General features: G+C 63.3%; 100 protein-coding genes, 1 tRNA gene and 3 pseudogenes (1 of these 104 only partly in view). 62 read left to right on the top strand and 42 right to left on the bottom strand.

The annotated features are described in order from the left end of the window. The 5 genes from NKI95_RS17705 to NKI95_RS17685 form a co-directional block, all read left to right on the top strand. Positions 1–823, top strand: the 3' portion of a protein-coding gene (locus tag NKI95_RS17705; protein WP_352718446.1) for an ABC transporter substrate-binding protein. It extends 191 nt beyond the left edge of the window; 823 of the gene's 1,014 nt are visible here — the last part of the coding sequence; the start codon falls outside the window, past its left edge; the stop codon is at positions 821–823. Between the two features lie 47 nt (positions 824–870). Beyond that, positions 871–2,391, top strand: a complete 1,521-nt coding sequence (locus tag NKI95_RS17700; RefSeq protein WP_352718444.1) for a sugar ABC transporter ATP-binding protein — start codon at positions 871–873, stop codon at positions 2,389–2,391. 1 nt (position 2,392) lies between these two features. Continuing rightward, on the top strand, positions 2,393–3,367 hold the full coding sequence (locus tag NKI95_RS17695; protein WP_352718442.1) for an ABC transporter permease: 975 nt from the start codon (positions 2,393–2,395) through the stop codon (positions 3,365–3,367). Between the two features lie 2 nt (positions 3,368–3,369). Then, complete coding sequence (locus NKI95_RS17690; protein WP_352718440.1) at positions 3,370–4,317, top strand: ABC transporter permease; 948 nt, start codon at positions 3,370–3,372, stop codon at positions 4,315–4,317. A 308-nt stretch (positions 4,318–4,625) separates the two neighbouring features. After that, positions 4,626–6,695, top strand: coding sequence for a 3-hydroxyacyl-CoA dehydrogenase NAD-binding domain-containing protein (locus tag NKI95_RS17685; protein WP_352718437.1), 2,070 nt, complete (start codon positions 4,626–4,628; stop codon positions 6,693–6,695). A 32-nt stretch (positions 6,696–6,727) separates the two neighbouring features. Here the strand turns inward: NKI95_RS17685 and NKI95_RS17680 are convergent, their stop codons facing one another. Continuing rightward, positions 6,728–7,540: a LuxR C-terminal-related transcriptional regulator gene (locus NKI95_RS17680; RefSeq protein WP_352718435.1), complete on the bottom strand. Its 813-nt coding sequence runs from the start codon at positions 7,538–7,540 to the stop codon at positions 6,728–6,730. Between the two features lie 114 nt (positions 7,541–7,654). Between NKI95_RS17680 and NKI95_RS17675 the strand changes: the two are divergent. The 10 genes and pseudogenes from NKI95_RS17675 to NKI95_RS17630 all read left to right on the top strand — a co-directional run bounded on the left by NKI95_RS17675 (position 7,655) and on the right by NKI95_RS17630 (position 18,665). Then, a pseudogene (locus NKI95_RS17675) lies at positions 7,655–8,786 on the top strand (ABC transporter ATP-binding protein). Then, on the top strand, positions 8,767–9,930 hold the full coding sequence (locus NKI95_RS17670) for an ABC transporter substrate-binding protein (protein ID WP_352718432.1): 1,164 nt from the start codon (positions 8,767–8,769) through the stop codon (positions 9,928–9,930). The pseudogene NKI95_RS17675 and the gene NKI95_RS17670 overlap by 20 nt, the downstream one beginning before the upstream one ends. 77 nt (positions 9,931–10,007) lie before the next feature. Beyond that, positions 10,008–10,871 carry an ABC transporter permease gene (locus tag NKI95_RS17665; RefSeq protein WP_352718430.1) on the top strand — a complete coding sequence of 288 codons (864 nt, stop codon included), beginning with the start codon at positions 10,008–10,010 and terminating at the stop codon, positions 10,869–10,871. Continuing rightward, a complete protein-coding gene (locus NKI95_RS17660) occupies positions 10,871–11,683 on the top strand; it encodes an ABC transporter permease (protein ID WP_352517498.1) in 813 nt (270 codons plus the stop codon). Before NKI95_RS17665 ends, NKI95_RS17660 begins: the two co-directional genes overlap by 1 nt. A gap of 12 nt (positions 11,684–11,695) precedes the next feature. Next, the gene (locus tag NKI95_RS17655; RefSeq protein WP_352468184.1) at positions 11,696–12,457 is read left to right on the top strand and encodes an SDR family NAD(P)-dependent oxidoreductase; all 762 of its coding nucleotides are present in this window, start codon (positions 11,696–11,698) and stop codon (positions 12,455–12,457) included. Between the two features lie 125 nt (positions 12,458–12,582). Continuing rightward, positions 12,583–13,788, top strand: coding sequence for a 3-oxoadipyl-CoA thiolase (pcaF, locus tag NKI95_RS17650; protein ID WP_352718426.1), 1,206 nt, complete (start codon positions 12,583–12,585; stop codon positions 13,786–13,788). Positions 13,789–13,940: 152 nt separating this feature from the next. Further along, positions 13,941–14,972 (top strand): BMP family protein, encoded by a 1,032-nt coding sequence (locus tag NKI95_RS17645; RefSeq protein ID WP_352718423.1) that lies wholly within the window; start codon positions 13,941–13,943, stop codon positions 14,970–14,972. A gap of 206 nt (positions 14,973–15,178) precedes the next feature. Next, complete coding sequence (locus tag NKI95_RS17640) at positions 15,179–16,669, top strand: ABC transporter ATP-binding protein (RefSeq protein ID WP_502909186.1); 1,491 nt, start codon at positions 15,179–15,181, stop codon at positions 16,667–16,669. Next, positions 16,669–17,724 (top strand): ABC transporter permease, encoded by a 1,056-nt coding sequence (locus NKI95_RS17635; RefSeq protein ID WP_352718420.1) that lies wholly within the window; start codon positions 16,669–16,671, stop codon positions 17,722–17,724. The genes NKI95_RS17640 and NKI95_RS17635 overlap by 1 nt, the downstream gene beginning before the upstream one ends. Then, positions 17,721–18,665 carry an ABC transporter permease gene (locus NKI95_RS17630; protein ID WP_352718417.1) on the top strand — a complete coding sequence of 315 codons (945 nt, stop codon included), beginning with the start codon at positions 17,721–17,723 and terminating at the stop codon, positions 18,663–18,665. The genes NKI95_RS17635 and NKI95_RS17630 overlap by 4 nt, the downstream gene beginning before the upstream one ends. Positions 18,666–18,679: 14 nt before the next feature. Here NKI95_RS17630 and NKI95_RS17625 read toward each other — a convergent pair whose 3' ends face one another. Beyond that, positions 18,680–19,447, bottom strand: coding sequence for an SDR family NAD(P)-dependent oxidoreductase (locus NKI95_RS17625; protein WP_352718414.1), 768 nt, complete (start codon positions 19,445–19,447; stop codon positions 18,680–18,682). A gap of 267 nt (positions 19,448–19,714) precedes the next feature. Between NKI95_RS17625 and NKI95_RS17620 the strand changes: the two genes are divergently transcribed. Further along, complete coding sequence (locus NKI95_RS17620; RefSeq protein ID WP_023678176.1) at positions 19,715–19,870, top strand: hypothetical protein; 156 nt, start codon at positions 19,715–19,717, stop codon at positions 19,868–19,870. A 130-nt stretch (positions 19,871–20,000) separates the two neighbouring features. Beyond that, the gene (locus NKI95_RS17615; protein ID WP_352718411.1) at positions 20,001–20,945 is read left to right on the top strand and encodes an LLM class flavin-dependent oxidoreductase; all 945 of its coding nucleotides are present in this window, start codon (positions 20,001–20,003) and stop codon (positions 20,943–20,945) included. Positions 20,946–20,981: 36 nt separating this feature from the next. Here the strand turns inward: NKI95_RS17615 and NKI95_RS17610 are convergent, their stop codons facing one another. The 4 genes from NKI95_RS17610 to NKI95_RS17595 are packed head-to-tail and all read right to left on the bottom strand — an operon-like array spanning position 20,982 to position 23,885. After that, positions 20,982–21,932 carry a dihydrodipicolinate synthase family protein gene (locus NKI95_RS17610; RefSeq protein WP_352718408.1) on the bottom strand — a complete coding sequence of 317 codons (951 nt, stop codon included), beginning with the start codon at positions 21,930–21,932 and terminating at the stop codon, positions 20,982–20,984. Beyond that, complete coding sequence (locus NKI95_RS17605) at positions 21,922–22,917, bottom strand: Gfo/Idh/MocA family protein (RefSeq protein WP_352718405.1); 996 nt, start codon at positions 22,915–22,917, stop codon at positions 21,922–21,924. The genes NKI95_RS17610 and NKI95_RS17605 overlap by 11 nt, the downstream gene beginning before the upstream one ends. Further along, the gene (locus tag NKI95_RS17600; RefSeq protein WP_502909185.1) at positions 22,914–23,381 is read right to left on the bottom strand and encodes a Gfo/Idh/MocA family protein; all 468 of its coding nucleotides are present in this window, start codon (positions 23,379–23,381) and stop codon (positions 22,914–22,916) included. Before NKI95_RS17600 ends, NKI95_RS17605 begins: the two co-directional genes overlap by 4 nt. Positions 23,382–23,396: 15 nt before the next feature. Then, positions 23,397–23,885, bottom strand: coding sequence for a Gfo/Idh/MocA family oxidoreductase (locus tag NKI95_RS17595; protein ID WP_352718400.1), 489 nt, complete (start codon positions 23,883–23,885; stop codon positions 23,397–23,399). 97 nt (positions 23,886–23,982) lie between these two features. Between NKI95_RS17595 and NKI95_RS17590 the strand changes: the two genes are divergently transcribed. From NKI95_RS17590 to NKI95_RS17560, 7 genes are all read left to right on the top strand, one after another. Then, positions 23,983–24,696, top strand: coding sequence for a FadR/GntR family transcriptional regulator (locus NKI95_RS17590; protein WP_352669398.1), 714 nt, complete (start codon positions 23,983–23,985; stop codon positions 24,694–24,696). 32 nt (positions 24,697–24,728) lie between these two features. Beyond that, positions 24,729–26,309, top strand: a complete 1,581-nt coding sequence (locus NKI95_RS17585) for an ABC transporter substrate-binding protein (RefSeq protein ID WP_352718397.1) — start codon at positions 24,729–24,731, stop codon at positions 26,307–26,309. A 66-nt stretch (positions 26,310–26,375) separates the two neighbouring features. Continuing rightward, positions 26,376–27,335 carry an ABC transporter permease gene (locus tag NKI95_RS17580; RefSeq protein WP_352718394.1) on the top strand — a complete coding sequence of 320 codons (960 nt, stop codon included), beginning with the start codon at positions 26,376–26,378 and terminating at the stop codon, positions 27,333–27,335. Beyond that, complete coding sequence (locus tag NKI95_RS17575; RefSeq protein WP_352718392.1) at positions 27,335–28,237, top strand: ABC transporter permease; 903 nt, start codon at positions 27,335–27,337, stop codon at positions 28,235–28,237. Before NKI95_RS17580 ends, NKI95_RS17575 begins: the two co-directional genes overlap by 1 nt. Before the next feature lie 18 nt (positions 28,238–28,255). After that, positions 28,256–29,173, top strand: coding sequence for a dihydrodipicolinate synthase family protein (locus NKI95_RS17570; protein WP_352718390.1), 918 nt, complete (start codon positions 28,256–28,258; stop codon positions 29,171–29,173). Beyond that, positions 29,170–30,180 carry an ABC transporter ATP-binding protein gene (locus NKI95_RS17565; RefSeq protein WP_352718531.1) on the top strand — a complete coding sequence of 337 codons (1,011 nt, stop codon included), beginning with the start codon at positions 29,170–29,172 and terminating at the stop codon, positions 30,178–30,180. Before NKI95_RS17570 ends, NKI95_RS17565 begins: the two co-directional genes overlap by 4 nt. Beyond that, the gene (locus NKI95_RS17560) at positions 30,180–31,148 is read left to right on the top strand and encodes an ABC transporter ATP-binding protein (protein ID WP_352718387.1); all 969 of its coding nucleotides are present in this window, start codon (positions 30,180–30,182) and stop codon (positions 31,146–31,148) included. Before NKI95_RS17565 ends, NKI95_RS17560 begins: the two co-directional genes overlap by 1 nt. A 16-nt stretch (positions 31,149–31,164) precedes the next feature. Here NKI95_RS17560 and NKI95_RS17555 read toward each other — a convergent pair whose 3' ends face one another. From NKI95_RS17555 to NKI95_RS17545, 3 genes are all read right to left on the bottom strand, one after another. Then, positions 31,165–31,878, bottom strand: a complete 714-nt coding sequence (locus NKI95_RS17555) for a haloacid dehalogenase type II (protein WP_352718385.1) — start codon at positions 31,876–31,878, stop codon at positions 31,165–31,167. 290 nt (positions 31,879–32,168) lie between these two features. Beyond that, on the bottom strand, positions 32,169–32,489 hold the full coding sequence (locus tag NKI95_RS17550; RefSeq protein ID WP_352718382.1) for a DUF167 family protein: 321 nt from the start codon (positions 32,487–32,489) through the stop codon (positions 32,169–32,171). Between the two features lie 13 nt (positions 32,490–32,502). Further along, positions 32,503–32,793, bottom strand: coding sequence for a YggT family protein (locus tag NKI95_RS17545; protein ID WP_023678162.1), 291 nt, complete (start codon positions 32,791–32,793; stop codon positions 32,503–32,505). Between the two features lie 164 nt (positions 32,794–32,957). On the opposite strand from NKI95_RS17545, the gene NKI95_RS17540 reads away from it, so the two are divergent. The 4 genes from NKI95_RS17540 to NKI95_RS17525 all read left to right on the top strand — a co-directional run bounded on the left by NKI95_RS17540 (position 32,958) and on the right by NKI95_RS17525 (position 38,543). Then, positions 32,958–33,033 (top strand) — tRNA-Ala (locus tag NKI95_RS17540). Between the two features lie 171 nt (positions 33,034–33,204). After that, the gene (locus NKI95_RS17535) at positions 33,205–33,663 is read left to right on the top strand and encodes a hypothetical protein (RefSeq protein WP_352718379.1); all 459 of its coding nucleotides are present in this window, start codon (positions 33,205–33,207) and stop codon (positions 33,661–33,663) included. A gap of 120 nt (positions 33,664–33,783) precedes the next feature. Beyond that, on the top strand, positions 33,784–36,981 hold the full coding sequence (locus NKI95_RS17530; protein WP_352718376.1) for an AfsR/SARP family transcriptional regulator: 3,198 nt from the start codon (positions 33,784–33,786) through the stop codon (positions 36,979–36,981). Between the two features lie 254 nt (positions 36,982–37,235). Continuing rightward, positions 37,236–38,543, top strand: a complete 1,308-nt coding sequence (locus tag NKI95_RS17525) for an LGFP repeat-containing protein (protein ID WP_352718374.1) — start codon at positions 37,236–37,238, stop codon at positions 38,541–38,543. A gap of 381 nt (positions 38,544–38,924) precedes the next feature. Here the strand turns inward: NKI95_RS17525 and NKI95_RS17520 are convergent, their stop codons facing one another. Further along, complete coding sequence (locus tag NKI95_RS17520) at positions 38,925–40,973, bottom strand: M3 family metallopeptidase (RefSeq protein ID WP_352718373.1); 2,049 nt, start codon at positions 40,971–40,973, stop codon at positions 38,925–38,927. A gap of 216 nt (positions 40,974–41,189) precedes the next feature. Here NKI95_RS17520 and NKI95_RS17515 point away from each other — a divergent pair, with 216 nt between their 5' ends. Next, entirely contained in the window at positions 41,190–41,618 is a 429-nt protein-coding gene (locus NKI95_RS17515) for a hypothetical protein (RefSeq protein ID WP_352718372.1), read from the top strand. 117 nt (positions 41,619–41,735) lie between these two features. Here the strand turns inward: NKI95_RS17515 and NKI95_RS17510 are convergent, their stop codons facing one another. The 5 genes from NKI95_RS17510 to NKI95_RS17490 form a co-directional block, all read right to left on the bottom strand. Further along, positions 41,736–42,146, bottom strand: a complete 411-nt coding sequence (locus NKI95_RS17510; RefSeq protein WP_352670458.1) for a nuclear transport factor 2 family protein — start codon at positions 42,144–42,146, stop codon at positions 41,736–41,738. Positions 42,147–42,156: 10 nt separating this feature from the next. Then, on the bottom strand, positions 42,157–42,801 hold the full coding sequence (locus tag NKI95_RS17505) for a carbonic anhydrase (protein WP_352718371.1): 645 nt from the start codon (positions 42,799–42,801) through the stop codon (positions 42,157–42,159). Positions 42,802–42,968: 167 nt separating this feature from the next. Continuing rightward, the gene (locus tag NKI95_RS17500; RefSeq protein WP_352718369.1) at positions 42,969–43,994 is read right to left on the bottom strand and encodes a transporter; all 1,026 of its coding nucleotides are present in this window, start codon (positions 43,992–43,994) and stop codon (positions 42,969–42,971) included. Between the two features lie 72 nt (positions 43,995–44,066). Continuing rightward, the gene (locus NKI95_RS17495; protein ID WP_352718368.1) at positions 44,067–45,671 is read right to left on the bottom strand and encodes an inorganic phosphate transporter; all 1,605 of its coding nucleotides are present in this window, start codon (positions 45,669–45,671) and stop codon (positions 44,067–44,069) included. Between the two features lie 144 nt (positions 45,672–45,815). Further along, complete coding sequence (locus NKI95_RS17490) at positions 45,816–46,352, bottom strand: TetR/AcrR family transcriptional regulator (protein ID WP_292663723.1); 537 nt, start codon at positions 46,350–46,352, stop codon at positions 45,816–45,818. A gap of 150 nt (positions 46,353–46,502) precedes the next feature. Between NKI95_RS17490 and NKI95_RS17485 the strand changes: the two genes are divergently transcribed. Both NKI95_RS17485 and NKI95_RS17480 read left to right on the top strand, forming a co-directional pair. After that, positions 46,503–47,780: an efflux RND transporter periplasmic adaptor subunit gene (locus NKI95_RS17485; protein WP_502909179.1), complete on the top strand. Its 1,278-nt coding sequence runs from the start codon at positions 46,503–46,505 to the stop codon at positions 47,778–47,780. Beyond that, positions 47,777–50,860: an efflux RND transporter permease subunit gene (locus NKI95_RS17480; RefSeq protein ID WP_352718366.1), complete on the top strand. Its 3,084-nt coding sequence runs from the start codon at positions 47,777–47,779 to the stop codon at positions 50,858–50,860. The genes NKI95_RS17485 and NKI95_RS17480 overlap by 4 nt, the downstream gene beginning before the upstream one ends. 59 nt (positions 50,861–50,919) lie before the next feature. On the opposite strand, the gene NKI95_RS17475 is transcribed toward NKI95_RS17480, so the two are convergent. Continuing rightward, entirely contained in the window at positions 50,920–51,384 is a 465-nt protein-coding gene (locus NKI95_RS17475) for a L,D-transpeptidase (RefSeq protein WP_352718364.1), read from the bottom strand. Positions 51,385–51,982: 598 nt separating this feature from the next. Here NKI95_RS17475 and NKI95_RS17470 point away from each other — a divergent pair. After that, complete coding sequence (locus tag NKI95_RS17470) at positions 51,983–52,150, top strand: hypothetical protein (protein WP_023721318.1); 168 nt, start codon at positions 51,983–51,985, stop codon at positions 52,148–52,150. Positions 52,151–52,232: 82 nt separating this feature from the next. On the opposite strand, the gene NKI95_RS17465 is transcribed toward NKI95_RS17470, so the two are convergent. Then, positions 52,233–52,919, bottom strand: a complete 687-nt coding sequence (locus NKI95_RS17465) for a winged helix-turn-helix domain-containing protein (RefSeq protein WP_352718362.1) — start codon at positions 52,917–52,919, stop codon at positions 52,233–52,235. A 46-nt stretch (positions 52,920–52,965) separates the two neighbouring features. On the opposite strand from NKI95_RS17465, the gene NKI95_RS17460 reads away from it, so the two are divergent. Further along, positions 52,966–53,745: a response regulator gene (locus NKI95_RS17460; protein ID WP_352492215.1), complete on the top strand. Its 780-nt coding sequence runs from the start codon at positions 52,966–52,968 to the stop codon at positions 53,743–53,745. A 39-nt stretch (positions 53,746–53,784) separates the two neighbouring features. Then, a complete protein-coding gene (locus NKI95_RS17455) occupies positions 53,785–55,872 on the top strand; it encodes a PAS domain S-box protein (RefSeq protein WP_352718360.1) in 2,088 nt (695 codons plus the stop codon). Between the two features lie 90 nt (positions 55,873–55,962). On the opposite strand, the gene NKI95_RS17450 is transcribed toward NKI95_RS17455, so the two are convergent. Continuing rightward, positions 55,963–56,367, bottom strand: coding sequence for a hypothetical protein (locus tag NKI95_RS17450; protein WP_023678146.1), 405 nt, complete (start codon positions 56,365–56,367; stop codon positions 55,963–55,965). A 420-nt stretch (positions 56,368–56,787) separates the two neighbouring features. Between NKI95_RS17450 and NKI95_RS17445 the strand changes: the two genes are divergently transcribed. Further along, the gene (locus NKI95_RS17445; RefSeq protein ID WP_352718359.1) at positions 56,788–57,990 is read left to right on the top strand and encodes an aromatic ring-hydroxylating oxygenase subunit alpha; all 1,203 of its coding nucleotides are present in this window, start codon (positions 56,788–56,790) and stop codon (positions 57,988–57,990) included. A gap of 31 nt (positions 57,991–58,021) precedes the next feature. Here the strand turns inward: NKI95_RS17445 and NKI95_RS17440 are convergent, their stop codons facing one another. The 3 genes from NKI95_RS17440 to NKI95_RS17430 all read right to left on the bottom strand — a co-directional run bounded on the left by NKI95_RS17440 (position 58,022) and on the right by NKI95_RS17430 (position 60,027). Beyond that, entirely contained in the window at positions 58,022–58,777 is a 756-nt protein-coding gene (locus NKI95_RS17440) for a DUF429 domain-containing protein (protein WP_352718526.1), read from the bottom strand. Between the two features lie 104 nt (positions 58,778–58,881). Then, a complete protein-coding gene (gene pdxY / locus NKI95_RS17435; RefSeq protein WP_352718357.1) occupies positions 58,882–59,766 on the bottom strand; it encodes a pyridoxal kinase PdxY in 885 nt (294 codons plus the stop codon). Between the two features lie 9 nt (positions 59,767–59,775). Further along, the gene (locus NKI95_RS17430) at positions 59,776–60,027 is read right to left on the bottom strand and encodes a hypothetical protein (RefSeq protein WP_023678142.1); all 252 of its coding nucleotides are present in this window, start codon (positions 60,025–60,027) and stop codon (positions 59,776–59,778) included. Positions 60,028–60,190: 163 nt separating this feature from the next. Here NKI95_RS17430 and NKI95_RS17425 point away from each other — a divergent pair, with 163 nt between their 5' ends. The 6 genes from NKI95_RS17425 (at position 60,191) to ppa (ending at position 64,675) form a co-directional block, all read left to right on the top strand. Then, on the top strand, positions 60,191–60,829 hold the full coding sequence (locus NKI95_RS17425) for a LemA family protein (RefSeq protein ID WP_352718354.1): 639 nt from the start codon (positions 60,191–60,193) through the stop codon (positions 60,827–60,829). 233 nt (positions 60,830–61,062) lie between these two features. Beyond that, the gene (locus NKI95_RS17420; RefSeq protein WP_502909184.1) at positions 61,063–61,860 is read left to right on the top strand and encodes a TPM domain-containing protein; all 798 of its coding nucleotides are present in this window, start codon (positions 61,063–61,065) and stop codon (positions 61,858–61,860) included. A 52-nt stretch (positions 61,861–61,912) separates the two neighbouring features. Then, positions 61,913–62,755 (top strand): TPM domain-containing protein, encoded by an 843-nt coding sequence (locus NKI95_RS17415; protein WP_352718523.1) that lies wholly within the window; start codon positions 61,913–61,915, stop codon positions 62,753–62,755. A gap of 10 nt (positions 62,756–62,765) precedes the next feature. Then, the gene (locus NKI95_RS17410) at positions 62,766–63,404 is read left to right on the top strand and encodes a TPM domain-containing protein (RefSeq protein WP_352458086.1); all 639 of its coding nucleotides are present in this window, start codon (positions 62,766–62,768) and stop codon (positions 63,402–63,404) included. A gap of 117 nt (positions 63,405–63,521) precedes the next feature. Next, complete coding sequence (locus NKI95_RS17405; RefSeq protein ID WP_023678138.1) at positions 63,522–64,028, top strand: GNAT family N-acetyltransferase; 507 nt, start codon at positions 63,522–63,524, stop codon at positions 64,026–64,028. Positions 64,029–64,144: 116 nt separating this feature from the next. After that, positions 64,145–64,675, top strand: coding sequence for an inorganic diphosphatase (gene ppa / locus NKI95_RS17400; RefSeq protein ID WP_023721304.1), 531 nt, complete (start codon positions 64,145–64,147; stop codon positions 64,673–64,675). A gap of 17 nt (positions 64,676–64,692) precedes the next feature. Here ppa and NKI95_RS17395 read toward each other — a convergent pair whose 3' ends face one another. After that, on the bottom strand, positions 64,693–65,283 hold the full coding sequence (locus tag NKI95_RS17395) for a hypothetical protein (RefSeq protein ID WP_352718348.1): 591 nt from the start codon (positions 65,281–65,283) through the stop codon (positions 64,693–64,695). A gap of 97 nt (positions 65,284–65,380) precedes the next feature. After that, positions 65,381–65,986, bottom strand: coding sequence for a TetR/AcrR family transcriptional regulator (locus NKI95_RS17390; RefSeq protein WP_352718344.1), 606 nt, complete (start codon positions 65,984–65,986; stop codon positions 65,381–65,383). Positions 65,987–66,068: 82 nt separating this feature from the next. On the opposite strand from NKI95_RS17390, the gene NKI95_RS17385 reads away from it, so the two are divergent. Then, on the top strand, positions 66,069–67,352 hold the full coding sequence (locus NKI95_RS17385; RefSeq protein WP_352718341.1) for an MFS transporter: 1,284 nt from the start codon (positions 66,069–66,071) through the stop codon (positions 67,350–67,352). A 280-nt stretch (positions 67,353–67,632) separates the two neighbouring features. Next, positions 67,633–69,207, top strand: coding sequence for an alkaline phosphatase D family protein (locus tag NKI95_RS17380; protein WP_352718339.1), 1,575 nt, complete (start codon positions 67,633–67,635; stop codon positions 69,205–69,207). 46 nt (positions 69,208–69,253) lie between these two features. Here the strand turns inward: NKI95_RS17380 and NKI95_RS17375 are convergent, their stop codons facing one another. Continuing rightward, positions 69,254–69,535 (bottom strand): hypothetical protein, encoded by a 282-nt coding sequence (locus tag NKI95_RS17375; RefSeq protein ID WP_352718336.1) that lies wholly within the window; start codon positions 69,533–69,535, stop codon positions 69,254–69,256. Positions 69,536–69,733: 198 nt separating this feature from the next. Between NKI95_RS17375 and typA the strand changes: the two genes are divergently transcribed. Next, positions 69,734–71,563, top strand: a complete 1,830-nt coding sequence (typA, locus tag NKI95_RS17370; RefSeq protein ID WP_352465599.1) for a translational GTPase TypA — start codon at positions 69,734–69,736, stop codon at positions 71,561–71,563. Positions 71,564–71,622: 59 nt separating this feature from the next. Here the strand turns inward: typA and NKI95_RS17365 are convergent, their stop codons facing one another. Further along, positions 71,623–72,249 carry a DUF1062 domain-containing protein gene (locus tag NKI95_RS17365; protein WP_352718334.1) on the bottom strand — a complete coding sequence of 209 codons (627 nt, stop codon included), beginning with the start codon at positions 72,247–72,249 and terminating at the stop codon, positions 71,623–71,625. A gap of 394 nt (positions 72,250–72,643) precedes the next feature. On the opposite strand from NKI95_RS17365, the pseudogene NKI95_RS17360 reads away from it, so the two are divergent. Then, positions 72,644–73,258 (top strand): annotated as a pseudogene (locus NKI95_RS17360) (LysE family translocator). 7 nt (positions 73,259–73,265) lie between these two features. Here the strand turns inward: NKI95_RS17360 and NKI95_RS17355 are convergent. After that, entirely contained in the window at positions 73,266–73,589 is a 324-nt protein-coding gene (locus NKI95_RS17355; RefSeq protein ID WP_352489156.1) for a YciI family protein, read from the bottom strand. Between the two features lie 137 nt (positions 73,590–73,726). Further along, on the bottom strand, positions 73,727–74,290 hold the full coding sequence (locus NKI95_RS17350) for a peroxidase-related enzyme (protein ID WP_352718332.1): 564 nt from the start codon (positions 74,288–74,290) through the stop codon (positions 73,727–73,729). A gap of 131 nt (positions 74,291–74,421) precedes the next feature. Between NKI95_RS17350 and NKI95_RS17345 the strand changes: the two genes are divergently transcribed. Then, on the top strand, positions 74,422–79,218 hold the full coding sequence (locus NKI95_RS17345; RefSeq protein ID WP_352718330.1) for an NAD-glutamate dehydrogenase: 4,797 nt from the start codon (positions 74,422–74,424) through the stop codon (positions 79,216–79,218). A 189-nt stretch (positions 79,219–79,407) separates the two neighbouring features. Next, a complete protein-coding gene (locus tag NKI95_RS17340) occupies positions 79,408–80,784 on the top strand; it encodes an MFS transporter (RefSeq protein ID WP_352465602.1) in 1,377 nt (458 codons plus the stop codon). Positions 80,785–80,909: 125 nt separating this feature from the next. Here NKI95_RS17340 and purH read toward each other — a convergent pair whose 3' ends face one another. The 4 genes from purH to htpX all read right to left on the bottom strand — a co-directional run bounded on the left by purH (position 80,910) and on the right by htpX (position 86,900). Next, positions 80,910–82,526 carry a bifunctional phosphoribosylaminoimidazolecarboxamide formyltransferase/IMP cyclohydrolase gene (purH, locus tag NKI95_RS17335; RefSeq protein ID WP_352718328.1) on the bottom strand — a complete coding sequence of 539 codons (1,617 nt, stop codon included), beginning with the start codon at positions 82,524–82,526 and terminating at the stop codon, positions 80,910–80,912. A gap of 84 nt (positions 82,527–82,610) precedes the next feature. Further along, complete coding sequence (locus tag NKI95_RS17330) at positions 82,611–84,359, bottom strand: heparinase II/III family protein (RefSeq protein WP_352718326.1); 1,749 nt, start codon at positions 84,357–84,359, stop codon at positions 82,611–82,613. Between the two features lie 145 nt (positions 84,360–84,504). Next, positions 84,505–85,887 carry an RsmB/NOP family class I SAM-dependent RNA methyltransferase gene (locus tag NKI95_RS17325; RefSeq protein ID WP_352718324.1) on the bottom strand — a complete coding sequence of 461 codons (1,383 nt, stop codon included), beginning with the start codon at positions 85,885–85,887 and terminating at the stop codon, positions 84,505–84,507. Further along, positions 85,884–86,900 (bottom strand): zinc metalloprotease HtpX, encoded by a 1,017-nt coding sequence (htpX, locus tag NKI95_RS17320; protein WP_352718322.1) that lies wholly within the window; start codon positions 86,898–86,900, stop codon positions 85,884–85,886. Before htpX ends, NKI95_RS17325 begins: the two co-directional genes overlap by 4 nt. 118 nt (positions 86,901–87,018) lie before the next feature. On the opposite strand from htpX, the gene NKI95_RS17315 reads away from it, so the two are divergent. Beyond that, positions 87,019–87,231 (top strand): DUF1674 domain-containing protein, encoded by a 213-nt coding sequence (locus NKI95_RS17315; RefSeq protein ID WP_352465607.1) that lies wholly within the window; start codon positions 87,019–87,021, stop codon positions 87,229–87,231. A gap of 18 nt (positions 87,232–87,249) precedes the next feature. On the opposite strand, the gene NKI95_RS17310 is transcribed toward NKI95_RS17315, so the two are convergent. Further along, entirely contained in the window at positions 87,250–87,921 is a 672-nt protein-coding gene (locus NKI95_RS17310; RefSeq protein WP_352718319.1) for an HAD-IA family hydrolase, read from the bottom strand. 179 nt (positions 87,922–88,100) lie between these two features. On the opposite strand from NKI95_RS17310, the gene NKI95_RS17305 reads away from it, so the two are divergent. The 3 genes from NKI95_RS17305 to NKI95_RS17295 all read left to right on the top strand — a co-directional run bounded on the left by NKI95_RS17305 (position 88,101) and on the right by NKI95_RS17295 (position 92,316). Next, positions 88,101–88,970, top strand: a complete 870-nt coding sequence (locus tag NKI95_RS17305; protein ID WP_352718317.1) for a transglutaminase-like domain-containing protein — start codon at positions 88,101–88,103, stop codon at positions 88,968–88,970. 328 nt (positions 88,971–89,298) lie between these two features. Beyond that, positions 89,299–90,660, top strand: a complete 1,362-nt coding sequence (locus NKI95_RS17300; protein ID WP_352718315.1) for a pilus assembly protein TadG-related protein — start codon at positions 89,299–89,301, stop codon at positions 90,658–90,660. 387 nt (positions 90,661–91,047) lie between these two features. Then, the gene (locus NKI95_RS17295) at positions 91,048–92,316 is read left to right on the top strand and encodes a class I SAM-dependent methyltransferase (RefSeq protein ID WP_352718313.1); all 1,269 of its coding nucleotides are present in this window, start codon (positions 91,048–91,050) and stop codon (positions 92,314–92,316) included. Here the strand turns inward: NKI95_RS17295 and NKI95_RS17290 are convergent, their stop codons facing one another. Both NKI95_RS17290 and acs read right to left on the bottom strand, forming a co-directional pair. Continuing rightward, positions 92,317–93,063, bottom strand: coding sequence for an MOSC domain-containing protein (locus tag NKI95_RS17290; protein ID WP_352718311.1), 747 nt, complete (start codon positions 93,061–93,063; stop codon positions 92,317–92,319). Between the two features lies 1 nt (position 93,064). Next, a complete protein-coding gene (acs, locus tag NKI95_RS17285) occupies positions 93,065–95,020 on the bottom strand; it encodes an acetate--CoA ligase (RefSeq protein WP_352718309.1) in 1,956 nt (651 codons plus the stop codon). A gap of 305 nt (positions 95,021–95,325) precedes the next feature. On the opposite strand from acs, the gene NKI95_RS17280 reads away from it, so the two are divergent. Next, positions 95,326–95,598 carry an usg protein gene (locus NKI95_RS17280; protein ID WP_023719720.1) on the top strand — a complete coding sequence of 91 codons (273 nt, stop codon included), beginning with the start codon at positions 95,326–95,328 and terminating at the stop codon, positions 95,596–95,598. A 46-nt stretch (positions 95,599–95,644) separates the two neighbouring features. On the opposite strand, the gene NKI95_RS17275 is transcribed toward NKI95_RS17280, so the two are convergent. Then, positions 95,645–96,679, bottom strand: coding sequence for an aldo/keto reductase (locus NKI95_RS17275; RefSeq protein WP_352718307.1), 1,035 nt, complete (start codon positions 96,677–96,679; stop codon positions 95,645–95,647). Between the two features lie 56 nt (positions 96,680–96,735). Next, positions 96,736–97,917, bottom strand: a complete 1,182-nt coding sequence (locus NKI95_RS17270; protein ID WP_352718305.1) for an MFS transporter — start codon at positions 97,915–97,917, stop codon at positions 96,736–96,738. 137 nt (positions 97,918–98,054) lie between these two features. Here NKI95_RS17270 and NKI95_RS17265 point away from each other — a divergent pair, with 137 nt between their 5' ends. Further along, complete coding sequence (locus tag NKI95_RS17265; RefSeq protein ID WP_352718304.1) at positions 98,055–98,963, top strand: LysR family transcriptional regulator; 909 nt, start codon at positions 98,055–98,057, stop codon at positions 98,961–98,963. A gap of 58 nt (positions 98,964–99,021) precedes the next feature. Here the strand turns inward: NKI95_RS17265 and NKI95_RS17260 are convergent, their stop codons facing one another. Together NKI95_RS17260 and NKI95_RS17255 are read right to left on the bottom strand one after the other, a co-directional pair. Further along, the gene (locus NKI95_RS17260; protein WP_352718303.1) at positions 99,022–100,071 is read right to left on the bottom strand and encodes an aldo/keto reductase; all 1,050 of its coding nucleotides are present in this window, start codon (positions 100,069–100,071) and stop codon (positions 99,022–99,024) included. A 109-nt stretch (positions 100,072–100,180) separates the two neighbouring features. Continuing rightward, complete coding sequence (locus NKI95_RS17255; RefSeq protein ID WP_352718302.1) at positions 100,181–100,843, bottom strand: YggS family pyridoxal phosphate-dependent enzyme; 663 nt, start codon at positions 100,841–100,843, stop codon at positions 100,181–100,183. 144 nt (positions 100,844–100,987) lie between these two features. On the opposite strand from NKI95_RS17255, the gene leuS reads away from it, so the two are divergent. After that, complete coding sequence (leuS, locus tag NKI95_RS17250) at positions 100,988–103,609, top strand: leucine--tRNA ligase (protein WP_352718301.1); 2,622 nt, start codon at positions 100,988–100,990, stop codon at positions 103,607–103,609. After that, positions 103,596–104,177, top strand: coding sequence for an LPS assembly lipoprotein LptE (locus NKI95_RS17245; RefSeq protein ID WP_352718299.1), 582 nt, complete (start codon positions 103,596–103,598; stop codon positions 104,175–104,177). The genes leuS and NKI95_RS17245 overlap by 14 nt, the downstream gene beginning before the upstream one ends. A 73-nt stretch (positions 104,178–104,250) precedes the next feature. Here the strand turns inward: NKI95_RS17245 and fsa are convergent, their stop codons facing one another. Next, a complete protein-coding gene (gene fsa / locus NKI95_RS17240) occupies positions 104,251–104,904 on the bottom strand; it encodes a fructose-6-phosphate aldolase (protein WP_023719712.1) in 654 nt (217 codons plus the stop codon). A gap of 90 nt (positions 104,905–104,994) precedes the next feature. Here fsa and NKI95_RS17235 point away from each other — a divergent pair, with 90 nt between their 5' ends. Beyond that, positions 104,995–107,178, top strand: coding sequence for a primosomal protein N' (locus NKI95_RS17235; RefSeq protein WP_352718297.1), 2,184 nt, complete (start codon positions 104,995–104,997; stop codon positions 107,176–107,178). A 9-nt stretch (positions 107,179–107,187) separates the two neighbouring features. On the opposite strand, the gene NKI95_RS17230 is transcribed toward NKI95_RS17235, so the two are convergent. Next, a complete protein-coding gene (locus NKI95_RS17230; protein ID WP_352718295.1) occupies positions 107,188–107,643 on the bottom strand; it encodes a type II toxin-antitoxin system VapC family toxin in 456 nt (151 codons plus the stop codon). Further along, complete coding sequence (locus NKI95_RS17225; protein WP_254018681.1) at positions 107,640–107,885, bottom strand: type II toxin-antitoxin system Phd/YefM family antitoxin; 246 nt, start codon at positions 107,883–107,885, stop codon at positions 107,640–107,642. The genes NKI95_RS17230 and NKI95_RS17225 overlap by 4 nt, the downstream gene beginning before the upstream one ends. Before the next feature lie 213 nt (positions 107,886–108,098). Between NKI95_RS17225 and NKI95_RS17220 the strand changes: the two genes are divergently transcribed. The 6 genes from NKI95_RS17220 to NKI95_RS17195 all read left to right on the top strand — a co-directional run bounded on the left by NKI95_RS17220 (position 108,099) and on the right by NKI95_RS17195 (position 113,906). Continuing rightward, positions 108,099–108,497, top strand: a complete 399-nt coding sequence (locus tag NKI95_RS17220; protein WP_352718293.1) for an AGROH133_08824 family phage infection protein — start codon at positions 108,099–108,101, stop codon at positions 108,495–108,497. Between the two features lie 246 nt (positions 108,498–108,743). Then, positions 108,744–109,304 (top strand): F0F1 ATP synthase subunit delta, encoded by a 561-nt coding sequence (locus tag NKI95_RS17215; RefSeq protein WP_352718292.1) that lies wholly within the window; start codon positions 108,744–108,746, stop codon positions 109,302–109,304. After that, positions 109,304–110,833 carry a F0F1 ATP synthase subunit alpha gene (gene atpA / locus NKI95_RS17210; protein ID WP_352489181.1) on the top strand — a complete coding sequence of 510 codons (1,530 nt, stop codon included), beginning with the start codon at positions 109,304–109,306 and terminating at the stop codon, positions 110,831–110,833. Before NKI95_RS17215 ends, atpA begins: the two co-directional genes overlap by 1 nt. Positions 110,834–110,861: 28 nt before the next feature. Continuing rightward, the gene (locus tag NKI95_RS17205; RefSeq protein WP_352450898.1) at positions 110,862–111,746 is read left to right on the top strand and encodes a F0F1 ATP synthase subunit gamma; all 885 of its coding nucleotides are present in this window, start codon (positions 110,862–110,864) and stop codon (positions 111,744–111,746) included. A 67-nt stretch (positions 111,747–111,813) separates the two neighbouring features. Next, positions 111,814–113,379 (top strand): F0F1 ATP synthase subunit beta, encoded by a 1,566-nt coding sequence (gene atpD, locus NKI95_RS17200; protein WP_352718290.1) that lies wholly within the window; start codon positions 111,814–111,816, stop codon positions 113,377–113,379. Between the two features lie 119 nt (positions 113,380–113,498). Next, on the top strand, positions 113,499–113,906 hold the full coding sequence (locus NKI95_RS17195) for a F0F1 ATP synthase subunit epsilon (protein ID WP_352648928.1): 408 nt from the start codon (positions 113,499–113,501) through the stop codon (positions 113,904–113,906). A 231-nt stretch (positions 113,907–114,137) separates the two neighbouring features. On the opposite strand, the pseudogene NKI95_RS17190 reads toward NKI95_RS17195, so the two are convergent. Then, positions 114,138–114,318, bottom strand: a pseudogene (locus NKI95_RS17190) (IS630 family transposase); the annotation flags it as partial.

Here is a 114,318-nt window from a genome sequence, read left to right as displayed (position 1 = left end):
CGTCTTCACGACGGCCGACAAGGAAGTGCCGACCCAGGCAGCCCAAGTGCAGAACCTGATCCTGCAGGGCTATGACGCGATCGTCATCAACGCGGCGTCTCCGGATGCCCTCAACGGCGCCATCAAGCAGGCCTGCGACGCCGGCATTGTCGTCGTCTCCTTCGACGGCATCGTCACCGAACCCTGCGCCTACCGGGTGGTCGTCGACTTCAAGGACATGGGCAAGCAGGAAGTCGAGCAGATGGCCAAATTCCAGCCCAAGGGCGGCAACCTCCTGGAAATCCGCGGCCTCGCCGGTACCTCGATCGACGATGCCATCCATGCCGGCATCCTCGAAGGCGTCGCTGCCCATCCCGAGTTCAAGATCGTCGGCTCGGTGACCGGCGACTGGGACCAGACCACGGCACAGAAGGCCGTAGCGACGATCCTGCCGTCGCTGCCGGATGTGGTCGGTGTCGTCGACCAGGGCGGTGACGGCTATGGCGCGGCGCAGGCTTTCGCCGCTGCCGGCAAGCCGCGCCCGACCATCATCATGGGCAATCGCCAGGACGAGTTGCAGTGGTGGAAGGAGCAGAAGGACAAGGACGGTTACCAGACCTGGTCGGCTTCGATCGCGCCGGGCGTATCGACGCTTGCCTTCTGGGTGGCGCAGCAGGTGCTCGACGGCCGCACCGACGTGCCGCACGACCTGCTGGTCCCCTATCTTGCCTTCACCCAGGACGATTTCGAGGCCGCGTTGCCGAAGATTCCGAAGGGCGGCGTCGCCAGCCACGAATACACGCAGGAAGACGCCGTCGCGGCGATTAAGACCAACATCAAGTGAGCATGGCACTATTGTCGCCGCCGCGGCGAACCGGGTATCGTTGAGGGATGCCCGAGGCCAGTGCAGACATCATCAGGCCTGACGGCGCCGAAAGACATTTCGGCGCCGCCAGCACGGACATCATAAGACTGGACGGCGCCGAAAAACATTTCGGCGCCGTCAGGGCGCTCGCCGGTGTCGATTTCAGCGTTCGTGCCGGAGAATGCGTCGGTCTCGTCGGCCATAACGGCGCCGGAAAATCGACACTCATGCATATGGTGGCGGGCACGCTTGCCCCCGACAGCGGGCAGATCGCGGTCCGCGGCGGCGTCGAGGCAAGTTATTCGGTACCGCGCGCGCAGCAGCTCGGCATACGCTGCGTGTTCCAGGAACTGTCGCTCTGCCCCAATCTCAGCGTCGCCGAAAACACGCGGATCAACCACGCGTCGCTTAATGGCTTCGGCTGGCGGCGCAAGGCGACCGATCTGATCGCCGCCAAGCTCGATGAGATCTTCCCCGGCCACAGCATCTCGGCATCCGACATCGTCGGCGATCTTTCCATCACCAGCCGGCAGATGGTGGAAGTGGCGCGCGCCTTCACGGTCACGCAGGAGCCGCTCGAACTGGTCATCCTCGACGAGCCGACCTCCTCGCTCGATGCGCAAACGGCCGGCCAGCTGCTGGCGTTCGTGCGACGCTTCATAGCCGCCGGCAAGAGCTGCATCCTAATCTCGCATGTGCTGGGCGAAGTGCTCGGAAACGCCGACCGCATCGTGGTGATGCGCGACGGCAAGGTCGTCGCCGCCGGGCAGGCCGATCAATTCGACCGCGACAGGCTGGTGACGGCGATGGGCGGAGCGGAGGCGCGCGAGAAGGCCGCGGCCGAGATTGCGAGCGGCAAGCCGGAGCCCGGTCCGCTGCGGGTCCGGGCGCGTCCGGCGCGACAGCAGGACGGCAACGAGCTTGTCGCCCGTGCCGGTGAGATCATCGGGCTTGCCGGGCTTGCCGGGCATGGGCAGACCGATCTTTTGCTGGCGATCTTTGCCGCGGCTTCCCGCGCCAAGACCGGCATCGAGGTCACCGCGCCGGTGGCGCTGGTTGCCGGCGACCGCCAGTCGGACGGGATTTTTCCGCAATGGTCGATCGCCGAGAACATCGGCATCCGTTCGCTGGCGCGATTGCGCAACGGCCTTTTGATCTCGCCGCAGCGGGAAGCCGAGCTCGCCGAGTTGTGGCAGCGGAAAATCGGCATCCGTACGCCCGACATGAACAACAACATCTTTTCGCTGTCCGGCGGCAACCAGCAGAAGGCCTTGTTCGCGCGGGCGCTCGGCTCCGACGCCAAGATCGTGCTGATGGACGATCCGATGCGCGGCGTCGACATCGGCACCAAGCTCGAAGTCTACGACCTCGTGCGCGAAGAGGCTCGCCATGGCCGCACCTTCCTCTGGTACACCACCGAAACCGAAGAGCTCGACAATTGCGACCACATCTATGTGTTCAAGAACGGCCGGATCGTCGCCAACCTTCGTCGCGACGAACTGACGGAGGAAAAGATTATCCAGTCCTCGTTCGGCGACGCGGCCTGAGATGACAGCGGTATCCATCGAGAATGGGCTAAAATCTTCGGCTCGCGCCACGAGGCGGGCTCGCATGCTGCGCAGCCTGCTGCCGGCACTGTCGCTGGCGCTGGTGCTCATCGCCATCGCCTGTCTCAACCCGCGCGCCATCAGCTACTTCGGTTTCAGCCTGATGCTCAATCTGGCGATCCCGATCGCACTGGCGACGATCGCGCAGATGTTTGTCATCGCCGGCAACGAGCTCGATCTGTCGATCGGTACCTTTGTCGGCTTCGTCGGATGCGTTACGGCGACATGGTTGAAGGACGCGCCGCTGCTCGGCGTCGTCATCCTGCTCGGGTCGATCGGCGTCTACGCGCTGCTCGGGGCGCTGATCCATCTGCGCAACCTGCCCTCGATCGTGGTGACGCTCGGCATGAGTTTCGTCTGGCAGGGCCTGGCCATCCTCATCCTGCCCAAGCCCGGCGGCAAGGCGCCGGACTGGCTGCTGGCGCTGATGGCCTTCAAGCCACCCTTCATTCCGTTCCCGATCATCGCGGCATTGCTGATCGCAGCCGTCGTCCACTTTGGCCTGATGCGCACCTCCTATGGCGTCATCCTGCGTGGATCGGGCGGCAATTCAGCCGCACTCAAGCGCGCCGGCTGGTCGCTGCTGCGCACCAAGATCGCACTATTTGCGCTGACCGGCCTGTTCGGCGTTTTGTCCGGCATGGCGCTGATCGGCATCACCACCTCGGCCGATGCCAATATCGGCAATGGCTATACGCTGCTTTCGATCGCCGGCGTCATCCTCGGCGGCGGCGAGTTCGTCGGCGGCCGGGTGTCGCCGATCGGCGCCGTCATCGGCGCGTTGACGCTGGCACTGGCGGCCTCGCCGCTCTTGACGTTCATGCACATTCCGCCCGACTGGCAGGTCGCCGCCAATGGCGCCATCCTGATCATCGTGCTGGCGGCGCGGGTGCTGATCAGCCGCAGGGAGAGGTGAGCATGGCCTCGCTGCGGACACTGCTCGCCAGACCCTGGATCTGGTCGTTCTTCGGGGCGCTGCTGGTATGGCTGGCGACGATCGCCTTCACCGGCGGCTATGGCGGCGGCGGCATGATCACGGCGGCGCTGTCGCTAGCCGTCTTCACCGTCATCGTCGGCGTCGGGCAGATGTTCGTCATCACGCTCGGGCCGGGCAATGTCGACCTGTCGCTGCCAGCCAATATCGGCCTTGCCAGCGCCGTCGCCATGAAGGTCATGGACGGCAATGATGCGATGATCGCGGTCGGACTGCTGGCAGCGCTTGCCTGCGGCATGGCGATCGGCGCCGTCAACTACCTCCTGATATGGGCGCTGCGCATTCCGCCGATCATCGCGACGCTGTCGGCCAGCTTCGTCATCCAGTCGGTCGACATCAGCTATGGGCGCGGCTTGCAGATCAAGCCGCCGCCGGGCTTTGCCGACTTCACCAACTGGCAGGTGTTCGGCATCCCGGTGCTGGCGATCCTCACCGCGCTGTTCACCATCGGCGCCGGCATCGTGCTGCAGCGCATGATCTACGGACGCTCGGTGCTGGCGATCGGCCAGAACATCCGCGCCGCCTGGCTGGCAGGCGTCAATGTCGGCCGCACCCGCTTCCTCACCTACACGCTGTCGGGCGCGCTCGGCGGCCTCGACGGCGCACTGCTCGCCGGTTATTTCCGCGGCGCCAACGTCGATATCGGCAATGAGTATCTGCTGGCCTCGATCGCGGTCGTTGTCATCGGCGGCACGTCGGTGGCGGGCGGCAAGGCCAATGTGCCGGGGGTCTGGGGCGCGGCGCTGTTCCTGGTGCTGCTGTTGACCATGCTCAACACGTTCGGCGTCAGCGTCGGCGTCCGCCTGGTGCTGACAGGGCTGATCATCGTCGGCGTCATTACCGCCGCCGGCGGGCAGAAGGCGCTGCGCTGACCACACCTTCGTCATCCTCGGGCTTGACCCGAGGATCCATGCCGTGACCCTTGCCGAGGAATGCGAGCGGAACAGATTCTGCATCGCCGCGAAACGCAGGCGTCACGGCATGGATCCTGGGGTCTGCACTGCGTCGCTTCGCTCCTTGTTCCGCCCCAGGATGACGAAGGGAGAAATGTTTCGGCCAATCTCCCAAGGTTTGCGATCGCTGCGGCGGCGAGCCTGCCGGAAAACATCCGGTTCCCATCCGAGCATTGGCCATGTAAATCCCGTCGCGCTATTGGCCAACATCATTATATGAGGTTTGCGTGTCCGATTTCGTCAGCACCACAAGGCATGGCAACGTCGCGGTGGTGACCATCGACAATCCGCCGGTCAACGCGCTGAGCTTCCATGTGCGCGAGCCGTTGATGCGGGCGCTCGTTTCCCTGCGCGACGAGCCGTCGGTGGGAGCAATCGTGATAGCGTGCGCCGGGCGGACGTTTGTTGCAGGCGCCGATATTACCGAGTTCGGCAAGCCCGTTAAACAGCCGGACCTGCGCGCCATCGTCCGCGTGCTGGAAACTATCGCCAAGCCGACGGTCGCCGCCATTCATGGCACTGCGCTCGGCGGCGGCCTGGAACTGGCGCTCGGCTGCCATTTCCGTGTTGCCGACCAAGGGGCAAGGCTCGGCCTGCCGGAAGTCAAGCTCGGCCTGCTGCCGGGCGGCGGCGGCACGGTCCGCCTGCCGCGCCTCGTCGGTCCGCTGAAGGCGCTCAGCATGATCGTTTCGGGAACGCCGATCGGTGCGGCCGAGGCGCTCGCCGACGGCCTGGTGGATGCCGTCTTCGACGGCGACCTGATCGCGCAAGCGGTGAGTTTTGCGGCCGACATGGCCGCCAAAGGCGGTCCCTTCACGCCGGTGCGCGACCGCAATGATCGCCTCGACCAGGCCGACTTGCCGGCTTTCGACAAGCAGGCCGCAGCGTTTTCCAAAAAAGCACGCGGCCTCGAGGCGCCGATCGCCTGTGCGCATTCGGTCCGTAACGCCCTGACGCTGCCCTTCGACGAAGCGCTGGCGGCGGAGCGCGACCTGTTCCTCAAACTTGTCACCGGCGACCAATCGCGCGCGCAGCGGCATTTGTTCTTCGCCGAACGCGAGGCGGCAAAGATCCCCGGCAAGGATGTCGGCAAGCGCAAGATCGGCAGGGTCGGCGTCATCGGCGCCGGCACGATGGGCGGCGGCATCGCCATGGCGTTCGCCAATGGCGGTCTTCCCGTAACCTTGCTGGAAACAACGCAGGAGGCGTTGCAGCGCGGGCTGGCGACGATCGACAAGAATTATGCCGTTTCCGTCATCCGCGGTTCGCTGAGCGAAGATGCCAAGCGCGAACGGCTTGGGTTGTTCAAGGGTTCCACCGACTATGCCGACCTCGCCGATTGCGACCTGATCGTCGAGGCCGTGTTCGAGGAAATGGCGGTCAAGAAGGAGGTATTCGGCAGGCTGGATGCCGTGGCCAAACCGGGCGCGATCCTCGCCACCAACACCTCCTATCTCGACGTCAACGAAATCGCCGCTTCGACCTCGCGGCCGCAAGATCTCCTCGGCATGCATTTCTTTTCGCCGGCTAACGTCATGAAGCTTTTGGAAATCGTCCGCGCCGACAAGACTTCGCCCGACGTGCTGGCGACCATCGTCGATCTGGCACGGCGGATCGGCAAGGTGCCGGTCGTCGTCGGCGTCTGCCACGGCTTCGTCGGCAACCGCATGCTGGCGGCGCGGGGTGCGGAACTGGAGACGCTTCTGCTGGAAGGCGCAATGCCGCGCCAGGTCGACCAGGTGTTCACCGATTTCGGCTGGCCGATGGGGCCGTTCGAGATGAGTGATCTCGCCGGCCTCGACATAGGCTGGCGCAACCGCAAGGCGCGCGGCCAGACGGCCATGATTGCAGATGCACTTTGCGAACGGGGGCGTTTCGGCCAGAAGACCGGCAGCGGCTTCTATCGCTATGAGAACGGTTCGCGCACGCCGCTGCCCGATCCCGAGGTCGAAGCGCTCATCCGTAACAAGGCTGCCGAACGCGGCATTGCGCCGCGCGCGATCGGAGCCGAGGAGATCATCGAGCGGACGCTCTATTCGATGATCAACGAGGGCGCCAAAATCCTCGAGGAAAAGATTGCCGCCCGCGCCTCCGATATCGACGTCGTCTGGGTCAACGGCTACGGCTTCCTGGTTGGCAAGGGCGGGCCGATGTTCTGGGCAAACCTCGAAGGCGTGGACAAGATCATCCGGCGGCTGGATCACTGGCACCAGCAGACCGGCAAGGACGTCTTTCGGGTGGCACCTCTGCTCAGGCAAATGGCCGAAACCGGTTCCTGGGACGGCGTTGCCAGCTAACTGCCCGAACGAGGCCGTTCCGAAACCGTGGGCTATCGAATCCGCGCGTCCATGATCTCGACGAAACGTGCGAACAGACCAGCCTGCGACTTTATCTTGAGCTTGCGGTAAATGTTGCGGCGATGAACTTTTACGGTTCCCGGCACGATGCGCATCGCCCTGGCGATTGATTCCGTGGAATGGCCCTGAAGCACCAGATCGACGACATGCTGTTCGCGCGGCGTGAGCGAAAGGCTCTTCCAGATGTGAGCACGTTCGAACTCGCTGACCGGAGCAATCGCCTCGTCTTGCTTCGCCCCAACCGGTCCGTCAGCCGGAAGGGTAGGCCAGCGCAGCCTGATGAGGTTGATCACCGCAGGCGCCATGTCGCGCAGCAACCTCGCATCGGCGGTTCCGAAAGGTCCCGAAACTCGCAATCGCATCAGCGAGAGCACCAGCGCGTCCTTTCCCGGCAGCGGCACGAAAAAGCCGACCTCCTCCGCAAGTCTGGTCTGGCTGTAATAGGAGCGGTAATATTCGCTGGCATAGAAGCGATCCGGCGCCAATTCGCGCATGCGCCAAAAGCCTTCCTTGCGCTCGACTGCCGCATGGTGGAACGGATCGAGCAGATAAGGCCCTTCCTGATAGAGCGCGACGAAGACATGGCTTTCGGCCGGCGAGAATGTCTCGAACAGCAGCGGCGGGCGTGAGGCGCCGCGATAGCCGAAGATCACGCAATGATCGAAGCTGACATGCTGGCGGAGCCAGGCGACCATTGCCTTGCCGAAAAGCTCGCCGCTCGTCTCCCGCGTCGCTGCGATGAGCGCAGCGAGCTGGCTGTATTCATCGCTGCGCGAAACGCCCAATTCATACCCCTCTAGACGAGAAAATAGACGAAATATACCACCTGGGAGGTATATACTAGCTGCCATTGGCTCTGACAGCGTTTCGAGGTTAGCTACCCGCAGGAGCCCGCAGCTTTGACCGCAGTGCCCGATGTCGAGTTTCGCGGGGTCACCAAATGCTACGGCAGCGTGACCGCGGTCAGCGGCATCGATCTTGCCATCCCGCCGTCTGCCTTTGTCGCCTTGCTCGGGCCGTCCGGCTGCGGCAAGACAACCTGCTTGCGCATGATCGGCGGCTTCGAACAGCCAAGCGAAGGTGTGGTATTCATCCGTGGCCGCGACATGGCCGGCACGCCGCCCTATCGGCGGCCGGTCAACATGGTGTTCCAGCAATATGCGTTGTTTCCGCATCTGAATGTGGAGGACAACGTCGCCTATGGCCTCCGCCAGGCACGGCCGCGCCTGTCGTCGCGGGAGATCAGCCGGAAGACAGGCGAGGCGCTCGCCATGGTTGCGCCTTGCCGGATATGGCCGCCGCAAGATCCATGAGCTTTCCGGCGGCCAGCAGCAGCGTGTCGCCCTGGCACGGGCGCTGGTCAACAAGCCGGCGGTGCTGCTGCTCGACGAGCCCCTGGCGGCGCTCGACAAGAAGCTGCGCACCGACATGCAGATAGAGCTGCAGAACCTGCAGCGCGAGATCGGCATCACCTTCGTCTTGGTCACCCACGATCAGGAAGAGGCACTGTCGATGAGCGATTTCGTCTGCGTCATGAATGGCGGGCGCATCGTCCAGCTTGGGCAGCCGAGCGAAATCTATGACGAACCCGCCGACCTCTTCGTCGCCGACTTCGTCGGCAAGACCAATCTCTTGAGCGGCAAGGTCGTCGGGCTCTCGGGCAAGCTCGTCGAGGTGGCGCTTGCTGACGGCGCTGTGATTGCAGCGCGCAAGCGGACTCCGCTAGCGCAGGGTGAAGCCGTTTCGGTTAGCCTGCGCCCTGAATCACTAAGCCTCGGCGCGCCCGGAAGCGGCCGGCTGAACGGGCTTGTCCGCAACCGGATCTTTCTCGGTTCGACCGCGGAATATGCAATCGAGGTCCAGGGCATCGGGACACTGCTCGCAAAGGCCGATCATCTGGTCGGCGGTGGAAATCTCTTCAAGCCGGGTGAACCCGTCGCCGTCGGCTTTACAGCCGGAACGCCGCTGGCGTTTCTGGACAATAACGGCACCAACCAGAGGGAAAACAAAAATGTCGAAATCGTATCGTGACGGACTGCCGATAAGCCCTGAAAAATTCGTCGACCAGTTGATGCGCCTCAAGCGCGGTTCCATCGGCCGCCGCGAGTTCCTTGGCCTTACCGGCCTTGGTCTCGCTACCGCGGCAATGGCCCGCGAACTCGGCATCATGCCGTCGCCAGCCTTCGCCCAGGAGGGGCTTGGCGACCGCATGTCGATTGCCACCTGGCCCAATTATCACGACCCGGCGACGTTCGAGAATTTCAAGGCCGAGACCGGCGTTGCCGTCGAGGTCAACGTGTTCGGGTCAAACGAGGAGATGCTGGCCAAGCTGCAGGCCGGCGCCTCGGGCTGGAGCCTTTTCGTTCCGACCAACTACACGATCTCGACTTACAAGAAGCTTGGCATCATCGAAGCGCTCGATATGGCCAAGCTTGCCAATTATGACGGCTCGCAAGAAGACCCCCGCTTCACCGGGGAAGGCACCATCGACGGCGTGACCTACGCTGTGCCGAAGAATTGGGGCACCACCGGCTTTGCCGTCAACACCAAGAAACTGACCAAGCCGATGACGAGCTGGAAGGAATTCTGGGACACGGCCATGTCGGAGGGCGACGGCCGGACCATGGTTCATGACTACCAGCTGACCACGATCGGCAACGCGCTGAAATATTTCGGCTTCTCGTTCAACTCGCTGAAGCCGGACGAACTCGCCAAGGCGGAGGAATTGCTGCTGAAGGTCAAGCCGCATCTGTTCGCGGTCTCCAGCGACTACCAGCCGTCGATGCGTGCCGGCGACGCCTGGATGACGATGTGCTGGACCAATGACGGGGCGCAGCTCCACCGCGACATCCCCGAAATCGCCTACGTGCTTGGCAAGGAAGGCGGCGAGATCTGGACCGACTTCTACGCAATCCCCAAGGATGCGCCCAACAAGCCTGCCGGTTATGCCTTGCTCAACTATTTGATGAACCCGAAAGTCGCGGTCAAGGAGCACCTGGCCAATGGTGCGCCTTCCACCGATGCGCGGGTCAATGCGCTGCTGCCCAAGGAGGTGCTGGAAAATCCGATCCTCTATCCGGCGGCGGATCTGCTGAAGCCACTCGAATTCGGTGCAGCCGCGACCTTGACCGATCCGGGCCGGGCCGAATTGATGGCACGCTTCAAGTCGGCTTGACCGGGGCGGACCATAGGTCCGATGCAGGCAACTCCCCCGGCGGGCAGATGTCCGCCGGCACCGGGGCGGTTTTTTCAATGCGCAGCAATGTTTTTCGTCACAATCTCCTGACCGCCCTGCTGCTCGGTCCGGCGACCGCGTGGCTGTTGGTGTTTTTAGTTTTGCCGTTCGTCGCGATCACCGTCTTCAGTGTCGGCGAGCGGGCGCCGGAAGGCGGATATCAGGCCGCTTTCACCTTCGCGCAATATGCCAATCTTCCGGCGCGGGCGACCGCCTTCTGGAACACCATGGTGCTGGCGCCGGCGGGTGCACTGGCCTGCCTTCTCGTTGCCTATCCGGTCGCCTATTACCTCGCTTTGCGCGCGCCGGAACGGTGGCGGCTGATCCTGCTGGCGCTTGTCGTCATCCCGTTCTGGACCAGCCTGCTGATGCGAACCTATGCCTGGATGTATGTGCTTGGCGGGCGCGGCGTCCCAGCTCTGCTGGCCTATGTCGGGATGGAGGACGTGCGGCTGATCAACACGCCGGGAGCGGTTCTGCTCGGCATCGTCTATGGTTATCTGCCGCTGATGATCCTGCCGATCTATGTCAGCCTCGAGCGGCTCGATCGCCGGCTGCTGGAGGCCTCCGCCGATCTCGGCGCGACGCCGATCTCGACATTCCTCGGCGTGACGCTGCGGCTGTCGCTGCCAGGTGTGATGACCGGCTTCTCGCTGGTCATGATCCTGTTGCTCGGCGAATATCTGATCCCGACGCTACTCGGCGGCGGCAAGGTCTTCTTCATCGGCAACGCGCTGGTCGATCTGTTCCTGCAATCGCGCAACTGGCCATTCGGATCGGCGATCGCCATCACGCTTGTAGCGGTTTCCGTGGTCGTGCTGCTTGCCGCGAACCGCATTTCGACCCGGCTTTCGGGTGCCCGCCGGGTGGACCTGATCTGATGCGTGCCTTCGTCGTTGCGGTCTTCGCCTTTCTCTACCTGCCGATCGCGCTGGTGGTGCTGTTCTCGTTCAACGCCGGCCACCACGCCAGCGAGTTCACCGGCTTCTCGGTGCAGTGGTACGGCAAGGCACTGGCAAACCCTTTCCTGGTCGAAGCGCTGAAGAACAGCCTGTTCATCGCCACGACCAGCGCCTTGCTGGCGGCACTCTGCGGCACGGCGGCGGCGCTTGGCCTGGCGCGTGTTGGCGCCCGAACACGAGCCGTCTTCGATGCCCTCCTGGGGGCTGCGATCGTCGTTCCGGGCGTGGTCATCGGCATCTCGACACTGGTCGCGCTGGTCCAGCTGTTTGGGCTCGTCAACCCGTTTGTCGCTTCGCTGTGGCCGAACGACCAGCCACCGCGCCTGGCGCTTGGCTATGGCTCGATCATCGCCGCGCACGGGCTGTTTTCGATGGCGCTGGTGGCGATGATTGTCGGCACGCGCCTCGGCAGCCTCGACCGCAACCTGGTCGAGGCCTCGAGCGACCTTTATGCCACCCCGCTGACGACGTTCCGCAGCATCGTGTTGCCGCAGATCATGCCGGCGGTGATCGCCGGCTTCCTGCTCGCCTTCACATTCTCCTTCGACGATTTCATCGTCGCTTTCTTCGTCGCCGGCGCACAGACGACATTGCCGATCTATGTCTTTGCCTCGATCCGGCGCGGGGTCACGCCGGAGATCAATGCCATCGCGACGATCGTGCTTGTCGCCTCCGTTCTGCTCGTGGTGCTTGCCCAATGGCAACTGCGGCAACGAAAACCATCACACTGAAAGATAAAAAACATGATTCTGAGAGATCGCATCGCCGTGGTGACGGGTGCCGGGTCGGGGATCGGGCGTGCCGGCGCCATGATGATGGCCAGGGAAGGCGCGCTCGTGGTGATCGCCGACAGGGACCAGGCGGCGGGGGAAGCAACCGCTTCCGACATTCGTGCGGCCGGCGGTCGGGCCGAGGCCGTCGCCACCGATGTCGGCGACGACGCGGCGGTCGAGCAGCTCATTGCAGGAACGCTGAGCCGGCATCGGCGGATCGACATCCTGCACAATCATGCCGGGATCCAGGTCGGCGGCACGCTGACCGAAGTCGGCGCCGACGGCATGGATGCCTCCTGGCGGATCAACGTGCGGGCGCAGTTCCTCGCGGCCAGGCTGGTCATGCCGTCAATGATCGCGCAAGGCGGCGGGGTGATCCTGAATACCGCCTCGAATTCGGGTGTGTTCTACGACCGCGAAATGATCGCCTACGCAACGTCAAAACATGCAGTGGTGGCGATGACCCGGCAGATGTCGCTCGACTATGCCAAACACAATGTCCGCATCAACGCGCTGTGCCCTGGCTGGGTCGATACGCCCTTCAACGAGCCGTTCATCACGCAGATGGGCGGGCGGGCGGCGATCGAGAACTATGTCCGCACCAAGATTCCCATGCAGCGCTGGGCCAGCGCGGAGGAAATCGCCGAAGCGATCCTGTTCCTCGTCTCCGACCGCTCGTCCTTCATGACCGGCCAGGCGCTGGTGATCGACGGCGGCGAAAGCGTCGGCTGATCCGCAGCTCCCGGCGGGCCGGAGCTGAAATTCTCTTTGGCCTAACGGGCCGGCGGCGAGATGTGCTTTCGTCTTAAGGAGAATGCGGCCAACATGGCCGGGCCGGGAAAAGGGAAGGCTGCACAATGGCTGAGGCCTATATCTGCGATTACATCCGCACGCCCATCGGCCGCTTCGGCGGTTCGCTGTCGGCGATACGAGCGGACGATCTCGGCGCGATCCCTCTGAAGGCGCTGGTCGAGCGCAATCCAGGCATTGACTGGGCTGCCCTCGACGATGTCGTCTATGGCTGCGCCAACCAGGCCGGCGAGGACAATCGCAATGTCGCGCGCATGGCGCTGCTGCTGGCCGGCCTGCCCCAGGAGGTTTCCGGCTCGACCGTCAATCGCCTCTGCGGTTCGGGCATGGATGCGGTGATGATTGCTGCCCGCGCCATCAAGGCCGGCGAGGCGGAGCTGATGATATCAGGCGGCGTCGAATCGATGAGCCGTGCTCCGTTTGTCATGCCGAAGGCGGAAACCGCCTTTTCGCGCAATGCCGAGATTTACGACACCACGATCGGCTGGCGCTTCATCAATCCGCTGATGAAGAAGCAATACGGCGTCGATTCGATGCCGGAGACCGGCGAGAACGTGGCGGAAGAGTTCGCCGTCTCCCGCGCGGACCAGGATGCATTTGCCGTGCGCAGCCAGGACAAGGCGGTCGCCGCGCAAGCCAATGGCCGTCTGGCAAAGGAAATCACGCCGGTGACGATCGCGCAGCGCAAGGGCGATCCGGTGGTCGTATCAGCGGACGAGCATCCCCGAGCGGGCACGACGATCGACTCGTTAGCCAAGTTGCCGACGCCGTTCCGGCAAGGCGGCACGGTCACGGCCGGCAATGCGTCGGGCGTCAATGACGGCGCGGCGGCGCTGATCGTCGCCTCGGAAGCAGCCGCGAAAAAATATGGGTTGACGCCGATCGCCCGTATTCTGGGCGGTGCCACCGCCGGCGTGGCGCCGCGCATCATGGGCATCGGCCCGGTGCCGGCCACGCAAAAGCTATGCGCCCGGCTCGGCCTGAAGCCGCAGCAATTCGATGTCATCGAGCTCAACGAGGCCTTCGCCTCGCAAGGCATCGCCGTGCTGCGCCAGCTCGGCATTGCCGAGGATGCGGAGCACGTCAACCCGAATGGCGGCGCCATCGCGCTCGGCCATCCGCTCGGCATGTCCGGGGCGCGCATCACCGGCACGGCGGCATTGGAGCTGCGCGAACGCGGCACCCGCTATGCACTTGCCACCATGTGCATCGGTGTCGGCCAAGGCATTGCGGTGGCGCTCGAGAGATTGTGAGCAAGCGTGGGTTTGCCGGGCCATTTAATGGCGCGTTCCGCCCACTCAAATTTGACCATGTGGACAAAAGCCGGGCACCGCTCCATAGTTCCTTCGCCGATATTCCAGAGAAGAGAGCCGGCTCGACACGGCGCCAATCAGAGGGGCATGCAATGGACAACGGGAAGAGCAGAATCCAATCGAAACGCGAAGGGCTTTCGCGCCGCAACGTGCTGGAACTGGGCGCGCTCGGCCTGGCGGCGGCGATGCTGCCGGGCAGCGCCTTTGCCAAGACCAAGAAGCTGAAAGTGGCGGCGATCTTCGCCACGCCGATCGAGGAGCCTTGGGACAACCAGATCCACGTCGCCCTGCAGAAGGCCGAGAAGGAACTCGGCATCGAATACAAATGGTCGGAGAAGGTGCAGACCGCCGATTTCAGCCGCGTCATGCGCGAATACGCGCAGGGCGGCTATGAGCTGGTGCTGGGCGATGCCTTCGCCGCCGAGCGCGAATCGCGCAGGACCGCCAAGCAGTTTCCGAAAACCGCCTTCCTGTTCGGCTCCGGCGCCGGGCCGGCCGAGCCGAATTTCGGTGTCTTCGACAACTGGATCCACGAGCCGGCCTATCTGTCCGGCATGATCGCCGGAAAGATGTCGAAATCGGGCACGATCGGCGCGGTCGCGGCGATGGGTATTCCGGAAGTGAACCGGCTGGTCAACGCCTTCTTTGCCGGTGCCAGGGAGGTCAATCCCAACATCAAGAAGAAGGTCGCCTTCATCGGCTCGTTCTTCGATCCGCCAAAGGCAAAGGAAGCGGCCGTCGCCCAGATCGACGCTGGCGTCGACGTGATCTATGCCGAGCGCTTCGGCGTCATCGAAGCGGCGGCGGAGAAGAAGATCCTCGCCATCTCCAACATGTCGGACCAGTCGAGCCTCGGTCCCGACACGGTGATCACCGGGCCGGTCTGGGATATGTATCCGACCGTCGAGCAGGCGATCAAACTGGTCAAGGCCGGCGTCTTCACGGCGCAGGATTACAGCGATTTCTCGCGCATGGCCAAGGGCGGCTCCTACCTTGCGCCCTACCATAAATTCGACAAGACGCTGCCGGCCGAAGTCAAGGAACTGGTCGCGAAGAAGAAGGCCGAGATCCTCGATGGCAATTTCCGCGTCGACGTGGATGAGAATACGCCGGTCTCGGACTGAGAGATCCCTCCCCCTTGAGGGGAGGGTGGCCCGCAGGGCCGGGTGGGGTCCTCAGCGACGCGCTCCATCGTCTTAAGTCAAAGTCGAGGCAGCTGAGGTGACCCCTCCCGCCTCGCTTCGCTCGGCACCCTCCCTACAAGGGGGAGGGATATCGGCGCCAACGCCACCAGGATCCCGCCTTGTCAACGCCTGCCCCTCTCATCGAAATGCGCGGCATCTCCAAGAGCTTTGGCGCCGTCAAGGCGAACGAGGCCGTCGATCTCAGCGTCGCGCCGGGTGAAATCCTCGGGCTGCTCGGCGAAAACGGTGCCGGCAAGACGACGCTGATGAACGTGCTGTTCGGTGCCTATGCGCCCGATGCCGGCGAGATCCTGGTGCAGGGCCGGCCGGTGGCGATCAACAGCTCGGCCGATGCGCTGGCCGCCGGCATCGGCATGGTGCACCAGCATTTTCATCTCGCATCGCGGCTTTCGGTGCTGGAAAACCTCTTGATCGGCATTCCCGGCAGATCGGGCCGGATCGACCGGCCCGGCGGGCTGGCGCGGCTTGCCGAGATCGGCCGCCAGCACGGGCTGACGCTCGACCCGGACCTCCCCGTCGCGGCGCTGTCGGTGGGCGAGCAACAGCGGCTCGAGATCGTCAAGGCACTGTTTCGCGGCGCAAGGCTGCTGATCCTCGACGAGCCGACAGCGGTGCTGGCGCCAACCGAGGTCGACGGACTGTTTTCGGCGCTGCGCTCTATGGCGGCACAGGGGCTCGGCATCATCTTCATCTCGCACAAGCTCAACGAGGTGCGGGCGCTGACGCATCGCTGCGTCGTGCTCAGGCACGGGCGCGTTGCCGGCCGCGTCGATGCGCCGGCCAGCACGACATCTTCGGAGATGGCGCGGCTGATGTGCGGCCACGAGATCGTGCCGCCGGCCAGGGGGCCATCGACGCCGGGTGCGGCGGTACTGACGCTCGACGGCATCTCGACATCGCAGCATTCCGGCATGGCGCTGCGCGACGTGTCGCTGTCTGTACGTGGCGGCGAGATCCTTGGCATCGCCGGCGTCTCCGGCAATGGCCAGCGCGCGCTTGCCGAGGTTATCTCCGGCGTGCGAGCGCCCGATGCGGGACAGATGACGATAGCCGGCAAAGCAGTTTCGCGGTTCTCGCCGCGCGACGTGCAGGCGCTCGGCCTCGGCCGCATCCCGGAAGACCGTATGACGACAGGGCTGGTCACCAATCTGCCGCTCGCCGATTCCATGGTGCTGCCGCGCATCGGCACGACGGCGTTCAGCCGCAACGGCCTGCTCAAGCCGGATGCGATCCGCGCCTTCGCCGAGGCGCAGATCAAGACCTACGATATACGTTGCCCCGGGCCGATGACGCGCGCCGGGGCGCTTTCCGGCGGCAATCTGCAAAAGGCGCTTCTGGCGCGCGAACTCGCCTTCGATCCGAAGGTGCTGATCGTTTCGCAGCCGACTCGCGGCCTCGACATTGGCGCCGCGCGCTTCATCCACGAAAAATTCCTCGACATGCGCGCCAAGGGCTGCGGCATCATCGTTATCGGCGAGGATCTGGAAGAGTTGCTGATGCTCTCGGATCGTATCGCGGTGATGTATGAGGGCCGCATCGTCAGCACGCTGGACAGCGCCGATGCCAGCGTTGCCAGACTCGGGTTGATGATGACTGGGGCGGAGGGAAAGGCTTGATGTTCCGTCTCGAGGCCCGCACCTCAACGCCCACCTGGTTCAATCTGGCGCTGCCGCTGCTCGCCATCGGGGCGGCGCTGATCCTGTGCAGCGGCCTGATCGCATTGGCCGGCGCCGGTGTCGTTGAGGCCTATGGCGTGATGTTTTCGGCATCGCTGGGCGACAGCTATGCCATCACCGAAACGCTGGTGCGTGCCACTCCGATGATCTTCACCGGGCTTGCCGTGGCGGTCGCCTTCCGCGCCAAATTCTGGAACATCGGCGCCGAAGGACAATTGCTGGCCGGTGCGGTGGCGAGCTGTGCCGTCGGCGCCATCCCGATGCCGGGTCCGCTCGCCATGCTGCTGATGGCGCTGGCGGGCGCCGCCGCCGGCGCGGCCGTCGCCCTGATCCCTGCGACGCTGCGGGTGAAATTCAGGGTCGATGACGTGGTCAGCTCGCTGCTGCTCAATTCGGTCATTTTCTACGCACTGATGGCGCTGATCGAGGGGCCATGGAAGGATAGTTTCAGCGGCTACCCGATCTCGCCGCCGATTGAGGATACGGCCAATTTTCCGGTGTTGCTCGAAGGCACGCGGCTGCATCTCGGCGTCGTCGCGGCGCTGGTCGCAGCACCCCTGATCTGGTTCGTGGTCGCGCGTACGACGCTCGGCTTCCGCATCAGGGTCATCGGCGAAAACCCCGAGGCGGCACGCTATGGCGGCATCAATGTCGAGCGGGTGCTGATTTCGACGGCGCTGCTGTCTGGCGCATTGGCCGGCCTTGCGGGCGTCGGCGAGGTCGGCGGCGTGCATTTCCAGGTGATGAGCGACATCTCGCCGGGCTATGGCTATTCCGGCATCGTCGTCGCCATGCTGGCGAGGCTCAATCCGCTCGGCGTGGTGCCGGCGGCGATTTTCCTTGCCGCGGTGATGACCGGCGCCGAGGCGATGTCGCGGGCGACCGGCGTTCCGGCCTTCCTCAGCGACGTTATTCAGGGAACGGCGCTGCTCGCCATGCTGGTGGCGCTGCTGTTCACCGCCTATCGCCTCCGCCGCGTGGGAACAGCCAAATGAGCGCGGTGCTGGAGCAGATATTCCAGGTCGGCTTCCTGGCCGCGATCATCCGCATCGCCACGCCGCTTGCCTTCGCGACGCTGGGCGAAATGTTTTCCGAACGCGCCGGGGTGCTTAATCTCGGTATCGAAGGCATCATGCTTTTGTCGGCGATGACCGGCTTCACCGCGGCGAGCCTCAGCGGCAGCCTCTGGCTTGGCGTGCTTGCGGCGGTGCTGACCGGGGCGCTGATGGGCGCCGTGCACGCGCTGTTCACGGTGGCGCTCGGCCTCAGCCAGCATGTCTGCGGCATCGGCGTGACGCTGTTCTCGTCGGGCCTTGCCTATTTCCTCTACCGGCTGATCTTCGGCCAGCAATCGGTGCCACCGAACATCAAGGGGTTCGAGACGCTGCCGATCCCGATCCTGTCCGGCATTCCGGTGCTTGGGCCGGCGGTGTTCAACCAGTTTTCGCTGGTCTACATGGCGATGCTGTCTATTCCCCTGGCCGCCGTCGTGCTCTACCGCACACCGTGGGGCCTGTCGGTTCGCATGGTCGGTGAAAACCCGCGGGCCGCCGATTCGGCAGGCGTCAGCGTCATCGCTACGCGCTTCCAGGCGGTGATTCTCGGCGGTGCCTTGATGGGGCTGGCCGGTGCCTTCCTGTCGATGGCGCAGTTCAACGCGTTCACCTTCGGCGTGGTTTCGGGGCGTGGCTGGGTGGCAATCGCGCTCGTCGTTTTCGGCCGCTGGGATCCGTGGCGATCGGCAGGTGCTGCACTGCTGTTTGCCTTCGTCGACGCCTTGCAGTTGCGCATGCAGGCGAGTGGGCTTGGCCATATCCCCTACGAGGCGTTCCTGATGCTGCCGTTCATCTTCACCATCGTCGCTATGGCGGTGATGTCGCGCAATGCGGTAGCCCCGTCGGCGCTGCTCAAGCCGTTTCGGCGCGAAGAGCGGTAGCGGCGCTTCGCCTTTCACATCGCGGTGAAGCCGTTGTCGACGAACAGATGGGCGCCGTTGACGAAGCTGGCCTCGTCGCTGGCCAGGAACAGGGCTGCCTTCGCGACCTCTTCCGGCTCGCCGATCCGTCCTTGTTGCGCCGCCATTGCCGCGTCGGAGACATCGACGCCGAGTTTGTCGAGATCGGCGACCTCGCGCAGGCCATGCGGTGTCCTGATGAAGCCTGGACAGACCGCGTTGCAGCGGATGTTGCGGTCGCGGAATTCGACGGCAATGGCACGCGCGAACATGTGGCAGGCACCCTTGGTAGTGTCGTAAAGCACCTCCATCGGCGTTGCCGCCACCGCCGAGATCGACGAGGTGCAGACGATGGAACCGCCGCCGGCGGCGATCATGCCGGGCAGCACGGCGCGCGTCATCAGGAACATCGAACGCACATTGACGGCATGCAGCCAGTCCCATTCCTGCAGCGTGGTCTCCAGGAAGGGCTTGATGACGATGGTGCCGGCGTGGTTGAACAGAACCGTGACCGGGCCGAATTTTTCCGTCGCGCCCTTCACCGCCGCTTCGACCTGCGCCTCATCCGATACGTCGGCGACCCAGTGCTCGGCGACATGGCCGCGTTCCCTGATTGCCGCTGAGGTGGCGGCAGCCGCTTCGCCGTTGCGGTCGATGATCGCCACCTTGGCGCCCTCGGCCGCGAAAAGCTCCGAGGCCGCACCGCCCATGCCCGTCGCGCCGCCCGAAATGATGGCGACCTTGCCGGCCAGTCTTGTGCCCATCTTTTGCTCCCTGCTGCCTTGCCGTGACGTCCCGGCTTTCCGCTGAAGCAGCGATGCTATCCTTCGTCCATTGGATCGCCAAGGAGCCACAGACACGTGGACCTGACATTTTCTGCCGTCATCCCGGCGTGCCTCAAAAGGCAGCGCTAAGCAGTAAAAGCACTAAGTTGTCCGCCGTTTGGAGAAAATTGTTCTAAGGATCGCGCGAAAATAGCACTCGACAAAGTCTACTGATTTTATAGATTAAGCGCCGAGACGGAGGTCGATATGTCCTATAGCCAGAACGCTCAGACTGCCCGCAAAGGCCAAAGGCTGGGTTCCGACCAGGTGTGGCGGCCGGCCTACGCCGGCGCTTTCGCCTATCTCGTCTTTGCCCTTGCGTTTGTATTCACAGGGGCAGTGGTACTGGGGCTGATCCCCTGATTGTCAAGGCTCTGATCATCGAGGCTTCCTCGAGATAGCGGCCTGCCGTTTGCAGAAATTCCGGAGTTGATGAACCGAATGCCGGTGCGCTTTTGCGCGCCCTGATTCCAACGTGATGGAGGAGATGGCAATGCCGATCGAGTTCACGCATGTTCCCGGTAAGATCCACGCTGCCGACGCCAGCTTTTTCTATGACTTTGTCGAGACCGCGACGAAGCTGTCACTGATCGAGGATGCCGGATTCCAGAGGATCGTCATCGACGACCAGGCCGGGCTGCTGACCAATATGGACCTTGCCGCCCAGACGCTGGACCGTACCTCCTCCCTGGAGGTCGTGCTCACGCATTGGGCGGGCGTGATCGAACCAACCGTGGCGGCGCGGCAGCTTGCTGCCCTCGACCAGAGAAGCGGTGGCCGGCTGTCGCTCAGGATGCTCAGCGAGCCGCTGAGCGACGACGATGCCGAGGCACGTCCGGCCGGCCATACGGTGGTCTGGCAACGCATCGACGAATATCTGGTGCTGCTGAAGCGGTTGTGGTCGAACGACAGGCCGTTCGACCATGAAGGCGCCTTTTACAGCGTCAAAGGCGGCTATGTGCCGCACAAGGGGCCGCATGGTGCCGACGTGACCATCCGCATGGGCGGGCAGTCGGGCACCGCGCTCAGGGTCGCGGGCAGGCATGCGGATGTGTTCGAGCTGGCGCCGGGCTCGCTTGCAGAAATCCGCCAGTCAATGGAGCGCGTACGCGGCGCTGCCGCCGAACACGGTCGGGCCGGCAAGCTGCGGTTCGCGCTTCCCGTCCGAATCCGGTTGGAAGACAAACCTGCCGCTTCCTGCCGGAAGGCGGTCGAACTTGCCGGGCCGTCGGCGCAGGTCGCGCTGTCGCTGCTTTCCTACGCCGCTTTGGGGATCGAGGAGTTCATGATCGTCGGCGTCGACAGGCCGCGCGAGATTGCGACTGCCGGCCGCGAGGCGATCGCACTGCTGCGCAACTCGTTGGCACGGCGCGAGCCGGATGCCCCGCCGGGGGCGTTTGCGTCACGCGCGATACCGGGCGCGAGAGCCGGCTGCTGAAGAGCCGCCGTCGTCACGCACTTAGGCTGACGGACCCTACCACCATTCCGGGAAAGCCGCGCAGGCCGCCCTGGCCAGCGTCGGGATTTCCTGATCGGGAACGGAGCTGTAGGGCCAGAGCAGTCGCGGGCCGAGCGGCGCCCAGCCGCCGGCCGCCGCCATCGCCTTGTCGAGCGCTGCATCGCTGACATCGTAACGGGTACGAAACGATACGACATGTGCGGCGAGGAAGGCCTGTAGGCGGGCCTCCACCTCGGCAGCGGCGGCCATGTCGGTGCGGATCATCTGCCACCACATTGCCGCGCCCTTCGGGTTGAGGCAGGCAACATTGGAATAGCTGCCATGGGCCCCTCCAGCATAGCCTGTTGCCAGCGTGTGGCCGGGGACGAAGACGGAAAATCCGTCCAGTTTGCGGCGCATGTCGGCATACCAGCCGGCGTCGCCGCCCGGCAGCTTGGCGCCGATCAGCGATGGCACGGCCGCACGCAGCCTGGCGATGCCGTCGAGCGTCAGGCGGCGCTTGGCGTGCGGCGGATTGTAGAGCACCAGCGGCGTTTCAGGCGCAGCTTCGCAGAGGCCGCCGGCAAAGCGCATGACCTCGTCGTCACTGGGCGGCCACCAATCGGGCAAGGTGAATTGAGCCGCCGTCGGGCGAAGTGCGGCCATCCGCGTCAGCCGCTCCAGCGCGACGCGCGGATTGGACTGGCTGATGCCGATCTGGAAAGGAAGGCGCGCGCGGCCGGCTATTTCGGCAACCAGCTCACAAAGCCGGTCGAATTCGGGCTCGGTCTGGCAATGGAATTCGCAGGCCGTGCCATTGGAATAGACGCCGTCGACGCCTGAGGCGCAGAGCCGGGCGATCGTCTCTTCCGTCGCCTGCCAGTCGATCGCTCCGCGATCGTCGATGGCCAGCATCACCGCGCCCCAGACGCCGCGCGGCGCGTGTGCGGGCAAGCGGGCCAGATGGTTGTTAAGGTCAGCGTGCACCGGCGATCTCGTGTTCGCGGCGGGTTTCGTTCGACGCGAAGGCAGCTTCGATAATGGCGATCATCTTGCGCCCATAGGAGCCGTCGACCGGCACCGGCGTATCGTCGGCAATGGCATCGCGCATCGCGCTCCATTCGCGCACCAGTGCGTTATGCATCCAGTTCGGCTCAAAGGAACCGGGCAACTCGGTCCAGACCGTATCGCGGCCAAGCATCGTGCCGCGGTCCATGTCGATGCGCAGCGTTCCCTGCTCGCAGACCAGATCCATGGCGTAGGTGGTGGCGCCGGTGCGATAGCCGACGCTCTGCACCTCGCCGATGCCGCCGCCGGCGAAGCGCAGTCCGAGCAGGGCGCTGTCGTCTGCTTCCTGGTCATGGAACTTGGCGCCGAGCATGCCGCTCACCGACACGACATCGTCATCCATCAGCCAGACGAGGCGGTCGAGCGCGTGGATGCCGGCAGTCAACAGCATGCCGCCGCCGGTCGCCTTGCGCAGATGCCAGTCGCGGCGATTGTGCTCCATCCACAGCTTGATGATCCAGCTCGATCCGGTGAGCGGCCGGCCGAGCTCGCCTTCCTCCAGCTTTTGTCTGGCCGCCATGCAGGGCAGGGCGAAATGCATGAGATGGGCGACCATCAGCTTGACGCCGCTCTCGGCCACGGCGGCGTTGATCGCATCGCAGGCGGCCACCGTCGGTGCCATCGGCTTTTCGAGCAGGATGTGCTTGCCGGCCTTTGCCGCGCCGACGGCCATTTCCGCATGGAGGTGGTGCGGGCTGGCGATGAGGACCGTGTCCACCTCCTTGTCGTCCAGCAGCTTGCGCCAATCAGTGTAGCCGCGGCCGCCATATTCAGCGGTGAAGCGCTGCAGTGCATCGGCATTTCCACGAGAAGCGGCGACGAGGCGAATGCCTCCAACCTCGCGGATTGCCCGGGCATGGGCCGCGCCGAAATCGCCGGCGCCGATAATTCCTATTCCAATCATGGTCCTGCCTTTTCATAAGCGGCGTCGATCAGCGACGTCGCCGCAACATAATCCTCGATGGACACCGGCGGAGGCGCCTTTCTGGCCAACCGGTCAAGCGTATCGCGCATGAACAGACGATAGCGCGTTGCCGGCAGCTCGACCGGCAAGTCGACGATTGCCGCATCGTCGAGCGTTGCGCAGATGGCATGGTCGCCATGATCGATGAGGGTCGCATTGGCACTGACGATGCGCCACTCGAAGTCACCGCCGGGGCGCATCGAAGCAAAGGTGTAGCCGGCCTCGACGATGAACAGCGCTCCGGCCTCGTCTTCCAGCACCAGAAGTACGTGATCCTCGACCGGGCCGGGATGGATGCGGTTCGTGATCGAAACGCTTTTCAGGCCGAGCTTGCCGGTTGCGAGGCTGAGTGCCGTGTCGACCCCGTGTATACCGAGATTTCTCAACGCACCTCCGCCGCCGATCGCCGGGTCGACGACTCAGGCGACACCGTCGGCGATGTAGCGCTGCGGCGGGCCATTGACCAGCCGGAACTGGCAATGCGCCACCGGGCCGGCGCGGCCTTGCCGGCGCAGCCGTTCAAAGCCGGCAACGGCCGGCCCGAAACGGTTGGGCAGAGGAACAGCGACAAAAGCCTGGTGCTGCCTGGCAAGGTCGCGCAGCGCCATCAGTTCCCTCGTATGGCTGGCCGCCGGCTTCTCCAGGATCAGCGGTATCCCTGCCTCGATGATCGCACGTACCCGTGCCGGCACCGTCGAAGGGTGCCCCATCAACAGGATCACATCCGGCGGGCTGGAGAGTATCTCCTTGAAATCTTCGATAAACGGCAGGTCGTGGTGCGCGGCGAACGCATGCGCTTGGCCAGGATCCTCGTCCCAGATACCGGCGATCTCCGCACCGTAAAAGCGCGCGGCGTCGAGGTGTATTTCGGCGTGCCAGTGGCTCGAGCCGGCGAGGGTAATCTTCATTCGAAGGCAGCAGGTTTGTTATGGGCTTGCAGGATATCCTACAAGTAGCTATACGACAAGCGGGCAGGCTAATCCGGCGGATGATGAAAGCAGTGGGATGGCGGAACTGAAGTCGATCGAACCGTTGAGCAGACCGCCGCTCCTTCACGTCACCGTGCAGGAAAGCCTCAGGGCCTATATCGAAAGCAACCAGCTCAAGGCCGGCGATCCCTTGCCGCCGGAGACGTTCCTGGCGCAGCGGCTCGGCGTCGGCCGCAACTCCGTGCGGGAAGCCATCAAGGCGCTGGAATCGATCGGCATCCTGGAGACGCGACGCGGCATCGGCGTGTTCGTCAAGGAGTTCTCGTTCAAGCCGCTGCTGGATAACCTGGCATACGGTTTGCAGGATTCGCTGCGCGACGTCGAAGAGCTGCGCGAAATCCGTCGCGTGCTGGAAACCGGCCTCATCGCCAAGACGATCGAGATGATCAGCGCCGAGGACATCGAGGCGCTGCGCCAGTTGACCGAGCGCATGCGGCAACGTGCCGAGCGCCATGAGAGCTTCGCCGAAGAGGACCAGCAATTCCATCAGCTGCTGTTCCGCTGCCAGAACAATCACATGCTGAGCGCGCTGATCGACATCTTCTGGATAGCGTTCAACAAGGCCTCGAATTTCACCAATCTCGACAATCCGACGCCGCTGGCGACATGGCGCGACCATCACGAGATCGTCGAGGCTGTCGCCGCCAAGGATGTCGACCAGGCGCGTGGGCGGCTCGACGACCATTACCGGGGAATCCAGCAGGTTATCGCCAAAAACCGAGCAAGCTGAAGAACAACCTGACTATGCCAAGGGAGGAAACCATGCGCATCAGGACTATCGCATTCTCAGTCGCCGGGCTGCTGCTCGCCAGCATTGCCCCATTGACCAGTGTCCAGGCACAAAGCGCCAAGACCATTGCGGGCGGCTTCGACGTCGGCCCCGGCGGTTTTCCCAAGAACTTCAACCCGCTGGTCGCGACGGGCGGCTACACCTGGCTCAGCACCTATTTTGAACCGCTGGTCATCTACAATGCCGGGCTAACCGATATCGAAGGCGACCTCGCCAAGGACTACAAGATCAGCGACGACCAGCTGAGCTATACGTTCAACCTGGTCAACGAGACCTGGCATGACGGCAAACCGTTCACCTCGAAGGACGTCAAGTTCACCCTCGAGCTTGCCAAGAACAAGGCCTCCGGCAGCCTGTTTGCCGCCCGCCTCGCCAACATCGCCTCGGTCGATGCACCGGATGACCACACCGCAGTGGTGAAGCTATCGAAACCGAACGGCTCGTTTCTATCGATCCTCTCGCAGCTGATGATCCTGCCGGAGCATGCCCTGGCCGCTCTGCCGCCGGAATCGCTGGCGACAAGCACCTGGTGGTCGACCGCTCCGGTCGGCACCGGCCCGTTCAAGTTCAAACGCTACGTGACCGACCAATACGTTGAACTGGCAGCCGATGACGATTATCGCGGCGGCAAGCCGAAGGTAGACGTGCTCATCAACCGCTATTTCGAGTCGCCGGCGGCGGCCGTCGCCGCGCTCCGCGCCGGCGAGATCCAGTTCACCTATGTCGAGCCCGACGATGCGGCATCGTTCAAGAGCGACAGCAATTTCAAGGTGATCGAAGGTGCCTCCTATGTGGTCAACTATATCGGCCTGAACCAGAAGGTCGACCTGTTTAGGGATATCCGTGTCCGCCAGGCGATTATGTATGCGATCGACCGCAACGCGATCATAGACAGCCTCTATGGCGGTGCCGCCAAGCCGGCCAATTGCGGCTATGTCGCGCCGCATCTGGTTCCCGCAGGCCTCGAACCCTATGCTTACGATCCGGTAAAGGCCAAGGCGCTGCTGGCCGAGGCGGGCTGGGACAAGATCAACGGCGACAAGCCGATCACCTTGCTGACCTATTACGGCTCGCCACAAGCGGCCAATGTGATGGCCGCTGTCCAGTCGATGCTGGCCGAGGTCGGCATCAATGTGGTGCCGCGGGTTGTCGATACGCCGACCTATAACGGCATCGTCTACAAGGAAGGCACGCCGGACTGGAACGCATTTCCGATGGTCTATGCCGGCCTGCAGAACGGCCCCAATCCAGCCGGCCTCAATCCCGGCCTCAACAAGTCGCAGATCCCGCCGGCAGGCTTCAACACCATGCGTATCGAGTTCGACGACCTGAGCACCGCGTTGGACGCCGCGCTCGGCCAGACCGATCCGGCCAAGCTCGACGCCTCCTGGCAGGAGGTCTGCAAGGTGATGAACAAGGAGCTGCCCTGGGCGACGTTGTGGGTGGCCAACCGCTATGGCGTGGCCTCCAACAAGCTGCGTGACTTCGTCTGGACGCCGGCGCCGGGCGGCGGCCCCTACGCAGCTCACCCCGAGCGCTGGGACATCCAGTAAGAACCCCGCAACCAAGCGAGCAGGCGGGACCACTTTGGCGCCGCCTGCCACCGCCACGGAAAGCCCATGTTGAGCTTCATCGCCCGCCGCAGCGCCACAGGATTGCTGATGCTGGTCGCGCTCAGCGTCCTCATCTTCATCCTGTTGCGGCTGGCGCCGGGCGATCCGATCGACGCCTACATCAATCCCTCTGTGCCGATGTCGGCTTCCGACCTCGAGGGCCTGCGCGAACGGCTCGGGCTCGATCGGCCGCTTCCCGTGCAATATCTCGCCTGGCTGCGTGCGGCGCTGAGCGGTGACTTCGGCTATTCGATCCAGCGCAGCGGCGTTGCCGTGCTGCCACTGGTCATGGATCGCATCGGCCCGACCGCGCTGCTGATGGGCACGGGCCTGGCGATCGCCATCGTGCTCGGCATTTCCGCCGGCATTTTCAGCGCGGTGCGCCGCAACGAACCGTCTGACATCGCGCTGTCGGTGCTGTCGTTCATCGGCATCTCCAGCCCGGCTTTCCTGACGGCGCTGCTTGGCCTCTATTTCTTCTCGGTGCTGCTGCGCTGGGCGCCGTCCGGCGGCATGCAGACTGCCGGTGCGCCGTTCTCGGCGACGGATGTGCTTGCGCACCTCGTCCTGCCCGCCTGCCTGCTGTCCATCGGCCATGCCGCGCTGATCATGCGTTACATGCGCGCCTCGCTGCTGGAAGTGCTCAACCAGGATTACGTGCGGACGGCGCGTGCCAAGGGCGTGCGCGAGTTCTGGGTGATCATCAAGCACGCGACCCGCAATGCGCTCTTGCCAGTCATTACCCTGATCGGCTCGACCGTCGGTATCGCCATCGGCGGTGCCATCTTCCTGGAAAGCGTGTTTAACTGGCCGGGCATGGGACTGCTTCTGGTCAACGCCGTCGGCACCCGCGATTACCCGGTGATTATGGGCGCCACCCTGGTGATCGGCGTTTGCGTCATCCTGGTCAACCTCTTGACCGACGTCGTCTATGCCGTCGTCGACCCGCGCATTCAGGTGGCTTGATGGCAATCACCGCGCCGGACCCATCGGTCGACCCGGCCGCCGTGTCGAAAACCAAAGGCCCGCTTCGCCGCGCGTTCGACCGCTTTTTTGAAAACCGTGCGGCGCGCGCCGGGCTTTTGATCGTCATTCCAGTCCTGCTGGCGGTTTCGACCTATCCTCTGTGGTGGCCGTTCGGCCCGAACGCCATCGACCTCAGGGCGATGAACAAGGCGCCGTCCGCCATTCATTGGCTGGGCAGCGATGGCGTCGGGCGTGATGTCATGGCCCGGTTGCTGCAAGGCGGGCGGATCTCACTGCTGGTTGCCATCTGTTCGGTCGCTATCTCGACCGTCATCGGCTTCCTGGTCGGCGCCGTCGCCAGCTTTGGCGGGCGTCTCGTCGACGGAATGGTGATGCGCCTGGTCGATCTGGCGATGACGCTGCCGCCGGTGATCTTCCTGCTAGTGCTGGCTTCGATTGCCGGCACCGGCATCGCCCCGACCATCCTGGTGATCTCGCTGCTCTCCTGGCCGGTGCTGTCGCGCATGGTGCGTGCCCGGCTGCTCGAACTGCGCGAGCGCGACTTCGTCGTCGCCGCCCGCGGCATGGGGGCGGGGCTGCCGCATCTGCTGTTCCGGCACGGCCTGCCCAACTGCATCGATATCCTGGTCGTCTACGCCACCTTGCAGATCGCCAACGCCATCCTGCTCGAGGCCGGCCTGTCCTTCCTCGGCCTTGGCATCGCGCCGCCCGAAGCCAGCTGGGGCAACATGCTCAATCTCGCCCGCTCCACCGTCGTGCTCGAACAATACCCGTGGCAATGGATGTTCCCCGGCGCCGCACTGGTGCTCACCGTGCTCGCCATCAATTTCATTGGCGACGGCTTGCGCGACGCATTCGACCCTCGTTCCGATCTCAACTGACCTCAAAGGTTCATCAAAATGCCCCTGTTTACCGGCGTCGTGCCGCCTGTCGTTACTCCGCTCAATTCCGACTTCAGCATCGATTTTGCGTCGTTCACCCGGACGATCGAAAACCTGCTCGACGGCGGCGTTCACGGGCTGTTCGTGCTCGGCTCGACCAGCGAGGTGGTCTTCCATGACGAGGCCGGCCGCAGGGCCATCATCGAGCACGCGGTGAAGGTCAATAACGGCCGGGTTCCGATCTTCGTCGGGGTGATCGATCCGACGACCGATCGTGTCATCAACCACGCCCGCATCGCCAGATCGGCCGGCGCCGACGCCATCGTCGTCACCGCGCCGTTTTATACCCGCACCAGCCAGTCGGAGATCGGCGATCACTTCCGCTATATCAAGGATGCGATCGACATTCCGGTCATCGCCTACGATATCCCGGTCTGCGTTCACATCAAGCTGGAGCGCAAGACCACGGTCGGCCTCGCCAGGGAAGGCGCCATCGCGGGCATCAAGGATTCCAGCGGCGATGACGGCAATCTGCGTTACGTGCTCAAGGACATGGCCGATGACCCGGGTTTCTTCGGCATGACCGGCTCCGAGATCCTGGTCGACAGCGTGCTGGCCATGGGTGCGCATGGCGTCGTGCCGGGCCTCGCCAATGTCGACCCGCATGGTTACGTCAGGCTGTGGAAGCTGATGCAGGCCGGCCAGCATGCCGAGGCCCGGGTGGAACAGGAGCGGCTTTTAAAGCTGTTCGAGATCGTCTGGATATCGCTTGGCAGGACAAGCGCCGGCTCGGCCGGCGTCGGCGCCTTCAAGGCAGCGATGAAGAGCCTCGGCATCATCGCCTCGAACACCATGGCGCGGCCGCAACGCAGCCTGAACGAGGAGGAAACCGCGAAGATCGACATGATCCTTCGCGATGTGGGGCTGCTCCGCTGAGTGTCGCGCCGATCCTCTCGATTTCCGGCCTGCGCGCGGTGTTCCGCATTGCGGGGCGCGACATCGCGGCGGTAGCGGACGTCGACCTGACGATCGGCTCCGGCGAGACGGTGGCGCTCGTCGGCGAATCCGGATCCGGCAAATCCGTCACCAGCCTGTCGATCATCGGCCTGTTGCCGAAAAGGGTCGGACATATTGCTGAGGGATCGATCGCGCTACGGAGCAAGAGCGGCACGGTCACCGAGCTGACCAGCCTCGATGGCGAGTCGTTGCGCAAGATACGCGGCAACGAGATCGGCATGGTCTTCCAGGAGCCGATGACCAGCCTCAACCCGGTCTACACGATCGGCGAGCAGATCGCCGAACCGATCCGCATCCATCTCGGCAAATCGCACCGCGAGGCAGAAGCAGACGCTGTGCGGCTGCTGGAGCAGGTCGGCATTCCCGATCCGAAGCGGCGGGCGCGGCAGTATCCGCACGAGCTGTCAGGCGGGATGCGCCAGCGCGCCACTATCGCCATGGCCCTGTCCTGCGATCCAGGCTTGCTGATCGCCGACGAGCCGACGACCGCGTTGGACGTCACTATCCAGGCCCAGATTCTCGATCTTTTGGCCGAGCTGCAGGCGCAGCGCGGCATGGGCATCCTGTTCGTCACTCACAATCTCGGCCTCGTAGCCGAAATCGCCGACCGGGTAGCGGTGATGTATGCCGGGCGTATCGTCGAAACAGGTCCGGTGAGCGAAGTGTTCACCCGTCCGCGTCATCCCTATACCGCGGGGTTGATGCGCTCGGTGCCGCGGCTCGGCCAGGCCACGGCGCTGAAGGCGGCGGGAACGCCGCTGCCGACCATTGCCGGCAATGTTCCCTCGCTCGCCTTGCTGCCCAAGGGCTGTTCGTTCGCGCCGCGTTGCCCGATGGCTATCGCTGCCTGCCGCGCCGCGGTCCCGCCATTGTTTGCGGCGACGCCGACCCAGCAAAGCCGCTGCCTGCGTTGGGAGGAGCTTTGATGGTGGACGCCCCCTTCCTTTCGGTCAAAAACCTGACCAAGCATTTTGCGCCGACAGCGTTCTCGCGCGGACCCGTCGTCAGGGCGCTGGAGGATATTTCCTTCGATATCAGGCGTGGCCAGGTGGTCGGCCTGGTCGGCGAATCCGGCTCCGGCAAGACCACGATCGGCCGCTCGGTGCTGCGTCTGATCGAGCCGACATCCGGCCAAATCAACTATAACGGCACCGACATCACCAGGCTGGGTGCCGCCCAGTTGCGCCGCCAGCGCCGCAAGATGCAGTATATTTTCCAGGATCCCTTCGCCAGCCTGTCGCCGCGCATGACGATAGGGCAGATCCTCACCGAAGGCCTGGACATTCAAGTCATTGGCAAGAAGTCCGAGCGGCGGGCGAAGGCCGAGAAGGCACTTGCCGCGGTCGAGTTGCCGGTCGACGCCTATGACCGCTACGCCCATGAATTCTCGGGTGGCCAGCGCCAGCGCATCGGCATCGCCCGTGCGCTGACGCTCGAGCCGGAATTCATCGTCGCCGACGAGCCGGTCTCGGCACTCGACGTCTCGATCCAGGCGCAAATCATCAATTTGTTGCGCGACCTGCAGCTCCGGCTCGGCCTGACCATGCTGTTCATTTCGCACGATCTGGCCGTCGTCGAGTACATCTGCAACACGGTCATCGTGCTCTATCTCGGGCGCATCATGGAGGTTGCGCCGGCGGCCGAACTCTATGCCCGGCCGCAGCATCCCTACACGCGCGCGCTGCTGTCAGCCATTCCGTCGCTCGATCCGCTGGCCAGGCAAGGCCGGCAGGTGCTCAAAGGCGATATTCCCAGTCCGGCGAACCCGCCGTCGGGCTGTGTTTTCCGGACCCGTTGCCCGTTTGCGCTGGAGGCTTGCGCCGGGGCTGTGCCGCCGCTGAGGGCGACAGCCGAGGGCCATCTGAAGGCCTGCATCCGCGACGACATCGCTTAGGTTTTCTGCCCTCTGCCTACGGGAGAACTTGGGCGAGATGGACAAGGTCGTCGGTCACGAAGTCCCAGCTCTCAAGAGGCGAGAGATCGGTCGTCTGCGCCGGGCCATGCTCTCTTGGCCGAGCAACAAAGGCGGTTCCGATACCGCACCTTCGTGCCGCGGCCAGGTCGTTATTATGCGCGGCGACTAACACGGCCTCCGAAGGTCGCACCCCCAGGATCTCCACTGCGCGGAGATAAGCCTGTGGCGCAGGCTTGTAGGTGCCGAACACATCCGAGCCAAGGACGGTGTCCCAAGGCAGGCCGGCGCGCTTGGCCATATCCAGTAACAGCCGGGTATTGCCCCCCGACAAGGGCGCGATGATGAAGCGTTCCTTCAGCCTCGCAAGGCCTTTCAGCGAATCGCGCCACGGCTCCAGCCGGTGCCAGGCGAGATTGAGTTCCTCAAGTTCGGTGGCCGGCAGCGCGGATGGGGTCAGCCCGAACTGGACGAGAGTGACGTCCAGATTCTCCCGGTTGATCACGTCGAGTGAAACAAAAGGCCGGTGCCCTGTCCGCACCGCCTCGGTCGAGGCGTCATAGCGCAACGCCCACGCATCGGCGAATTCACCAGGATCGACCTGCTGTGCACCATTTCGCGCTAGGAAGGCGCCGGCCTCCCTTGCGATACCGCTGCGCCAGTCAACGACGGTTCCCAGAACATCGAAGAATAGGACTCGAGTAGTGGTCATATTGAGCTTCCCGGTCGGGGTTGCGGTGCGTGTCCTGCCGCATCGGTCGCGATAGGACGGATCGGCCTCGTCGAGCTGCTGATCAGATAATCGAGATGTTTAAAAGCCTGTCGCGACGGTGGTTCCCCGACCTCATTGAAACGACGTCGACGCCAACCCATATGCAATCCGCGTCGGATGTTTCCTCCCATTCGTCCGGCGCGTTCCCCTCTGAAGGTTTTCGACCTTCACATCTGGCCGGGCTTTGCAGCCCGGCCTTTTTTCTGCGGGGGTAGGTGAGCGAGCCGAGATCATGGCGCAGGCGTGCCCAGCGTATCGATGCGTTTCGCTAACGCCGCGGGATCGCCAAGCGCGCGCAGCGTCTTCAGCCGAGCGGTGCCGCCGGCGACGATCGAGACGGCCGATGCCGGCACGCCAAGCGCCTTGGCGACCAGCCTTTCCAGCGCTCGATTGGCGGCCCCGTTTTCCGGCACGGCGCGGACGCGGGCTTTTAGATGGCTTCGCCCATCCGCCGATGTCTCGATACCTTCCAGCCTGTCCATCGCTGACTTCGGCGTCAGCCGGACGAACAGGTCGATGCCGTCGGTACGCGTGCGGAACGGCGCGCTCATGGGACGCCTGAACTCAGACGACCAGCGAAAGCACGGTGGTAAGCAGGAACTGCCGGATGAAGAACAGGATCAGCAGCAGGATGATCGGCGAGATGTCGATGCCGCCGAGATCTGGCATGAAGCGGCGGATCGGCCGCAGCGCCGGCTCGGTCAGCCGATAGAGCATGTTGCTGATGGTGTCGACGAACTGGTTGCGCGAATTGACGACGTTGAAGGCGTAGAGCCAGGAAAATATCGCCGAGGCGATGATGATCCACCAGTAAAGGTCAAGCGCCATGACAATGGTCTGAATGAGGGCGATCATGCCGGTCTCCGATTGTTGCCGACATGTAGCCACTGTGGGGGAAAGCGGCAAGAGCCGCCTTCCGCCGGATGGCGAAGCCGGACGAACGGCCGAACGGCATTTCGGCAGCAAGCGCAGCCTTGACAGGAAACCGCAGCGGCCGATAAAAGCCCCATCCGCTGGACGGGGCTGTAGCTCAGCTGGGAGAGCGCGTCGTTCGCAATGACGAGGTCAGGAGTTCGATCCTCCTCAGCTCCACCAGCGGATTTTTCGAATCCCTTGCCTGCTTGCATGCCGAAGACCCGCTCATCGCCGGGTGGATTCACATCGGCGACGTAAAGGTCCTCTACACCAGTAGAGTATGCGGCCTATTGCCACTGCGCCTCGTCCTTGCCAGACTTGGCCCGTCTTCAAAACCGAGGGGAATTCACTATGACCAGCACGACAAGACGTGATTTTGTAGGTCTTACAGGAGTGGCAGCGACTGCCCTGGCCGGTGCTGTTGCAACACGAGCTACCGCTGCTGAAACCGACGTATCGCCATCGTTCGATGAGGTTCTTCAAGAGTACAATCAAAACAACACAGAAAGGACTAGATCAAAGCTGGCGATCTATGTGGTGCTTTCTCATCTGCACGCCAGCCTCGAGGAGGAATTTAGTGACCTTGGGCTAGAGCTGCCTTTAGGAAAAAAGGCCTTGCCATCGAATCTGCCGGCCAATTTCGAGGACGCGCAGGTTGCACCCCTTCCTTGGCTCTTCAAGCCCTCGGACGTTACCGACCAGGAACGAAACGGCTATGCGACGATTGCAATGCGAATGAACGCAGTGATGGCAAGACACACCGCCGACGTGAGTGTCGGGGTTTCGCATATCATGTCACACAAGGGATAACCGCGACCTTGCCGGCGAGCACGGCACGTCAGGCGAGCACAGCGCCGGCCGGCGATTTGTTGTTGCGGGCGAATCGATTACCTGTTTTCGCGAGGCGACTGCGCTGCGAGAGTCGTCACAATGGATAAATCCTTCCGGGGCGCGCCGCGCGAGATAGCAAAGCTCTCGGCACCCCGGCCAGTGGGAATTGTCAGCCGTCCGCGCGTAGTGGCGCTGCTCTCGCAGGCCCTCGACAGCGGTGCATGCTGGCTGGCGGCGCCTGGTGGATACGGCAAGACCACCGCGGTGATCGACTTTCTGGAACAAGGCGGGCTGAAGCAGGGCGAATCGGCGGACAACTGGTATCGGGTCGACACCGAGGACCAGGACGTTGCGCGCCTTTTCCACTATCTGACGCTGTCGCTCGACGGCAGGCATGCCGGCATGCCCGTCTTCGGTCCGGAATATGCCGACAATTCCGACGATTTCGCGCGGCTGTTCTTCCGCACCTATTTCTCGCGGCTTGATCCCGGCACGATCCTGGTCCTCGACGATCTGCATCGTGCCGACGCGCCAGGCTTCCGCCGGACGCTGGCGATCCTGTTGCGCGAACGCCCCAACACCATCCGCTGCATCTGCACATCGCGGATGCTGCCCGAGGGCGATGTCGCCGACCTCGTGCTGTCGGGACAGTTGCCGGTCCTCAACCAAACGCTGCTGGAGTTTTCGCCTGCGGAGGCACGCAACCTCGTCGCCGCCCGCTCGCAATCGCCGTCCGAGGTCGGCGACATTTCGGAGGCGCGCGGCTGGGCGGTGGGCCTTCTCCTGCTGGCCAACGCCGGAATGTACTACCCGCTTTCGCAGACCGGCCTTGCCGGAGGCGCCGGCCTTCGGGAGATTGTCGGACGTTATTTCCTGCGCGACATCGCGCCGGAGGACCAGGATCTGCTTATCAGGCTCAACCTTCTGCCGGAGATCAGCACGGAGCTTGCCGATGCGTTCCTGGGCTCGCCGCAGGCTGCTCGCCTGCTGGAGCGGCTGCAGCATCGCCAGCTGCTGATCACGCGCGACGGTCCGGGCGGCGCCGCCTTCCAGCTGCATGACTTGTTGCGCGAATACCTTGCCGGCCTACTGGACCGGCGCGTGACGGAAGCGGACCGTTCCAGGCTGCGCGAGCAGGCAGCAAAGGTCCTGCACGAGGCAGACAAAACCGACGCGGCAATCGTGCTGGCGTTGCAGGCGGGCGCCTGGCCGCTGGCACGCCAGCTCATTCTGGAGTGCGCCAACGGCGTTCTCTCGCAAGGGCGCCGGGCCAGCTTCGTCGAATGGTGCAACAGGCTGCCGCCCGACCAGATGGACGGGTGGGTCCATTATTGGCTGGGCGTTGCTTTCGGATCGGACGACGCGAAGGCCGAACCGCACTTCTCCAAGGCATGGCAAGCATTCGAGAACACCGACATGCGCGGCCAATGCCTGACCGTCGCGCGGGCGGTCGTGGTCAAGACCGCCAGCTGGCGTACGCATGAGGGGCTGGCGGAGTGGACGCGCCGAGCCTCACAGCTTCTTGCCAAGGGATTGCCGGATTTGGATCCGGAGGAACTCATGATGGTCAGGCTCGGCATCCTGCGGGCCATCGATTTCGCCGAACCTGGCGAATTCGAAGCCCACGACGCGAAGCGCCTCGTGAATGATATCCAGCAGCGCCTGATACGTCTGCCGATCGAGGATTCGGTCGAGTTGCGCCTGCTGGCAAGCGAAGCGCTCATCGACTACGCGACCTCGTCGGGGCAGCGCGACATTTTTGCCAATGCCGTGGACAGCCTTGCCGCCGATCTCGAACATCCGGATATCCCGCCGCTGGTGCTCGGCATGTGGCTGGTGTCCTTTGGCTCGGCCAGCGGCCGTTACTTCCCCTATTCGCGGCGCGGCTTTGTCTACGACTCGGCCGAGGATGCCTTGCGACGAGCCACGACCATAGGGGAGCAACATGCCTTGCGGGGCGTCGAGTTCAGCGCCCTCTATCAGCTTCAATTGCTGATGAAGCTTCACAACAACTTCTCGGAGTTCAATGCGCTGGTTTCCCGCCTGGGCGAGATTGCGGACAGCAGGTTCACCACCCAGGTCGCTGTAGTCGCCGACTGCCATGCGGCGATGCACACGCGCAATGGCGACTTCGATAAGGCCTATCTCGACTGCGATGTCTTCATGGATGCCATCGAGCGGGCGAACGAGCCGATGATTGAACGCTGGCCGCATTACGTCACCAAATACCAGGTCCTGCTGGCCGATCGGCGTCCGGCGGAGGCCATTGCGCTACTTCAGGAAATCGTCGAAAGGCTGAGCGGCGGCCCCCGCCAGCGTGTCGAACTGAGCATTCTGGCCGCCCAGGCCCTGGAGCAGAAGTGGAACGGCGGCGCGCCCTATGGCGCTCGTCTGGCTGAATTCATGGAGGCGTTGCGCGAGGTAAACCCCTCCGCAATCCTGCTCAACCTGCCGGACTTATTGGCCGATCTGGTCGCCGACGCGCTGGAGCGAAAGATCGACATCGATCTCTGCCGCCGCGTCGTTCGGGCGCGATATCTGGTCCCGCCCGCTGGCCGACCCGCCCAGTGGCCTTGGCCGCTCAGGATCCACTTGATGGGAGGCTTCCGCCTCGAGATCGATGGCGCCGAGGTCGCGCCCGGTGCCAAACCTACCCGCGCGCTCGACATATTGCGCATTATCTGCCTGTCGAGGGACCAGGTCTGTTCTGTGGAAACCCTGCAGGATTGGCTCTGGCCCGACCTCGACGGCGACCAGGCCAAAGCGGCCTTGGAGCAGGCGCTACATCGTTTGCGCAAGTTGCTCGGGCAAGGCGAACTCGTAACGCTGAGAGAAGGCCGTTTGCGGCTCGCTGCCGACAAGGTCTGGATCGATCTGCAGGATTGGGAAGACCGGCTGAAACGCGTCCTGTCGGGCCGAAGAGACAGCGCAATCGAGGAGCAGGAGATGCTGCTGGAAGGCTTTGTCGGCCCGCTTTTCTCGAATGGCCCGACGCCCGCCTGGTCGAACGCCGCGGCCGACCGGGTGCGGGACGGGTTTGTGGAGCTTGCCGTGCGGATCGCCAAACACTGGCAGAGCCAAGGCAACGCGGATCGGGCACGCCAGGCGTGCCGGCGTGCCCTCGATTTCTACCCGGAATCGGCCAAACTCCATGGCACGCTCATCCAGGAGAGCCTCTCCAGGAACGACCATGCCGGCGCCATCGAGGATTACCGGCGCTATGAACGCGCGCTCGCTTCGACCGGCGATGACGAGCCCTCGCCTTTGCTGCGTTCGCTCGTGCGCCCGTTTCTCTAGACCGGTTCATCGTTTCACGGAAACGCCGAACCGCTCTATCTCTTATTTTTGCGCAATTCCGGACGGAAAACCGTTTCACACTTTTCCTGGAATTGCTCTGGCGCAGCTCGGAACTCCGTAAGCCGTCCGTAAGTCGCGGTCTGGGAACCTCGGCCCGTCGATCACAACCGATCGCCGGAGGCCTGAAGCCTCCGATACCAACACTCACAGGAAGGAAAAAGGTCATGCCGTATACTGCCAGAGCAACTTCGAGAGTGCGTGCCGGCGCCGCCCGCGCTGGAGCCACAAGACTTTCCGATCAGCTCAGGATCGGGCCTTGGTCGCTCCTCTCGCCGGAAGCCGTCATACAGCAAAAGTACAACTCCCTTGGAGGCGCCGGCTTCGCTGAGATCGACCGGAAGGACACTGGAAAAGCCTGGTATCTCAAGAATGGCTTATGCATTTGCTACAACGATGCCATGCACAACGCCTTTGAGATCCATGGCGAAATCTATAGGAAATGGATCGCACTTGGCGGTCTCGCGTGGGGGATTCCCTGCACCGACGAAACCGGAACTCCCGACGGCGTCGGCCGATACAATCACTTCAACAACAACACTGCCTCAATCTACTGGACGCCGAATACCGGTGCTCAAGCGATTTGGGGGGCAATTCGCGGCAAATGGGCAGCAATGGGCTGGGAGCGCTCTGTTCTCGGCTATCCGGTCACCGACGAAACCGGAACTCCCGACGGCGTCGGGCGCTACAACCATTTTGCCAACGCCGGCTCGATCTACTGGACGCCGAACACAGGAGCCAACGTGGTGTACGGCGACATTCGAAAGAAGTGGGAAAGCTTGGGCTGGGAGCGGTCATATCTGGGGTACCCAACCACCGACGAGACCGAATTTGCCGAAGGAGGCCGCGCCAATTTGTTTGAAAACGGCGGCATATACTGGTGGCCCGACACCGGCGCGATCGACCTTCGAGATGTCGTCGTCCACTATACCGGCCTCCATTGCTTCGGCGAGACCGACTGGGATCAGGGATCGAGTGCGGATGAACCATATGTCATCGTCAGCGTGACAACGCCGCAGATCGCCGACACCAAGCGCAGCCAGGTCTACGGCGACGTCGATGCCGGAGATACAAGACCCGACCTTATGGAAATCTATCGAGGCAAGCCCTACGGCATCAATATCGGTACGGTGCTGATGGAAAACGATTTTGGCGATCCCAACAAATACAAGGACGAGGTGCAGAAGATCGTCATGGGCGTCCATACGGCCGGTACGCTTGCTTTGGGCCTCATTCCGGTAGCGGGACCTATCATTGCTGCTATCGCCGGCCCGGCCCTAGGAACCTTGATGCCATCGATCGGCGGCGCCATCAGCGATCTCTTCGACTGGGGCGATGACAGGATCGGGAGCACGACAGTGACCATCTCCGCAAAGCAGATGGTGTTGCTCGCGGCACGCACGAACAATACCACCTTCAATGGGATTGGGTTCAAAGTGGAAACACCCCTGATTTCCGGCGACGGGGCTTCCTACAAAGCCTATTTTGGCTTTGTGCCTGCCTAGGCCAATCGCCCCGGCAAAAAGCTTGCCGGGACAATCAACTTACCAGCCCCGCCTTTCCGTTGGCGGGGCTGACAGTTCGCGACTGAGAGATTTATTTCCGTAGCGGTCGTCGCAAGGCTCGGTCCAGATGCGGCAGCGCCGATCAGCATAGCGGGCAAGCTGTCGTTGCCACCCCCCGCACAGCCCGTAGCGCCGCCATCAACCCGGCTCCTTCGGCCGGAACGATGGAGACCGCATTAAGGCAGTCACCTCAACGACGCGGCCGCAGCCAACGAGGCCGAGCGGGACCGGCGGAAACCGGATCAGGCGGTGCGCAACCCGACGCCATGACAGCCGACATCAATCAGATGGAAAGAGAACGGTGACAAGAGCGGGCATGCATCACACCAGCCCGCGCTTGGCCATCATCGCTTCCGGGGAAGGCATCTTGCCGCGGAAGGCGGTGTAGAGTTCTTCCGGGTCCTTTGAGCCGCCGGCGGCGTAGATGTTCTTGCGCAACCGCTCGGCCAGCGCCGGGTTGAAGGGATCGCCTGTTTCCTCGAAGGCGGCGAAAGCGTCGGCGTCGAGCACTTCCGACCACATGTAGGAGTAATAGCCCGCAGAATAGCCATCGCCCGCAAAGATATGGCCGAAATGTGGGGTGCGGTGGCGCATCGCGATGGTGTCGGGCATGTCGAGCTTTTCGAGCGTTTCGGTTTCGAAACGAAGCGGCTCCTGCGGCGCATCCGGCCGCGCATGGTAGGCCATGTCGACCAAGGCGGAGGCGGTGAACTCGACCGTGGCGAAGCCAGCGCCGAAAGTGCGCGCCGCCAGCATCTTGTCGACCAGGGCCTTTGGCATCGGCTTGCCGGTCTTGACATGCAGGGCATGCTTTTCCAGCACCGCCGGCACCGTCAGCCAGTGTTCGTAGAGCTGCGAAGGCAGCTCGACGAAATCGCGGCTGACCGAGGTGCCAGCGACCGATGGCCAGGTAACGTCGGTCAGCATGCCGTGCAGCGCGTGACCGAATTCGTGGAACAGGGTCTTGGCCTCGTCGACCGATAGCAAGGCTGCCTCGCCGGCCGGCGGCTTGGCGAAATTCATGATGTTGTAGATGACCGGCTTGGAGCCATCGCCAAGCTTGTAGCCGGATTTCAGCGCGCTCATCCAAGCGCCGGAGCGCTTCGAGGGTCGCGCGAAATAATCGGCGAGGAACAGTCCGCGCTCGCTGCCGTCGGCATTCTTCACCGCGAAAACACGTGCGTCCGGATGCCAGGTGGCAATGCCCTTCTTTTCCTCAAAAGAAATGCCGAACAATCGCGTTGCAACGTCGAAACAGGCCTCGATGATGCGGTCGAGCTGCAGATATGGCTTCAGCTCGGCCTCGTCGAAGGCGAATTTCTCTGCGCGCAGCTTCTCCTGATAGAAGCGCCAGTCCCAGGCGGCGAATTTCTCGTTGCTGCCGGCCTTCGCCGCCAGCCGCTGCAATTCGGCCCGGTCGCTTGCCGCCTTTTCCACCGCCTTTTCCCAGACCGGATCGAGCAGCGCGTGCACCGCCTCCGGCGTCTTGGCCATGGTATCGTCGAGCTTCAATCCGGCGTAGGAAGGATAGCCGAGCAGCTTCGCCTTCTCGGCGCGCAGGCGCAGCATGTCGCGCACCACTTCCGTGTTGTCGGTGGCGCCGCCATTCTGACCACGCATGATGAAGGCGCGGAACGCTGTCTCGCGCAGGTCGCGGCGTTCTGAGAAGGTCGAGAACGGCTCGTAGATCGAACGCGACAAAGTGACCGCGTAGCGGCCCTTCTGGCCGCGCATCTCGGCGGCTTCCGCCATCGAGCTTTTCAGGAATTCCGGCAGGCCGGCAAGGTCAGCCTCATCGAGGAACAGCGCCCAGTCGCGCTCGTCGGCAAGCACGTTCTGGCCGAAATTGGTGCCGAGCGACGACAATTCCTCGTTGATCGAGGCGAGCCGCTTCTTGCCTTCGGCGTCGAGCCTGGCGCCGGAGCGGACGAAGTTTTTCCAGGTCTTTTCCAAGACTCGCAGCGTTTCGGCATCGAGCTTCAAGGCATCGCGGCGCTGATAGAGATCGTCGATGCGGGCAAACAGCCGCTCGTTCATCGAAATCGCCGAGAAATGCCGCGACATCTTTGGCGAGATGTCGCGCTCCAGCGCCTGGATCGCCTCATTGGTGTGGGCGCCGGCGCGGCACCAGAAGATCGAGGAGACATGGTCGAGCGCCTCGCCGGCAAGCTCAAGTGCGGCAAGCGTGTTTTCGATCGTCGGCGTCCGGGTGTTGCCGGCAATCGCCTCGATCTCGGCTTCATGCGCCTTCAGGGCGGCGTCGAAGACCCGAGAAAAATCGCCATCGCCGATGCGCGTGAAATCGGGCAGGCCGAGCGGCCCTTGCCATGCGGTCAGCGGATGGGCGGCGAGGTCGACGGTGGACGGCATGGACAAACTTTCGCTGAGTGGGAGGTGGATCGTCACCGATGTAAGGCGGCGGCCGGCTCCACGCAACAGCGCCTGGTAGTGCTAAAGCGTGGCCACATGGTGCTGCGAGTATCGTTCGAGCCGAATTCAATGCCTACCAAGATATTATCTTGTAACATGCATTTTATTTCGACGGAGGCTTCCACTCGCATCCTGACACCATCCAAAGGAACCTTAATGAGAGTAGAATTCCATGGCCTCACCTTCGACCTGCCTGCCGGATGGGTAGACATAGCCGGCGATCTTCCTGAGGGATCGCCACCTACCTTAGCCAAAGAAACGGACGGCTGCGGCGCGATTCAATTCTCAATTGCGAAGTATCGTGGCGGAGAAAAACCAAACGTAGACTTTAACGCTCTGAGAACGTTTATGCTCCAGTTTTGTCAGAATAATTCCATAGATGCAGGGAATATCACAAAGAACGAGTCCGAAAGCATAATCTCTGTTGGCGTATTGTCCGACACCGATGATCAATTGTTGTCTGCCTGGTATTTGTCGAATGGGAATGATGTTGTATTCATGACATACCTTGGTATGGCTAATGATACAGATTGCCTGAAAGAATTGGACGTTGCCCGAGCAATCGTGTCGTCTATATCGTTTTAGAGACCTCGATATTGGGTGGAATTACGGGAACTACGATGACAGTGCGCTTTTTAGACGCGAAATAACATCGGCAATTCCAGCGCCCGTCACCAAAAAAGCCCTGGGCGGAAAACTCGGTCAGTAACCGTCGCAGTTTTCGGCGATCGCGGCTTGCGAACTGGCGGTGATCTGGTCGTTGGCGACCGCAAAGGTCTCCTGCATCAGCATGTCGTTGCTGGGAAAATCATAGCAGGCGATCACAGTGGTGACGCCGCCTTCCGATTTCTCGATCCGATGGCGGATTTCGGCCCCGGCGACGGCGCCTTGCCACTCGGCGATCGAGGCGATGAATTCCTGCTTGCTTTGCACGACGCCGAGGTCATCGAGCTTGATGCGGACGTTGTCGGCGAGCAGGTCCGACAATTCGCTGCGGTCGGCGACGAGCAGTGCCGAATACCAGCGGTCGATGATCGCGCTGTCGTCGGCACGGGCGAAATCTGCCGAGCAGAGCAGTGCCGCAGCCGCGAACGCGTCCCGAAGTCGCACCATGCCCAGCCTCCTACTCCGTGTCGGGCCGCTCGAAATCGCCGGTGTCCTTGTTCATCACCCAAAGCTCGCCGGTCGAGATGTCGAACCAGGCGCCGTGCAGCGACAGCCGCCCCTTGCCTTCGAGGATCGAGACGCAAGGGAAGGTGCGCAGATTGGCGATGGAATAGCGGATCGAGATGCGCTCCAGCGCCGTCTGGCGCTCGGTCGCGGTCATGAAGGTGCTCGACGATACGGTCTCGGCCGCCGGCGCGATCAGGCTCATCCATTTGCCGATGAAATCACCCGGCGACAACGGCGCGGCCGTGGTGTCGAGTGCTGCGCGGATGCCGCCGCAGCGGCCGTGACCCATCACCACGATGTTCTTGACCTTGAGGCTCTGCACGGCAAATTCGAGCGCCGCCGATGTCGAGTGGAACTGATCGTCGGGCGCATAGGGCGGCACCAGATTGCCGACATTGCGCAGCACGAACAACTCGCCTGGCCCGGCATCGAAGATCGCTTCAGGCGCGGCGCGGGAATCGCAACAGGCGACGATCATCGTTTCCGGTGCCTGGCCCTCCCGCGCCAGCGCGCGATAACGCCCGCTTTCGGTGAGATACCGACCGCTCATGAAACTGCGATAGCCGGTGAGAAGATGCTCGGGAAGGTGGGGCATGGGCAGCGGCGGGAGCCTTTCCGGGTTAAAGGCACGGTTCAATCCCGAAAGGCTCTAGCGCATCGGCCCGAAAATCGGAACCGATTTTCGGAAGGCGGGATGGCGTGGTTTCGACGTGCCAGCCCGTACTTTGCATACAGGTGAACGAACGGCGCCATTAATCGGCCTCAGAACCGCAGATTGGCGCCGGCGCGCAGCAGAAGCCAGTAGAACAGGGCGGTCGCGCCGACCGCGAGCAGCATCGCCAGGAAGAAGCCGCTGGGGCTCTCGGTGAATGGCAGCCCGCCAGTGTTCATGCCGAAAATGCCGACGATCAGCGTTCCCGGCAAAAGCAGCGCGCTCATCACCGCCAGCGCCTTGAGGCTGCGGTTCGATTCGTCGGCAAGCTCAGCCGCAAGCTCCTCCTGCAGCAGCCTTGCCCGGTCGTTGATCATGACGACCTCGCGGTCGAGCCGTTCAAGGCGCGCAGCAAGCCGGCGCAGAACTTCATGTGCGCCGGCGGAAAGGTTCCACGCGGAACGGTCTTCATCCTGGAAAAGCGCTGCCAGGGCCGAGATCGGCCGATGCAGGGATACGGCAAGGCGGCGCACATCCTTCAGCTGCCGTCTTTCGTCTGCAAGCCGCTCGGTCACGAGATGATCCTCGACTGCGTCCAGGCGCTTCGTCGCCGCGGCGAGCCGCAGGCTGGTGGTCTTGCAAAAAGCCATGACCAGCGTTTCGAACAGCTCGAATGCCGTGGCCGGCCGCAGCCCCGCGGCAAGGGCAGTGTGCACTTCCTCCACCGCCGCCAGCGGATGCCGGCGGCCGGTGACCAGCAGCCGCTCCGAGACCGCAAAATGCAATCTGCCGATGGTCGTCGACTGATGGGCGATCTCGCCATGCAGGTCGGCCGAAATGCCGTGAACGACGCCATTCTCATGCGCCAGCACCAGGCTGTCCTCATGTCCTTCGAGGATTGCATGAGCCGACGCCGGCAGCGCGCAGGCGTGGCTGACCCAGGAATGGGCGCGCCGGTCGACTAGGTCGACATGCAGCCAGACCCAGCCGTCCGCTGAGGCCAGCGCGGGTTCTATGTCTCGGGGCGCCAGCGGTTCGGGAGCTTTGCCGGGAGCGGCATGATAGGCCCAGACCAGCCCAGGAGTATGGTGCTGATCGTCCGCGGCGAGCAATGTCAGATGCGATGCGTCATTCATGGCCGGCCGAAACGATGCACGTTCAGATGATCCGGGCGGCGCCGCGACATTCTGGTCAAACCCTGCCCCCGCTCAGAATACCTGGCGGAAGATGACGAACAGCACGAAGGCAAGACAGATGGAGGCCGGAAGGGTCAGTATCCAGGCCATCAGCATGTTGCGCACCGTCGACCATTGCAGGCCCGAACCATTCGCCGCCATGGTGCCGGCAACGCCCGACGACAGCACATGGGTGGTTGAGACCGGCAGGCCGAGATAGTCGGCCGATGCGATCGTCGCCATCGCGACAAGCTCGGCGGACGCGCCCTGGCCGTAGGTCAGATGGCTTTTGCCGATCTTCTCGCCGACGGTGACGACGATGCGCTTCCAGCCGACCATGGTGCCGAGGCCGAGCGCCAGCGCGATGGCGACCTTGACCCAGAGCGGGATGAACTTCGTCGCGTTGTCGACGGCCTTATGATAGGTCGTCACCGCCTTCAGGTCGTCTGCCTGCATCGGCAGCAGCTTCCTCTTGTCGATCAGCTTCAGCGCTTCACCGATAAGATAGATGTTGTTGCGGGCGTTGCTGACCAGCGTTGTCGGCAGCTTTTCCACGGACGGATAGGGCGACAACATGGCGCTGGTGTCGTGGATGAAGCTCTGCAGGGCAGGCGTGGTCTCGTCCTTCCAGGTCTTGGTGCGAACGGCGTCGCCGACCACGGTCGCCGCGTCGGTCACAGCGACGCCGGGCTTGACGTATTTGCCGAGTACCGTTTCGACCTGGGTCGCCGCGGATTTGTAAGCTTCGAGATAGTTCACGTCCGGTGTGCGGTTGAGCGCGAAGGCGGTCGGCACCACGCCGATCAGGATGAGCATGATGAGGCCCATGCCCTTTTGCCCGTCATTGGAGCCGTGGGCAAAGCTCACGCCGGTGCAGGTGAAGATAAGCAGCGCGCGAATCCACAGTGGCGGCGGAGCGCTCGACTTGGGCGCCTCGTAGAGCTCGCGGTTCCTGACCAGCAGCTTCATCACCAGAAGCAGCAGCGCGGCCAGGCCGAATCCGACCAGCGGCGAGATCAGAAGCGACAGGCCGACATTGGATGCCTGTGACCAGTCGACGCCGCTAGTGACGGAGCCGGCCGGGGCCATGAACTGGTTGGCGAGACCGACGCCGATGATCGAACCGATCAGCGTGTGCGAGCTCGAGGCAGGCAGGCCGAGATACCAGGTTCCGAGGTTCCACATGATCGCTGCGACCAGCAGCGCGAAAACCATGGCTAGCCCCGCGCTCGAGCCGACCTGAAGGATCAGCTCGACCGGCAGCAGCGATATGATGCCGAAGGCGACCGCTCCGCTGGCGGTAAGCACGCCGAGGAAGTTGAAGAAGCCGGACCACATCACCGCAAGCTCGGCCGGCATGGAATGCGTGTAGATCACGGTTGCCACCGCATTGGCGGTGTCGTGAAAACCGTTGACGAATTCGAAGCCGAGCGCGATCAGCAGCGCCAGGCCAAGCAGGATCCACGGCACCGCGACGGTGCTGGTCAGGTCCTGGCTGAGCGCGTAGCCGACATAGGCAAGGCCGCCCAGAACAATGACGGCAAAGGCCGGCAGAAACCATTTGCCGGTGCCGCTTGGCCGGTCGAGCGGATGCTCCGGCCTTGGAATTCCTGCCTCGCTTGAAACAATATCGACCATACCCACTCCTCCTGCGTTGCAGCAAAGAATGGGAGGACGCTATGTCGGCACAATGAAGCCTGTGTGACGGCAGGCACTTTGGGTCGACGCAAACGGGCGATCGAAGCGACCGAGGCAACTGAACCCGGCCGGCGCATTCCTGGACTATTCCGCGATCTCCAGCAGCGTCGATATCAGCAGCCGGCGCTCTTCGGCGGAGAGAATGTCCGAACCGAACAGGTTCATGCTGCGAAGCCCTTCGATGGCGAGATAGCAGACCAGCAGCGCCCTGAGGTTAGGAGTCTCCCCCTTCAGCCGCTGGAACAGCTGCCGCCTGAACGATTTTATTGGCGTCAGGAAATCGGGATCCTCGGCAATCGCCGAAAAAATCCAGGACGCAGACGGTTTCGACTCCTCCGCATGCTCGGCCGAAAGCCTGATATAGGCCGCAAGCGGGCTCTCACCGCTGACACCGTTGGTGCGGGCGGCCTCAAGCGCCTGTTGGAACGCACTGAGGTAATCCTCCACCAGCGCCTGCATCAATTTCGCCTTGGTCGGGAAATTGTAGAGAAGACCACCTTTCGACACGCCGGCACGGCTGGCGACCGCATCCAGCGAAAGGCTGCCAGGACCCGTCTCGCGCGCCACGTCGGCGGCGGCGGCGAGAATCTTCTCGCGCGAATTTGCTCTGCGGGCCTTCATCAAGCGTTCCCCATTCATTAGCTTAGGCGGAATTGACAAGACCGTCCAGACGGTACAGTAAGATCGCCGTCATTTGAAATTGGGACCAGTCACAGGTATGTGTTCCGGTCGTCCGACCGTTATGCTGGGCCATGGCCGAGGGGACTGTTCGTGATCAAGCGCTTCATCATCGCCTTCATTCTGCTCGTGCTGGTGTGCGGCGGCATCGTCGGCTTCAACCTGTTTCGCGACAATGCGATCAAACAGTTCTTCGCCACCATGAAGCCGCCGGCCGCGACCGTGTCGACGGTCATCGTCAAACCGATGTCCTGGACGCCCGGCATCGAGGCGATCGGCACTGTCAGTGCCGTGCGCGGCGTCGACCTCACGGTCGAAACGGCGGGCATCGTCAAGGACATCCTGTTCCATGCCAATCAGAAGGTCGCCGCCAACGCCGTGCTGCTGCAGCTCGACGATGAAGTCGAGCGAGCCGATCTCGTGGCGTCGAAGGCGCAAGCCACATCCGACCAGACGACGCTGATGCGCGCTCTCGAGCTGCAGAAGCGCGGGGTCGGCACCGACGCTACGCTCGACACGGCGCAGGCCGCGGCATCGGTCTCCGCCGCGCAGGTAAACAAGCTGCAAGCGGTGCTCGACCAAAAGCAGTTGACGGCCCCCTTCAAGGGTACCGTCGGTATTCCGAAAATCGACCTTGGCCAGTATCTCACACCCGGCACCGCTGTGGTGACCTTGCAGGACTTGGATACGATGCGTGTCGATTTCACCGTGCCGGAGCAGCAGCTTCCGCAGCTGAAGATCGGACAGACGGTGCGGCTGGGCGTCGGCGGCGGCGACATGCCGTTCGCCGGTAGCATCCGCGGTATCGATCCGAAGATCGACCCGACCAGCCGACTGGTGACGGTGAGGGCGGAGGTCGGCAATCCGGAAGGCAAGCTGACGCCCGGCCAGTTCGTCCAGGTGCGCGTCGAACTGCCCGAGGAGAACGACGTGCTGGCGCTGCCGCAGACGGCACTGACCTCCAGCCTGTACGGCGACTTCGTCTTCGTGGTGCGCCCGGCCAAATCCGCCGAAGCCAACGGCGCGGCTCCCGAGGCAAAGCCGGAAGAAAAGCCGGCTGCAGATGCTGCCAAGCCCGCAGCCGAAGCACCCGCGGCAAAACCCGAAGAAAAGCCGGCCGCTACCCCAGCCAAACCCGCAGCGGAAGACAAGCCGGCAGCGGAAGAACAGAAGCCGCAGCTCGTGCTAGCCCAGGTGTTCGTCAAGCCAGGCCGCCGCAACGCCGGCCTAGTCGAGATACTGCAGGGTATCGAGCCCGGCGACGAAGTCGTTACCGCCGGCCAGAACCGGCTCTCCAACGGCATGTCCGTTGCCGTCGACAACACGATCGATCCGAGCAAGCCAGGGAACCAGCAGGCAGCCCAGCAATGAGCTTTTCCGACCTCTTCATCCGCCGCCCGGTCCTTTCGACCGTGCTTGCCTGCATGATCCTGCTTCTGGGTTTTCAGGGCATTTTCAACCTTTCGATCCGGCAGTATCCAGAGGTTGAAGAAACGGCCATCACGATCACCACGGCCTATCCCGGCGCCAGCGCCGACCTAATCCAGGGGTTCATTTCCGCGCCGATCGCGCGTGCCGTCGCTTCGACCGAAAACATCGATTATGTCACGTCGTCGAGCCGGCCGTCCTCCAGCACCGTGACAGTGCAGATGAAGCTCGGCTCCGACCCCGACGTCGCGCTGAACGAAGTCTTGTCGAAGGTTCAGAGCGTTCGCGGCGATCTGCCGGACGAAACCAAAGACCCGGTGATCGTCAAGGGCACCGGCCAGCAGTTCGCGATGATGTACATCTCGATGCAGAACCCGAACATGACGCCGGAACAGCTCACCGAATATATCGAGCGTGTCGTGCGGCCGCGTATCTCGACGGTCGAAGGTGTTGCGGACGTGCAGATTTTCGGCGCCGCCGAATATTCGATGCGTGTCTGGATCGACCCGATCAAACTGGCGGCGCGCGGCGTGACGGCGGCGGAAGTGCTGACCGCCATCAACGAATCGAATTTCCTCTCCGCGCCCGGCGATACCGAAAACGAATATGTGGCTTCCTCGATCACGGTTCGCTCGACCCTGCAGACGCCGGAGGCTTTCGCTGCCCTTCCGCTCCGCTCGAAAGACGGCAATGTGGTGAGGCTGCGCGACGTGGCCCGCGTCGAACTCGCCGCGGCGAGCACCGACACCAGGGTCACCTTCAACGGGAAGCCCGGCATCTTTCTCGCCATCTTTCCGACGCCGGCCGCCAATCCGCTGACCACCGCGGCGGCGATCCACAAGATTGTGCCGACCATCCAGGAGACGCTGCCGCTCGGCATGACGATCGAGATCGTCTACGACTCAACCGAGCAGATCAGCGCGTCGATCGAGGAGGTGTTCAAGACCATCGGCGAGGCGGTCGCCATCGTCATCGTCGTCATCCTGCTCTTCCTCGGCTCGTTCCGCTCGGTGCTGATGCCGATCGTGACCATTCCGCTGTCGCTGATCGGCGTCTGTTTCCTGCTGTTTTCTTTGGGTTATTCGATCAACCTATTGTCGTTGCTGGCCATGGTGCTGGCGATCGGACTGGTTGTTGACGATGCCATCGTGGTGGTGGAAAACATCCACCGCCACATGGAGGAAGACGGTTTGTCGCCGATGCAGGCGGCCTTCAACGGCATGCGGGAGATCTCGTCCGCCGTCGTCGCCATGACGATAACCCTGGCCGCGGTGTTCGCGCCGCTGGCCTTCACCGGCGGTCTGACAGGCGCACTGTTTCGTGAATTCGCGGTGACGCTTGCCGGCTCGGTGGTGCTTTCGGGTGTCGTCGCCCTCACCATCACGCCGATGATGTCGGCACGTATCCTGAGGTCCGGCTCGCACAGCCGCTTCCAGCGCATTGTCGACAATACGTTCGGGCGCGTCGAACACGTCTATGAGCGGCTGGTCACCGGTTCGTTGAACTATCGCCCGGTGACGCTGATGATCGTCCTCGCGCTGGTCGCCACCACCGGTTTCATGTTCACCAAGACCTCGAGCGAACTGGCGCCGGAAGAAGACCAGGGCTTCTTGCTGTCTATTGTGAACGCGCCGCGCTATGCGACGTCGGACTACACCGAGACCTATGTGAACCAGATTCTCGGGCTGGTGAATGATATCCCCGAAACCAGGGCGCGGTTCTCCGCCGTCGCGTTCCAAGGCCCGACGAACAGCGCTTTCGTCGGCTTTGCGTTCAAGGACTGGGCCGAGCGCGCGCGCAGCTCGAAGGAACTTCAGGAAGACATCACTGCCCGCCTTGCCAAGGTGGCAGGCGTCGAGGCTTTCGTCTTCGCGCCGCCGACGCTGCCCGGCTCCGGCGGCGGCCTGCCAATCACAATGGTGGTGCGCTCGACCGGCGAGGCCTCCCAGGTGTACGAGGCGGCCGAGAACATCAAGAACAAGGCGCAGGCCTCCGGTCGCTTCCTCGCCGTGCAGAATTCGATGTCCTACGACGCGCCGCAAGTGACGGTGACGATCGACCGCGATCGCGCCGCCGCGCTCAACCTGCCGATCGCCGACATCGGCCGGACGCTGACCCTGTTGGTCGGTGGCGCCGAGGTGGCGCAATTCGACCGCGAATCCAACAGCTACGACATCATCCCGCAGGTACCGCAGCAATTCCGCGACAATCCCGAAAAGCTGGGGGAGTATTTCGTGCGCAGCGTGTCGGGCGAGATGGTGCCGCTCTCGGCGGTGGTGAAGATCTCGACCAACGCGTCGCCGGCCGCCATCGAGCAGTTCAACCAGTTGAACTCCGCCACGATTTCCGCTCTGCCATTGCCCACCGTCACCACCGGTGACGGGCTGAAGACCATCGAGGACATCGCCAGGGAAAGTCTGCCCGACACGTTCTTCATCGACTATACCGGCCAGTCGAGGCAGGAGAAGCAACAGGGCTACACGATCATCATCGCCTTCGCGGCGGCTGTGCTCGTCATCTACCTGGTGCTGGCGGCGCAGTTCGAAAGCTTCCGCGATCCGTTGATCATTATGATGGCGGTGCCGCTCTCGATCTTCGGCGCGATCGTGCCGCTTAATATCGGGCTCGGCACGCTCAACATCTATACCCAGGTCGGCTTGATCACGCTGATCGGCCTGATCACCAAGCACGGCATCCTTCTGGTCGAGTTCGCCAACCAGCAGCGTGAAATGCACGGCATGCGGCGGCGCGATGCGATCATCGCGTCCGCCAGGGTGCGGCTGCGGCCGATCCTGATGACGACGGCGGCGATGGCGCTCGGCGTGGTGCCGCTGATCATCTCCAGCGGCGCGGGTGCCGCGGCACGCTATTCGATGGGCCTGGTGATCTTCACCGGCATCCTGGTCGGAACCATGTTCACGCTGTTCGTGGTGCCGATGTTCTACACCTTTATCGCCAGCAAGGACCTGCCGCATCACGCCGAAAAGCCGGATCCGAAGCTGATGCCGGTAATGCCAGAATAGATTCCGCTAATAAAGAAGGCCGGATCTCGGGCCTTTTTGAGAGCGACGAGAGGCATCGCTCATTTGACGATGACGATGCTGGTGTTGGCCGGGCCGAAGACCTCGACGAGCTGGTAGAAATCGGCGGCGTTGTCCGGATGCAGACGCACGCAGCCATGCGAGGCCGGCTGGCCGAGGCGCTTGATGGCGCTTGTCGCATGTACGGCGTAGCCGCCGCTGAAGAACACCGAATGCGGCATCGGGGCGTTGTCGTATTTCTTCGAGTACCACATTTCATGCATGCGGGTCGGCTTGAACGAACCAGTCGGCGTGACGTGCGTCCTGTCGCCGGTCGAGACCTTCCAGGCGAATGTCGGCCGGCCGTCGACCAGGATTTCCATGGTCTGCTGCGATAGCGACACACGCGCGACGATCTTGTTGGCGGCGGCGCGGGCTGCGCCGTTGCCGGCACCGGCAAGCAAGGCAGTACCGGTGATGACGGCGGCGGCGATGTTGATGAGCTTGGCGGAAATGGCAGTGCACATGATGTCCCCCTTATTCTGCCGGTCGGGGCCGGCTCAATTCGATGACCGGCTTATCGGGGCGTCATGTTTCAAGCCGATTTCGCTGGATGCTCGTTTCTGTTTCGATTCTGTTTCCCGGTTAACAGAAAAAGGTCCGTGCAAAGCGGCTTGCAGTTGCGCGACGTTGTCATGACGGTGGCGTGTTTGCCTAGGCGGATCGGCCAAACCGCGGCACGAATATGCGATTGCTTTTCGTTTGAGAGGAATTCACCTGACTCCGAAACCGAGCTGCAACAAAGCGCGGCCTCGGCGGCATGATCCGGATACAGCGAACAGAGAAAGTTGACCTAACGAAAGCAGCCGGCAACGAACGATCGGAAGCCAACACTGTTTTCGCTACGGTTGGATTGGTCTGGACAGTTTCCAGCCTGCGCGTCGACCGGCTCAAGCCCCTCTGGCGGGGGCGGCTTAGAGCCGTTGAGGATGCGCGGCGCCTCCGGCAACTTGCAGCCGAGAGGACCGAAGGCCCGCGCCGCAACGGGGGGCTCCGCTGGCGGCGCGGGCGCTTCGGGGGTTCCCCTGAAGTGCCCGCAAATTCCAATTTTGAGGAACGAACAGGATGAAAACGAAATTCGCCGCTTCCGTGCTTTCTGCCTTGCTCTACGTGCAGGGCCTGCTCGGCATTGCCGGCCTCGCCACCGTGCTGCTGAAGGAACGTGCCCATGCCGGCGAAGTCAGCACGAACAGTGATATGCCGTCCGGCCCGTCGCTTCTCGTGGTGCGCTGAGGAAACAGCATCGGACCCCAAGAGTGGAAAACCGGTTTTGGGAAAATCCGATGCTCAAGACAAAAGGGTGGCCGTCCTGCCTTCAATCGACGAATTGCGTCGGCGGATCGAACCGATAACCCGCACCCCGTATGGTGGTGATGGTTTCGGTATCGAGCTTGCGGCGCAGCCGCACGATGCGCGAATCGATCGACCGATCGAAGGCTTCGGCATTTTCGGCGGGTGCGGCGGCAATGATGTCGTCCCGCGTCAGCACCTTGCGCGGGCTGGCCAGGAACAGCCTGAGCAGCGCCACCTGCCCGGGCGACAGCTGTTCTTCCGTGCCCGAGCGGTGCATGACGATGGCCGATCGGAGATCGACGGTCGCGTTCTCCAGCACGACCAGTTCCCCGGCGCTCCTGCCGCGCCGAGCCAGAAGGCCGCCGACGCGAGCGGCAAGCTCCCTGACATTGAGCGGGCTTTCGACGACGTCGGCGGCGCCGAGTTCGAGCGCGAGAACCTTGTCGACCAGATCGGCCGGTCGGCAGATCAGGATGAAATCCGGTCCACCTTCGCCGCCATGTCGCCTGAGCAGGTCGCGCCCCTCCGCCTGGCTGACGCTGTCGCCGACAACCACGACGTCGATGCCCTTTTCCGAAAGCAGCGATTCGGCTTCCCACGGCTGTCGCGCCGCACGGACGTCATGACCGCGCCGCTCGAGATGATCGGCGAGATCGGTCGCAATTACTTCAGCGACGGAAACAAGCGCGATGACGGATCGTGCAGCCATGTTTTTCTACCCCGCAAACGGCAACCCAAGAAGAGTGCTGGACATCATGTTTATACCCAATCTACTTTCCGCTGAAAGCGGGAGCGAAAGCATCGTGCGGGCACGAATTGTCATTGTCGAGGACGAGCCAGACCTGAGGGATGCGGTCGCCGAATATCTCGGCGCCAGCGGCTATGATGTGGCCACGGCCGAAAGTGCGGCGGCGGCGCGGGACCTTTTGGAAACGCAGTCCTTCCATCTGGCCATTCTCGACATCGCCATGCCGGGCGAGGACGGCCTGTCGCTCGGCCGCTGGATGCGGTCGAAAATGCCGATCGGCATCATCTATGCGACGGCCGCCGGTACCGCGCTCGACCGCATCGTCGGATTGGAGCTCGGCGCTGACGATTACATCGTCAAGCCTTACGAATTGCGCGAAGTGCTAGCCAGGGTGCGCAGCGTGCTGCGTCGCGTTCCGGAGCCGACCGAGCCACAAAAGGCCAAGGCTGAAACATCCGGCGGCCGCCGGTCCGTGAGCTTCGGACCCTTTCACGCCGATCTTGACGGCAGGCTCGTCACCGGCGCCAACGGCGCGGTCATCGACATGGCCAAGAGCGAGTTCGACGTGCTGGAGGTGTTCCTGACGCGCGCCAACCGGCTGTTGACGCGGGCGGCGATCTCCGAGGCGATCGGTTTCGTCGAGGACCCGGAATCATCCCGCGCCGTCGACATCCGCATCATGCGGCTGAGAAAGAAGATCGAGGCGGATCCGGCCAATCCGAAATTCCTGCGCACGGTGCGCGGCGAAGGCTATATCTTCTCGCTGCCAGCCGGTGAAAACAACTAAGGCGCGGCGGCTTGAGCAAGCCACGGCCAGGAAATGACCATGACGGCTGAAACAGCACGCGCGGACACGCAGGGCGCCAGGCAGGGCGCGGCGATGGCGGCCGTGCATGTGGTTCGCCGGCTGCGCGAAGCCGGCGACTGGCAGCGCGAGATGGAGGGCATCCTCCAGACGCTTTGCGAAGCCATGGATTGTCACCGCGGCATCCTGTTTCGCCTGCGCGAACTGCCCGGCCAGGGCTTCGCCCAGTCGGTCGCCGCTTATTGGATCGCCTCCCGGTTTGGCGGCGAACTGGCGTCACCGACCGTCATCATGCAGTCGGTCGTCGATTCGGACCCATTGCTGGAACAGCTGGCGGAGGACGAGCGCCAAGGCAAGATATTCGCCGGGCACACACGCGATCTCGAAGGCTTTCTGCGGACCGATTTCGAAAAGCAGAACATCAAGTCGTTCCTGTCGGTGTCGGTCTTTTCGCACGGTAATTTGTGGGGCACGCTGGCGGTCAACGACTGCGTTAACGAACGCGAATGGACCGACCAGGAAGAGGCGGCGCTGCACATGGTGGCACTCGCCATCGGCGATGCCATCGAACGGTCGCCCTCCGACGCGCATGCCAGCGACGTCATTCGCCGCACCATGCTGCAGGCCTCGCTCGACGCCATCATCGTCATCGACGAGACCGGCTCGATCATCGAATTCAATCCGGCCGCCGAGAAGATGTTCGGCTATCGGCGCAGCGATATCCTCGGCAAGGACCTGCTCGATACGGTCGTGCCGGAATATTACCGCAAGGGCTATGCGTCGGGCGCCGAATACATGTCGGGTCGTGGCGCGCCGATGGTCGGCCAACGGCTCGAAACGGTCACCCAGAATGCCGCCGGCGAGGTTTTTCCGATCGAGCTGACGGCAACCGAGATGCGCGTCGCCGATCGCCAGCTGATTTTCGGCTCCATCCGCGACCTGCGCGATAAGTTGCGGGCTGAGGAGGAAATCAACCGCCAGCGCGAAAAACTGCACCAGAACGAGAAGATGGCGGCGATGGGCTCGCTGCTTGCCGGCGTTTCGCACGAGCTCAACAATCCGCTGGCCGTGGTTGTCGCCCAGTCGACGCTGCTGCACGAATTCGCCGCCGATCCGCAGACCAAGGTGCGCGCCGAAAAGGTACGCGCCGCCGCCGAGCGCTGCGGCCGTATCGTCAAGAGCTTCCTGTCGATGGTCCGCCTGCACCCGGCCGCGCAGGCCGAAACCGACCTCAACCAGGTGATCCGCGCCGCACTCGAAGTGACCGCCTATGGCGCACGGTCGAGCGGCATCATCATCGACACCGATTTCGCCAGCGGCCCGCTGCTGGCGATGGCCGATGCCGACCACGTGACGCAGGTGGCCGCCAACTTCCTCATCAACAGCCAGCACGCCTTGGCCGGCATTGCCGGCGACCGGCGGATCAAGGTCCGGACGTTTCGCAGCGACCGCGGCAATCCCGGATTCTCGGTCGAGGACAACGGCCCAGGCGTGCCGGAAGCGATACGTTCACGCATATTCGAGTCCTATTTCACCACCAAGCCGGTCGGTGTCGGTACCGGCATCGGCCTGTCGATCTCGAAATCGATCATCGAGCGGCACAATGGCAATATCTGGTTCGAGGAGGTTTCGCCGAGAGGTGTGCGTTTTGTCGTGCAACTGCCGGCGATCGCTGTCGGCGCGGCCGCCGCCGGCGAAGCTCCGTCGCGGTCGAGCGGCTTGCGTCACGCCCTGATCATAGACGATGAACCGGATGTCGCGGCGTCGCTGTCCGACATTCTGGAATTGATGGGCATCAAGTCGCGGATCGTGCCGGCCTGGGTCTCGGCCGCCGCGACGCTGAGCGGCCATGTGCCGCCGGACATCGTGTTTTCCGATTTGCGCATGCCCGGCACCAGCGGCATAGCCGCCTATCGCGAGCTACTCGCCGAACTGCCGGGTCTGGCGCGGCGCTTCGTGCTTGTCACCGGCGATCTGATCGGCGCGAAAGGCGAGATCGAAGCGCTGCCGGCGCAGCAGCGGCCGCCAATCCTCGAAAAACCGTTCAGCACGCTGGATGTGCGCGGCGTGCTCTCGGCCATTGCCGAGCAGGTCGCTCTGGGCGGCTAGACTCCGCGATCTCTCCCCGGAAGAAAAAAGGCTCCCGGCCGACATTGCGGCGGGAGCCTGACTGGAGTGCTGGAGGGCGCTCGCAAAAAATCAAAAAACGTTCGGCGTATCAGCCAGCGGGGCGGCATTGGCGATCATGCGGACCGGTCGTGCCTTGCCCGACTGGGCAGCGATGACGCGCAGGCAATCCAGGCTCTCGGCGCCCCAGGCCTGCCCCTTGCAGGCAAAATCGATCTCCGGCATCGGCAGGCGCGCCGTCTTGGTGGTGGTTGTCGCGCCATCGATGAGGTTGGCCGGCGGGTTCAGTGAGGCGAAGGCCGGACCGACGGTTGGCGTCAGCGCCATGCCGGCAAATGCGGCAGCCGCCAGCAGCATGAACATCGCCATTGGATGATCACTGGCGCGCTGGCGCAGCGCCAGCTTCGGGCGCCGGTCGTTACGCTGGGGACCCTGCTGGCGAAGGTCGGTATCGGTGATCTGGATTTTCGTACGCATCGTCGTTTCCTTCGGTCTTCTTCTTTTCCCTGTTGAAACGAACTTAATCGCACCTTGTAACCGGCCAACGATGATGGATTAACGATTGTGTAACCGGCATGAAACCAAGCCCGGGGCCATTCCTGGGCAAACCGATCAGGCGTAGCTGGCAGCACCGGTGGCATTCTGTGCTCGCTTTCCGCTATCCACGGCACTAGATCCACGTCGCCTTTCCAGGCCCACAGAGCGTCGGGCGTTTAACACGCGTGAGGGGATTAACGTCTGGAATTCCCGGGATTTTCCCGGCTTCGATCGTTCGGACTCGGCTCTCAAATCCCGCTCGATTTCCCGTCAAGAATTCGCCCCATTTTCACAAGCCATTGCATTTCAACGGAAAATATGCTTTTATTGAACGATCATTCAATAAATAAAGAGCTTTTTATGAACCCGCATCTGCGTGACGTGGCAATCCCCAACGATTGGGATCGGCGGGGCCTGCCGGGCTGGAGCTATCATTCCGACGCCCTGCTCGAGCTCGAGAAAGAGCACGTCTTCCGCAACCATTGGCAGATCGCCGGCCATGTCTGCGACGTGCCGAACGCCGGTGACTATCTGACGATGGATGTGGTCGGCGAACGGGCGCTGATCGTGCGCGGCAAGGATGGCGTGGTGCGCGCCTTCAACAATATGTGCCGCCACCGCGGCAGTCGCGTCGTTGCCGACAGCCAGGGCACTTGCAAGAATGCGCTGGTCTGCCCTTTCCATGGCTGGGTCTACAATCTCGACGGCACGCTGCGCGGTGCTGCCCGCCCGCGTTCCTTCCCCGACCTCGACAAGACCGAATTCGGCCTGATGCCGCTCGAGCTCGAAATCTGGATGGGCTTCATCTTCATCCGCTTCCGCAAGGGTGGGCCGCAGCCATCTGTGGCCGAGCTGTTGAAGCCGATCGAAGCCGAGATTGCTCATTACGGCGTGGCCGAGATGGTGCCGTCCTGGGGCATCTGGACCCAAAAGACGCCGGTCAACTGGAAGTCGGTGCGCGATGTCGACAATGAAGGCTACCACGTCGCCATGGCGCATCCGGCGCTGCAGGATCTTTACGGTGCGACCTATTTCGACGAGCCGTTCGTCAACGGCGTGTCGCGCTCGTTCGCCACTTACAATCCGCATGCCGGACGGCGCTGGAGCGTCGCGCAATACATCAAGCTCGCACCCGAGGCGAAGCACTTGCCGGAGCACCTGCGCAAGGCCTGGATCTACTACGGCATCTTCCCGAACAACGCGCTGTCGATCATGCCGGAATCGGTGCAGTTCTATCAGGAATTCCCGCTGTCGACGGGTGAGACGCTGCTGCGCGGCGCCATCTACCGCTATCGCGACGAGCCCAGGGAGCAGGCGGCTGCCCGTTACCTATCCTACCGCATCGACCGCGACACGCTGGCTGAGGATGTACAGCTTTCGATATGGTCCAACGAATCCATGCTATCCGAAGCCTTCGGAGGTTTTTACTTTTCCGATCTCGAATATGGGGTGCGCACCCACCACGACCATTTGCGCAAGCAAATTCCCGTGCTCGGATTGGAGACCGCGCCCGAGGAGAAGGATATGTGGTCGCTCAATGAGGCGCTCAGATCACGCTCCTGACGCATGCTGCCCAAAATGTTAGCCTTGGTCCTCAGGCCCAGATGGCGACGGGAATGCCGTAACGATCGGCGACCGGCGGATCCGGAAACGGCATTGCCTCGCCTCTGGCGATGCGTCCGGCAATCAGCATCATCGCCGCGGCGTCGAGGAAATCGTCGGCGCCCGCGCCGCGCGGCGGCCTCTGGTCGAGAAAATCCTGGCTATAACCATGCTGGGCAAGCAGCGCCTTGCGTTCGGCCATGCCGGCCGGATTGATGTTGCCCCTGATCTTCTTTGGCAGGCGCATCGCCCGGTTGCCGTTCAGTTTGCAGAAGGCAACTTCCGGATGCGATTCGAAGACGCGGCTGCGCAGTTCGGGGCGCGCGATCAGCAGCGAATCGATCTCGCGGATCTTGGCGAAGATGCCGAAGGCCTGGATCGAGACGCCGCGCGGCGGATCTGATGTCGTCTTGGCCACCTCACTTGCCTTGCGATGTGCGGCGTACCAGGCGTCGACCGTGGTGAAGGCCTCGATCTCCGCGTAGAGCGCGGCGCGGGAGGGGATGGCAAAGACACTGGACTGCCGGGCCCCAAGCAGCCGCCGCACCAGTGCCTCCGGGCCGCGGCCGCCTCTTTGGGAGAAATCGGGCAGGCCGATTGGCATATCGACCGCCACGATCGCATTGACGGGCAGTCGGTCGAGCAACGCCGCGAAGCTTGGGAAAACGGCTGTCGACGGTGCCGCACCGGGATCGCGGCGGACGGCTATCCAGCCGGCCTTGCAACCGTCGACGCCGACAAGCACCACACCCCTGGGCACAACACCCCTGGGCGCAACATCCCCAGGCACAACATGATCGGGCACAACATCCTTGGGCGCATCATCCTGGGGCGCACCGTCTTCGGCCTGCCTCACGCCCGGCGGTCCCGTTCCGGATGCAGGAGATGGCGAAGCTGCACCATCGCCATCGGGTGCGACAGGCTCTGGGCATCGGTCTCGAGCTGCAATTCGTCGCCGCCGCGCTTGGCGGTGCGCGCCAGGATCTCGTAGACCGCTGCCGTGGTCGATTGCAGCGCCTTGGCGGCCGGCTGGCCGGACAGGATCCGCGCCAGGTAGACGGCCGCCGTCAGGTCGCCGAGCCCATTCGGCGGCTTGTCGATGAGCCGGTGTTCGGCAAGCAGTGCCTCTCTGCCGGTGAGCAGTAAATTGCCCGTGCCGCCGGCCATCATCGCTGGTGCCGAAGTGACCAGCATTGCCGGTGGGCCGGCTTGCAGGGCTGCAGCCATTGCCGATTTCAAGTCGGGCAGCGGCGCTCCGGCCATCCATTCCAGCTCGTAGCGGTTGGGCGTGGCAATATCGGCGATCGGCATCAGCCGGTCGCGCATGGCGATTGCGGTCGGCTCAGGTACGTAGAGCCCGCCCGAATCGCCCATCACCGGGTCGCAGATATAGAGGGCGTCCGGCGTCTTCGCCTTGACCGCACCGACCAGCGAAGCGACGACTTCGGCCTGGCCAGCCTCGCCGAGATAGCCGGACAGCACGGCGCCGACCTCGCCCAGCCACGGCGCGCGCTCGAGGTCGGTCATCAGCGCCTTGAACTGGTCCAGCGGCGGCACGATGCGGGTGGCCCGGCCATGCCCCGGATGCCAGGGCAGAATGACGGTCGGCACCGCCCAAACCGGAAAGCCGAGCGTCTCCAGCGCAAAGACGGCGGCACGGTTGCCGACCGAGCCACGTGCGACATGGCTGGAGACGACGATGACCGCGCGCGGCGCGTCGGCTTTTTCGGCACTCATTGATTTTTCCTAACTGCCCCTGGTGACGAAAAGCACGAGCCAGATCAACAGGCCGATGGCAATAAGCAAGCCCGCTGCGCGACCGATGCGGGTGCCCCAATATTCGATCGGGTCCGACCGGTCGGCATCGGCCGCGGTGACGTGGTCGCGCGCGCCTTTAGTGGTTCGTGCAAGGAACGAGGTGCCGCCCGGGTCGGTCTCGCGTGCCACCCGTTCGATGATGCGGCGCGATTCCGCGTCGCTGTCGTGGCGTTTCGCCATGGTGATGTCCCGTTTTATGCCGAGCTTAACCCGTTCGCCTCGTCTGTCACAGGGCCCGACGGCGAATGGTAGAAAACCAGTAACACTTCTCGGCCGAAGTCATTTTCTTGCGCAAGGATTGTGCTAATGCTTCCCGTGCCAATGCTATCGAGGGGACCTTATCATGCTTGTCCAGCGCCTTTCTTCACCGCCAATCTTCCGTAATTTAGCTGCGTTCCTGGTCATGGCCGTCATGCTGCCGCTGCTTGCCGGCTGCGGCTACAACACCATCCCGACGGCTGAGGAAAACGCCAAGGCAGCATGGAGCGAGGTGTTGAATCAATACCAGCGCCGCGCCGATCTCATCCCCAATCTGGTCAACACGGTCAAGGGCTACGCCGCGCACGAGAAGGACACGCTCGATGCCGTCGTCGAAGCGCGCGCCAAGGCGACGCAGGTGACCGTGACGCCGGAAACGCTGAACAATCCGGAAGCCTTCAAGAAATTCCAGGACAGCCAGGCCGGCCTGACCAGCGCACTGTCGCGCCTGCTGGCGGTGGTGGAGAACTACCCCGATCTCAAGGCCAACCAGAACTTTCTGGCACTGCAAGCACAACTCGAAGGCACCGAGAACCGCATCACGGTCGCCCGCCGCGACTATATCCAGGCAGTGAGAGAGTACAATCTGACGCTGAGGACCTTCCCCTCGGTGATCTGGGCGACCTTGTGGTTCCGCGGCAACCAGCCGTTTGCGAATTTCACCATCGAGGAGGATAAGATGCAGCCGCCGAAGGTCGATTTCGGCACGCAGCAGGGCGGGTGAAGAACACCTGGTGAGCGCGGTCTCCGCTGGCCTTGCACTCCGTCGCGCCCCCTCTGTCCCGCCGGACATCTCCCCCGCAAGTGGGGAGATTGGCAGTCTTCTGCGTCCTGTCCACTCCTGCAACATTCAAAGCTAGCGAAAGCCAGCGCCGTAGTCGATCTCCCCGCAAGTGGGGGAGATGCCAAGTTTTGGCAAAGAGGGCAGGACAGAGAGGGGCGCGAAGGAACGCCAGCCTGGCATCACTGCGGATCATCTTTCTTTGCCTTAGCCTCTTTCTCCCGCTTACCGCTCTTGCCGCCGAACTGCCGGCGCTGACCGGACGAGTCGTCGACAACGCCGGCATCATCGATGCCGCGGCCAAGGCGGCGCTGACGCAGAAGCTTGCCGATTTCGAGACCAAGGGGTCCGACCAGATCGTCGTCGCGACCATTCCCAGCCTCGACGGCGAGGAGATCGAGCCTTACGCCAACCGGCTGTTTCGCGCCTGGAAACTCGGCCAGGCGAAGGAGAACAACGGCGTGCTTTTGCTGGTGGCGCCGAACGACCGCAAGATGCGCATCGAGGTCGGCTATGGGCTTGAAGGCACGCTGACCGACCTGCACACCAAGCTGATCATCGAAAACGACATGGTGCCGGCCTTCCGCGCCGGCGATTTCTCCGGCGGCATCAGCAAGGCCGTCGACGACATGATCATGGTGCTGGAAGGCAATCCCGAAGAGCTGGAGGCGCGCGGCGAACGCAACCAGCAGCCGCCGTTCAACAGCGACGATCTGTTCTTCACGATCTTCATAGCCATCTGGGCAATCATCTTTTTCGGCGGCCTCGCAGCCTCCATCCTGCCGCCGATCTTCGGCCAGAAGATCGGTCCCGGCCGCTATCGCTGGCTGGGCATGACCTTCGAGCCAAGCCGGCGGTCGTCCGGCGGCTGGTCGGGAGGTTCCGGCGGGGGATGGTCGTCGGGTTCAAGCGGTGGCGGGTTTTCCGGCGGCGGCGGTTCGTCCGGCGGCGGCGGCTCCTCGGGGAGCTGGTGACGAGATGACAAGACACGCCATCAGCCCGGTGGAATCCGGCCGTTTCATAAAAATGATCGGCACCGCGCTTATGGCCATGGCGGTGCTGCTGGTCGGCTTCGCGGCCTTCGCCGCCGAACTGCCGGCGCTGACCGGACGGGTCGTCGACAATGCCGGCATCATCGATACCGCGACCAAGGCGGCGCTGACGCAGAAGCTTGCCGATTTCGAGACCAAGGGGTCCGACCAGATCGTCGTCGCGACCATCCCCAGCCTCGACGGCGAGGAGATCGAGCCTTACGCCAACCGGCTGTTTCGCGCCTGGAAACTCGGCCAGGCGAAGGAGAACAACGGCGTGCTTTTGCTGGTGGCGCCGAACGACCGCAAGATGCGCATCGAGGTCGGCTATGGGCTGGAAGGCACGCTGACCGATCTGCACACCAAGCTGATCATCGAAAACGACATGGTGCCGGCTTTCCGTGCCGGCGATTTCTCAGGCGGCATCAGCAAGGCCGTCGACGACATGATCATGGTGCTGGAAGGCAATCCCGAAGAACTGGAGGCGCGCGGCAAGCGCAATCCGGCGAATGACAACCCTGTCGATCCCATCTTCGTGCTGTTCATCGTCCTGTGGGCGACGATGTTCTTCGGCGGCTTGGCAATGGCGTTCCTGCCGCCGATCTTCGGCACGAAACTGTCGCCGGGCGTGTACAAATGGCTGGGCATGACGTTCCGCTACGGCCGTGGGCCAGGTTCGTCACCCTCCGGTGGCGGGGGCTGGACGTCGGGGACCTCGTCCGGCAGTGGCTGGTCGTCTGGAAGTTCCGGCAGCGGTTGGTCGTCCGGAAGTTCCGGCGGCGGGTTTTCAGGCGGCGGCGGTTCGTCCGGCGGCGGCGGTTCTTCAGGAAGCTGGTGAGACATCAATCATGGCAACACGACCGATCAGCCCCGAGGATCATGAGCGCATCGCCGATGCGATCCGCGCTGCCGAATCAAAGACCGACGGCGAGATCTACTGCGTCGTGGCGCACGCCAGCGACGGCTATTTCTTCCCGGCCGCTTTCATGGCGATGCTCGGCATGCTCGTCGTCAGTCTCGGCGTCGGTTACGGGCTGGAAGCCTGGTGGCTGTCGATCCGCTTGCCGCATTTCGTCATCGCCGAGCTTCTGGCGCTTGCCAGTGTGCTCATCCTGTTGTGGGCACTGCCCGCATTGCGCATCCATTTGGTGCCGAGGCGTCTGCGCTACCAGGCCGCCCACGCCAATGCGATGAAGCAGTTCCTCGCTCGCAACGTCCACCGCACCACGGCGCGCACCGGCGTGCTGGTGTTCGTCTCGATTGCGGAGCGCTATGCCGAGGTGGTCGCCGACAGCGGGATCGATTCTCGTGTCGGCCAGCATGTCTGGGACGGTGTCGTCCGCGACCTTACGGCGCATGCCGGCGACGATCGGCTTGCCGAGGGGTTCGTCAAGGCGATCCAAGCGGTCGGTGCGGTACTGGCCGAGCATTTTCCGGTCTCGACCGGCGACAGCAACGAACTGGACGACCATCTGGTCGAGATTTGATCTCGCCAAAAGCGGTTTTGCAGCGTCTCAAGGACGCACCGTCCGGCTGTGTGAAAGCATCGCGGCGGCTGACCGGACTCTTGCAATCGGGCGCAGCGGGTTTATGGTTAACCAATCATGAATACGCTGAGCATCGACATCAGGAAAGCCGAACCGCGCGATGCAGCCGCCATCGCCGACGTGCATCTCGAGGCCTGGCGCGGCGCCTATTCGGGCATCATCCCGCACCGCACGCTGACATCGATGATCAACCGCCGCGGCGCCGACTGGTGGGCGAATGCCATTCGCCGCGCTGCCACCGTCCTGGTCGTCGAAATCGGCGGCAAAATTGCCGGCTATGCGACGATCGGCAAGAACCGCGCCCGCGAACTCAGGCAGCAGGGCGAGATCTACGAACTTTACCTGCGGCCGGAATATCAAGGCATCGGGCTCGGCAGCCGGCTGTTCTCGGCCGCACGGGCACGGCTGGCCGACCATGGCCTGAAAGGCATGGTGGTCTGGGCGCTGGAAGACAATCAGAACGCACTTGCCTTCTATGCCGGCGCCGGTGGCCGCGATGTTGCCGAGGGCGTCGAGATATTCGAGCAGAAAGCGCTGAAGAAGGTCGCTTTCGTCTGGGAATGACGGCCAGCGCATGATCCGGCCGGTTTTCGGTTCGGACGATCTCCCCGTACCATTCGCCGCATTGCACCATTCGCCGTCGCCCGCTATCGATCTCCAATCGAGAGAGGGATAAAGCGATGCGTATCGAAGCGATTGCCAGCGGAAAGAACCCGCCCGAGGACGTCAACGTCATCATCGAGGTGCCGATCGGCGGCGAGCCGATCAAGTACGAGATGGACAAGGAGGCCGGCACGCTGTTCGTCGACCGCTTCCTGCACACGTCGATGCGTTATCCCGGTAATTACGGTTTCGTGCCGCACACGCTGTCGGGCGACGGCGACCCGATCGACGTGCTGGTCTGCAACACACGCGCGCTGGTGCCGGGCTGTGTCATCAATGTGCGGCCGATCGGCGTGCTGGTGATGGAGGACAATGCCGGCCAGGACGAGAAGGTCATCGCGGTGCCTTCGCCCAAGCTGACCTTGCGCTATGAGGACGTTCACGAATACACCCAATTGCCCGACATTACCCGCCAGCAAGTGCAGCACTTCTTCGAGCACTACAAGGATCTCGAACCCGGCAAATGGGTCAAGATCGAGGGCTGGTACGACGCCGCCTATGCCAAGAAGATGATCGTCGAGGCAATCGAGCGGGCCAAGCGCAAGTAATTAACGGGCGCAAATAATCAGTTATCGACGCGGCCGAAATCGGGCGTGTTGCCGATCACCACACGCTTGTCCTTGCCGCAGGCGAAGGTGCGGGCCTTCTCGTCGGCAAGCTTGCGCGCCTGATCGTTGGCGGCGGGATTGCCGGTGGCGAGCACAAGGGCGATCGTGCAGCCTTCGTGGGCGTCAGGCTGGGCAACCTTGGCGACGATCAGGACTTCCGTCGACTTGTTCTCGCCCTCGCTATCGCTGATCGAGCGACGATGGATGACCGCGAAAGGGACGACAGTTTTGCCGTTGGTTTCGATCCGCCACTCGACTTTGGGTCCAGCCGAATTGAGACCGGAAAAGCTTTCCCAGACCGTGGTCATATCGCCAGGTGGAAAGCCGTAGAACAGCGATTCCCGCGCATCGTCGTAGGAAACCATCACCGGGTAGCCGCCATAGCCCGAACAGGCGAGGTCGGCCCAGTCGCCGTCGCCTTCCTCCGCCTGGGCATAGGTCACGCAGTCCTTCTCCCAGACGAGATCGCTATAGACGCTGGATATGTCGCCAGCCCGGGCGGCATTGCAGAAGCCAGCGAAGGCAAATGGGATCAAAAGAGCGCGCATGGCGGACAACTCCGTTTGGGCTGCCGCAGCGTACCGTCAAATTTAGCGGCAGCCTAGACGAACTCAGGCTGCTCACAGTGATCTGGTAAACGGAACGCTATTTCTTCAAGCTTGCTTCGATCAGAAGGTCGGCGTTGCGGGCCACGGACTTCGCCGGTCCGCCGGCACCGAACAGCTGCCCGCTGATATAGGCACCCTCGATCAGAAGCAGCAGCCCGTCGCCCAGCGTGTCGGCGTCGCGGGCACCCATTGCCGCCGCCATGGCGCGCAGGCGTCGGCGCAATTCCTGCTTGTTGGCCTCGCTCACCACGCGGGCCGGGTGGCCATGTTCGGGATATTCGACCGCGGCATTGGTCATGCCGCAGCCGCGATAGTCGGGCCTTTGCGTGCGCTTGCCGACACGCGTCAGGAAGGCGACGATCTGGGCGCGCGGATCGCCGGGATGGGCATTCACCGCCACGTCGAAGCGTTCCCAGAATTCGAGGTCATAGTGCCGGAGGTAGGATGCGGCCAGCTCATCCTTGGACGGAAAGCTGCGGTAGAGGCTGGGCTTGGTGACGCCGGCACGCCGCACGATCTCATCGACGCCTATTGCCCTGATGCCTTGCCTATAGAACAGATCGCGCGCCACCTGGAGGATCCGTTCGGCGGCGCGAGGCGGCGGTGCGTCATTGGCTTTGATCGTTGGTTCAATGTTTTTCATGCCTGGTCTGCCGATTGCCTGGTTGACAATGTTACCGGTCGGTACGTATGTTTCGCGCTCCTGCAACGTACCGGTCAGTAACATGATAGCTCAATCCCGTCCGTTTGGCCAGCGCTACGCTTTCGTCGTGGTCGCCGTCATCTTCCTCTGCCTGCTCATCGCGGCGGGCCTGCGTTCGGCGCCGGCAGTCATGATGCTGCCGCTGGAGAACAGTTTCGGCTGGCGGCGCGACGTCGTCTCGCTGGCGGCGGCCACCGGCATCTTCCTCTATGGCCTGACCGGGCCCTTTGCCGCAGCGCTGATGGAGCGGATCGGGCTGCGCCGCACATTGCTTGCCGCGCTGCTTTTGATGTCCGGATCGACCGCGCTCAGCCTGCTGATGACCAAGCCATGGCATCTGCTCCTCACCTGGGGCGTGTTTTCCGGCATCAGTTCGGGCGCTGTCGCCACCGTGCTCGGCGCAACCATCGTCAACCGCTGGTTCAAGACCAATCGCGGCCTGGTGATGGGGCTGATGTCGGCCTCCAGCGCCACCGGTCTGCTGGTCTTCCTGCCGCTGCTCGCCTCGCTCGCCCAGTCGGGCGGCTGGAAGCCGGTCGCCATTGCCATTGCCGTGGCCACCGCCGCCTTGGTGCCGCTGGTTTACATGCTGGTGCCGGAGCGCCCGGCCTCGATCGGCATGATGCGTTACGGTGCCGAGGCCGACGACGTGCCGCCGGCGCCGCCGGCCGCGCAAGGCAATTTCCTCGCGCATACACTGAGCACGTTGCGCCGAGCTGCCGGTACGCGCGTGTTCTGGTACCTGTTCGCCACCTTCTTTGTTTGCGGCTTCACCACCAACGGGTTGGTCGGCACGCATCTGATCGCCTTTTGCGGCGACATGGGCATCGGCGAAGTGCAGGCCGCAGGCCTGCTCTCGATGATGGGCATCTTCGATCTTATCGGCACGACACTGTCGGGCTGGCTCACCGACCGTTTCGACCCCCGCAAGCTGCTCGGCGTCTATTACGGTATTCGCGGCCTGTCGCTGATCTATCTGCCTTATTCCGGCTTCTCGGCCACCAGCCTGATCATCTTCGCCGTGTTTTACGGACTGGACTGGATCGCCACCGTGCCGCCGACGCTCAGGCTTTCCAACGAGGCGTTCGGCGACCGCAGCGGGCCGATCGTCTTCGGCTGGATCGTCGCCGGCCATCAGGTCGGTGCGGCGACAGCGGCCTTTTTCGGCGGCACCATGCGCGAGCTGCAAGGCAATTACGAGCTTGCCTTCCTGATCGCCGGCATGACGGCAATAGCCGCCGCCTGCATCTCGCTGCTGATCAACACCGCCCGCCCGGCGTTTGATCCGGAACCGCAGGCGGCTTGAGCTGCGACGGCTGAGCGCTAATCTCCCCCCTTGAGGGGGAGATGGCCGCGAAGCGGCCAGAGGGGGGCGGTCCGACCGGGCTCGGCCCCTTATCGTAGGCGCAAGAGGTCGGCGCTCCATGCGAGACAACCCCCTCTGTCGCCTTCGGCGACATCTCCCCCTCAAGGAGGGAGATTCGCCAGCCTGTTGATCGTCAGAAAACCTTCATCGTTTCGAAATGTGCCTGAAACATTGAAGCTGGAGCTTGGCGGCGACGTTCAACGCCATCCAGGAGACAGCCATGAACAAGATTTCGATGACACGGCGCGCTTTCGTCACGTCGGCCAGCGCCGTTGGCCTGGTCGGCGCCTCGGGTCTCGCCCTTCCCTCTTACTCGCGCGCCAATCAGCGCCCGGCCTTCACCCATGGCATTCAGTCCGGCGACGTCGACGCGACCAGCGGCATGGTCTGGACGCGCACGGACCGGCCGTCGCGCGTCATGTTCGAAGTGTCGTCGACGGAAAGCTTCGCCAATGCCGTCCGCCTGGCGCCGCTCGACACCTCGCCGGCCAGCGATTATACGGTGAAGCGGCTGCTTACCGATCTCGCCTCCGACCAGGACATCTTCTACCGCATGGTCGCGGCCGATCTTTCCGACATCAACGCCGTTTCCGAGCCGATCGTCGGCCGCTTCCGCACGGCACCTGCCTCGAAGCGCGACATTCGTTTCGCCTGGTCGGGCGACACCGCCGGCCAAGGCTGGGGCATCGATGACACCGGCATGAAGACCTATGCCACGATTGCGAAGCACACGCCCGACTTCTTCCTGCATTCGGGCGATACGATCTATGCCGATGGCGCGATGAAGGACGAGGTCGACCTGCCCAATGGCGGCAAGTGGAAAAACACAGTGCTGATCGACGAGAAGCGCAAGGTTGCCGAGACGCTGGACGAATACCGGGCGCAGTGGAAATACAACATGATGGACAAGAACGTTCTTGCGCTCAGCGCCATCTGCCCGACTTTCTATCAGTGGGACGACCATGAGGTGCTGAACAACTGGTCGGACTCGAAGGACCTGTCGGCCGACGACCGCTACACCGAAAAGTCAATCCATGTGCTTGCGGCACGTGCGGCGCGCGCCTTCCACGAGATGACGACCATCCGCTACGAACCGTCGGAGCCCGGCCGCGTCTACCGCAAGATCGCCTATGGTCCGCTGCTCGACGTGTTCTTCCTCGACATGCGTTCCTACCGCGGCCCCAACGGTTCGGACATGCAGGAGACGATGACGCCTGAATCGCGCATCCTCGGCGAACAGCAGATCAAATGGTTGAAGCGCGAGCTGGCAAATTCCAACGCGACGTGGAAAATCATCGCCGCCGATATGCCGCTCGGCCTCGTGGTCTGGAATGACGGTACCAAGAAGGTCGGGGCCGAGGCAGTCAGCAATGGCGACAATGGCCCGGCCAAGGGGCGCGAGCTGGAAATTGCCGACCTTCTTCGCTATATAAAGAATGCGGGCATCAGTAACACTGTCTGGCTCACCGCAGACGTGCATTACACAGCCGCGCATTACTACAATCCGGACAAGGCGCAGTTCCAGGACTTCAACCCGTTTTGGGAATTCGTTTCGGGTCCGATCCATTCCGGCACGTTCGGGCCTAATGGTTTCGACATGACGTTCGGCCCGGAGTTGAAGTTCATAAAGGCACCGACGGCCGAACAGGGTCAAAACCTGCCGCCGTCGGCCGGCCTGCAGTTCTTCGGGCTCGTCGACATCGATGGCGCCACCGAGCAGTTGACGGTGCGGCTGATGGATCGCGACGACAGCGAACTCTACAAGGTCACGCTCGATCCAGTGCGGTCGGCGTGAGCGACTGCGCCACTACCCTCGGGCTAGCCCGAGGGTAGGACGTGTATCAATCGGGATAGCAGACGACGGGAATGTTGGGCCAGACGGCGCTGTCGCATCCGGCATTTTGCTGCCGCTGCTTGAAGGCGGCGCTGACCGGCCCGGTCACCACCGAATCGACGCCATCGGGAGCATCGGCAAAAAGCTGCTCCGCCGACCGCTTGTCGGACGGCAAAGCAGTCCGCGTCTCCTTGAACGACGCCGCCGACTGCGCCGCGCCTGCCGCGAGGAGGACGGCGAGTGCGGTACATGCCAAAATCGGCCGGAGTCTGATGCCTGCGTCGATCATGAAATTCGAACTGCCCGGACCATGAAAGGTTCCGCCTTGGTTAATAATTCCACTTCACACCAAGACATTTAAGATTTGGTGACTTTATTTGGTGGCTCGCCTCCTCTTTCGCAATTGCGAAAAACCCTGTATGAGCCGCCCAACCGAAAGAGGCAGCGCCTTTTGGCCTGCTGCCTGCAACGCTCCCGAGACCAAAACATGAAAATCCGCAACATCGCGATCATCGCGCACGTCGACCATGGAAAAACCACCCTCGTCGATCAGCTTCTGAAACAGTCCGGCTCGTTCCGAGACAACCAGCGCGTCGCCGAGCGCGCCATGGATTCGAACGATCTCGAAAAGGAACGCGGCATCACCATTCTGGCCAAGGCGACCTCGGTCGACTGGAAGGATACCCGCATCAATATCGTCGACACGCCCGGCCACGCCGACTTCGGCGGCGAGGTCGAGCGCATCCTGTCGATGGTGGATTCGGCCATCGTGCTGGTCGACGCCGCCGAGGGGCCGATGCCGCAGACCAAATTCGTCGTCGGCAAGGCGCTCAAGGTCGGACTGAAGCCTATCGTCGTCATCAACAAGATCGACCGGCCGGATGCCCGCCACGTCGAAGTGGTCAACGAGGTGTTCGACCTGTTTGCGGCGCTTGACGCGACCGACGAGCAGCTCGACTTCCCGATCCTTTACGGTTCAGGCCGCGACGGCTGGGTCTCGGAAAACCCCGAAGGTCCGAAGGACCAGGCTCTGGCGCCGCTGTTCGACCTCGTCATCAAGCACGTACCGGCGCCGACCGTTCATCCCGGCCCGTTCCGCATGATCGGCACCATTCTGGAAGCCAATCCGTTCCTCGGCCGCATCATCACCGGCCGTATCGAATCCGGCACGCTGAAATCCAACCAGGCGGTCAAGGTGCTGCACCATGACGGCACCCAGGTCGAAACCGGCCGCATCTCGAAGATCCTCGCTTTCCGCGGGCTCGAGCGCCAGCCGATCGACGAAGCGCAGGCGGGCGACATCGTCGCCATCGCCGGCTTGTCGAAAGGCACTGTCGCCGACACGTTCTGCGACCTGTCGGTGACCGAGCCGCTGCACGCGCAGCCGATCGATCCGCCGACAGTGACGATGTCGTTCCTCGTCAACGATTCCCCGCTGGCCGGCACCGAAGGCGACAAGGTGACCAGCCGCGTCATCCGCGACCGCCTGCTGCGCGAGGCCGAAGGCAATGTCGCGCTGAAGATCGAGGAATCGCCGGACAAGGATTCGTTCTTCGTCTCCGGCCGCGGCGAATTGCAGTTGGCCGTGCTGATCGAGACGATGCGCCGCGAAGGTTTTGAGATCGCCGTGTCGCGGCCGCGCGTCGTCATGCAGAAGGGCGAGAACGGCGAATTGCTGGAGCCGGTAGAGGAAGTCGTCATCGACGTCGACGAGGAGCATGCCGGCGTCGTCGTGCAGAAGATGTCGGAGCGCAAGGCCGAGATGGTCGAACTGCGCCCGTCGGGCGGCAATCGCCAGCGCATCGTCTTCCACGCGCCGACGCGCGGCCTGATCGGCTACCAGTCGGAGCTGCTGACCGACACGCGCGGTACCGCTGTCATGAACCGGCTGTTCCATGCCTATGAACCCTACAAGGGCGAATTGCCGGGCCGCACCAACGGCGTGCTGATCTCCAACGAACAGGGTGAATCGGTGGCTTACGCCATGTGGAACCTGGAAGACCGCGGCCCGATGGTCATCGACCCCGGCGTCAAGGTTTATCAGGGCATGATCATCGGCATCCATTCCAGGGACAACGACCTCGAAGTCAACGTGCTGAAGGGCAAGAAGCTGACCAACATCCGCGCCGCCGGCAAGGACGAGGCGGTGAAGCTGACGCCGCCGATCCGCATGACGCTGGAACGCGCGCTGGCCTGGATCCAGGACGACGAGCTGGTCGAAGTGACGCCGAAGACCATCCGCCTGCGCAAGCTCTATCTCGACCCGAACGAGCGCAAGCGTTTTGAAAAATCAGCGAAAGTGGTCGGCGCGGCATAAGCCACTTTTCTCAGCCATTATGAGGGAGGGAGCACGTGCGTGCTTCCTCCCTTTTTATCTTACCCGCCGGCAGCCGCGATAATGCCGTCCCGGTCTGGTTCGCCAGACAGGTGGATGCGGATCGCCGTTCCCGCCCGAGCCGGCCTGCGCAAGGCTTTGGCCCCGTCCGGACCAACCACCAGCAATCGCTTCTCTTCCCAAGCCTGAAGCCGCGATCGCGAGACACCGAGTTCGCTGGCCAGCAACCGGTCGAGCCGCAAGGCTGTCGGCATTTCGAGCCAGAGCTGAAGTTCGAGAGCGCTGGTATTTTCCGGCCTGTCCCCGAGCACCTGCTTATGAACGATGGCTTCAGGAAACTCCTCAACGCGCCCGATCCTGCTTCGCAATGCGGCAACATCGAAAGCATGGCGCCGCGCCAGGACCGGATCGTTGCTTTCGAGCGCCTGCAATATTGCCGGTTCGATATCGCGGCGGCTGCAGCGCTCCAGAATGCCGAAATTCCAGGAATTGTCGCAGTCGATGCAGCGGTAGATCAACCAGGCGTCAATGCATTTGCCATTGACGTTGACGCGGAATTTGCCGCTGCAGCGATAGGCTTTCAGGCCGCCGCAGCGATTGCAATTGAGGTGAGGTCGAGGTGCGGTTTTGGGCGCGATCGCCCAGCGGATACGCAGTATCGAAGGCATGCCGAAAAGCCCTTCCCGTCGGGAAGTTCGTCAGATCGGCGATGTCGAGATACCCATGCGGGCACGGCGTGGCGAGAGACTGCGGCAGTTGAAATCAGGTGTCGCGGGTGGCTATGCGCGACAGCGGTTCAGCAGTGCCAAACCGGTCTCGAACCGCCACCCTGAAGAACAGATCATGTGAAAACAGGCACCGCGACTGCGACGGCCTGCTCTGTGCTGGGGGAGTTGACGAGACCGGCGGTTACGTAGGCAAAATGAAGCTCGAAATGATGTCGGGACGATATTTCTAGCCGCGAGGCGCCTGGCCGACAAGCCTTGTTTCGGTGGACGCTACCGTCGCCGGAACAGTTGGGTTATGTTGAACGACCCAAAAATTTCAAACGAGATCCGCGTCATGCATTTCACATCGCTGCTGATTTTTGCCGGCGCCCTGCTTGTTGCCGCCGGCTCGCCCGGCCCATCGATCGCCGCTCTTGTGGCGCGGGTCATCGCAAAGGGGTTTCGCGACGTGTTTCCGTTCCTGGTTGCCATGTGGATCGGCGAAGCGATCTAGCTGTCACTGGCGGTGTTCGGCCTCGCCGTGGTGGCGCAGACGTTCCACTTTGCCTTTGTCGTCGTGAAATGGGTTGGCGTCGTCTATCTCGCCTGGCTTGCCTGGAAGATGTGGAGGGCATCGGTCGAGGCAAAGGAAGGTTCGCTGCCGCGCGAAGATTCACCGGCTAAGCTGTTCTTTGCCGGCATGGCGGTGACGCTCGGCAACCCCAAGATCATGATGTTCTATCTGGCGCTGCTGCCGACCATCATCGACCTCGGTTCGGTCAGCATGGTCGGCTGGGTCGAGCTGACGGCGACCATGGCCGTGGTCCTGGTCGCCATCGATTTGACATGGGTGCTCGCCGCATCGCAGGCGCGCAAGCTCTTGAGGAGCAAGCGGGCGATGAAGATCGCCAACCGCATCAGCGCCGGCACCATGGCCGGCGCTGCGGCGGCAATCGCCGCGCGGTCTTGAGCCGGCGTCAACCCATTTCGATTATCGGTGCGATCTCGACGCTGAAACCCGGGTCCGTCAAGATAGGACAATCCTTGGCTTTGCCGACGGCATCGTCGATGTCTTTCGCTTCGATGATGGTGTAACCGGCGGTCGGATTGCTGCCGCCATTGTTCTCGACCTTGCCGCCGGGCAGCACGGTCTTCGACATGCCGACTGGATTGCCACCGTCGACCACGGCTGAGCCAAGCTTGCCGTACCAGCCGTTCCAGGCATCCATCGCTGCCTTCCGTTCGGCCTCCTCGGTCGGCATCTTGCCCGAGCCGTGATAGACGTAGAGAAATTTCGCCATGTTCTCCTCCTTTGATCGGCGGCATCGAACCGGCATGCGGTCATGCCGCATGCCGATCATCGGACCAAACCGGCAAACAAGCAACGAGAATGCGAAGTAGCTAATATAATGTGCGGTTGGATCCCACCAGCGGCGCCCTATCGCGCCATCGCGTGGTATTCATCGTTCGGCCGCATATCGATCGCCGATGCCAGCCGGTTCGACATGTTGAAGAACGCCGCGGTCGAGGCGACGTCCCAGATGTCGCGGTCGGAAAAGCCGACTTGCCGCAGCGCCGCCCGGTCCGCTTCGACGATCTTTGCCGGCTGTTCGGTCAGCTTCACCGCGAATTCGAGCATGGCGCGTTGCCTGTCCGACAGCTTGGCGGCGCGAAAATTCATCACCATCATCTCGCCCAAGGCCGGGTCGCCGGAAAGCTGGCGCACCGCCGCGCCATGCGCGACCAGGCAATAGTAGCAATGGTTGACCGACGAGACGGCCACCGCGATCATCTCGTGCTCGAGTTTCGACAGGCCAGATTCACCCAGCATCAAATCATTGTACATGTCGGTGAAAGCGCGCAGCTTCTTCTCGTCGAAGGCATAGGCGAGCAGCACATTGGGAACGAGGCCGAGCTTCTCCCGGCACTTGGCGAAATAAGCCTTGGTCGCGTCGCTCAGCTCCGCCGGTGCCAGGTCAAGCGCGGTGATTTTGTGCGTCATGGGGATTTCTCCTCGTTTCTCGCCAGGCTGCCGGTGAATTCCGACATTTCGTCGCAAGCCGTCAAACCTTTGTCGCCAAATACCGGTCATCTGTTAGCATAGCCGCAAAAACATGTGACGGGAGGGAATTCATGGCCAGCGTAAAGTCAGCGAGCCGGTTGAAAAAAGCCGGCTTGACGAGGGGTGAAGCCGCGGGCGGCGAAAAGCCCGGCAGGCTTGCCGACTACTTGCTGGCCCGAGCTCCGGCCGAAGATGTCGCCGCCTACGACGTCATCGATCTCGAACGCGCTGCCGAACTCGCCGGCCGCGCCGTGGCCAGGCACAAGAAGGACGACTGCGTCGTTGCCATAGACGTCGATTCCGGAGTCGTCCGCCAGGGCCGGCCGATGACGGTGATCACCGTCGTCAACGACAACATGCCGTTCCTTTTCGATTCCGTCCTCGGCGAGATCACCGAGAGCGCTGGCGAGCCGCTGCTGGTTACCCACCCGGTCATAGTCGTCAAGCACGGCAAGAACGGCGTCGAGGAAATCCTCGGCGATGGCGGTTATGCCAAGGGCGACCACAGCCATGACCGACTGAGCGTCATCCATGTCCATATCGGGCGCCTTTCGGCCGAGCAGGCCGAAGGCCTGGCCGCACGCCTGACCAAGCTGCTCGGCCAAGTGCGCGCCGCCGTCACCGACTGGAAGCCGATGCTCGCCCGCCTCGACCAGGCGATCTCGGAATTCCGCTACTCGCCAGTGCCGCTCGACAAGGCCCATGTCACCGAGGCGATCGCCTTCCTCGAATGGCTGCGCGACGACAATTTCACCTTTCTCGGCATGCGCGAATTCAACTACACCGGCGGCGAGACGAGCGGCATGCTCGAGCGCGCCGAAAAGCCCGGCCTCGGCATCCTTTCCGATCCCGACGTGCTGGTGCTCAGGCGCGGCACCGAAGCGGTGAGCACGACGCCGGAAATCCGCGCCTTCCTGCATGGGCCGGAACCGCTGATCGTCACCAAGGCCAACGCCAAGTCATCGGTGCACCGCCGCATCTACCTCGACTACATCGGCATCAAGACCTACACCGGCAAAGGCGTGCTTTCAGGCGAACTCCGCATCGTCGGCCTGTTCACCTCGACTGCCTATACGCGCTCGGTGATGAAAATCCCTTATCTGCGCTCGAAGGCGGAAACCGTCATTGCCAAATCCGGCTTCAATCCAGGCGACCACTCCGGCAAGGCATTGATCAACGTGCTGGAGAGCTATCCGCGCGACGAGCTGTTCCAGGTTCCGGTGCCGATCCTGCGCAAGCATGCCGAAGCCATCCTGGGCTTGATCGAGCGGCCGCGCGTCAGGGCATTGGTGCGTGTCGACCAGTTCGACCGCTTCGTCTCCGTGCTCGTCTTCGTGCCACGCGACCGCTACGACAGCGTCGTGCGCGAGAAGATCGGCACCTATCTGAAGACCGTCTTCGAAGGCCGGCTGTCGGCCTATTATCCGGCCTTCCCGGAAGGCGGGCTCGCGCGCGTCCATTTCATCATCGGCCGCTCCGGCGGCAAGACGCCGAAGGTCGAGCAGGCGACGATCGAGGCGGCGATCCGCGACATCGTACGGACCTGGGACGATGCACTGCGCGAGACCGCGACCGAGACCGGCGCCGATGCGAGACTCACGGCCATCGCCTCGCGTTTTTCGGAAAGTTATCGCGACAGTTTTCCGCCGGGCGTGGCGCTGGCCGACGCCGGGCGCATCGCCAGGCTCGATGCGTCAAATCCGATCGCCATCGACTATTACCGTCACGCCGCCCAGAAGCCGCATCAGGCGGCGCTGAAGATCTATCACCATGGCAGCCCGGTGGCGCTGTCGCGGCGCGTGCCCGTGCTGGAAAACATCGGTTTCCGCGTCATCAGCGAGCGCACTTTCGGGGTCGGCGACATTCAATCCGGCATGGTCTTCATCCACGACATGGAACTCGAGAACAGCTACGGCAGGCCGATCGATCTCGGCAATGGCGGCGCGCTGTTCGAGGATGCGTTCCTTTCCGTCTGGCGCGGCGATGTCGACAATGACGGCTATAACGGCCTTGCCCAGACCGCCGGCCTGTGGTCGGGCGAGATCACCGTCCTGCGCGCCTATGGCCGCTATCTGCAGCAGGCCGGTATCCCGCAGAGCCAGGATTTCATCGCCGCCGCACTCAACCGTTATCCCGAGATCGCCCGCGGCCTGCATGCGCTGTTCGTCGCCCGCCTCGGCCCGACGGCTGAAACGGAAGGCGTCGTCCAGGCCAAACATCTGAAGGCCAAGATCACGGATGCGCTGGAAGACGTTCCCAACATCGACGACGACACCATCATCCGCCGTTATCTGAACCTGATCGAAGCCTCGCTGCGCACCAATCATTTCGTTGCCGATACGAAAGGGAAGGGCCAATCGCTGGCGATCAAACTCGATTCGCAATCGGTCGACGGGCTGCCGGCGCCGCGGCCATGGCGGGAGATCTTCGTCTACGGCTCCGAGGTCGAGGGTGTGCATCTGCGCTTCGGCCCGGTCGCGCGCGGCGGCCTGCGCTGGTCGGACCGTGCGCAGGACTATCGCACCGAGGTGCTCGGCCTGGTCAAGGCACAGCAGGTCAAGAATGCGGTGATCGTGCCGGTTGGCGCCAAGGGCGGCTTCTACCCGAAAAAGCTGCCGATGAGCGCCGGGCGCGACGCCATTTTCGAGGCCGGCACGGCCGCCTACAAGAATTACGTCTCCAGCCTGTTGTCGATCACCGACAATATCGGGCTGGACGGCGTCATCCCGCCAGCCGGCGTGGTGCGGCGCGACCAGGACGATCCGTATTTCGTCGTCGCCGCCGACAAGGGCACGGCGACCTTCTCGGACACCGCCAACGCCATCAGCGAAAAGCACGGCTTCTGGCTCGATGACGCTTTCGCAAGCGGCGGTTCGGCCGGATACGACCACAAGAAGATGGGCATCACCGCGAAGGGCGCCTGGGAAGCGGTCAAGCGCCATTTCCGCGAGATGAACCGCGACATCCAAACCACGCCGTTCACTGTCGTCGGCGTCGGCGACATGTCGGGCGACGTGTTCGGCAACGGCATGCTGCTGTCGGAGCAGACCCGGCTGATAGCCGCCTTCGATCATCGCGACATCTTCATCGATCCCGATCCCGACATGGCGGCTTCGATGGCCGAGCGCCGGCGTATGTTCGCTCTCGCCCGTTCAAGCTGGCAGGATTACGACAAGACGAAGCTGTCCGAAGGCGGCATAATCGTCTCGCGCAGCCAGAAGTCGATCACCTTGCCGGCGGCCGCGGCTGCAGCGATCGGCCTCGGCAAGACAACGGCCACGCCGGTCGAGATCATGAGTGCCATCCTCAAGGCGCCGGCGGACCTTTTGTGGTTCGGCGGCATAGGCACCTATGTCAGGGCATCGGGCGAGACCAACCAGGATGTCGGCGACCGTGCCAATGACGCGATCCGGATCACCGCACTCGACCTGCGTGCCAAAGTCATCGGTGAGGGCGCCAATCTCGGCGTCACGCAGCGGGCGCGCATCGAATTCGGATTGAATGGCGGCCGCTGCAACTCAGATGCGATCGACAATTCGGGCGGCGTGAACTGCTCCGACGTTGAGGTCAACATCAAGATCGCGCTGGCTTCCGCCATGCGCAAGGGATCGTTGACCCGGACAGCGCGCAACAGATTGCTGGCCGAGATGACCGATGAGGTCAGCGCCCTGGTGCTGTCCAACAATTACCAGCAGACGCTGGCGCTGTCCCTTGCCCGTAAGCGCGGCCTCGCCGACATCGCCCATCAGAGCCGCTTCATGGCGGCGCTGGAGGCGCGCGGACTACTGGACCGTGCCGTCGAGACGCTGCCGTCGCCGGCGGCCCTTGCCGAGCGCGAGACGCGCGGCGAGCCGCTGACCCGGGCTGAGCTCGGCGTGCTGCTTGCCTATGCCAAGATCGTGCTGTTTTCCGATATCGTCGCCAGCGACGTACCGGACGATCCGCATTTCGACCGCGACCTGATGGGTTACTTTCCCGACCGCATGGCAAAGAAATATGCTGCGGAAATCCACGGCCATCGCCTCCGCCGCGAGATCATCGCCCGTGTCGTCGCCAATGATCTGGTCAATCGCGGCGGCCCGTCCTTCGTCAACCGGCTGCAGGAAGCGACTGGGCGCAGTGCGGCCGATGTCGTGCGCACCTTCGCCGTGGTGCGGGACGGCTTTGCGCTGCCGGCGCTCTATCGCCAGATCGACGCGCTCGACAACCAGATCGACGGGCAGATCCAGCTCGATCTCTATCAGGCCGTCAGCCGGCTGATCTTTGTGACCAGCGGCTGGTACCTGAAGAACGATGCCGGCACTGCACCGCTCGGGCAGCGGATTGCCGAGTTGCAGGATGCGCGCAAGGCGCTGGAGCCGAAGCTCGTTTCGCTGCTGCCGGCCTTCTCGCGCGAGCGGATCGAGGAACGGCGGCACAGCCTGTCGAAGGGCGGCGCGCCCGAGAGCCTTGCCGAGCAACTGGCGTTGACCGATGTGGCGGAACTCATCCCCGACATTGCGCTGACAGCGCGGACGTCAAATGCCGGCATCGTCGCTGCCGCCAAGGCGTTTTTTGCAGTCAGCGATGTCTTCCGCATCCCGCGCGTCGAAGATGCGGCGCGCTCGATCACGCCCTCGGATTATTACGATCAACTGGCGCTTTCCCGCGCCACCGACACGATCGGCGCGGCCAGGCGCGGCATCGCCGTGGCGGCACTCACCAGTCATGCCGAGGCGGCGGATCCGGTGACGGCATGGTTGGAGGCCGGCGGCGAACGGGTCGGACGCATCCGCGAGCGGCTGCAGGCTCTGACCGAGGGCGGCGACATCACCGTGTCGCGGCTGTCGGTGGCGTCCGGCCTGATGAGCGATCTGACGGGGCTGTGAGACGTCTTCCACATCGCGCGGGATTGCCGGGAAGAACTGCGCTATAGAGCGAATGGCGCGCTGCCTTGGGGGGCGCCGGAGCATGATCCCAAAAAGTGACGATCGGCTTTTGGACAAGATCGTGCTCAACAAGAAGACGGAGCGTCATTCCGATTCGATCGGCAGGGAGCAAGCTCCAGCGGAGGGGACATGGCTGAGATGGCAGTGCAGCGGGCATCGGGACGCGGCATCTGGGGATGGATGCTGTTCGACTGGGCGGCACAGCCGTTTTTCACGGTCGTCACCACCTTTATCTTCGGTCCTTATTTCGTCTCGCGCATGGCCAGCAATCCGGAGACCGGGCAAGCGGCCTGGGGCTACGGCATTGCCGCCGCCGGCCTCGTCATTGCCGTTTTGTCGCCGGTCCTCGGCTCGATCGCCGATCAGACCGGACCACGCAAACCGTGGATAGCCTTCTTCGCCGCGGTCAAGATCACCTGCCTCACCCTGCTGTGGTTCGCCGCGCCCGGCTCTAATCTTTTTCTGGTCGTGGCGTTGTTCTCGCTGGCGTCGGTCGCGGCGGAATTCTCGACCGTGTTCAATGATTCGATGATGCCGCGCCTGGTGCCGAAGAGCGACATCGGCAGGATCTCGAACATGGCCTGGGGGCTCGGCTATCTCGGCGGCATGATCGCGCTGATCTTCGTCGTTACCGTCATGGCCGGCTCGCCTGAAACCGGCAAGACCGTCGTTGGGCTCGACCCGATCTTCGGCCTCGATCCCAGGCTAGGCGAGGACGCGCGCGCCACCGGACCGTTGTCGGCGGCCTGGTATTTCCTGTTCATCCTGCCGATGTTCTTCTTCACGCCTGATGCGATCAAAGGCATTCCAATCGGGCCGGCGGTGCGCGAGGGACTATCGGAACTGAAGTCGACGCTGGCCGAAGTGCGCAAGCGTAGCGGCATTTTTCGCTTTCTCGTCGCCCGCATGATCTATCAGGACGGCGTCAACGCACTGCTGGCGCTGGGCGGAACGTTTGCGGCGGCAATGTTCCATTGGTCGATTACCGAGATCGGCCTGTTCGGCATCATCCTCAACGTCGTTGCCATCGTCGGCTGCCTGGTTGCCGCACGCCTCGACACAGCACTGGGGTCCAAGACCATAGTGATGATTTCGCTTGTCATGCTGAGCATTGCCACCATCGGCATCGTCTCGACCGGCCCGGGCTATACGCTGTTCGGTGCCTGGGTGATGCCCGGACTGGACGGCGGGGGATTGTTCGGCACGGCGGCGGAAAAAGCCTACATTTTCTACGGCCTGCTGATCGGGCTTGCCTTCGGGCCGGTGCAGGCATCGTCGCGCTCCTACATGGCGCGCAGCGTCACCGCTGCCGAATCGGGCCGCTATTTCGGCATCTATGCGCTGGCCGGCCGGGCAACGAGTTTTGCCGCACCCTTCATGGTGGCCACGATCACCCTGGCCAGCGGCTCGGCGCGGCTCGGCATGGCGGCGATTGTGCTGTTCCTCGGCGCCGGCATGGCGATCCTGATCGGCACGCCCTATCCGGCGGATCGGCCCGCGGAGTGAGCTTACCCCCGTGGGAGGGTAGATCCGCGAAGCGGAGCGGGGTGGGGGCGGCGCTGCCCCACCCCGTCTCACGAACTTTGCTTCGCAAAGATCCTACCCTCCCCACGAGGGGGAAGGGAGGGAGTTCAATGCCGGAAGTGCCTCACTCCGGTGAAGACCATGGCAATGCCGTGGGCGTCGGCAGCGGCGATGACATCGTCGTCGCGCATCGAGCCGCCAGGCTGGATCACGGCAGTGGCGCCGGCTTCGATTGCCGACAAAAGCCCATCCGCGAACGGGAAAAAGGCATCCGAGGCGACGACCGAGCCCTTGGTCAAAGGCTCCGTCAGACCGGCGGCCTCGGCCGCGTCGAGCGCCTTGCGCGCGGCGATGCGTGAGGAATCGACCCGGCTCATCTGGCCGGCGCCGATGCCGACAGTGGCGCCATCCCTGGCATAGACGATGGCGTTCGACTTGAGGTGCTTTGCCACGCGAAAGGCGAATTTCAGATCGGCCAATTCGACCGGCGTCGGAGCGCGCCTGGTCACCACTTTCAGGTCGAGGTCATCCACCACCGCATTGTCGCGGCCCTGGACCAGCAAGCCGCCAGCAACCGATTTCAAGCCAAGGCCCGCCGCGCGCGGGTCGGGCAGGCCGCCGGTGACCAGCAGGCGTAGATTCTTCTTGGCGGCAATGATGCGGACCGCTTCTTCGGACGCCTCCGGTGCGATGATCACTTCGGTAAAGGTCTTGACGATCTCTTCGGCGGTTGCGGCATCGAGGATGCGGTTCATGGCGACGATGCCGCCGAAGGCAGAGACCGGATCGCAGGCCAGCGCCTTGGCATAGGCCGCGTGCAGCGAAGCGGCTTCGGCGACGCCGCACGGATTGGCGTGCTTGATGATGGCAATTGCGGCGGAGCGGGCCGGGTCGAACTCGCCGACCAGCTCGAAGGCAGCGTCGGTGTCGTTGATGTTATTGTAGGACAGCTGCTTGCCCTGAAGCTGGCGCGCCGTGGCGACGCCCGGCCGCCTGTCGCCATTGACATAGAAGCCGGCGCCCTGATGCGGGTTTTCGCCATAGCGCATCACCGATTGCAGCTTGCCGCCGAAGGCGCGCCATGTCGGATGCTCGATCTCAAGCGCCTCGGCGAACCATCCCGAGATCGCCGCATCGTAGGTGGCGGTGCGGGCAAAGGCCTTGGCTGCCAGCTTCTTGCGGAAATCCAGCGACAACGACCCGAAATTCATCTCCAGCGCGTTGAGCACCGAGGCATAGTCGTCGGGGTCGGTGACGATGCCGACATAGGCGTGGTTCTTGGCCGAGGCACGGATCATCGCCGGGCCGCCGATGTCGATGTTCTCGACTATCGCCGCGTAGTCGGCGCCGGAGCGACGCACCTCCTCGAACGGATAAAGATTGGAGACGACGAGATCGATCGGCTCGATGCCGTGGTCGCGCATCGCCGCGGCGTGCTCGGGATCGTCGCGCACGCCAAGCAGTGCGCCGTGCACCGACGGGTGCAGCGTCTTGACGCGGCCGTCCATGATCTCGGGAAAGCCGGTGAGCTCGGACACGTCGCGCACCGCCATGCCTGCCTCGGCAAGGGCCCTTGCGGTGCCGCCGGTCGAGACCAGCTCGACGCCGGCCGAAGCCAGCGCCCTGGCGAAATCGATCAGGCCGGTCTTGTCGAAGACGGAGAGCAGCGCGCGACGGATGGGTACAAGGTCGGGCGCGGGAATATTCTTGGCGGCGACGGCCATGGGCTGGCGGCCTTTCCAGTTCTGGTTGGAGAGCGCCCGCGGGCCGTAGCATATGAGGCCCGGAAATCAAGCCGCAAGGCTTGATCAGTGCCTGCCGTTGCCACCGGCTTCAGCTTTTTCCGGACGGCCGGCGATGATGGTGCGCGTCAATTGCCAGTGGACCTCGGAAATTTCCGAGGCCTTAAACGCAAGCACGATCTGGCGGCTGCGGCGCGGGCCGCCGAGCCCTGCGAAATAGATCGATTCCTCGACCTCGGGTGCCACTTCGGTAGAGGTAAACACCCAGGTGTCGGCGTGGTCGGCGGCCAGCACCAGACGGTCATGCTCATCCTGGAGCAGGTTTATATCGGGATGGACATGGAAACGCACCGTGACGAAATCACGGCCATTGTTGCGGATAGAAGCGCCGCCCGGACGCAGGAAGCGGTCCCTGCCGGCAAGCACATTGCCTTCGGTCGATAATTTCAGCTCGCGCTCATGCAGGAAGCCGAAGCGCGCCACATAGCCGTCATGGCGGGCGATGAAGCCTTGGCTGCCCTTCTGGTCGGTGCGCTTGCAAGGCACATGCTGCGGCCCGCCGATCAAGGGCGTGCCGAGCAGGTCGTTGACGCGCAGGGAGTGGTTGAAGCGCGCCGACGACGTGTCGTTGATGGTGGCGGTCGAGTGGGCGGCGGTGGCGCGGGCAAGCGGCCGGAACTCGGCGGCGCCATAAGTGTCTATGCCGGCGTTGACGATATAGTGCTGGCGGCCCGACGACAATTCGAAGGCGAGGCATCCGGCGTGAGCGGCATTGGATACGTCGACGGGCGGCGGCGGGCCGCTATCGGCGATCACCGTGACACCGCCCATCGACAGGCGCTCATAACCCGAATGCGGCGCGTGCAGCAATGGTGCGCCGGCGGTGTCGTCGTGATGCAGGATGCTGGCGATACGGTCGTGAATGGTGGCGCCCATGCCGTTGAAGCGGGCAAGGCTACCATCCTGATGGCGAAAGAAGCGCAATGCCGGCAGCATCCGGTCGATGGCGCCGATCAGGGCGGCCGGCGGCGTCTCGGCCTGATTGGCGTATGTCTGGCGCAACGGCAGAAGGTCGGCGAGGATTTCAAGCACGGTCATCGGATTGCGCGAGATATGGCCTCCGTCAGGCAGGATCTGGCGGTCGAGCTCCTCGGCGAGATTGCGGGTGGCACCGCGCAGCGCCGAGGCCGGCGCCGGCAGCGACAAAGCGGCAAAGGCCAGCGCAATGCGCGCGCGCAGCCTGTCCTTGCCGTCCGGCATCTCGCGCGCCATGGCGCGCAGATAGCGGATCTGGACGGCGAGCGATTTCAGGAAGGCGCGGTAGAACGGAAATTCGGCGCCCTGCAACACGATCGAGGAATGCTGCAGCCAGGCAATGACACGCTTGGCCGTCGTGCCGGGCTCCCAGGCGACGCCGGAAATATGGCTGCCATGGATTGCAATCCAGTCGGAAACCAACGCCCGCGCGTTGGCGGCGGCGAGTTCGGTACCCGCGGCACGCATATGGCGCAGCCAGCGAAAGCCATGCAGCGTCTTTTGCCAGCCGGGATTGGGCACGTCGATCTGGAAGGGCGATTTGCCACCGGTCTCGACCAGATGCCCCGAAAGCGGATAGCGGCCGTAATAGATCTCGAGCGCGATCTGAGGATCGGCGAGGCGCAGGTCCGGCGGGGCAATCAGGACGCGCTCCGGCGTGCGGCCGGAGTAGCGCCAGCGATAGAGTGGCCCGGCACGCAAACGCCGGCGCGTCTTGCGCCAGAACTCCCTCGCGACAAGCGTCCACAGACGCGTCGTGTTACCGGCAGCGATTGCCAAAACCCCTCCTGATCGTCCTCACCCAAGCACAAGTTTATATGATTCAAGAACTTGTGCGAAGGCGAATTCCGTGGCAGCGTGGCCGTTCAGCCTGTTTTCCATGCCTCCTCGCCCCTAGAAGCCGGATGGCGCTTCGAGATCGGCCTTAGCCGGCTCTGCGCATGCGGGCGGCGAAGAAACCGTCCAGCCCGGAACGTGCCGGCGAGCCTAGCTCCAGATCGGCAGGCGTGGTGCGCAACGTGCCTTGCGAGGTCAGGAACGGGTCGATGCCGGCGATCTCACCCGGCCGAAGCGGGTCGTCGACGATTTCCGCATTGCCGGCGAGAAAGTCGCGATAGAGCTCTTCGCCTTCGAGCGGATCGAGCGAGCAGTTGGAAAAGACGATGCGTCCACCAGGCTTGACCAAGGTGACGGCGCGGGCAAGCAGCCGGCGTTGCAGGTCGGCCAGTTTTTCGACGTCGGCCGCCGTCTTAGTCCAGGGGACGTCGGGATGCCGCCGCACCGTGCCGGTCGAAGAGCAAGGTGCGTCGAGGAGGACGGCGTCGAAGAGGTCCTTCGGCTCGTATTTGAGCAGATCGGCCTGGACGATCTCCGCGGCCAGACCGAGCCGTTCGAGGTTCTGCGTCAGCCGTGCCAGCCGCGTTTTGGACATGTCGAGCGCGGTGACGTGGGCGCCGGCGAGGATCAGCTGGGCGGTCTTGCCGCCGGGGGCGGCACAGAGGTCGGCGATTCGCAAACCATTGACGTTGCCGAACAGCCGGGCCGGCAGGCTGGCCGCCGCATCCTGAACCCACCAGGCGCCTTCCGCGAAACCGGGCAGTTCGGTAACGGAAGCGCTGAGCTTTTCCACCCGCACCGTGCCGGTCGACAAGACAAAGCCGCCGAGCCGTTCGGCCCACAGCGCCGGGTCCGACTTGACCGAGAAATCGACCGGCGCCTCATGGCGATGGGCGAGCAGTATCTGCCTGGCCTTGTCGAGGCCGTAGACCGTTTTCAAACGGTCGGAAAACCATTTTGGCGCCTCGTCGGTGGCGGCAAGTGCGGCCGCGAGCTCGTCCTGCTTGGCCCGCGCCAGCGTGCGCAGCACGCCGTTGACGAGGCCGGAAAAGCGCGCCGTGCGCGGATCGGACTTGGCGTGCGTCACGGCGAGGTCGACGGCGGCGCTGTCGGGAACATCGAGGAACAGGATCTGCGCCGCCGCCACATGCAAGATGTGCGAAAGCGCCGTGGCGTTGGGCGGCAGCGGCTTTTCCAGGCGGCGGGCCAAAAGGCCTGATATGGTCATGCGGTAGCGCAGGGCGGTGACCAGAATGGCGCGCACCAAGGCGCGGTCGCGCAGGTCGAGCGCCTTGTACTGCGGATGGCCGTTCTCTTGGTCGGTCAGCCCGTCGAGTGGCGTTTTCGCGTCAATGACGGCGGCAAGCAGGCGCGCGGCTGCCTTGCGCGCGGCGAGGCCGGCAACAGCCTCGCCGCCCGAATTGTGTTCACGATCGCCTGAAATTCCGTGCCGGCGCTTCGCTAAGCTCACGACCACGGACCTTTGGGTCCGGTCGGATTGCGTCCCCAGGGATTGGGTCTCGGCTTGGCCGGCTCAGCCGGCCTCTCGGGCTGGGCGGCCCTGTCCCACGGACCCGACGGCTGCTGCCCGGTCCCTTCCGGCGCCGGCTTTGGCGTCGCGGCCGCTTCGGGTGCGCCGGCCATTTCGCTCGCCATCCTCTGCAAGGCGGCGATGCGGTTTTCTGTGCTCGGGTGAGTGGAAAACAAACTGTCCATACGCTCGCCGGAAAGAGGATTGATGATGAAGAGATGGGCGGTTGCCGGATTGCGCTCGGCATCCGGGTTGCGGATGCGTTCGGCGCCCCGCGCGATCTTGTCAAGTGCCGAGGCGAGCCACAGCGGGTGTCCACAGATTTCGGCACCGCGCCGATCGGCCTCGTATTCGCGGGTGCGGCTCACCGCCATCTGCACGATCATGGCGGCAAGGGGCGCGACGATCATCGCCACCAGCACGCCGACGATGCCAAAGGAATTGTTGTTGTCGCGGTTACCGCCGAAAAAGAAGGCGAAATTGCCGAGCATCGAAATTGCGCCGGCAAAGGTGGCGACGATCGTCATGGTCAGCGTATCGCGGTGCTGCACATGGGCGAGCTCGTGCGCCATCACCGCCGCGACTTCTTCATGCGAGAGCTGCTCGAGCAGGCCGGTGCTGGCGGCGACAGCGGCATTTTGCGGATTTCGGCCGGTGGCGAAGGCATTGGGCTGCGGATTGTCGATGAGATAGGTTCTCGGCATTGGCAGGCCCGCACGTTGCGCCAGACCCTTCACGATGGCGTAATATTCAGGCGCGTTGCGTTCGTCGACCTCGATCGCACGGTGCATCGACAGCACCATCTTGTCGGCGTTCCAATAGCTGAACAAATTGGTGCCGGCGGCGATCAGCAAGGCAATCATCATGCCGCCGGATCCGCCGACCAGATAGCCGACGCCCATGAACAGGGCCGTCATTGCGGCCAAAAGCATGGCGGTGCGAAGGGTGTTCATCGTCTGCTCCGTTCTGGCCCAACAAAGGGGGTCGATCCTTGTGGGCCCATCGCTATATGATGGGAAACAGCGGTTCCCGTTTCAATCGGGGGCCTGTTTCAATCTAGCGGAAGATCGCATGATCGACGAAACCAGCACAACAAATGCTAACGGCGAGCCGCAACAGCCGGTGACGCCAGCAGCACGGCGTGCCTTGGCTGAGGCCGAGGCCCGGCGGGAGAAATATCGCGAGAAGGAAGCCGCACAACCGAGAGAGATCGGCGGGCGCGGCGGCAAGGAGCCTGGCCGCTATGGCGACTGGGAGGTCAAGGGTCTGACCAGCGACTTTTAGCCCAAGCAGGGTGCCAAACTACGCAGGCTGCGCGGCCCGCTCCACTTCGATGGCAATCCAGCCGCTGGAATCGACGGCGATGCCGATCGCGTCATAGCCGGCGATGGTGGCATGCGGCGTCTCCAACGGATGCCGGTGCGTGGCGCTGATCACCACGATTGCGGCGCCCGCGGCTTCGGCAGCCGCTATGCCGGCCGGCGCGTCCTCGAAGACGAGGCAGTCGCCAACATCGACGCCGAGCCGTTCGGCCGCCAGCCGGAAGCAGTCGGGTGCCGGCTTGCCGCGGGAGACGTCCTCCGCCGCGACGATCACGGCGGGAGCCGGAATACCGGCGGCCTGCAGGCGCAGCAGGGCGAGCTCGCGCGGTGCCGAGGTCGCGATCGCCCAGCTTCCGGGCGGCAGCGACGCCAGGAAGGCCGCGGCGCCCGCAATCGGGCGAATGCCCTCGACATCGGCCGCCTCGGCCTGCAGAAGCGAATCGGCTTCGCGGGCAGGATCGACGCCTGGGAGCGCCAGCCGGCCGATGGTCTCGATCGCCCGCACGCCGTGGATGGTCGGCAGGAATGCAGCGACGTCAAGACCTTGCCGATGCGCCCAAGCTGCCCAGACCCTTTCCGCCGCGGCAATCGAATTGAGAATCGTGCCGTCCATATCGAACAGGAAGGCCGCGAATTTTCTGCCTGCAAACATCGGTTTTCCGGGGTCATCTTGGAGGGATTATTTCGAAAGACGCGTGTCGATCGACCGTAACGTTGCCGCGTCCGTATGGGAAGCCGCGAGGGCGTCGTTTTCGACGTTCGCAAGGAACCGCCGCACACTCTCCTGCGTTGACCAGTACTATCTTCCATGACGATCGTAGGGGGACGGCGATGCTGATCAGGCTCGGCTATGAAATTGCCATTGAATGCCCTGCAGCCACGCCGGTCGTTTCGCTGCTCGATATCCACAGGGATCGCCAGGCCGACATCAAGCGGCAGACGCGCGTGCTGACGTCGCCGTCGGTCCCGACCAGGGTCTACCACGATCTTTTCGGCAATAGCTGCCGCCGCTTCACGGCGCCGGCCGGAAGCTTTCGCATCCTCTATGACGCGGTGGTCGAGGACAGCGGCGAGCCGGACGAAGTCAAAACGCTGGCCAGGGAAGTCCCGGTCGCCGAATTGCCGGACGAGGTGCTCGGCTATCTGCTCGGCAGCCGTTACTGCGAGACCGATCATCTCGGTGATCTGGCGTGGCAACTTTTCGGCCAGCGTCCGCCGGGCTGGGCGCGGGTGCAGGCGATCGTCGACTATGTCCACAACCGGCTGTCGTTCGGCTACGGCTATGCGCGCTCGACCCGCACGGCGGCGCAGGCGCATGAGGAACGCGTCGGCGTCTGCCGCGATTTTGCCCATCTGGCGATCACGCTCTGCCGCTGCATGAACATCCCGGCCCGTTACGTGAACGGCTACCTCGGCGATATCGGCGTGCCCGCCGATCCGGCGCCAATGGATTTCTCGGCGTGGGTGGAAGTGTTCCTCGACGGCAGATGGTACACTTTCGATCCTCGCCACAATGTGCCGAGGATCGGCCGCGTCGTCATCGCCCGCGGCCGCGACGCCACCGACGTGCCGCTGCTGCACAGTTTCGGCCCGCATCGGCTCAGCCTGTTCAAGGTCTGGACGCACGGGCAGGAAGGCAATCTGTTCAAGCCGCCTTATCGTGGCGTCGACAAGACCGTCAGCGCACGGATGCTGGCCTAGTCTTTCAGGACACATTCACAGTCCGTGTTTCCATTTCCCGCCACCGCGGTCGTGCTGAACCGGTTCGATACATCTCGTCTGTACCGGATTGGGACGCAGTCCAGTCGTCCTGAATTGCGCGCCTGATCTTGGTAAGCGCTTTGTCAACAAAGCCGCGCCGACGCGGCTTTCGTTTACCCGCTGTTTACCTTGCCGCCGCTCGAAACCGTTTGGAAACAATGCCTGGGCGGGAGCCGCTCGCTTTCCCGCGCCCGGCGGCGCGATCCGGCCGGATTCCTGCAATGCACGTTCGGACAGCTGCAGGCTGTAGCGAATGGAGGCGGAAGGAATGCGGCGTTTCGGGGGTCTTGTTCAGACGATCGGCGGCTTTGCCGGGGATCGCAGCGGAAATTTCGCGGTCCTGTTTGGGATAATCGGCTCAGTGCTGGCACTGAGTGTCGGCTTTGCCGTCAACGTATCCCAACTCTACAATGTAAAATCGAGCCTGCAAGGCGTCGTCGATGCAGCGGTCACCTCGACGGCCCGCGACCTGACAACCGGCGTTATTAGCGAGGCCGACGCCAGCAAATCGGTGCAGGCCTTTTTCGATGCCAACAGCACGGCGGGTATCCTCCAGGACAACCAGATCGTTCTCGACAATCTGGTTGTCGACAGGACAGCCAAGACTGTCCAGGCGGACGCCCATGTCAACGTCAACTACTATTTCCCGCTTTTCAGCACGGGTGGCATGCAGCGCGTTCCAGCATCGACGACGGCGCTCTACTCGGACAAGCAGATCGAAGTCGCGATGATGCTGGACGTGACCGGGTCGATGGCCGGCCAGAAAATCATCGATCTGCGGGCGGCTGCGGCGAATGCTGTCGACAGCTTTCTGGGCGGCCAGGACCCTGCCAACCCGCGAGTGCGCGTCTCCATCGTGCCCTACGCGAATTCGGTGAATGCCGGCGCGCTTGCCGCCAGCAGCGTCTATGTCGAAACCTCCACCAGCCAGCGCAAGCAGGCGCCCGGCAATGGCGCCGTACAGTATGTCTCCGGCTTTGTACGTCCGGACAATTGTGCCACCGAGCGCAAAGGGACCTATCAGTATTCGGATGCGGGCCCCGACGCCAGCATGGTCAATCGCGACTACCTGCTGTCATCCTTCGCCTGGCAGACCGGCACGGCTGCCTGCCCTGCCGCCGCGTTGAAACCGCTGACGGCGGACGCCACGGCGCTCAAGAACGTCATCAAGACCTTTGTCGCATCGGGTGGCACCGCGGGCCATATCGGCGTGCAGTGGAGCTGGTACATGCTTTCGGAAAACTGGGGCAGTGTGATGAAAGCCTCGGAACGGCCGGCCAAGATGGATCCAAAGAAGGTTGCCAAGATCGCGATCCTGATGACCGATGGCGAATTCAACCTGTCCTACTTCGATGCGAGCACCGTCAGCGACGTTTACAATGACGCCGGCAAGGAGCCGACCCGCACGGCCGCCAAGACACTCTGCGCTGCGATGCGCAACAAGGGCATCGAGATATTCACCATCGGGTTTGACCTAAACGAAACGAATGCCAAGGCGACGCTCCAGGATTGCGCGAGCCCGGACACCGCCAAGATCAAGCACTTTTATCAGGCGGCCAATGGAACGGAACTCAACCAGGCTTTCCAGGATATAGCGCGCAACGTCGAGATGTTGACCGTAACCAAATAGGGGACAACAGCCCAAAAAGGAAAAGGCCGCCGCTTCTCGCGAAGCCGGCGGCCTTCCGTGTTTCCGTCCATGGCGCGGCTCCTGGCGGCGACATTGGTCGCCAGCCGCGCATCTCGCGCCTTAACGGGAAGACTGCTTCCCGAAAGTGCGATCCGCTGAGGCCACGTTCTGGAAAACGAAATCACTCGACATCGGATCACCTCCTTTCGATTTGTTGAACACTGCCTCATGATGGGGTGTCACCCGGCAAATGGCAAGGCGCGGCACTCGAAAATCCTGAACAAGCGTGCTTGCGCACCCAGGCGGCTTGCGGCCGGCCGATCGGGCAGGCAAGATCGAGCCGCTATTGTTCCGGGCCACTATTTTGCCGGGTAAGGGAGGACGGGGATGGAGGCAGCCGAGAGAGCGGCCCGGATTGTTCGGACGGTCATCGAAACGCTGAAGCCGGGTTTCGCGGTGAGGCTGTGGACAGGCGAGCGGATCGGCCCGGCTACCGGCCCGGTGCTCACTATCAACGACCAGGACATCGTCTGGCAGATCGTACGTCGGCCCTCTTTATCGACGCTGATCGAGATGTGGATTGCCAAGGCGGTCGACGTCGAAGACGGATCGCTGTTCGATTTCTACGCCTTGCCCACGCACGGCAAGCTCAGGACGAAGCTCAAGACATTGCCGAAGCTGGCGATCCTGCGCGACCTGCCGGCGGTGCTGTTTTCGCGAAAACAGATGACCGCGCGAACCGATCTTTCCGGCCGCAATCCTTACGTCAGCGGTTCGAGCAAGGAGGCGATCCAGCATCACTACGACATTTCCAACGCATTCTACCGGCTCTTCCTCGACGAGCGCATGGTCTATAGCTGCGGCTACTTCAAGGACTTCGCCAACGATATCGATCAGGCCCAGAGAGACAAGCTCGACCATATCTGCCGCAAGCTTCGGCTGAAGCCCGGCGACAGATTGCTCGACATCGGCTGCGGCTGGGGAGCGATGCTCATCCACGCGGTGAAGAATTATGGCGTCGTCGGCCACGGCGTTTCGCTGTCGGAGGCACAGACCGAGCTCGCCCGCGAACGCATCCGCGCCGAGGGGCTGGAGGACCGCATCACCATCGAGATCAAGTCCTATGCCGAGCTGTCCGGCTCCTTCGACAAGATCTCGTCGATCGGCATGTTCGAGCATCTGGGGCTTGCCAACCATGCGGCCTATTTCTCGAGGATCCATCGCCTGCTCAAGCCCGGCGGCATCTATCTGCACCACGCCATCACCCGGCGCGACAAGGGCAACATGAAGAAGACGCTGCGCAAGGGACCGGAATTCAAGGCGCTGATCAAATACATTTTTCCGGGCGGCGAACTCGATACGATCGGCATGACGCTCGGCAATCTCGAGGCGCACGGCTTCCTCGTCTACGACGTCGAAAACTTGCGCGAGCACTATGCGCGCACCTGCAGGCTGTGGGCAGAGCGCCTCCACGCACGCTTCGACGAAGCCATCGCCGAGGTCGGCGAAGCCAAGGCGCGGCTCTGGCTGCTTTATCTCACTGGCTGCTCGATTACCTTCGAACGCGCCTCGGCGCAGATTTTCCAGACCGTCGCCACAAGGCGCGCGCGTGGGCCGAGCGGGCTGCCGCCGACGCGGGCAGATTTATATCGATAACTACAGAAGGCGTATCGTGGCGCCGATCTCGACGCGAGCCGATCGATCGACGGTGCAGTAGACACCGAGAGTATGGGCGTTGTGGCGGACCAGGCTGCGCAGGATTGCCGGGTCGTGGTCGAACCCGTCCTGGCCAATGATGGTGAAGCCGCAGCGGCGGCACGGCTCGGAGATGGTCAGGAGCAGGTCGCCGATTGCCAGCTTGCGCCCGATCCATTCCGTCTCGGGGAACGACCCCTCGACCTCCGGCATATCGACGACGATGTTGGGGCGGAAGCGGCGCGGGTCGGCGGCGCCTTCCGGATGCAACGCCTTCAGGCGCGCCAGCGAAGCGGTGGTCAGGAGGTGGATGGGCGCCTTGCGGTAACTCTCGGCGGTCAGAAGGCCGGCGTAGTCCGGCGCATCTTTCTGGCGAAACGGCCGGATCGAGGCCGCGAAGCCGAGAAAGGCGGAAACGGCTCGGTCACATTCGGCTCCGGGCGCTGGCAGCCAATCGCCCTGCGGTGTAGCAATCTCGAGTTGGCGGGCTCGCGACAACCGGGTCCGAATGAGCGGCACTTTGTGCCATTTCGCCTCGCGGTCAGGCCGCGCGATCTCACCGTCAGAGGCGTCGACAAGGCCGAACAGGCGATCGCCGTCGATGGTTTCAAGGCCGACGGAGATCACGTCCTGGCGTTCGCCGGCGAGCGAACTCGCCGGATAGCGCCAGAGCTCGCTGACAGTGCCGATCTCCGTCGAGGCAGGCATCTCAGGCCCTCTTGTTCTGCCGGTTGGCGATCAGGTCGTCGACGACCGCCGGATCGGCCAGCGTCGAGGTGTCGCCGAGCGTGGCAAAATCGTCCTCGGCGATCTTGCGCAGGATGCGCCGCATGATCTTGCCGGAACGGGTCTTCGGCAGGCCGGGCGCGAACTGGATCTTGTCAGGCGAAGCGATGGCGCCGATCTCCTTGCGGACATGGGCGACGAGCTCCTGGCGCAGTTCCTCGCTTGGCGTCTCGCCGGCCATCAGCGTGACATAGCAGTAAATGCCCTGGCCCTTGATATCGTGCGGGTAGCCGACGACGGCGGCCTCCGAGACCTTCTCATGCGAAACCAGCGCCGATTCGACCTCGGCGGTGCCCATGCGGTGGCCGGAGACGTTGATGACGTCGTCGACGCGGCCGGTGATCCAGTAGTAGCCGTCAGCATCGCGGCGGCAGCCGTCGCCGGTGAAGTACCTGCCCCTGTAGGTCGAGAAATAGGTCTGCACGAAGCGGTCGTGATCGCCATAGACGGTGCGCATCTGGCCCGGCCATGAGTCGGCAATACAAAGATTGCCGCTGGCTTCGCCTTCCAGCACCTTGCCGTCGGCATCGACCAGCTGCGGCTTGACGCCAAAGAAGGGCCGCGTCGCCGAACCCGCCTTGAGGTGGGTGGCGCCCGGAACCGGCGTGATCATGATGCCGCCGGTCTCGGTCTGCCACCAGGTGTCGACGATCGGCACCTTGCCGTTGCCGACGACGTTGAAATACCACTCCCAGGCCTCCGGATTGATCGGCTCGCCGACGGTGCCGAGCACGCGCAGCGACTTGCGCGACGTTTTGGTGACATGGGCATCGCCGGCGCCCATCAGCGCGCGCAGCGCCGTCGGTGCGGTGTAGAAGATATTGACCTTGTGCTTGTCGATCACGTCCCAGAAACGCGACTGCGACGGGTAGTTCGGCACGCCTTCGAACATCAGCGTGGTGGCGCCGTTGGCGAGCGGCCCGTAGACGATATAGCTGTGGCCGGTGACCCAGCCGACATCGGCGGTGCACCAGTAGATATCGCCGTCATGATAGTCGAAGACATATTGGTGGGTCATCGAGACATAGACGAGATAGCCGGCCGTGGTGTGCAGCACGCCCTTCGGCTTGCCGGTCGAGCCGGATGTGTAGAGGATGAAGAGCGGGTCCTCGGCGTTCATCTTCTCGGGCTTGCATTCGGCCTTAACCGTCGCGACCTCGTCATGGTACCAGACGTCGCGCCCGGCGGCCCAGCCGGTCTTGCCGCCGGTGCGGCGTACTACCAAGACCCTTTCGACTTTCGTTCCGGCCTTGGCTGCGATCTCGATCGCCTTGTCGGTGTTGTCCTTCAGCGGAATCGGCTTGCCGCCGCGCAGGCCTTCGTCGGCAGTGATGACGAAGGTCGACTTGCAGTCATCGATGCGTCCGGCCAGCGCGTCCGGCGAAAAGCCACCAAAGACGACAGAATGGATGGCGCCGATGCGCGTGCAGGCGAGCATCGCATAAGCGGCCTCCGGGATCATCGGCATGTAGATGGTGACGCGGTCGCCCTTCTTGACGCCGTGCTTCTTCATCACATTGGCGAGGCGGCAGACATGTGCGTGAAGCTCGTTATAGGTGATCTTCCTGTCGTCGTAGGGATTGTCGCCTTCCCAGATGATGGCGGTCTGTTCGCCGCGCTTCTTCAGATGCCGGTCGATGCAGTTCCAGGAAACGTTGGTCTGGCCATCCTCGAACCATTTGATCGAGACCTTGCCGTCGAAGGACGTGTTCTTGACCTTGCTGTACGGCTTGAACCAGTCGATGCGCTTGCCGTGCTTGCCCCAGAACCTGTCCGGGCTCTTGACGCTGTCGGCGTACCATTTCAGGTAGGTGTCATTGTCAATCAGCGCGTTCTTCTTCCACGCCGGCTGGACGCGATGGACATGTACATCGGACATTCTTCGCCTTCCTCCCCAAAACCAAACCGCCGGCTTGACTGCCGGCAGGATCGCAGCGATGCGGCCGCGAATTCGCGCGCATTATTAACAGTTCGGCCGCGACGGCAACATTAGACGTTGGATTCGCGCGGCGGGATGCCGCAGGGGCGGTATCGGGGCGGTGTCAGCACTCTCGCGAGACGGCTGCTAAGCACATGTTTTTGCGGGAGGAATCTGATTCGATCGCAGAAATATCAATAGACGATTAAGCAAATGGGGTGCACAATTTCAGGCTGGGAGGAAGGAGAATCAACCAGGGGACCGCAATGCGCGACCATTCCGAAATGGACCTGATGCTCAAGGGCTATGGCTTGACCACGGCCAAGATTCTTTATCACTTTCCCGATCATCCGCATCTGCTGCAGAGCTTCATCTGGCAGGATTACGACATCGCCCCGAAATTTCCGGTGCTGATCCGCTTCATCGAGTTCTGGCAGGCCAAGCTCGAAGGCCCGCTGCATTCGGTCAGCTACACGCACCAGAAGCTGATCGCGCCGAACGAATGGCGCAAGGTCGACGGCGAGTTCGTGCTGCATTAGCCGGGCGGGCGGCAAGCTGGGAGCCGCCGCCCCAGCTTTTGGAGCGTCAGACTGCAGGCGGGCTCAGCCGGGCAAACCCCTCCTGCCGGCGGTAGGGAAAATACGGGTAGGGTGCGGTGACCTCACTTGCCGTGTCGAGCTTCTTCATCTGCCCGGCTGTCAAGGACCAGCCGACGGCGCCGAGATTCTGGCGCAACTGCTCCTCGTTGCGCGCGCCGATGATGACGGAGGCGACGGTCGGCCGCTGCAGCAGCCAATTGATGGCGATCTGCGGTATGGTCTTGCCGGTTTCCTCGGCGACAACATCAAGCGCGTCGATCACCCGATAGAGATGCTCATCCTCGACGGGCGGTCCGAAGCTTGCGGTGTCGTGCAGCCGGCTTTTCTCAGGCAGCTTCTGGCCACGGCGGATTTTGCCGGTTAGGCGGCCCCAGCCGAGCGGGCTCCACACCAGCGCACCGACACCCTGGTCGAGGCCGAGCGGCATCAACTCCCATTCATAGTCGCGTCCGACCAGCGAGTAATAGACCTGATGGGCGACGTATCGGGGATAGCCATGTCTATCCGCCAGGCCGAGCGACTTCATCACTTGCCAGCCGGAAAAATTGGAGACGCCGACATAACGCAGCTTGCCGGCGCGCACGAGACTGTCCAGCGTCGACAGCACCTCCTCGATCGGTGTTGTGGCGTCGAAAGCGTGCAGTTGCAGCAGGTCGATGTAGTCGGTGTCAAGACGCCTCAGCGCGTCTTCGACTGCCTTGATCAGGCGTGAACGTGACGAGCCGGCATCGTTGGGACCGTCGCCCATCGGCAGCGAGGTCTTGGTCGAGATCAGCACGGCGTCGCGGCGGCCCTTGATGGCAGCGCCGAGCACTTGTTCGGAAGCGCCATTCGAATAGACATCGGCGGTGTCGAACAGGTTGACGCCGGCCTCAAGGCAGATGTCGACAAGCCGCCGTGCTTCGGTCGCATCGCTGTTGCCCCAGGCGCCGAACAGCGGGCCTGAACCGCCGAAGGTTCCAGCGCCGAACGAGAGCGCCGGGACCTTCAGGCCTGATGCGCCAAGATTTCGATAATCCATGGGTTTGCTCCTTGTGGAAGGATGGCTGCTTCAAAGATCGGTTGAGGTTTGCCGTTCTATGACCGCACGATTTCCGGTGTGGCGAGGACGGGATCTCGGTCGAGGCGCAGCGCAAACGCCGCCACGGCGAGCGCTGAAAGCGGTAACAGGGCCGCGACCCAAGTGACGGCACCGAGGCCGGGACCATGGGCGATGCCCACGCCGCCGAGCCAGGCGCCGGCCGCATTGCCGAGGTTGAAGGCGGCGATGTTGAAGGACGAAGCTAGGCTCTGGCCGGCGCCTTGTGCCTTTTCCAGTACCCACATCTGCAGCGGCGCCACGGTGGCGAAGGCGGCGGCGCCGAGCAGGCCGACATAGATAACGGCCATGACCTGGCTGTGCAGGGCGAAGGTCATGGTGCCGAGCACCAGCGCCAGCACGACGAGACTCCCGAGAACGGACGGTACCAACCAGCGGTCGGCGAACTTGCCACCGGCGAGGTTGCCGGCGATGAGGCCGCCGCCGAAGACCAGCAGGATCGGCGACACCGCTGCTTCGTCAAAACCGGTGATCTCGGTCAGCAACGGGGCGATGTAGGTGAAGACGGCAAAGACGCCGGCATAGCCAAGCACGGTGGTGGCAAAGCCAAGCAGGACAGGCGTGCGGCCGAGCACGGCGAGATCGGCGCGTAAATTGCTCTTCTCAGGCGCTGTCTGGCTGCGCGGTACCAGCAGGAGAATGATGGCGAAGGCGGCGATACCGACCAGGGTCACCGCCCAGAAGGTCGCGCGCCAGCCGAAGGCCTGACCGAGCCATGTGCCGAAGGGCACGCCGAGGATGTTGGCGATGGTCAGGCCGGTGAACATCAGGGCGATCGCCGAGGCTTTCTTGTTGGGCGCCACCAGTCCGGTCGCCACGACCGAGCCGACGCCGAAGAAGGTGCCGTGGGCGAAGGCGGCCAGCACGCGCGCACCCATCAGCGTCCAGTAGTCTGGGGCAAGCGCACAAGCGAGGTTGCCCAGCGTGAAGATTGCCATCAGCGCCAGAAGCACGGTTTTGCGCGGCCAGCGGCCGGTTGCGATCGTCAGCAGCGGCGCGCCGATGACAACGCCGAGCGCATAGCCGGAAATCAGCTGGCCCGCAGCTGAGATCGAGACGCCGAGATCGGTGCTGACGTCGAGCAGCAGGCCCATGATAACGAATTCGGTGACGCCGATGCCAAAGGCACCGGCGGCAAGAGCGTAAAGAGCAAGGGGCATGGCGGTTCCCACTTCGATGACGACCGGTTTTGACGACGGGCGCCGTGTCCTCCCGCGCCCCAATCCGGAAGATCGTGCCGCGATGTGCTGTGAACCAGCCTTGCAGCGGGCACATCGTCTGTGAAATAGATTCACCAATGGCCAGGCCCGACATCAATCGCTCCGGCGAGATCGAAGTGTTCGTCCGCGTCGTCGAGGCGGGCAGCTTTTCGGCCGCTGCCCGTGCGTTGCGAATGACGCCGTCGGCGGTGAGCAAGCTGATCGCGCGGCTGGAGGCACGGCTTGGCGCGCGGCTGGTCAGCCGTTCGACGCGCAAGCTGCAACTGACGCCGGAGGGGGCGGCGTTCTTCGACAGCGGCGTGCGCATCCTGGCCGACATGGCGGCGGCCGAGCGCGAGGCAGCGGCGGGTGCCGCGCCGCGTGGCCGGCTGCGGATCAGCAGCTACGTGCCTTTCGGGCAGCATCGGCTGATCCCGCTTTTGCCGCGTTTCCTAGAGCGCTACCCCGAAATCTCGGTCGATCTGGTGTTGACCGACGATGTCATCGACCTGATGGAGGAGCGCGCTGACGTCGCCATCCGCGCCGGGCCGCTCGGCGAATCACGGCTGGTGGCGCGCAAGCTCGGGCAGAGCCGGGTGATCGTCGTCGCGGCGCCGTCGTATCTCGAAGCGCGTGGCACGCCCAAGACGCCCGCCGATCTCGATCGTCACAACCGGATGGGCTTCCGTTTCGTACGCCACCTCGAGGGCTGGCCTTTTATCGACGCGGCCGGCAAGCCGATCACCCTGTCGATCATCGGAAATACGCTGGTCAGCGACGGCGAGGCGATGCGGCTGATGGCGCTCTCTGGGGCGGGCATCGCCCGGCTGGCACGTTGGCACGTGGAGGCCGACATTGCCGCCGGCCGGCTTCTGCCGCTGCTGGAAGAGTTCAACCCCGGCGACGAGGAACTCACCCACGCCGTCTATGTCGGCCAAGGCAAGCATCTGCCGGCGCGGGTGCGGGCCTTTTTGGACTTTTTGGTCGAGACTGTCCGGCTGACCTGAGCCCAAAACGATCGGGAGCCTGCCGGCTCCCGAAGCATCAAATCGAAGGTAAGATTAACTACTTTTTCGGCACAAAGGGCGCCGGACGCCGACCGGCCGCCTGGCGCTCCAGCATCCAGCCGGGGTATTCGGCGGGCAGGGCACTGACTTCGTCGAGCCGAACAAGGTCATCGGCATCGAGCTGCAACTCGGTGGCCGCAAGGTTCTGTTCCAGCTGCTCCATGCGGCTGGCGCCGACAATGACGCTCATCACGAATGGCTTGGCCAGGACATAGCCGAGCGCCACCGTGGCGACGCTGACACCGTGCTTGGCGGCGATCTCGCGCATTACGGCGACTGCTGCCCAGGCACGGTCCTCGTTGACCGGCGGGAAATTGAAGCTGGCGCGGCGGCCCTCGCCATTGCCAGGAGCACCCGGTCCGTATTTGCCGGAGAGCAAGCCGCCAGCCATCGGCGACCAGACCATCAGCCCGAGCTTCTCCTCGTTGAGCAGCGGCACGATTTCGCGCTCGAGATCGCGGCCGGCAATCGAGTAATACGACTGGACGGTCTCGAAGCGGGCAAAGCCTTTGCGCTCGGCAATACCCAGCGCCTTGGCAATGCGCCAGGCCTGCCAGTTCGAGACGCCGACATAGCGGACCTTGCCGGCGGCAACCAGGTCGTCGAGCGCCCGCAGTGTCTCGTCTATCGGCGTCACTGTGTCGGTGCCGTGCAGTTGGTAGAGATCTATTTGATCGAACTGTAGCCGCTCGAGGCTGCTCTCGACCGAATCCATGATGTGGCCGCGCGAGGAACCGCGCTGGTTCGGGCCGCCGCCCATGGCGCCATGAACCTTGGTGGCGATGATCACGTCCTGTCGGTTGACGCCAAGGTTCCTGAGCGACTGGCCGAGAAGCCGTTCCGAGGCGCCGAAGGAATAGACATCCGCCGTGTCGAAGAAATTGACGCCGGCGGCGAGCGAGCGGGCGACGATCTCGTCGACGCCCTTCTGGTCGAGGCTGGCGATCAGGCCCCATTGGGCATTCTCGCCAGCGGCGCCGAACGTCATCGTGCCGAGGCAAAGTTCGGAGACGAACATCCCGGTATTTCCAAGTTGATTGTAACGCATGGTGGCTCCAGACGGGTTGAGAATAACTCGACCCATATAGGAACGAAACGTTCCGTTTCTATACGCTGGCTTAGTCAATGTCGGTCTGTGGCCTAAGGCCGGCTGCGCCTCATCTGGCGCCGAAAATCGCCGATCCAACCCTGACACTGGTCGCGCCGAAGGCGATCGCGGTCTCGTAGTCGCCGGACATGCCCATCGAGAGCTTGTCGACGCCGGCCTCGGTGCTGAGCTTCTCCAGCAGCGCGAAATGTGGGCCGGGGTTCTCGTCGGCCGGTGGGATGCACATCAGGCCCTCGACGGAGAGACCATGGACATCGCGGCAGCGGGCGACGAACGCGACGGCCTCGCGCGGCTCTATGCCGGCCTTTTGCGGCTCGGAGCCGGTGTTGACCTGGACATAGAGCCTTGGTGACCGGCCCTGCCTGGCGATTTCCTTGGCGAGTTCGGCGGCGATCTTTTCCCGGTCGACGGTTTCGATGACGTCGAACAGCGCGACCGCTTCCTTTGCCTTGTTCGATTGCAGCGGACCGATCAGATGTAGCTCGATGTCGGGAAACACCGCCCTCAGGGCCGGCCATTTGGCTTGTGCTTCCTGGACGCGGTTTTCGCCGAAGACGCGCTGGCCGGCCTCGATAACCGGGCGGATATCGGTGGCATCGAAGGTCTTCGAGACCGCGACCAGTGCCACAGCTCCGGCGTCGCGTCCGGCCTCGCGCTCGGCGGCAGCGATCCTTGCCTTGATGGTGAAAAGCTGTTCGACGGCGCTCGCCATGCCTATATCCTGCCTGTGTTTGGCTTTTCGCCGGATCGCCGCAGTTGACGGGTCCGGTAATCCATGGTGAACACCGCGACGACATTTTGAGCCGCACGGGCATTGTCCGGCGGCTCGTGCATGCTTTTAAGTGAAAAACACCCGATGGCAACCGAACGATACAATCCGCGCGCGTCAGAGCCCAAATGGCAGAAGGCCTGGGACGCCAAGAAGCTGTTCGAAGCCGACAACGACGACCCGCGCCCGAAATACTACGTGCTGGAGATGTTCCCCTATCCGTCGGGGCGCATCCATATCGGCCATACCCGGAACTATACGATGGGCGACGTGGTGGCACGTTACAAGCGGGCCAAGGGTTTCAACGTGCTGCACCCGATGGGCTGGGACGCCTTTGGCATGCCAGCCGAAAACGCGGCGATGCAGAACAAGGTCCACCCCAAGGACTGGACCTATCAGAACATTGCCGCCATGCGCGAGCAGCTCAAGGTCATGGGCCTGTCGCTCGATTGGGCGCGAGAATTCGCCACCTGCGATGTCGACTATTACCACCGCCAGCAGATGCTGTTCCTCGATTTCGTCGAGAAGGGGCTGGTGACGCGAAAATCCTCCAAGGTCAACTGGGATCCGGAGGACATGACGGTGCTTGCCAACGAGCAGGTCATCGACGGTCGCGGCTGGCGCTCGGGCGCGCTGGTGGAACAGCGCGAGCTGACGCAGTGGTTTTTCAAGATCTCCGACTACGCGCAGGATCTGCTGGATTCGCTCGATCAACTCGACGACTGGCCGGAAAAAGTGAAGCTGATGCAGGCGAACTGGATCGGCCGTTCGGAAGGCCTGCTGATCCGCTGGCCGCTGGCCAAGCCAGTCGCCGGCGAGCGTGAGCTCGAAGTCTATACGACCAGGCCCGACACCATCTTCGGCGCCTCCTTCATGGCGATTGCGGCCGACCATCCGCTGGCCAAAAAGGCCGCCGAAGACAATCCGGCGCTGGCAAAGTTCATCGACGAAGTCCGCCATATGGGCACCTCGGTGGCGGCATTGGAGACGGCCGAGAAGAAGGGTTTCGATACCGGCATCCGCGTCGTTCATCCGTTCGACGAGAAGTGGACGCTGCCCGTCTACGTCGCCAATTTCGTGCTGATGGACTACGGCACCGGTGCCATTTTCGGCTGCCCATCCGGTGACCAGCGCGACCTCGACTTCGCCAACAAATACGGCCTGCCGGTCATTCCGGTGGTGATGCCGGAAGGCGAGAATCAAGGAAGCTTCCAGATCATCGACGAGGCCTATGTCGGCGACGGCGTGATGATCAATTCGCGCTTCCTCGACGGCATGAAGCCGGATCAGGCATTCGACGAGGTGGCGAAGCTGCTCGAACAGAAGACCATCGGCAACCGGCCGATGGCCGAGCGCAAGGTGAACTTCCGCCTGCGCGACTGGGGCATTTCGCGCCAGCGCTATTGGGGCTGCCCGATCCCGATGATCCATTGCGAGGATTGCGGCGTGGTGCCGGTGCCGAAAGCCGACCTGCCGGTCAGGCTGCCGGACGATATCGAGTTCGACCGGCCGGGCAATCCGCTCGATCGCCATCCGACATGGCGGCACGTCAAATGCCCTCGCTGCGGCAAGGACGCGCGGCGCGAAACCGACACGATGGACACATTTGTCGATTCTTCGTGGTATTTCGCGCGCTTCACCGCGCCCTGGGCAATCGATCCGACCGATCCCAAGGCCGCGACTGAATGGCTGCCGGTCGACCAGTATATTGGCGGCATCGAGCACGCGATCCTGCATTTGCTCTATTCGCGCTTCTTCACCCGCGCCATGCGCGAGACCGGCCATGTCGATCTCGCCGAGCCGTTCAGGGGCCTGTTCACGCAAGGCATGGTGGTGCACGAGACCTATCGGGTTGGTGGCGCCTCGAACGGCCGCTGGCTTGCGCCAAGCGAGGTCAGGCTAGACGCCGACGGCAAGCGCCGCGCCTTCGAAATCGCCACTGGCGAAGAGGCGGTGATCGGTCCGCTCGAAAAAATGTCGAAGTCGAAGAAGAATACGGTGAGTCCGGAAGAGATCACCGACGGCTACGGCGCCGATACGGCGCGCTGGTTCATGCTGTCGGACTCGCCGCCCGAGCGCGATGTCGAATGGACCGACGAGGGCGCGGCCGGCGCGCATCGCTTCATCCAGCGCATCTGGCGCCTGGTGTCGACGGCTGCCGAATCCCTCGCCGGAGTTCGGCCAGAGGCGGCGAAGGACGGCGAGGCCGGGACAGTGTCCAAGGCCGCGCACAAGATCCTGAAATCGGTCGGCGAGGATATCGAAAAGCTCGCCTTCAACCGCGCCATCGCGCGCATCTACGAACTCGCCAATGCCTTGACCGTGCCGCTCAACGAGGCGGCAGAGGGCAAAGCCGGTCCGGCGCTGCAAGCGGCCTGCCGTGAGGCCGTCGAGATCCTGGTGCACCTGATCGCGCCGGTCATGCCGCATCTGGCCGAAGAGTGCTGGGAGACGCTCGGCGGCACCGACCTTGTCGCCAAACGGCCCTGGCCGGACTACGATCCGTCGCTTGTCGTCGACGCCGAGATCGTGCTGCCGGTCCAGGTCAACGGCAAGAAGCGCGGCGATTTGACAATTGCCCGCGACGCGGACCAAGGTGCGGTCGAAAAAGCGGTTCTGGCCCTCGACTTCGTGCAGAAAGCGCTCGAAGGTAAGGCGCCGCGCAAGGTGATCATCGTGCCGCAGAGGATCGTCAATGTTGTTGCCTGATCCGAAAAAAGCGGAGCTGACGCTGCGCCGTGTCGTGCTTTACGGGCTGCTCGCCTCGGTGGCGCTGGTTTCCGCCTGCACGGTGCGGCCGCTCTATTCGAGCGCGCCGCTGGTCGCCGGCTCGCAGGTCGGCGCTGCTGCCGAGCTGGCATCGATCTCGGTCAAGCCGGTCAAGACCCGCTACGCCCAGCAGGTCCGCAACAATTTGATCTTCGCGCTCGGCCAGGGCGCCGGCGAGCCGGCTTTGCCGGTCTATTCGCTTGATCTCGGCGTCTCCGAACTCGTCGAATCGGCGGCAATCGAGCAAGTTACGACCGACGAGGACGAGCCGACCGCCGGCACGGTGACGCTGACCGCCAACTATGTGCTGAGCGATGCCAAGACCGGCACGGTCATAGCTAGGGGCAAGCGCTCGATTCCGTCGTCATACGACAGGCCGCGCCAGGAATTCGCGTCATACCGGGCGCAGATCGACGCCGAGAACCGTGCGGCGCGCGAGCTGGCAGATGTGCTGCGGCTGTCGATCGCCCAGGATCTGCTCAAGCACGGCAAGCCGGCGGCAAGCTAGGTCTTTCCGGAGTGCGCAATCTGCAAAAAGGCCGATTGCTCGGCCTTTTTTGTTCAACGTAGGATATTTCGCTTTAGCCGATCTTCTGCCCGGTCTTTGCCCAGTCGGCGAGGAACTGCTCCAGGCCCTTGTCGGTCAGCGGGTGTTTGACCAGTGCCTTGAGCGTCGCCGGCGGCGCGGTGATGACATCGGCGCCGATCAGTGCCGCCTGCTTGACATGGTTCACGGTACGCACCGAAGCGGTCAGGATCTCGGTCTGGAAATCATAATTGTCGTAGATGGTGCGGATATCGGCAATCAGCTCCATGCCGTCCCAGCCGCTGTCGTCGATGCGGCCGACGAAGGGCGAGATGAAGGAGGCGCCGGCCTTGGCGGCGAGCAGCGCCTGGGTGGCCGAGAAGCACAGCGTGACGTTGACCATGCGGCCGTCCGACCGGATGTCCTTGCAGGCTCTCAGGCCGTCGAGCGTCAGCGGCACCTTGATGCAGACATTGTCGGCGATTCTGGCCAGGATCTTGGCCTCCGCCATCATGTCCTTGTATTCGGTGGCGACGACTTCGGCCGAGACCGGGCCCTTGACGATCTCGCAGATCTCTCTTGTGACGTCGGCGATCTTGCCGCCGGATTTCAGGATAAGCGACGGATTGGTGGTTACGCCGTCGAGCAGCCCCAAATCGTTCAGCTCGCGGATTTCCTTGACATCGGCGGTGTCGACAAAAAATTTCATGGCGGTCTCCTGAAGATTTTTCATGTGCACGTCATGCACATTTGGGGTCGGACTTTGATCTAGACCAAAGTCGGGGCAAGGTCACGCCTCATGATCGAAGATTCGCCCTTTGTCGCGGCCGCACCGGTGCTGGTGCCGATGCCCGCCGAGCGCCCCTACACCTATGCCGTGCCGGCTGGCATGCGCGTGGTGCCGGGCTCGATCGTGCGCGTTCCGCTTGGGCCCCGCCAGGTCGCCGGCATCGTCTGGGACGGCGCCGTCGAAAAGGTCGACGCGAAGAAATTGCGGCCGATCGAGCAGGTTTTCGACTGCCCGCCGATCGACCGCGCGATGCGGCGTTTTGTCGATTGGGTGGCGCAGTACACGCTGTCGCCGCCCGGCATGGTGGCGCGCATGCTGCTCAGGGCACCGGAGGCGTTCGACCCGGAACCGTGGATCGAAGGGCTGCAGCGCACCTTCGCCAAGCCCGACCGGATGACGGAGGCGAGGACGCGCGTGCTGGAAACGGCCGAAGGCGGACTGGCCTGGACGCGGTCGGGCCTGGCGCATGCGGCAGGCGTGTCGTCGACGGTGGTGGACGGGCTGCGGGCGCAGGGCGTATTCGAGACGGTGATGATCCCGCCGCGGCCGGTGGTCGCAGCACCCGATCCCGGCTACGCCGTGCCGGCACTGATGCCCGACCAGAGCGATGCCGCCGAGACGCTGCGCGCCAATGTCGCGACCGGCACATTCGGCGTCACCCTGCTCGACGGTGTGACCGGATCCGGCAAGACGGAGGTTTATTTCGAGGCGGTCGCGGCCGCGCTCGATCGTGGCAAGCAGGTGCTGATCCTGCTGCCGGAAATTGCGCTGACCCACGCCTTCCTCGAACGCTTTCAGGAGCGGTTCGGCGCCAAGCCGGCGGAGTGGCACTCGGATCTGCCGCCAAGGATGCGCGAAAAGGTCTGGCGGCAGGTGGCGGAAGGCGGCGTGCGGGTCGTCGCCGGCGCGCGCTCGGCGTTGTTCCTGCCGTTCAGGGAGCTTGGACTGATCGTCGTCGACGAAGAGCACGATCCCGCCTACAAGCAGGAGGATCGCGTCTTTTACAACGCCCGCGACATGGCCGTGGTGCGCGGCCATATCGGCGGCTTTCCGGTCGTGCTCGCCTCGGCGACACCGTCAGTCGAAAGCCGGGTCAATGCCAGCCAGGGCCGCTACAGCAGGGCGGTGCTTTCGGCGCGCTTTGCCGAGGCGGCACTTCCCGATCTCAAGACGGTCGACATGCGCCGCGCGCCGCCGGCACGCGGCGGCTTCCTGTCGCCGGTGCTGCTCGGCCATATGCGGCAGACGCTGGAAAGAAAGGAACAGTCGCTGCTGTTCCTGAACCGGCGCGGCTATGCGCCGCTGACGCTCTGCCGGGTCTGCGGCCACCGCTTCGGCTGTCCCGTCTGCTCGGCCTGGCTGGTCGAGCACCGCTTTCGCGGCCAGCTCGTCTGCCATCATTGCGGGCACAATGAGCGTCGGCCCGAGGCCTGCCCGGAATGCGGCACGCTCGACCATCTGGTCGCCTGCGGGCCGGGCGTCGAGCGCATCGCCGAGGAGGTCGTCGAGCATTTCCCCGACGCCCGCACCATCGTACTGTCGTCTGACCTGATGGGCGGCGTGCGGCGGCTGCGGCTCGAGCTTGAAGCCATCGCCAATGGCGAGGCCGACATCGTCATCGGCACGCAGCTCGTCGCCAAGGGCCATAATTTCCCCAACATGACATTGGTCGGTGTGGTCGATGCCGATCTCGGCCTTGCCAATGGCGATCCGCGCGCCGCCGAGCGCACGTTCCAACTGCTCAGCCAGGTGACCGGCCGCGCCGGCCGCACCGGCAAGAAAAGCCTCGGCCTGCTGCAGACCTTCCAGCCCGACCACCCGGTGATGCGCGCGATCGTCTCCGGCGATGCCGAGGCCTTCTACGAGCGCGAGATAGCCGAGCGTGAGCGGGCGGGGCTGCCGCCCTTCGGCAGGCTCGCCGGCGTCATCGTCAGCGCGGCGACACGGGCCGAAGCCGAAGCGCACGCCCGTGGCCTGCGTCGCGCCGCGCCGCAAGCCACCGACCTGTTCGTGCTCGGCCCGGCCGAGGCGCCGCTGTCATTGATCGGCGGCCGCCATCGCTTTCGCCTGCTGATCCAGGGCGAACGGCGCGCCGACATGCAAGGGTTCATCCGCACCATGCTGGCCGAGGGACCGAAGATAAGGGGCTCGGTGCGAGTCCAGGTCGACATCGACCCGCAGAGCTTTTTGTAAGGTGTCGAATTACTCTTTCGAGACGCGTTCGGTGAATGGGTTCAGGTAAGGCACGTCGAGAATCGCAAAATGCCGGGTGTTGGCCGTCAAAACTGACAGGCCGTGCAAACGGGCAGTAGCTGCGATCAGAACGTCCGCCAGACCCGGATTGGCGCCTCTGGCGATAGTGGCGTCTTCCAGTTTTCCGGCTTCTCGCGCGATCGCTAAATCGATGGGAAGGATGCGCTGGTTGAACTCTAGAAGCAACCTTTCGAACCACTCATTGATGCGCTCTGCCTTCATATGCCCGCCCGCCCGCTTCAGTTTCGCGATTCCTCGTTCCACCTCCAAGATGACGATCGACGAGAGCTGCCAAGAGCCGCGTTCTCCTTGTTCGGCAACCCAGTTCTGCACGTGTGACGGAAGCAGAGGCCGACCAGGTGCAAATGCCGAGAGAAAAGAAGTATCAAGCAGATAGCCGGTCAAAACTCCACTTCCCGCGACGGCGATTCGTTTCGCTCAAGCTCGATGCCGCCTGGATACTGAAGCAGGAAATCCACGAAGTCTTTTTGGCTGTTCTGCGGATAAAGTTTCCGTCCCTCACCGATTGGCACCACCATGACTGCGGGCTTGCCGTGCTTGGTGATAACCGTGGGCTCACCGTTCTCAGCAGCCTCCACGAGCGCGGAAAGGCTGGCCTTTGCCTCTCGTAGTTGCATCGTCTTCATGCGCGGAATCCCTTGTGGTCTCATGTAGTCACAATATAGGAATTTTGCAGAAAAAAACAGCCCGTTGTGTAACGTCCTTTAGCCCGGTCGAGGCAACGGTCGCGCTCGCGTTGGGCTGACGCGCCCTGCAAATTGCCGATGCCCATCTGGCGCATGTCACTTGCTTCGCTAGAATGCCCGAAATTTCGATTATGCATTTACGAGGGGGACAAGATGGAATTTGCGTTTCCGTGGCCGATGAGCCAGGGCGAGTGGCTGGCATGGTCGAGCGCGGTCGTTACGCTCGCTTTCGGCCTGCTGATGTTCCTGGCGCCTCGAATTGGTTTCAGGATCATGAGGCTGCAGCCTAAGCCTGAAAAGCCCGAGGCAATCGCCGAGGGCCGTGCCACCATGTCAGGTTTTTATCTCGGCGTCAGCATGGCCTGCATATTGCTCGGTCCGCAACCATTTCTCTATATGACGCTCGGGTTCTCTTGGCTGTTCACCGCTTTTGGCCGCTTGCTGTCGATGATGTCGGATGGCGCTAATACGCCCTACAACTGGATTTCGGTGGTGATCGAACTGGTGCTGGCCGGGTTGCCGCTAGCATTCTATTTCGGCATTCTGCCCTGAATCAGGGATCAATCCGGGGTTGGTTGCTGAACTCGGCCAGCGGATGCGACAATAGTGCCTGAAAACCATGCCGGACGACGCATTGCGGTCTGAAAATGCCTGTGCTAGACGGCAATCGACTTTCGACCGGGGATAGCGGAAGCCGCGCCTCCGTGCTTGGAAAAATGCAGTAAGGTCAAAGATTTAGCCAGAGTTTTTGCTCGCGCCAACAATCTGCGGCCTGTCAGACAAGAGAAAAGACGGTCCGTGGCCCAATCGTCATCGCCAATCTCAGGTGTCGCAGAACGCTATGCGGGTTCGCTGTTCGAACTCGCGCTGCAGACCAATTCGGTCGCCAGCGTCGAGGCCGACCTCAACAGTTTCGAAACGATGCTCGAAGGCAGCGCTGACCTTTCGCGGCTGATCAGGAGCCCTGTCTTCTCCAGCGAGGACCAGGCCAAGGCGATCGCCGCGATCGCCGACAAAGCAGGGATTACCGGCCTCACCGGCAATTTCCTGCGCGTCGTTGCCCAGAATCGCCGGCTGTTTGCCGTGCCCGGCATGATCAAGGCCTTCCGCCAGATCGCCGCCGAACACCGTGGCGAGACCGCTGCCGAGGTCACCTCGGCGCATGCGCTGACGCCTGCCCAGGAAACCGAGCTGAAAGCAGCGCTGAAAAGCGTCGCCGGCAAGGACGTGGCGATCACGGTCACCGTCGATCCGTCGCTGCTCGGCGGACTGGTGGTCAAGATCGGCTCGCGCCAGATCGATACGTCGCTCAAAACCAAACTCAATTCGCTCAAGCTTGCACTGAAAGAGGTCGGCTGATGGACATCCGCGCCGCGGAAATTTCCGCAATTCTGAAAGACCAGATCAAGAATTTCGGCAAGGAGGCCGAGGTCTCCGAAGTCGGCCAGGTGCTGTCCGTCGGTGACGGTATCGCCCGCGTCTACGGCCTCGACAATGTCCAGGCCGGCGAGATGGTCGAGTTCCCCGGCGGCATCCGCGGCATGGCGCTCAACCTGGAAGCCGACAATGTCGGCGTCGTCATCTTCGGCGCCGACCGCGACATCAAGGAAGGCGACACCGTCAAGCGCACCGGCGCCATCGTCGATGCGCCCGTCGGCATGGGCTTGCTCGGCCGCGTCGTCGACGCGCTCGGCAACCCGATCGACGGCAAGGGCCCGATCCAGGCCACCGAACGCAAGCGCGTCGACGTCAAGGCGCCCGGCATCATTCCGCGCAAATCGGTGAACGAGCCGATGTCGACCGGCCTCAAGGCCATCGACGCGCTGATCCCGGTCGGCCGCGGTCAGCGCGAGCTGGTCATCGGCGACCGCCAGACCGGCAAGACCGCGATCATCCTCGACACCATGCTCAACCAGAAATCGGTGCACGACAACGGCCCTGAGAAGGAAAAGCTGTACTGCGTCTATGTCGCCGTCGGCCAGAAGCGCTCGACGGTGGCGCAGTTCGTCAAGGTGCTGGAAGAGCGCGGCGCGCTCGACTATTCGATCATCATCGCCGCAACCGCCTCCGATCCGGCGCCGATGCAGTTCCTGGCGCCGTTCACCGCCTGCACCATGGGCGAATATTTCCGCGACAACGGCATGCACGCGCTGATCAGCTACGACGATCTGTCGAAGCAGGCCGTCGCTTACCGCCAGATGTCGCTGCTGCTGCGCCGTCCGCCGGGCCGCGAAGCCTATCCCGGCGACGTTTTCTACCTGCACTCGCGCCTGCTCGAGCGCGCCGCCAAGCTCAACGACGAAAACGGCGGCGGGTCTCTGACTGCGCTGCCGATCATCGAGACGCAGGCCAACGACGTTTCGGCCTACATCCCGACCAACGTCATCTCGATCACCGACGGCCAGATCTTCCTGGAAACCAATCTGTTCTTCCAGGGCGTCCGTCCGGCGGTCAATGTCGGCCTGTCGGTGTCGCGCGTCGGCTCCTCGGCGCAGATCAAGGCGATGAAGCAGGTTGCCGGGTCGATCAAGGGCGAGCTCGCGCAGTACCGCGAAATGGCTGCTTTCGCGCAGTTCGGCTCCGATCTCGATGCCGCCACGCAACGCCTGCTCAACCGCGGCTCGCGCCTGACCGAGCTGTTGAAGCAGCCGCAATTCTCGCCGCTCAAGGTCGAGGAGCAGGTCGCGGTGATCTTCGCCGGCGTCAACGGCTATCTCGACAAGCTGGCGATCAACCAGGTCGGCAAGTTCGAGCATGGTCTGTTGTCGCATATGCGCTCGGCCGGCAAGGACGTGCTCGACGGCATCCGCAAGGAGAAGGCGCTGTCCGACGATCTGCGCGCCAGGCTAAAGGCAGAGATTGACGCCTTCGCCAAGACCTTTGCTTGAGCAGGACGGACGGGATCAGGTTTGAAGCATGCCTTCGTTAAAAGACCTTCGTAACCGTATCGCCTCGGTCAAGGCGACGCAGAAGATCACCAAGGCGATGCAGATGGTCGCCGCGGCGAAGCTGCGTCGCGCGCAGGAAGCGGCGGAAGCGGCGCGTCCCTATTCGGAGCGCATGGGCGCGGTGCTGGCCAACATCACCCAGGCGATCGGTGGCGGCGGCGACGCCCCGGCGCTGATGACCGGCACCGGCAAAGACGACGTGCATCTGCTTGTCGTCTGCACGGCCGAACGCGGCTTGTGCGGCGGCTTCAATTCGCAGATCGCCCGTTTTGCCCGCGACCACATCCGCAAGCTTCTGGCCGACGGCAAGCAGGTCAAGATCATCTGCGTCGGCAAGAAGGGATTCGACATATTGCGCCGCGACTACGGGGCGCTGATCATCGAGCGTGTCGACCTGCGCGAGGTCAAGACGCTGGGCTTCGTCAATGCCGACGCCATCGCCAAGAAGGTGATCCACCTGTTCAACGAAGGCGGCTTCGACATCTGCACGCTGTTCTATTCGCAGTTCAAGTCGGTGATCAGCCAGATCCCGACGGCGCAGCAAATTGTCCCGGCGGGCGCGCCTTCGGCTGCCGCAGAAGTGAAGGACGGCGGCAGCGCCGTCTACGAATACGAGCCGGAGCCGGGCGAAATCCTCTCCGATCTCATCCCGCGCAACATTTCCGTGCAGGTTTTTCGCGCGCTGCTCGAGAATGCTGCCGGCGAGATGGGTGCCAAGATGAGCGCCATGGACAATGCGACGCGCAACGCCGGCGACATGATCAACAAATTGTCGATCACCTACAACCGCCAGCGGCAGGCGCAGATCACCAAGGAATTGATCGAAATCATTTCGGGCGCCGAGGCGCTCTAGGCACGCTCACAAGGAGGTCATCGACCTCAAGCGTGTGAGAAACAAAGAGACGAAAAGGGTAAAGACGATGGCGAAAGCAGCGACCCCCAAGACGGCAGCCCCTAAGGCCGCGGCACCAGCGAAGGCTCCGGCGGCAGCAAAGGCCGCTCCGGCCAAGAAGGCGGCAGCAACCAAGGCCGCCGCTGTGAATACGCCGGCCGTTACCATCAAGAAAACCGGCCTGGCAGGCAAGGTTCGCCAGGTCATCGGCGCCGTTGTCGACGTCCAGTTCGGCGAACATCTGCCGGCGATCCTGAACGCGCTTGAGACGATCAATGTCGGCAATCGCCTGGTGCTCGAGGTTGCCCAGCATCTGGGTGAGAACACCGTGCGCTGCATCGCCATGGACTCGACCGAAGGTCTGGTCCGCGGCCAGGATGTCTATGATACCGGTGCACCGATTACCGTGCCGGTCGGTCCGGGCATGCTCGGCCGCATCATCAACGTCATCGGCGAGCCGGTCGACGAGGCAGGCCCGGTCAACGGCATCGAAATGCGCTCGATCCACCAGCCGGCGCCGACCTATGTCGAGCAGTCGACGGAAGCGCAGATCCTGGTCACCGGCATCAAGGTGCTCGACCTGCTGGCCCCCTATGCCCGTGGCGGCAAGATCGGCCTGTTCGGCGGCGCCGGCGTCGGCAAGACGGTGCTGATCCAGGAACTGATCAACAACGTCGCCAAGGCGCATGGCGGCTTCTCGGTGTTCGCCGGCGTCGGCGAGCGCACCCGCGAAGGCAACGACCTCTATCACGAGTTCATCGAGTCCGGCGTCAACAAGAAGGGCGGCGGCGAAGGCTCCAAGGCGGCGCTCGTCTATGGCCAGATGAACGAGCCGCCGGGCGCCCGCGCCCGCGTCGGCCTGACCGGCCTGACGGTTGCCGAATACTTCCGCGACCAGGGCCAGGACGTGCTGTTCTTCGTCGATAACATCTTCCGCTTCACGCAGGCGGGCTCGGAAGTGTCGGCGCTGCTCGGCCGCATTCCTTCGGCCGTGGGCTACCAGCCGACGCTGGCCACCGACATGGGCGCCCTGCAGGAGCGTATCACCACGACGACCAAGGGCTCGATCACCTCGGTGCAGGCGATCTATGTGCCAGCCGACGACCTGACCGACCCGGCACCGGCGACCTCGTTCGCCCACCTCGACGCGACGACCGTGCTCAACCGCGCGATTTCGGAGAAGGGCATCTATCCGGCGGTCGATCCGCTCGATTCGACTTCGCGCATGCTCGACCCGATGGTCGTCGGCGAAGAGCACTATCAGGTCGCCCGCCAGGTGCAGTCGATCCTTCAGCGCTACAAGTCGCTGCAGGATATCATCGCCATCCTGGGCATGGACGAGCTGTCGGAAGAGGACAAGCAGACGGTTGCCCGCGCCCGCAAGATCGAGCGCTTCCTGTCGCAGCCCTTCTTCGTCGCCGAAGTGTTCACCGGCGCACCGGGCAAGCTGGTCGACCTCGCCGACACCATCAAGGGCTTCAAGGGCCTTTGCAACGGCGACTACGACCATCTGCCGGAAGCCGCCTTCTACATGGTCGGCGGCATCGAGGAAGCGGTCGAGAAGGCGCAGCGCCTGGCCGCCGAAGCGGCCTGATGGTGAATGGTCAATAGTGAATTTGTGAATGGGGAGTAGCGGATAGGAAATCGGGGCTGAGTGAAGGTCATTCTTTCTGACCATTCACCATTCACCATTCACCAGTCGCTAAACTGATCATGCCTGAAGCTTTCAAATTCGAACTGGTCTCGCCGGAGCGCCTCTTGGTTTCCGAGCAGGTCGAATCCGTCGTCATTCCGGGCGCCGAGGGCGAAATGACTGTCATGGCGCATCACGCGCCGGTCATGACCACAATCAAGCCGGGCGTCGTTACGCTGAAGACCGCGCAAGGCAAGGAAGAGCGCTATGTGGTGTTCGGCGGCTTTGCCGACATCGTTCCGGCCGGTTGCACGCTGCTGGCGGAATCGGCTGTGGCCGTCGGCGACATCGATCGCGCCGACCTTGCCCGCCGCATCCAGGAGGCGAGGGAAGACGCCGCCGACGCCAAGGACGACCAGACCCGCAGCAAGGCCGAGCAGTTCCTTAGCCAACTCACCACGCTAGAAGGCGCCATCCTGCCGGCTTGAGGTTCGCTCAAATGACTGACTGAAAAAGCGGGCTTGCCCCGCTTTTTTGTTTGGTGGACAGTCTGGCTGCCTTGGCGTGGGGGTGGCCGATGACAGAACAAGCAGTGCAACAAGAAACTATCTCGCGATCCAGATGGTCGACGGCCCTGGTGTCGGCCTTTGGCGGCCCGTTTGGCGGGTTCCTCTGGATCGGCAGCGGCAAACTGGCGGTTGCCAGCCTGCTAGAGTCTTTCACGTTTTGACGGAAGCGTATCCGGCGTTTGCGAAGTAGTTTTTGCATTCGCCGGGTTCGATCGTCGCAACGAGGTGGCCGATGTGGCGCCAAGCGTCCTCGACGGTACGCTTCTGAGCTTGTCGCATCCAATGCTTGATCTTGGCGAAGGCCTGCTCGATCGGGTTGAGGTCGGGGGAG

The organism is Mesorhizobium sp. M0306 (assembly GCF_040321655.1).
In the GTDB taxonomy this organism is placed as follows: domain Bacteria; phylum Pseudomonadota; class Alphaproteobacteria; order Rhizobiales; family Rhizobiaceae; genus Mesorhizobium.
Note: the sequence above shows the minus strand (reverse complement) of the source record. Positions and strands in the feature narration are given on the sequence as shown.

What these genes read in the sequence shown, in the direction of transcription:
- NKI95_RS17275 (WP_352718307.1), bottom strand. Translation starts at nt 96,679, where the DNA reads ATGGATTATCGAAATCTTGGCGCATCAGGCCTGAAGGTCCCGGCGCTC.
- NKI95_RS17310 (WP_352718319.1), bottom strand. Translation starts at nt 87,921, where the DNA reads ATGTTTGCAGGCAGAAAATTCGCGGCCTTCCTGTTCGATATGGACGGC.
- NKI95_RS17265 (WP_352718304.1), top strand. Translation starts at nt 98,055, where the DNA reads ATGGCCAGGCCCGACATCAATCGCTCCGGCGAGATCGAAGTGTTCGTC.
- pdxY (WP_352718357.1), bottom strand. Translation starts at nt 59,766, where the DNA reads ATGAGTGCCGAAAAAGCCGACGCGCCGCGCGCGGTCATCGTCGTCTCC.
- NKI95_RS17280 (WP_023719720.1), top strand. Translation starts at nt 95,326, where the DNA reads ATGCGCGACCATTCCGAAATGGACCTGATGCTCAAGGGCTATGGCTTG.
- NKI95_RS17235 (WP_352718297.1), top strand. Translation starts at nt 104,995, where the DNA reads ATGATCGAAGATTCGCCCTTTGTCGCGGCCGCACCGGTGCTGGTGCCG.
- NKI95_RS17430 (WP_023678142.1), bottom strand. Translation starts at nt 60,027, where the DNA reads ATGGCGAAACGCCACGACAGCGACGCGGAATCGCGCCGCATCATCGAA.
- atpA (WP_352489181.1), top strand. Translation starts at nt 109,304, where the DNA reads ATGGACATCCGCGCCGCGGAAATTTCCGCAATTCTGAAAGACCAGATC.
- NKI95_RS17395 (WP_352718348.1), bottom strand. Translation starts at nt 65,283, where the DNA reads ATGCGCGCTCTTTTGATCCCATTTGCCTTCGCTGGCTTCTGCAATGCC.
- NKI95_RS17410 (WP_352458086.1), top strand. Translation starts at nt 62,766, where the DNA reads ATGGCAACACGACCGATCAGCCCCGAGGATCATGAGCGCATCGCCGAT.
- NKI95_RS17520 (WP_352718373.1), bottom strand. Translation starts at nt 40,973, where the DNA reads ATGCCGTCCACCGTCGACCTCGCCGCCCATCCGCTGACCGCATGGCAA.
- NKI95_RS17475 (WP_352718364.1), bottom strand. Translation starts at nt 51,384, where the DNA reads ATGTGCACTGCCATTTCCGCCAAGCTCATCAACATCGCCGCCGCCGTC.
- NKI95_RS17670 (WP_352718432.1), top strand. Translation starts at nt 8,767, where the DNA reads ATGTCGAAATCGTATCGTGACGGACTGCCGATAAGCCCTGAAAAATTC.
- NKI95_RS17350 (WP_352718332.1), bottom strand. Translation starts at nt 74,290, where the DNA reads ATGACGCACAAAATCACCGCGCTTGACCTGGCACCGGCGGAGCTGAGC.
- NKI95_RS17270 (WP_352718305.1), bottom strand. Translation starts at nt 97,917, where the DNA reads ATGCCCCTTGCTCTTTACGCTCTTGCCGCCGGTGCCTTTGGCATCGGC.
- NKI95_RS17445 (WP_352718359.1), top strand. Translation starts at nt 56,788, where the DNA reads ATGAACCCGCATCTGCGTGACGTGGCAATCCCCAACGATTGGGATCGG.
- leuS (WP_352718301.1), top strand. Translation starts at nt 100,988, where the DNA reads ATGGCAACCGAACGATACAATCCGCGCGCGTCAGAGCCCAAATGGCAG.
- NKI95_RS17290 (WP_352718311.1), bottom strand. Translation starts at nt 93,063, where the DNA reads ATGCCTGCCTCGACGGAGATCGGCACTGTCAGCGAGCTCTGGCGCTAT.
- NKI95_RS17490 (WP_292663723.1), bottom strand. Translation starts at nt 46,352, where the DNA reads ATGAAGGCCCGCAGAGCAAATTCGCGCGAGAAGATTCTCGCCGCCGCC.
- NKI95_RS17195 (WP_352648928.1), top strand. Translation starts at nt 113,499, where the DNA reads ATGCCTGAAGCTTTCAAATTCGAACTGGTCTCGCCGGAGCGCCTCTTG.
- NKI95_RS17535 (WP_352718379.1), top strand. Translation starts at nt 33,205, where the DNA reads ATGACCAGCACGACAAGACGTGATTTTGTAGGTCTTACAGGAGTGGCA.
- NKI95_RS17635 (WP_352718420.1), top strand. Translation starts at nt 16,669, where the DNA reads ATGTTCCGTCTCGAGGCCCGCACCTCAACGCCCACCTGGTTCAATCTG.
- NKI95_RS17465 (WP_352718362.1), bottom strand. Translation starts at nt 52,919, where the DNA reads ATGGCTGCACGATCCGTCATCGCGCTTGTTTCCGTCGCTGAAGTAATT.
- NKI95_RS17515 (WP_352718372.1), top strand. Translation starts at nt 41,190, where the DNA reads ATGAGAGTAGAATTCCATGGCCTCACCTTCGACCTGCCTGCCGGATGG.
- NKI95_RS17585 (WP_352718397.1), top strand. Translation starts at nt 24,729, where the DNA reads ATGCGCATCAGGACTATCGCATTCTCAGTCGCCGGGCTGCTGCTCGCC.
- NKI95_RS17500 (WP_352718369.1), bottom strand. Translation starts at nt 43,994, where the DNA reads ATGAATGACGCATCGCATCTGACATTGCTCGCCGCGGACGATCAGCAC.
- NKI95_RS17385 (WP_352718341.1), top strand. Translation starts at nt 66,069, where the DNA reads ATGATAGCTCAATCCCGTCCGTTTGGCCAGCGCTACGCTTTCGTCGTG.
- NKI95_RS17700 (WP_352718444.1), top strand. Translation starts at nt 871, where the DNA reads ATGCCCGAGGCCAGTGCAGACATCATCAGGCCTGACGGCGCCGAAAGA.
- NKI95_RS17575 (WP_352718392.1), top strand. Translation starts at nt 27,335, where the DNA reads ATGGCAATCACCGCGCCGGACCCATCGGTCGACCCGGCCGCCGTGTCG.
- NKI95_RS17450 (WP_023678146.1), bottom strand. Translation starts at nt 56,367, where the DNA reads ATGCGTACGAAAATCCAGATCACCGATACCGACCTTCGCCAGCAGGGT.
- NKI95_RS17425 (WP_352718354.1), top strand. Translation starts at nt 60,191, where the DNA reads ATGCTTGTCCAGCGCCTTTCTTCACCGCCAATCTTCCGTAATTTAGCT.
- NKI95_RS17495 (WP_352718368.1), bottom strand. Translation starts at nt 45,671, where the DNA reads ATGGTCGATATTGTTTCAAGCGAGGCAGGAATTCCAAGGCCGGAGCAT.
- NKI95_RS17455 (WP_352718360.1), top strand. Translation starts at nt 53,785, where the DNA reads ATGACGGCTGAAACAGCACGCGCGGACACGCAGGGCGCCAGGCAGGGC.
- atpD (WP_352718290.1), top strand. Translation starts at nt 111,814, where the DNA reads ATGGCGAAAGCAGCGACCCCCAAGACGGCAGCCCCTAAGGCCGCGGCA.
- NKI95_RS17615 (WP_352718411.1), top strand. Translation starts at nt 20,001, where the DNA reads ATGCCGATCGAGTTCACGCATGTTCCCGGTAAGATCCACGCTGCCGAC.
- NKI95_RS17510 (WP_352670458.1), bottom strand. Translation starts at nt 42,146, where the DNA reads ATGGTGCGACTTCGGGACGCGTTCGCGGCTGCGGCACTGCTCTGCTCG.
- htpX (WP_352718322.1), bottom strand. Translation starts at nt 86,900, where the DNA reads ATGAACACCCTTCGCACCGCCATGCTTTTGGCCGCAATGACGGCCCTG.
- NKI95_RS17625 (WP_352718414.1), bottom strand. Translation starts at nt 19,447, where the DNA reads ATGGGCACAAGACTGGCCGGCAAGGTCGCCATCATTTCGGGCGGCGCG.
- ppa (WP_023721304.1), top strand. Translation starts at nt 64,145, where the DNA reads ATGCGTATCGAAGCGATTGCCAGCGGAAAGAACCCGCCCGAGGACGTC.
- NKI95_RS17570 (WP_352718390.1), top strand. Translation starts at nt 28,256, where the DNA reads ATGCCCCTGTTTACCGGCGTCGTGCCGCCTGTCGTTACTCCGCTCAAT.
- NKI95_RS17405 (WP_023678138.1), top strand. Translation starts at nt 63,522, where the DNA reads ATGAATACGCTGAGCATCGACATCAGGAAAGCCGAACCGCGCGATGCA.
- NKI95_RS17220 (WP_352718293.1), top strand. Translation starts at nt 108,099, where the DNA reads ATGGAATTTGCGTTTCCGTGGCCGATGAGCCAGGGCGAGTGGCTGGCA.
- NKI95_RS17550 (WP_352718382.1), bottom strand. Translation starts at nt 32,489, where the DNA reads ATGAGCGCGCCGTTCCGCACGCGTACCGACGGCATCGACCTGTTCGTC.
- acs (WP_352718309.1), bottom strand. Translation starts at nt 95,020, where the DNA reads ATGTCCGATGTACATGTCCATCGCGTCCAGCCGGCGTGGAAGAAGAAC.
- NKI95_RS17620 (WP_023678176.1), top strand. Translation starts at nt 19,715, where the DNA reads ATGTCCTATAGCCAGAACGCTCAGACTGCCCGCAAAGGCCAAAGGCTG.
- NKI95_RS17470 (WP_023721318.1), top strand. Translation starts at nt 51,983, where the DNA reads ATGAAAACGAAATTCGCCGCTTCCGTGCTTTCTGCCTTGCTCTACGTG.
- NKI95_RS17660 (WP_352517498.1), top strand. Translation starts at nt 10,871, where the DNA reads ATGCGTGCCTTCGTCGTTGCGGTCTTCGCCTTTCTCTACCTGCCGATC.
- purH (WP_352718328.1), bottom strand. Translation starts at nt 82,526, where the DNA reads ATGGCCGTCGCCGCCAAGAATATTCCCGCGCCCGACCTTGTACCCATC.
- NKI95_RS17460 (WP_352492215.1), top strand. Translation starts at nt 52,966, where the DNA reads ATGTTTATACCCAATCTACTTTCCGCTGAAAGCGGGAGCGAAAGCATC.
- NKI95_RS17645 (WP_352718423.1), top strand. Translation starts at nt 13,941, where the DNA reads ATGGACAACGGGAAGAGCAGAATCCAATCGAAACGCGAAGGGCTTTCG.
- NKI95_RS17505 (WP_352718371.1), bottom strand. Translation starts at nt 42,801, where the DNA reads ATGCCCCACCTTCCCGAGCATCTTCTCACCGGCTATCGCAGTTTCATG.
- NKI95_RS17205 (WP_352450898.1), top strand. Translation starts at nt 110,862, where the DNA reads ATGCCTTCGTTAAAAGACCTTCGTAACCGTATCGCCTCGGTCAAGGCG.
- NKI95_RS17545 (WP_023678162.1), bottom strand. Translation starts at nt 32,793, where the DNA reads ATGATCGCCCTCATTCAGACCATTGTCATGGCGCTTGACCTTTACTGG.
- NKI95_RS17665 (WP_352718430.1), top strand. Translation starts at nt 10,008, where the DNA reads ATGCGCAGCAATGTTTTTCGTCACAATCTCCTGACCGCCCTGCTGCTC.
- NKI95_RS17595 (WP_352718400.1), bottom strand. Translation starts at nt 23,885, where the DNA reads ATGAAGATTACCCTCGCCGGCTCGAGCCACTGGCACGCCGAAATACAC.
- NKI95_RS17340 (WP_352465602.1), top strand. Translation starts at nt 79,408, where the DNA reads ATGGCTGAGATGGCAGTGCAGCGGGCATCGGGACGCGGCATCTGGGGA.
- NKI95_RS17555 (WP_352718385.1), bottom strand. Translation starts at nt 31,878, where the DNA reads ATGACCACTACTCGAGTCCTATTCTTCGATGTTCTGGGAACCGTCGTT.
- fsa (WP_023719712.1), bottom strand. Translation starts at nt 104,904, where the DNA reads ATGAAATTTTTTGTCGACACCGCCGATGTCAAGGAAATCCGCGAGCTG.
- NKI95_RS17380 (WP_352718339.1), top strand. Translation starts at nt 67,633, where the DNA reads ATGAACAAGATTTCGATGACACGGCGCGCTTTCGTCACGTCGGCCAGC.
- typA (WP_352465599.1), top strand. Translation starts at nt 69,734, where the DNA reads ATGAAAATCCGCAACATCGCGATCATCGCGCACGTCGACCATGGAAAA.
- NKI95_RS17695 (WP_352718442.1), top strand. Translation starts at nt 2,393, where the DNA reads ATGACAGCGGTATCCATCGAGAATGGGCTAAAATCTTCGGCTCGCGCC.
- NKI95_RS17415 (WP_352718523.1), top strand. Translation starts at nt 61,913, where the DNA reads ATGATCGGCACCGCGCTTATGGCCATGGCGGTGCTGCTGGTCGGCTTC.
- NKI95_RS17630 (WP_352718417.1), top strand. Translation starts at nt 17,721, where the DNA reads ATGAGCGCGGTGCTGGAGCAGATATTCCAGGTCGGCTTCCTGGCCGCG.
- pcaF (WP_352718426.1), top strand. Translation starts at nt 12,583, where the DNA reads ATGGCTGAGGCCTATATCTGCGATTACATCCGCACGCCCATCGGCCGC.
- NKI95_RS17260 (WP_352718303.1), bottom strand. Translation starts at nt 100,071, where the DNA reads ATGCGTTACAATCAACTTGGAAATACCGGGATGTTCGTCTCCGAACTT.
- NKI95_RS17300 (WP_352718315.1), top strand. Translation starts at nt 89,299, where the DNA reads ATGCGGCGTTTCGGGGGTCTTGTTCAGACGATCGGCGGCTTTGCCGGG.
- NKI95_RS17480 (WP_352718366.1), top strand. Translation starts at nt 47,777, where the DNA reads ATGAGCTTTTCCGACCTCTTCATCCGCCGCCCGGTCCTTTCGACCGTG.
- NKI95_RS17590 (WP_352669398.1), top strand. Translation starts at nt 23,983, where the DNA reads ATGGCGGAACTGAAGTCGATCGAACCGTTGAGCAGACCGCCGCTCCTT.
- NKI95_RS17640 (WP_502909186.1), top strand. Translation starts at nt 15,179, where the DNA reads ATGCGCGGCATCTCCAAGAGCTTTGGCGCCGTCAAGGCGAACGAGGCC.
- NKI95_RS17580 (WP_352718394.1), top strand. Translation starts at nt 26,376, where the DNA reads ATGTTGAGCTTCATCGCCCGCCGCAGCGCCACAGGATTGCTGATGCTG.
- NKI95_RS17365 (WP_352718334.1), bottom strand. Translation starts at nt 72,249, where the DNA reads ATGCCTTCGATACTGCGTATCCGCTGGGCGATCGCGCCCAAAACCGCA.
- NKI95_RS17605 (WP_352718405.1), bottom strand. Translation starts at nt 22,917, where the DNA reads ATGATTGGAATAGGAATTATCGGCGCCGGCGATTTCGGCGCGGCCCAT.
- NKI95_RS17225 (WP_254018681.1), bottom strand. Translation starts at nt 107,885, where the DNA reads ATGAAGACGATGCAACTACGAGAGGCAAAGGCCAGCCTTTCCGCGCTC.
- NKI95_RS17305 (WP_352718317.1), top strand. Translation starts at nt 88,101, where the DNA reads ATGCTGATCAGGCTCGGCTATGAAATTGCCATTGAATGCCCTGCAGCC.
- NKI95_RS17390 (WP_352718344.1), bottom strand. Translation starts at nt 65,986, where the DNA reads ATGAAAAACATTGAACCAACGATCAAAGCCAATGACGCACCGCCGCCT.
- NKI95_RS17245 (WP_352718299.1), top strand. Translation starts at nt 103,596, where the DNA reads ATGTTGTTGCCTGATCCGAAAAAAGCGGAGCTGACGCTGCGCCGTGTC.
- NKI95_RS17315 (WP_352465607.1), top strand. Translation starts at nt 87,019, where the DNA reads ATGATCGACGAAACCAGCACAACAAATGCTAACGGCGAGCCGCAACAG.
- NKI95_RS17375 (WP_352718336.1), bottom strand. Translation starts at nt 69,535, where the DNA reads ATGATCGACGCAGGCATCAGACTCCGGCCGATTTTGGCATGTACCGCA.
- NKI95_RS17530 (WP_352718376.1), top strand. Translation starts at nt 33,784, where the DNA reads ATGGATAAATCCTTCCGGGGCGCGCCGCGCGAGATAGCAAAGCTCTCG.
- NKI95_RS17345 (WP_352718330.1), top strand. Translation starts at nt 74,422, where the DNA reads ATGGCCAGCGTAAAGTCAGCGAGCCGGTTGAAAAAAGCCGGCTTGACG.
- NKI95_RS17355 (WP_352489156.1), bottom strand. Translation starts at nt 73,589, where the DNA reads ATGGCGAAATTTCTCTACGTCTATCACGGCTCGGGCAAGATGCCGACC.
- NKI95_RS17295 (WP_352718313.1), top strand. Translation starts at nt 91,048, where the DNA reads ATGGAGGCAGCCGAGAGAGCGGCCCGGATTGTTCGGACGGTCATCGAA.
- NKI95_RS17255 (WP_352718302.1), bottom strand. Translation starts at nt 100,843, where the DNA reads ATGGCGAGCGCCGTCGAACAGCTTTTCACCATCAAGGCAAGGATCGCT.
- NKI95_RS17690 (WP_352718440.1), top strand. Translation starts at nt 3,370, where the DNA reads ATGGCCTCGCTGCGGACACTGCTCGCCAGACCCTGGATCTGGTCGTTC.
- NKI95_RS17655 (WP_352468184.1), top strand. Translation starts at nt 11,696, where the DNA reads ATGATTCTGAGAGATCGCATCGCCGTGGTGACGGGTGCCGGGTCGGGG.
- NKI95_RS17560 (WP_352718387.1), top strand. Translation starts at nt 30,180, where the DNA reads ATGGTGGACGCCCCCTTCCTTTCGGTCAAAAACCTGACCAAGCATTTT.